Source organism: Helicobacter sp. MIT 01-3238 (assembly GCF_003364135.1).
In the GTDB taxonomy this organism is placed as follows: domain Bacteria; phylum Campylobacterota; class Campylobacteria; order Campylobacterales; family Helicobacteraceae; genus Helicobacter_B.
Window position 1 is genome coordinate 1 of sequence record NZ_NXLN01000008.1, and the last position, 88,443, is coordinate 88,443.

Annotated in this window: 70 protein-coding genes, 2 tRNA genes and 2 pseudogenes; 33 read left to right on the forward strand and 41 right to left on the reverse strand. The window is 41.9% G+C overall.

Going from position 1 to position 88,443, the window contains the following annotated elements; all coding sequences use genetic code 11:
* Positions 1–1,270: 1,270 nt before the first annotated feature.
* The 4 genes from CQA40_RS03870 to CQA40_RS10845 all read right to left on the reverse strand — a co-directional run bounded on the left by CQA40_RS03870 (position 1,271) and on the right by CQA40_RS10845 (position 4,207).
* Entirely contained in the window at positions 1,271–1,921 is a 651-nt protein-coding gene (locus CQA40_RS03870) for a hypothetical protein (RefSeq protein WP_023926688.1), read from the reverse strand.
* Between the two features lie 381 nt (positions 1,922–2,302).
* Positions 2,303–2,650, reverse strand: coding sequence for a hypothetical protein (locus tag CQA40_RS03875; protein WP_115519631.1), 348 nt, complete (start codon positions 2,648–2,650; stop codon positions 2,303–2,305).
* A gap of 202 nt (positions 2,651–2,852) precedes the next feature.
* Positions 2,853–3,359: a hypothetical protein gene (locus tag CQA40_RS03880; RefSeq protein ID WP_115519632.1), complete on the reverse strand. Its 507-nt coding sequence runs from the start codon at positions 3,357–3,359 to the stop codon at positions 2,853–2,855.
* A 611-nt stretch (positions 3,360–3,970) separates the two neighbouring features.
* Positions 3,971–4,207 (reverse strand): hypothetical protein, encoded by a 237-nt coding sequence (locus CQA40_RS10845; protein WP_147290153.1) that lies wholly within the window; start codon positions 4,205–4,207, stop codon positions 3,971–3,973.
* 103 nt (positions 4,208–4,310) lie between these two features.
* On the opposite strand from CQA40_RS10845, the gene CQA40_RS03890 reads away from it, so the two are divergent.
* Positions 4,311–5,000, forward strand: coding sequence for a hypothetical protein (locus CQA40_RS03890; RefSeq protein WP_115519634.1), 690 nt, complete (start codon positions 4,311–4,313; stop codon positions 4,998–5,000).
* On the opposite strand, the gene CQA40_RS03895 is transcribed toward CQA40_RS03890, so the two are convergent.
* From CQA40_RS03895 to CQA40_RS11560, 9 genes and pseudogenes are all read right to left on the reverse strand, one after another.
* The gene (locus CQA40_RS03895; protein ID WP_115519635.1) at positions 4,974–5,243 is read right to left on the reverse strand and encodes a hypothetical protein; all 270 of its coding nucleotides are present in this window, start codon (positions 5,241–5,243) and stop codon (positions 4,974–4,976) included. The two genes, CQA40_RS03890 and CQA40_RS03895, sit on opposite strands and share 27 nt — an antisense overlap.
* A gap of 3 nt (positions 5,244–5,246) precedes the next feature.
* Complete coding sequence (kcuS, locus tag CQA40_RS03900; protein ID WP_115519636.1) at positions 5,247–5,501, reverse strand: KCU-star family selenoprotein; 255 nt, start codon at positions 5,499–5,501, stop codon at positions 5,247–5,249.
* 113 nt (positions 5,502–5,614) lie between these two features.
* Complete coding sequence (locus tag CQA40_RS03905) at positions 5,615–7,837, reverse strand: carbon starvation CstA family protein (protein WP_115519637.1); 2,223 nt, start codon at positions 7,835–7,837, stop codon at positions 5,615–5,617.
* A 411-nt stretch (positions 7,838–8,248) separates the two neighbouring features.
* Positions 8,249–8,590, reverse strand: coding sequence for a hypothetical protein (locus CQA40_RS03910; RefSeq protein ID WP_115519638.1), 342 nt, complete (start codon positions 8,588–8,590; stop codon positions 8,249–8,251).
* A gap of 248 nt (positions 8,591–8,838) precedes the next feature.
* On the reverse strand, positions 8,839–10,365 hold the full coding sequence (locus CQA40_RS03915; RefSeq protein WP_115519639.1) for an NFACT family protein: 1,527 nt from the start codon (positions 10,363–10,365) through the stop codon (positions 8,839–8,841).
* A gap of 85 nt (positions 10,366–10,450) precedes the next feature.
* Positions 10,451–12,076, reverse strand: coding sequence for an AAA family ATPase (locus tag CQA40_RS03920; RefSeq protein WP_115519640.1), 1,626 nt, complete (start codon positions 12,074–12,076; stop codon positions 10,451–10,453).
* A gap of 364 nt (positions 12,077–12,440) precedes the next feature.
* Positions 12,441–13,574 carry an NAD(+)/NADH kinase gene (locus tag CQA40_RS03925; protein ID WP_115519641.1) on the reverse strand — a complete coding sequence of 378 codons (1,134 nt, stop codon included), beginning with the start codon at positions 13,572–13,574 and terminating at the stop codon, positions 12,441–12,443.
* 31 nt (positions 13,575–13,605) lie between these two features.
* The gene (locus tag CQA40_RS11800; protein ID WP_309544447.1) at positions 13,606–14,559 is read right to left on the reverse strand and encodes a J domain-containing protein; all 954 of its coding nucleotides are present in this window, start codon (positions 14,557–14,559) and stop codon (positions 13,606–13,608) included.
* 3 nt (positions 14,560–14,562) lie between these two features.
* Positions 14,563–14,751 (reverse strand): annotated as a pseudogene (locus CQA40_RS11560) (J domain-containing protein); the annotation flags it as partial.
* Positions 14,752–15,318: 567 nt separating this feature from the next.
* Between CQA40_RS11560 and CQA40_RS03935 the strand changes: the two are divergent.
* Both CQA40_RS03935 and CQA40_RS03940 read left to right on the forward strand, forming a co-directional pair.
* Positions 15,319–15,606: a hypothetical protein gene (locus CQA40_RS03935; protein ID WP_115519643.1), complete on the forward strand. Its 288-nt coding sequence runs from the start codon at positions 15,319–15,321 to the stop codon at positions 15,604–15,606.
* Between the two features lie 23 nt (positions 15,607–15,629).
* Positions 15,630–16,424 (forward strand): SDR family NAD(P)-dependent oxidoreductase, encoded by a 795-nt coding sequence (locus CQA40_RS03940; RefSeq protein ID WP_115519644.1) that lies wholly within the window; start codon positions 15,630–15,632, stop codon positions 16,422–16,424.
* Between the two features lie 124 nt (positions 16,425–16,548).
* Here the strand turns inward: CQA40_RS03940 and ruvC are convergent, their stop codons facing one another.
* A complete protein-coding gene (ruvC, locus tag CQA40_RS03945) occupies positions 16,549–17,040 on the reverse strand; it encodes a crossover junction endodeoxyribonuclease RuvC (protein WP_115519645.1) in 492 nt (163 codons plus the stop codon).
* A 369-nt stretch (positions 17,041–17,409) separates the two neighbouring features.
* Between ruvC and dnaA the strand changes: the two genes are divergently transcribed.
* From dnaA to CQA40_RS03965, 4 genes are all read left to right on the forward strand, one after another.
* Positions 17,410–18,723, forward strand: a complete 1,314-nt coding sequence (gene dnaA / locus CQA40_RS03950) for a chromosomal replication initiator protein DnaA (RefSeq protein ID WP_115519646.1) — start codon at positions 17,410–17,412, stop codon at positions 18,721–18,723.
* 359 nt (positions 18,724–19,082) lie between these two features.
* On the forward strand, positions 19,083–20,177 hold the full coding sequence (dnaN, locus tag CQA40_RS03955; RefSeq protein ID WP_115519647.1) for a DNA polymerase III subunit beta: 1,095 nt from the start codon (positions 19,083–19,085) through the stop codon (positions 20,175–20,177).
* Between the two features lie 106 nt (positions 20,178–20,283).
* A complete protein-coding gene (gene gyrB / locus CQA40_RS03960; RefSeq protein WP_115519648.1) occupies positions 20,284–22,623 on the forward strand; it encodes a DNA topoisomerase (ATP-hydrolyzing) subunit B in 2,340 nt (779 codons plus the stop codon).
* Positions 22,624–22,659: 36 nt separating this feature from the next.
* Positions 22,660–22,929, forward strand: coding sequence for a superinfection immunity protein (locus CQA40_RS03965; protein WP_023926705.1), 270 nt, complete (start codon positions 22,660–22,662; stop codon positions 22,927–22,929).
* A 290-nt stretch (positions 22,930–23,219) separates the two neighbouring features.
* On the opposite strand, the gene CQA40_RS10850 is transcribed toward CQA40_RS03965, so the two are convergent.
* The 5 genes from CQA40_RS10850 to CQA40_RS03990 form a co-directional block, all read right to left on the reverse strand.
* Positions 23,220–23,507: a TRL domain-containing protein gene (locus tag CQA40_RS10850; protein WP_147290154.1), complete on the reverse strand. Its 288-nt coding sequence runs from the start codon at positions 23,505–23,507 to the stop codon at positions 23,220–23,222.
* Positions 23,508–23,809: 302 nt separating this feature from the next.
* Positions 23,810–24,496: a hypothetical protein gene (locus CQA40_RS03975; protein ID WP_115519651.1), complete on the reverse strand. Its 687-nt coding sequence runs from the start codon at positions 24,494–24,496 to the stop codon at positions 23,810–23,812.
* Between the two features lie 2 nt (positions 24,497–24,498).
* A complete protein-coding gene (locus CQA40_RS03980; RefSeq protein ID WP_147290155.1) occupies positions 24,499–25,998 on the reverse strand; it encodes a toxin-antitoxin system YwqK family antitoxin in 1,500 nt (499 codons plus the stop codon).
* Between the two features lie 27 nt (positions 25,999–26,025).
* Positions 26,026–26,370, reverse strand: coding sequence for a hypothetical protein (locus CQA40_RS03985; RefSeq protein WP_115519653.1), 345 nt, complete (start codon positions 26,368–26,370; stop codon positions 26,026–26,028).
* 246 nt (positions 26,371–26,616) lie between these two features.
* The gene (locus CQA40_RS03990; protein WP_115519654.1) at positions 26,617–27,426 is read right to left on the reverse strand and encodes an exodeoxyribonuclease III; all 810 of its coding nucleotides are present in this window, start codon (positions 27,424–27,426) and stop codon (positions 26,617–26,619) included.
* A gap of 177 nt (positions 27,427–27,603) precedes the next feature.
* Here CQA40_RS03990 and CQA40_RS03995 point away from each other — a divergent pair.
* Positions 27,604–27,679, forward strand: a tRNA-Phe gene (locus tag CQA40_RS03995).
* A 66-nt stretch (positions 27,680–27,745) separates the two neighbouring features.
* On the opposite strand, the gene CQA40_RS04000 is transcribed toward CQA40_RS03995, so the two are convergent.
* From CQA40_RS04000 to CQA40_RS04015, 4 genes are all read right to left on the reverse strand, one after another.
* Entirely contained in the window at positions 27,746–27,985 is a 240-nt protein-coding gene (locus CQA40_RS04000) for a DUF2443 family protein (RefSeq protein ID WP_023926713.1), read from the reverse strand.
* Between the two features lie 49 nt (positions 27,986–28,034).
* Entirely contained in the window at positions 28,035–29,054 is a 1,020-nt protein-coding gene (locus CQA40_RS04005; RefSeq protein WP_115519655.1) for a KpsF/GutQ family sugar-phosphate isomerase, read from the reverse strand.
* 99 nt (positions 29,055–29,153) lie between these two features.
* Positions 29,154–31,265 carry a ribonuclease J gene (locus CQA40_RS04010; protein ID WP_115519656.1) on the reverse strand — a complete coding sequence of 704 codons (2,112 nt, stop codon included), beginning with the start codon at positions 31,263–31,265 and terminating at the stop codon, positions 29,154–29,156.
* Entirely contained in the window at positions 31,258–32,238 is a 981-nt protein-coding gene (locus CQA40_RS04015; protein WP_115519657.1) for an rRNA adenine dimethyltransferase family protein, read from the reverse strand. The genes CQA40_RS04010 and CQA40_RS04015 overlap by 8 nt, the downstream gene beginning before the upstream one ends.
* Before the next feature lie 487 nt (positions 32,239–32,725).
* Here CQA40_RS04015 and hisF point away from each other — a divergent pair, with 487 nt between their 5' ends.
* From hisF to CQA40_RS04070, 10 genes are all read left to right on the forward strand, one after another.
* On the forward strand, positions 32,726–33,490 hold the full coding sequence (hisF, locus tag CQA40_RS04025; RefSeq protein WP_115519659.1) for an imidazole glycerol phosphate synthase subunit HisF: 765 nt from the start codon (positions 32,726–32,728) through the stop codon (positions 33,488–33,490).
* A gap of 59 nt (positions 33,491–33,549) precedes the next feature.
* A complete protein-coding gene (locus CQA40_RS04030) occupies positions 33,550–34,281 on the forward strand; it encodes a purine-nucleoside phosphorylase (protein WP_115519660.1) in 732 nt (243 codons plus the stop codon).
* A 160-nt stretch (positions 34,282–34,441) separates the two neighbouring features.
* Positions 34,442–35,494: a 23S rRNA (adenine(2503)-C(2))-methyltransferase RlmN gene (gene rlmN, locus CQA40_RS04035; RefSeq protein ID WP_115519692.1), complete on the forward strand. Its 1,053-nt coding sequence runs from the start codon at positions 34,442–34,444 to the stop codon at positions 35,492–35,494.
* 365 nt (positions 35,495–35,859) lie between these two features.
* A complete protein-coding gene (locus CQA40_RS04040; protein ID WP_115519661.1) occupies positions 35,860–37,155 on the forward strand; it encodes an epoxyqueuosine reductase QueH in 1,296 nt (431 codons plus the stop codon).
* A 632-nt stretch (positions 37,156–37,787) separates the two neighbouring features.
* Complete coding sequence (gene fabZ, locus CQA40_RS04045; RefSeq protein ID WP_115519662.1) at positions 37,788–38,267, forward strand: 3-hydroxyacyl-ACP dehydratase FabZ; 480 nt, start codon at positions 37,788–37,790, stop codon at positions 38,265–38,267.
* A gap of 27 nt (positions 38,268–38,294) precedes the next feature.
* Positions 38,295–39,113, forward strand: coding sequence for an acyl-ACP--UDP-N-acetylglucosamine O-acyltransferase (gene lpxA, locus CQA40_RS04050; protein WP_115519663.1), 819 nt, complete (start codon positions 38,295–38,297; stop codon positions 39,111–39,113).
* A gap of 99 nt (positions 39,114–39,212) precedes the next feature.
* Positions 39,213–40,580: an ATP-dependent protease ATP-binding subunit ClpX gene (gene clpX, locus CQA40_RS04055; protein ID WP_115519664.1), complete on the forward strand. Its 1,368-nt coding sequence runs from the start codon at positions 39,213–39,215 to the stop codon at positions 40,578–40,580.
* A 26-nt stretch (positions 40,581–40,606) separates the two neighbouring features.
* Positions 40,607–41,623 carry a rod shape-determining protein gene (locus CQA40_RS04060; protein ID WP_181882827.1) on the forward strand — a complete coding sequence of 339 codons (1,017 nt, stop codon included), beginning with the start codon at positions 40,607–40,609 and terminating at the stop codon, positions 41,621–41,623.
* 56 nt (positions 41,624–41,679) lie between these two features.
* Positions 41,680–42,489, forward strand: a complete 810-nt coding sequence (gene mreC, locus CQA40_RS04065) for a rod shape-determining protein MreC (protein ID WP_115519665.1) — start codon at positions 41,680–41,682, stop codon at positions 42,487–42,489.
* 108 nt (positions 42,490–42,597) lie between these two features.
* Positions 42,598–45,798, forward strand: a complete 3,201-nt coding sequence (locus CQA40_RS04070) for a hypothetical protein (RefSeq protein ID WP_115519666.1) — start codon at positions 42,598–42,600, stop codon at positions 45,796–45,798.
* Between the two features lie 482 nt (positions 45,799–46,280).
* Here CQA40_RS04070 and CQA40_RS04075 read toward each other — a convergent pair whose 3' ends face one another.
* The 4 genes from CQA40_RS04075 to CQA40_RS04095 all read right to left on the reverse strand — a co-directional run bounded on the left by CQA40_RS04075 (position 46,281) and on the right by CQA40_RS04095 (position 50,885).
* Positions 46,281–46,562 carry a hypothetical protein gene (locus CQA40_RS04075; protein ID WP_115519667.1) on the reverse strand — a complete coding sequence of 94 codons (282 nt, stop codon included), beginning with the start codon at positions 46,560–46,562 and terminating at the stop codon, positions 46,281–46,283.
* A gap of 327 nt (positions 46,563–46,889) precedes the next feature.
* The gene (locus tag CQA40_RS04085) at positions 46,890–47,951 is read right to left on the reverse strand and encodes a DUF1561 family protein (protein ID WP_181882822.1); all 1,062 of its coding nucleotides are present in this window, start codon (positions 47,949–47,951) and stop codon (positions 46,890–46,892) included.
* 106 nt (positions 47,952–48,057) lie between these two features.
* Positions 48,058–49,206, reverse strand: coding sequence for a tRNA1(Val) (adenine(37)-N6)-methyltransferase (locus CQA40_RS04090; protein ID WP_115519670.1), 1,149 nt, complete (start codon positions 49,204–49,206; stop codon positions 48,058–48,060).
* 29 nt (positions 49,207–49,235) lie between these two features.
* Positions 49,236–50,885 carry a hypothetical protein gene (locus CQA40_RS04095; protein WP_115519671.1) on the reverse strand — a complete coding sequence of 550 codons (1,650 nt, stop codon included), beginning with the start codon at positions 50,883–50,885 and terminating at the stop codon, positions 49,236–49,238.
* A gap of 234 nt (positions 50,886–51,119) precedes the next feature.
* Here CQA40_RS04095 and CQA40_RS04100 point away from each other — a divergent pair, with 234 nt between their 5' ends.
* From CQA40_RS04100 to CQA40_RS04110, 3 genes are all read left to right on the forward strand, one after another.
* Complete coding sequence (locus CQA40_RS04100) at positions 51,120–51,779, forward strand: 3-methyladenine DNA glycosylase (protein ID WP_258864450.1); 660 nt, start codon at positions 51,120–51,122, stop codon at positions 51,777–51,779.
* A 100-nt stretch (positions 51,780–51,879) separates the two neighbouring features.
* On the forward strand, positions 51,880–53,778 hold the full coding sequence (locus CQA40_RS04105) for a hypothetical protein (RefSeq protein WP_115519672.1): 1,899 nt from the start codon (positions 51,880–51,882) through the stop codon (positions 53,776–53,778).
* A 404-nt stretch (positions 53,779–54,182) separates the two neighbouring features.
* On the forward strand, positions 54,183–56,273 hold the full coding sequence (locus CQA40_RS04110) for an RNA degradosome polyphosphate kinase (protein ID WP_115519673.1): 2,091 nt from the start codon (positions 54,183–54,185) through the stop codon (positions 56,271–56,273).
* On the opposite strand, the gene CQA40_RS11060 is transcribed toward CQA40_RS04110, so the two are convergent.
* The gene (locus tag CQA40_RS11060) at positions 56,270–56,425 is read right to left on the reverse strand and encodes a hypothetical protein (RefSeq protein WP_181882823.1); all 156 of its coding nucleotides are present in this window, start codon (positions 56,423–56,425) and stop codon (positions 56,270–56,272) included. The two genes, CQA40_RS04110 and CQA40_RS11060, sit on opposite strands and share 4 nt — an antisense overlap.
* Here CQA40_RS11060 and pyrD point away from each other — a divergent pair.
* Positions 56,411–57,463: pseudogene (gene pyrD / locus CQA40_RS04115) on the forward strand (dihydroorotate dehydrogenase (quinone)); the annotation flags it as partial. The gene CQA40_RS11060 and the pseudogene pyrD sit on opposite strands and share 15 nt — an antisense overlap.
* A gap of 657 nt (positions 57,464–58,120) precedes the next feature.
* Here the strand turns inward: pyrD and CQA40_RS04120 are convergent.
* Complete coding sequence (locus CQA40_RS04120) at positions 58,121–58,597, reverse strand: phosphoribosyltransferase (RefSeq protein ID WP_258864451.1); 477 nt, start codon at positions 58,595–58,597, stop codon at positions 58,121–58,123.
* A 10-nt stretch (positions 58,598–58,607) separates the two neighbouring features.
* Between CQA40_RS04120 and CQA40_RS11065 the strand changes: the two genes are divergently transcribed.
* A complete protein-coding gene (locus CQA40_RS11065; protein ID WP_181882825.1) occupies positions 58,608–58,775 on the forward strand; it encodes a hypothetical protein in 168 nt (55 codons plus the stop codon).
* 7 nt (positions 58,776–58,782) lie between these two features.
* On the opposite strand, the gene CQA40_RS04125 is transcribed toward CQA40_RS11065, so the two are convergent.
* The gene (locus tag CQA40_RS04125; protein WP_115519674.1) at positions 58,783–59,961 is read right to left on the reverse strand and encodes an alanine--glyoxylate aminotransferase family protein; all 1,179 of its coding nucleotides are present in this window, start codon (positions 59,959–59,961) and stop codon (positions 58,783–58,785) included.
* Positions 59,962–60,238: 277 nt separating this feature from the next.
* On the opposite strand from CQA40_RS04125, the gene CQA40_RS04130 reads away from it, so the two are divergent.
* Positions 60,239–60,314: transfer RNA gene (locus CQA40_RS04130), tRNA-Lys, on the forward strand.
* A 180-nt stretch (positions 60,315–60,494) separates the two neighbouring features.
* Here the strand turns inward: CQA40_RS04130 and purH are convergent.
* Together purH and aspA are read right to left on the reverse strand one after the other, a co-directional pair.
* A complete protein-coding gene (gene purH / locus CQA40_RS04135; protein WP_115519675.1) occupies positions 60,495–62,081 on the reverse strand; it encodes a bifunctional phosphoribosylaminoimidazolecarboxamide formyltransferase/IMP cyclohydrolase in 1,587 nt (528 codons plus the stop codon).
* A gap of 9 nt (positions 62,082–62,090) precedes the next feature.
* The gene (aspA, locus tag CQA40_RS04140) at positions 62,091–63,512 is read right to left on the reverse strand and encodes an aspartate ammonia-lyase (protein WP_115519676.1); all 1,422 of its coding nucleotides are present in this window, start codon (positions 63,510–63,512) and stop codon (positions 62,091–62,093) included.
* A gap of 520 nt (positions 63,513–64,032) precedes the next feature.
* On the opposite strand from aspA, the gene CQA40_RS04145 reads away from it, so the two are divergent.
* The gene (locus CQA40_RS04145) at positions 64,033–65,559 is read left to right on the forward strand and encodes a DASS family sodium-coupled anion symporter (protein ID WP_115519677.1); all 1,527 of its coding nucleotides are present in this window, start codon (positions 64,033–64,035) and stop codon (positions 65,557–65,559) included.
* Positions 65,560–65,840: 281 nt separating this feature from the next.
* Here CQA40_RS04145 and CQA40_RS04150 read toward each other — a convergent pair whose 3' ends face one another.
* The 3 genes from CQA40_RS04150 to CQA40_RS04160 form a co-directional block, all read right to left on the reverse strand.
* Positions 65,841–67,079 carry an AI-2E family transporter gene (locus tag CQA40_RS04150; RefSeq protein WP_115519678.1) on the reverse strand — a complete coding sequence of 413 codons (1,239 nt, stop codon included), beginning with the start codon at positions 67,077–67,079 and terminating at the stop codon, positions 65,841–65,843.
* Positions 67,080–67,229: 150 nt separating this feature from the next.
* Positions 67,230–67,904 (reverse strand): thiamine phosphate synthase, encoded by a 675-nt coding sequence (thiE, locus tag CQA40_RS04155; RefSeq protein WP_115519679.1) that lies wholly within the window; start codon positions 67,902–67,904, stop codon positions 67,230–67,232.
* A 129-nt stretch (positions 67,905–68,033) separates the two neighbouring features.
* Positions 68,034–68,549 carry a DinB family protein gene (locus tag CQA40_RS04160; RefSeq protein ID WP_115519680.1) on the reverse strand — a complete coding sequence of 172 codons (516 nt, stop codon included), beginning with the start codon at positions 68,547–68,549 and terminating at the stop codon, positions 68,034–68,036.
* Positions 68,550–68,739: 190 nt separating this feature from the next.
* Between CQA40_RS04160 and CQA40_RS04165 the strand changes: the two genes are divergently transcribed.
* Complete coding sequence (locus CQA40_RS04165) at positions 68,740–69,789, forward strand: diaminopimelate epimerase (protein WP_115519681.1); 1,050 nt, start codon at positions 68,740–68,742, stop codon at positions 69,787–69,789.
* A gap of 220 nt (positions 69,790–70,009) precedes the next feature.
* Entirely contained in the window at positions 70,010–70,624 is a 615-nt protein-coding gene (locus CQA40_RS04170) for a hypothetical protein (protein WP_115519682.1), read from the forward strand.
* A 300-nt stretch (positions 70,625–70,924) separates the two neighbouring features.
* Here the strand turns inward: CQA40_RS04170 and CQA40_RS04175 are convergent, their stop codons facing one another.
* From CQA40_RS04175 to dapA, 5 genes are all read right to left on the reverse strand, one after another.
* Entirely contained in the window at positions 70,925–71,695 is a 771-nt protein-coding gene (locus tag CQA40_RS04175) for an ABC transporter substrate-binding protein (RefSeq protein ID WP_115519695.1), read from the reverse strand.
* 251 nt (positions 71,696–71,946) lie between these two features.
* Positions 71,947–72,750 (reverse strand): ABC transporter ATP-binding protein, encoded by an 804-nt coding sequence (locus tag CQA40_RS04180; protein WP_115519683.1) that lies wholly within the window; start codon positions 72,748–72,750, stop codon positions 71,947–71,949.
* A 94-nt stretch (positions 72,751–72,844) separates the two neighbouring features.
* Complete coding sequence (locus CQA40_RS04185; RefSeq protein ID WP_115519684.1) at positions 72,845–73,897, reverse strand: iron ABC transporter permease; 1,053 nt, start codon at positions 73,895–73,897, stop codon at positions 72,845–72,847.
* A 560-nt stretch (positions 73,898–74,457) separates the two neighbouring features.
* Complete coding sequence (locus CQA40_RS04195) at positions 74,458–75,228, reverse strand: enoyl-ACP reductase (protein ID WP_115519696.1); 771 nt, start codon at positions 75,226–75,228, stop codon at positions 74,458–74,460.
* 41 nt (positions 75,229–75,269) lie between these two features.
* Positions 75,270–76,151: a 4-hydroxy-tetrahydrodipicolinate synthase gene (gene dapA, locus CQA40_RS04200; RefSeq protein WP_034560191.1), complete on the reverse strand. Its 882-nt coding sequence runs from the start codon at positions 76,149–76,151 to the stop codon at positions 75,270–75,272.
* Positions 76,152–76,475: 324 nt separating this feature from the next.
* Between dapA and CQA40_RS04205 the strand changes: the two genes are divergently transcribed.
* From CQA40_RS04205 to CQA40_RS04225, 4 genes are all read left to right on the forward strand, one after another.
* Positions 76,476–77,828, forward strand: a complete 1,353-nt coding sequence (locus CQA40_RS04205) for a hypothetical protein (RefSeq protein WP_115519686.1) — start codon at positions 76,476–76,478, stop codon at positions 77,826–77,828.
* A 323-nt stretch (positions 77,829–78,151) separates the two neighbouring features.
* On the forward strand, positions 78,152–79,714 hold the full coding sequence (gene rmuC / locus CQA40_RS04215; RefSeq protein ID WP_115519688.1) for a DNA recombination protein RmuC: 1,563 nt from the start codon (positions 78,152–78,154) through the stop codon (positions 79,712–79,714).
* Between the two features lie 246 nt (positions 79,715–79,960).
* Positions 79,961–80,800, forward strand: coding sequence for a UTP--glucose-1-phosphate uridylyltransferase GalU (gene galU / locus CQA40_RS04220; protein WP_115519689.1), 840 nt, complete (start codon positions 79,961–79,963; stop codon positions 80,798–80,800).
* A gap of 171 nt (positions 80,801–80,971) precedes the next feature.
* The gene (locus tag CQA40_RS04225; protein WP_115519690.1) at positions 80,972–81,373 is read left to right on the forward strand and encodes a hypothetical protein; all 402 of its coding nucleotides are present in this window, start codon (positions 80,972–80,974) and stop codon (positions 81,371–81,373) included.
* A gap of 96 nt (positions 81,374–81,469) precedes the next feature.
* Here CQA40_RS04225 and CQA40_RS04230 read toward each other — a convergent pair whose 3' ends face one another.
* Entirely contained in the window at positions 81,470–84,169 is a 2,700-nt protein-coding gene (locus CQA40_RS04230; RefSeq protein ID WP_115519691.1) for a TonB-dependent receptor domain-containing protein, read from the reverse strand.
* Positions 84,170–84,532: 363 nt separating this feature from the next.
* Between CQA40_RS04230 and CQA40_RS11070 the strand changes: the two genes are divergently transcribed.
* Together CQA40_RS11070 and CQA40_RS04240 are read left to right on the forward strand one after the other, a co-directional pair.
* Positions 84,533–86,860: an ABC transporter substrate-binding protein gene (locus tag CQA40_RS11070; protein WP_181882826.1), complete on the forward strand. Its 2,328-nt coding sequence runs from the start codon at positions 84,533–84,535 to the stop codon at positions 86,858–86,860.
* 162 nt (positions 86,861–87,022) lie between these two features.
* On the forward strand, positions 87,023–88,443 hold a 1,421-nt coding region (locus CQA40_RS04240), incomplete at its 3' end, for a DNA methyltransferase (RefSeq protein ID WP_258864453.1).

Genomic DNA, 88,443 nt, shown 5'->3' on the forward strand with positions numbered 1-88,443 from the left:
AGTGAGTGGAATGCGATATAGAGGGAGTGGGATTAAAGTGTGCGAGGGAGAGTGAGGGTGTGGTAGTGTAGCTTGGGAGATTGGTGTTTTTGTTTGGATATTTTATTGTGCGAGAGAGAATGTAGAGTGAGGGTTAGAAAGCGGGTGAGGGCAAGTGTGTGAAGTGTAATATAGTGGGAGTGGGATTTGTGTTAGAAAGCGAGTGAATGTGATAGAGTGTAATAGAGTGGCTCACGCTTAATCAGTTCCCCCTCCCTCTGCGGAATTACTACTCTCTTGTTCCCCCTCCCTTAGCACGAGGGGGCTAGGGGGTGGGTAGATACCACCTCCGCACTTCAAGCAAGGCTAGCAACTGCTAACGACAAAAACACAACTGCCAACAATGCAAACGCAAGCACTTCCGTCATTACTAAAGAAACTGTGCTTCGCTTGTTTTGCGAGCGAGCAAAGCGAGCGTGGCAATCTATAAACCTGCACAAATAAAAAACACCGATTCCAAAAAATCCCTACACTTTGCACGAAAATCACACATATCACCCAAAATCTAACAAAATACTCAAAAACCTTATAAAAGAATCAAAGAAATAGATTGCCACGAATTTGACAAGTCAAATTCTCGCAATGACGGGGAGGCGTCTAGCAATGACGCAAATACCCACACGAAATCAAAAATATCAATTCTGAAAAATCAAATCCACCATTCCACAAATATCATACATTTGGTTGTTAATAATGGGCTAGAAAGTGTGAGGTTAGTAGGTTTAGTGTGCTGTTGCAGTGTATAGAGAAAATATAATAATGTTTTTGTGCAAAAATGGTGTGGTTTTTGCTTAAGTGATATATGATTCTAGTTTGGTGCTAGCTCTCTCCTAGCGCGAAACTAGAAATCACCTTTTACAAGCTAAGGCTTCATTCTAGGGCTTCACTGACTTTTGATGATTTTGAGTAGTCTTATCTGCTCTACACAAAATCCACACAACTAAAATCCATAAAAATCACAAAATAAACCACAAAGCCACACACATAAAAATCATATAAAATCTCTTTGTGTGAAAAGCATAAAAAGCTGATTTTATTATTTCGCAGTATTTGTAAGTAGAAGTTTTTAGCAAAAAAGATTTTGCATAAGAATCAAATGTATAAAACCAAATGTGTAAGAATAAAAAGTGTGTAAAAAATGTATAAGAATCAAAGCAGGTAGGAAAGAACTCCTAGAATCCACAAAGACTCGTTGAAGATTCTAGGAGGCAAAGACTTAGAAAAACTTGGCTTAGTCTTTTCTGCCTACAAACTCATCGACTTGCTTGATAGCTTCCTCTTTGAGCCGTTTGGCGTAGTCTTCGCGTGCTTCGCTTACCAAGTCCAAAGCCACTTCTTGAAGTATCTCATCAGAAACCCTTGAGTAGATATTATCTAGCACAAATCGCCTAACAACCTCTGTCCTATAAGGCTTTAGCTGCTCCATAACGACTTGCACGATTTCATCGACATACTCATCATCAAAGTGTCCATCGACTTTTCGGCGGATTTTGAAAAGTGCTTTGGCATACATATCCTCTATGTATTTGTCGCCAAGTTTTTTGGCTAGCTCGCGCTTTTTCTTTTGGTCTAGTTCTCTGTTGAAATCCTCCATAATCTCATCTTCCATACTCACAAACGCTTTGGAGTTATCTAGCTTGACTATGGTGTCATAGAGCTGGTCTTCTAGCTGCTCAAAGACTTCTTCTATGATTTCTTGCTGAATCTGTGAGAACTGCTTGGGCTCTTCTTGTGAAGCGTCTTGCTCGGTATTAAGTGCGCTCATAGGTGTTTCACTTCTTGTGTTGGTAAATTTGTCTAGGACATACACACCACTTATGACAATCCCCACAAACAGCACAAGACTTGCGATAATACCAAAAAACGCCGTTTTAGTTTTCATCTCAAACCTCCTTATTCTTTACTGCCCTTCTTGGCTTAGATTACACCCCAAAATCAAGCTAGATTTTAGGGTGTGGATTGCTGCCATAATGCTAGATTTATATCACTTAAATAGGATACAAAGATTTGGCAACAACCAAAAATGCTGCTCTTTTTGCTTAAGCAGTTTTTAGTCGTGCTTAGGACTTTTGTGCTTTTCAAGCAATCTGGCTAGCAAGCTAGCAAAGCCTAGCCAAAACCTAGAAAGACAAACCCCTAAAACTAATCCCCCAAAAAACCGACTCCATTCATCTTTGCAAGTGTTTGAAAGACTTGTCAAAAGAGCCTCCTTTTTGTTTTGGGGGGTTAGTTTGTGCCCTGCCTTAGTTTAGATTTGGCTTGGCTATTTTTTGGCTAGCTTGTTTGCCTTTTTGCTTGTTTTGTCATTGCTAGCACTTGTGGTAAAAGGACAGGAGCAACTACTTTGATGCCCTTTCTCATCTAGTGCTGCGTGCAATGACTCGCCCTTGCGTAGGTTGTAAAGATACAATTTGTTTTTGTAGCATACAAGCGTCTCGCCTGAAGTGTTAGAGTCTTTAAACGATGCGCTTGTCTGGCAAAACAACTTGTCAGAGGAGATTTCGCCCGCGATTTCAAACACAGGAAATGCACCTGCGACACTTACGCCCGCGAAACTTACGCCTACCAACCATACAGCAATCGCTGTTACACTTGACTTCCTTAGCCTCATAGCTCTCTCCTTAGAGACATTCCGTCTATCTCTTGTATCTGTGAGACAAACACAAGACAAAGCTCCTCAAATGAACGCGGCTTATTGCAACAAAATCTGCGAGGGGCGATAAATTGCTACTTTGGCTAATCTCTATACTTACCCAAAGCACAATCACCTTGTGGCTCTTTATGCAGTTTAGCCTCTTGCTTAGGAGGAGGGGTTATTTTGCTTGAGCTAGCTTACTAGATTCTAAGCTCTTTGCTTGCTTTTGCGTGGCTTTTTGTGTAGCTCGTGTGTCTTTGTGCGTGTCGTGCGTGCCTTTGCTAGCTAGATTTTGTGGCTTTTTTGCTATTTTTTGCTTTTTGGCTTTTGGCTTAGAGTTTGTCTTGCCAAAAAGGCTTATGGCTTTGACTTTGGCTAGCATATTTCCGCCATTGCACCCACAAGAAATACTCCCAATCTCTGGAATCACAGGGACTAGCTCTTGGCTTTTGCGGGTGTTGTAGGTGTAGAGATTGCCTTTGTAGCAAGCCACTCTATTGGCGTTGCTTCCTCGCGGGGGATTTCCCTTTTTGCCAACGGCAAATGAGCAAAAATCTGGTCGCTTGCTTCGTTCTTTTTTTATGTTTAGATTTTGGGATACTTCTAGCAAATCCAACGCGCTAGATTGGCTAACGATAAATGACAAAATGATGAATAAAAATAGAGGGAATTTTTGTAGTTTCATAGCTCTCTCCTTAGAGGCAAGTTTTTTATTCTCATTATGTGTGCTATAATGAGATATTGCTCTTTTGGCTAGGCTCTCAAAGGGGTCGTCAAAAGAAGTAAATCATCGCTTCACAGGGCTTTTGCTAGCCTTGCTAAGAGATAATCAAGTGGATTATTCTTAAGCAGTTTAGCCTCTTACTTAAGGAGGTAATTTCTTTATTAGTATTATACGACAAAAAAAAAAAAAGAATCTTAAAGGGGTAAAAAATGTTAAAAAATTTTTGCCATTTTTTGCAAAATTTTATGCAAATTCCCACCTCATCGACATTGCAGAAAATGACAAAATTTATATAGAAAATTCACATATTTTTGATTAGATTTTGACTTGTTTTGTAAGGATAAAAAGCTATAAAATATCACAAAAAATTGCCCTAAAAAATGAAAATTTCTACAAAGATATTTTTGTAAAATCAAAGATTTTCTAAATATTTTTTACAAAAAATCGTATATGTAAATTTTTTAGGCACTTTTTTGATTGTCTGACTGATTTGCTTAAGTGTGGTTTGAGTGTGGTTTGACTTGCTATCGCAAGTGTTTTCTTAAAAAATCGCGTGGAAATCTTGGGGGATTTTATAAAAAACTTGCGGGGAAAATCTTGGGGCTAGAATCTTGTTTGAGAAAATCAAGTGCGACAAATCTCGCTTGCAAGGCAGCCACTTGCGTGGGCAAAATCGGCAAAAAGCGCGGATTTTGCACAAATCTTGATTGTGTGGCAGGAGTGTGCCTGCGTGGCACAGTTTGTGGTGCAATGGTGCGTGGTGTAGTGTGGCAGTGGTGTAGCAAAGGTGCGCCGTCTGCGTGGCACAATAGCGAGGTATGCTTTGGGGTGGCATTGTGGCAAAGGCGTGTTGGATTGCGTGCTTTTGCATAAATTTCTGGCTTATAACTTTATTGTGCTACAATCACTGCTATGAGAACGATAGGCACGCTACTTTTTTTGTTGTTTGGCTTAAGCGCGAAGCTAGGGGCGATTCCCTACTGCTACACTCAAGCAGAAGAGCGCAAGCAGTGGGGTGGGACGATAATGCAGGTTTTGGCACTTCACGCGCTTGTGGGGGGCGACTTTGAAGCGCAAAATCCACCAAACAAAGCTAGCCCAAATGCAAAAGCAAGCACCGCGAAAGATTCCACGAAAGAATCTAGGCTAAATTGGGGGATTGGCACTTCGCTAGGGCTAAACTATATGAATCCAGACAATGAGAGGGAGTTTGACTATGGGTGGCGTATCCGCTATGCCTATATGCGCACGCCTAGCTTGGAGAGGGATTCTCACCTTATCGGTGCTTTTGTCTATCTCCACCCCGCGCCAAACCCATATCATCGCTTGCTAGGCGCGGTGCAAACGCACAAAGATTGTCAAGGATTGCCCGATGGCTATCCTACGCCATTCTCTTTTTTGATAGGCGCGGGAGCGATACTTAGCTCCAATGCTTATGGGGATACGCAAGGTGGGTATATCGAAGTGGGAGTGGCGTTTATGAAGTGGTTTGCGATAAATGCCGAAGTAGTCTATCGTGTGAGCTTTTATCCACCAAGTGCTAGGGATAGATATTTTGAGCAAATCACTCATAGCCTAAATCTTGTGTTTAATATTTTTTAGAGTTTGGGGGGGTTTGGAAAGTTTTTTGTGGATTTTGAGGGAATCTGTGGGGCAGATTAAGTAGTTTTTAGATTTGTAAATGTCGCTTGAAGTGGTTTTTGGGATTGCGTTGGGGCTAGATTTGAGGTTGCTTGAATCAAGCAATGCCAAAGATTTTATAAAATCTATGATAAAAGCCGCGCAAAAATGAGCTTGGTGGATTTTGCTAAATTCGCTTATTGTGTCTTTATTTTGTCGTGGCAAGCCTTAGCAACAGCGACTTACGCCACCATTATACCTTGCTTCTAGTGCTTCTTTGAAAAACTCGGCTTGGCTTTTGATTTCGCGCTCGGGGTGCTTTGTGCGCATGTGCTCGACATATTTGTCATAGCTTGGCATTCCTACTAGCAGGTGGAAAAACCTATCGCTTTTTTTATACCACGCTCGAAGTGTTTCTAGGATTTTGGAGGCTTTGGTTTGGTATTTGTGTAGCGGGACAGGTGGGTAGAATTTATCTTGCATTTTGTGTCCTTAGTGAAAGTTTATGTTTTCTAGCTAGCTAGAATCCATTTTAAGCAGATTCTAGCTTTTAGGCACAAAGGGGGTTTTACGCCTTTTTGTGTCGCTTCACAGCTTTAGTGAGGTGTCGCGTCATATCGCTTAGCGTCAAAAAACGGCTCTTCACGCAATGGGAATTTTTCTCCCTTGCCTGTGGCTGTGAGGTAGCAGATTTTAATCGCTTGGAATATCACTACAAAGGTTACGCAGATAAATAGTGCGCAAAGCACGGCATCAAGTGTGTGATTTCGCGCTATGGTAGTGGCTTTGTCAAGCACTGCTTGCCATTGCTCCAAAGTCTTGCCATCGACTTGGGCTAGTGCGTCTGCGCCCATTTGCTGAAGATTTGCAATAGCTTCTTTTGCTTTGTCTTGGATAGCGAACTGCTTTTGTGCAGTGGCGATATGGCTAACCGCATCGTGCACCCTTTCCCCATTGCTTGGTAGTAGCTTTTGAAATGCAGCATAAAGTGTGGTTAGAAGCACCCAAAATGCAGGGATAATCGTAACCCAGCTGTATTTTGCCTTGCCCATTTTAAATAGCACTACCGTGCCAAGAAGCAGTGCGATTCCTGCTAGCATTTGGTTGCTCGCACCAAATAGTGGCCAAAGTGTGTGAATCCCACCCATAGGGTCTATCGCGCCTTGATAGAGTAGGTAGCCCCAGCCTGCCACGCAGATAAGTGAAGCAAGCGTGCCATAGAAAATTGATTTGGTGTCTTGCATAGGTTTGTAGATATTGCCCAAAATATCTTGGATAAGGAATCTACCTGTGCGAGTGCCTGCATCCACAGCGGTAAGGATAAACAACGCTTCAAACAAAATCGCAAAGTGATACCAAAACTCCAAATGTCCTCCGCTAAGTTTTTGCATAATGAGTGTAAGCCCTAGCGCGAAAGTAGGCGCACCACCTGTGCGAGATACCAAAGTCTCCTCGCCTATGCTCCTAGCTGTATCTGCGATAAACACACCTGCAGCACCGCTATCTAGGAGTGAGGGTGTGAGAGTGAAGCCACCATTTTGCAAGATAGTCTTTAGGCTAGATTCTATGGTGGCGATGTCTGCGCCTAGTGCGGATTTTGCCATAGGGTCTAGAATAGCTAGAGGAGAGTTTACTGCGAAGTATAGCTCTGGCTCTAGGATACACGCTGCGATTAGTGCCATTATCCCTACTAGAGATTCCATAAGCATAGAGCCATAGCCGATAGGGCGAGAATGTGTCTCTTTCTCTAGCATCTTAGGAGTAGTCCCGCTAGAAATCAGCGCGTGAAATCCACTAATCGCACCGCAAGCAATGGTAATGAAAAGGAATGGAAAAATCGGTCCTGCAAACACAGGTCCTGTCCCATCGATAAATGTGCTAACTTTTGGGATATGTAGCATAGGATTTACTAGCAAAATCCCCGCCGCCATAGCCACGATGACACCGATTTTTAGGAATGTGCTTAGATAGTCGCGCGGAGCAAGCAACAGCCACACAGGAAGCACACTAGCGATAAATCCATATCCAATAGTAAGGAGTGCTAAAGTCGTCTTACTAAGTTTAAAAAGCTCGTGCCAAGGGTGAGTAGGCACAGAGACAGCCTGCCCATAATAGAGTGCCAAAAGCAATAGCACAAAGCCTATGATACTCACTTCGCCTACGCGCCCCGGGCGGATATAGCGCATATAGATTCCCATAAAAATCGCGATAGGAATCGTCATAGCAATCGTAAATAACCCCCAAGGAGAATCAGCAAGGGCATTTACCACCACCATAGCCAAAATCGCTACGATGATTAGCATAATGAAAAATATCCCAATCATCGCGATAGAGCCCGTAACTTTGCCCATCTCTTCTTTGATAATTTCCCCTAGTGAGCGTCCGTTTCTGCGCATAGAGATAAACAGCACCGTAAAATCGTGCACCGCTCCACCTAGCACCACGCCCACAAGTAGCCATATCATAGAGGGGAGATAGCCCATTTGTGCAGCAAGGATAGGTCCTACAAGCGGTCCAGCCCCTGCGATAGCAGCGAAATGATGCCCAAAAAGCACGACTTTGTTTGTAGGCACAAAGTCCTTGCCGTCATTGTTTATCACCGCAGGTGTGGCGCGAGAATCATTTAGCCCAAACACCTTTTGTGCGATAAACTTGCTATAAAAGCGATAGCCTATTGCGTAAATACAAATAGAGGCGACTACGATTTTTGTCGCGCTCACTTCCTCGCCAGCATTGAGTGCTAGCACGCCAAAATACCAGCCACCCACAAGGGCTGCAAGTAGCCATACAGCGTATTCTGCCAACTTTGTAGCTTTCATACTGCTCCTTTTTGTTAAGATTTAAGTGCATTTTAAGTGTAAGATTTTTTGGTAATAATCGTAGAATTTTCTTGTGTATTTGTCGCGCTAAAGTGGGCAAATGAAACGATTTGAAACATTTTATAAGTATTTTTATGTAAATTATAGATTTTTGTAGTTGTTTGATGAAGTTTTGGCGGATTTTAGAGTTGCTGTGATTTTGAAATATTTTGGAGCATTTTTGGGGGGTTTTAGAGTAGATTTGGGGGGAGATTGTTTGGTGGGTTGTCTATGCTTAAACCGTGTGTGAAATATCTAAAAATCTGCCAAATAGAGATATTTCACTACAAGTGGGGGGCAAGCGGGGCAAACAAACAATAAAAATGCTTGGTTTTAAATCTTGGTTTTTATCGCAAAATCTTGCTAGATTTGCTAAAACTTCATTATCTGTTCTTTTTTTTGCTTTACGCCTCGCTGTTTTTTGTTGGGGAGCTCTTCTCGGTATTTGCGCAGGATTATGGTGATTTCATATTTTGGTTTATCGCCACATTTGCCTTTTAGTGCTGCGCTTACTTCGTTTGCGGCATTTATGGTTTTGTTTTTATACATTGTGCCACCTACTTTGTCTCGTATGCTATTGCGCGTGCAGATGAATCCTACATATTTGGCAAATTCCTCTATGGCTTGACTTGTGTGCTGTGTGTAGATGACTTGCAGTATCTTTGTCCTAGTGGGTGTGTGCTTTAGGATATGAAATACTCGAACGCTTTTCATTTGATTCTCCTTGTTTAGATTCAATTTTAGTTTGATTTAGTGATTTGTTCTTAGTTTTTTAGATTTTGGCAAAGCGCGACAAAATGCCACGATAAACCGAAATATCTGCTAGATTTTGCTGTGAGATTGTAGCATTTTTTTGTAGTATTTTGTGATATTTTTGGTTTGTGATAGTTTATCTATAAATCTGCTTATGAAGTTTTTGTGCCAAATATTTTGCTTGGGCTTTGGATTTGTTTGCTTTGTGACTAGCTTGACTTGCGCACAAAAAAACTTTTTTGCTTGGCATAGACTACATTTGCGCCCTCGCCTACTTTGACAAATCGCCGCCTAGTGTAGTCTATGAAAAAATCCCCCTCGCCTTTAGCACACATTCCTACTAGGATTTCGCCTGCTTTTTGCAAAATAGTCTCTGGCAATGCTTGCTTGCCGCAGTGGATAAACAAATGTGAAGAGGGAACATCTCTTATGTGTAGCCACATATCATCAGCGCGGGCGTTTTCTAGCAGGGTTTTGTTTTCGCTTTTGTTGCGTCCTATGGATAGCTTGAAGCCCTCGATAAAAAGCGTGCGCCCTACTTGAGCGTCTTTTGTCTTGGTTTTTTTGGGTTTTAGGATTTTTAGCGTGTCTAGGTTTTGGGTGGATTTGACAAAGTCGATTTCTTGGGATACAAAGGCGATTTTGGACTCTAGGTTGCTAGATTCTAAGTGGATATTTTTTGCGCGTTTGGCTAGCTTTTTGGATTCTCTAAACATTTGATTTATCGCTTCTTGTGGAGTGGGTGCTTTTGGCAGGGATATGGTGCGCTCATTTGCTGTGTCTAGAGAGGGCAAAATCACTTCTTTTGTATATGGTTTTATGCGCGCTATATGCGCTAGGGCTAGGGTGGCATCGGCATTTAGATTTTTCGCGCTTGCTTCTAGCTCATCTGGGCTTTGCAAGCTATCTAGCTTAGCTTGCAGGGTGTGCTTTTGTTTTGTTAGCTTGGCTAGTAGGGCGGATTTGGCTAGTTGCAGGGATTTTTGAGACTTCTTAGTATAGTTTGACAAAAGCATTTCTTTGATAGTTTGGGCAACTTGGGTAGCTTGTGCGCTAAAGTCATCTCCAAAATCTTGGCAATTTGGTTTGGGGGGATTTGGGTTGTGTGGCATCGGTGGAAGTGGGGAGTGGATTTTGATAGGGCGAGTGGATTTTAGCGGGGAAATATGGCGCAGTGCCTCAAGCACCACAAAGCGCGAATCCAAAATAATCGCGTTTGTATGCTTGCCACAAAACTCTAGCTGCAAATACGCTTCCTCACGCTTATATGCAGAGCGAATGTCTAAATGCAGGCGCAAAATCCTATCCTCTCCCACCACCTCACAGGATAAAATCTCTGCGCCATTTAGCCTTGAGAGGACTATATCAAAGGGGGCGGAGTATTTTTTGGTAGCAATGAGTGGGGAGGGAGCGATATACGCGCTAGATTCTCCACGAGATAAATCAATGTAGAACACTTCTTTGTAAAAAGTGTTTTTAGATTTTGACAAAGATTCTAGGGGGTTTAGCGACTCTAGGGGTTCTTGGGAATCTTGGGTGGATTTTGCTAGCGAGAGTTGGTGGGAATCTTGGGCTTGTGTGGCTTGTGTGAGATTTTTGGTTGCAAGATTTTGTGATACTCCCAAGTCCCATATACACTCTAGCTTTATGGTGCTATCTTGGATACGCTTTGCGTGATATAGCCTAGAAAAGCTAGACATATACGCGCTCAAAGCCTTTAGCTGGGCTAGATTCATACTTGCTCCGTTTGGGTTTTTTGGGATTTTGTGGATTTTGGGCTAGGCTAGAAGTCTTGGTTTTGGCTAGATTGCGTAAACGGGTTTAGCTAGGTAGATTTTCCCCACCTTTGACATACTCGCTTAAGCGGGTTTTGGCAAACTCAATTGCCTCATTTGTGATATTTGACCCGCTTACCATTCTAGCTAGCTCACGCACGCGCCCCTCGTAGTTGAGAAGTGTTATGCTAGATTTTTCTTTGCCTTTCTCTACTAGGAAATGCGCATCGGCAAGGCTTGGCATATTTGTCTGATGAGAGATAGCAAAGACTTGATAGGATTTGGAAAGCTCTTTTAGCACCTTTGCCACACCCTCGCTCTCCTCCCCGCTCAAATTTGCATCAATCTCATCTAGGATAAGCACGCCTTGTGCTTTGTTTAGCCTAGCGCGTAGGCACATTATGGCTAGTCGCAGTCGGTTAAACTCACCTGCTGAAAGTGTATCTATACTGCTATTTGCTAGTCGTATCTCTACTCCCAAATCGCCACTAGAATCTAGCTCTTTTGGACTTAGGCTCACACTTGGGCTTGGTAGCTTTAGCTCGGAGCAGAGCTGCTCTAGGTGGGATTGCAAAGCGGGGAGGGATTTGGCTCGATTTTGGTTTAGGCTCTCGCAGAGGGATTGTAGTGAGGATTGTAAAGTGGCGATTTGGCTGTGGAGCTGCTTTTTGTGGGATTCAAAGTTTTGGAGTGTTTCTAGCTCGGCTTTTTTGGATTGCAGTGCGCTAAGGGCATTGCTTATGCTACCATAGCGGTGGATAAGCTCGCTCAAAGCAGAGATGCGATGAAGCATAGCCTCGCTGTCAATCTCATCTAGCTCATCTAGCCTGCTTTGCTCGCGCTCTAGGAGGCTCTGGGCGTCATTTAGGGATTGGCTTAGATGAGTGCGCACCTCATCTACCTCATTTGCTTCATCTGTCGCTTCATCTGCTTTTTTTGCCTCATCTTGCAAATCTTGCTTGATATTTAGGGTGTTTAGGGCGGAGAGAATCTCATTTGTGTGGCTAAAGGCTTCTTGGGCTTTTGCTATGGCTTCTTTGATTTTTTCTTTGTGGGAGAGGGTTTTTTTTAGTGCTAGTAGATTTTCGTATTCGCCCTCTTTTGGGCTTAGGGTGGAGATTTTGTTGATTTCAAATTCTGCGATTTCTTTTAGCTGGGCGGTGTGGGATTCTTTTGATTCTAAATCTTTTAGAGCGGATTTTGCTTCCTTTAGTGCACCAAACTCTGTGCTTAACCGTTGTAGCGTTTCTCTGTGAGTGGGGTGGGACTTCTCACAATAGCTATCAAGCAGGGCTATAAGGCTGCATAAGTCTAGCTCATCGCCACCGCGTGAGTGGATATGCTTGATATGCTGCCCTAGCAAGTCGCTAAGCGTTTTTTTGGCTATGGGGGCGAAATTTACAAAATATCGTGTTTTGTCTTTTTTTACGATTTTTATGTTTAGTAGCTCGCCCTCTAGCCCAAGCTGCTCTAAGAACGCAGGGGATAGAAGCAAGTCTGTTTCGATATTTGGTGCGTTTGGCTCGCGCAAGCCAAAGCAAGAGAGTAGCGACTCCATAAGCACAGACTTGCCACTGCCGCTAGCCCCGCTAAATACGCAAAATCCCTCCCTAAATCGCAACTCAAGATTGCCAAAAATGGGGGAGGACTCTATGCTAAGTTTGGTAATCATCGCTTGCCTTTTGGGGTAAAAATATTGGTGGTTTATGTTTTGTGATTTTGTGCGCTTGGTGCGTTTATAATAAAAAATTTTGGCAAAAATCTTAGGTTATAAAAAAGTATAGATTAAAGTGCGTATTATATCCAAACTCTAGGACTAATGCGAGTTTTTGTGGGGTTTTGTATTTTTATTTTAAAAAACACTGCAAAGGTTATCTAACTAAACACTTGCATTGTTGTTTGCATTGTAAATTTTTAGCAAAATTGCTCGCTAAAAATTCTTAGAGTAGTTAAGATAATTTTCTTGGAATAAAAAACTGCTTTGTGCGCTACCTTTGCTTGCGCTTACCCATTTACTTGAGTTCCCATTGCAAGATTTAGATTCTACTTCCTAAGCCAAATTTTTCGCGCAGTATCGCAAAATAGCTACGGTTTGGGTGCTGGATAAGATTTACTTGAGTGCTTGCTCTCACTTCTAGCACCTCGCCTTTTTTGAAGCTGGCGCATTGTTGCCCATCTATCATTATCATTCCCTCTATGTCTTCTATGTCTTGATTTTGCAGGGTTTTTATGCCTGTTTTTATGAGCTTTGCGCTGTCTTTGCTAGGGCTTATGTGTGTGCTGTGTATGCGAAATGCTAGCTCCCACTCATCGCTTATCACCATAGGGCGTTGGGTAAGTGAGTGGGCGCACACAGGAGTAAGCAAAAGCACTTGGCATCGCGGATGCACCACAGAGCCACCTGCAGAGATATTATACGCGCTAGAGCCTGTGGGAGTGGCGATGATAAGCCCATCTGCGCGGTAGCTGTTGCAAAACTCTCCCTCTATCATCGCATCGATATGAATCATACCTGATATGTCTTTTTTGGTGATTAGGATTTCATTTAGCGCGTAAAATGGCTGGGAGATTTCGCCACTTGGACGCACTCTCCTGCCCTCTAAGAGCTTGTGGGAGTCAAGCACATAGTTGCCTTGTGCCAAATCTTTGGCGAAAGATTCTAGTTCGCTTGGATTTATCGCGGTTAGAAATCCTAAATGTCCCATATTTATCCCAAAGATAGGCAAGCGACTTCCTACACTTTTGTGCACCGCAGATATGAGCGTGCCATCGCCACCTATGCTGATAAGGGCATCTACTTTTGGTAAAAATGTGCTTGAGGGGCTGTGGGGGGGGGAATCAGCGCAAAAATCGGATTTTGGATTTTTTGCGGGCTTGTGAGGGGATTTCTCGGTGGATTCTCTAGTGGATTTTTGGGTAGATTTTGGGGCTTGCTGTGAGGGCTTTGCAAAGTCTTGCACACCCAAAATCTCTTCTATACTTGCTAGCTCATACTTGCTAGATAGTCCCAAAATCTCGCCATTTTCTCTCTCTATGAGTGCTTGTATACCACTAGCGGATAGGGTATCTAGTATGTCTTCTACTTTTTGCTTTAGCTGTGGGGAGCGGGGGCGCACAAGCAGGGCTACACGCTTTATGGGGGGATTTGCTTTTTGGGGGGTGTTTTTCATCGTTGCGGGGGTTACTAGGATTTTGGGTGATTTATGCTGTTGTCTTGTCTGCGTGAGGGGCGTGAGATGCTTTTATGGTGTTGTAGGCATCTAGTATGCGCTTAAATCGCTCTTCAAACACTTCAACCGTGTTTTTGTCTTTGCCTTGAGCATTATCAGGGTGGAATTTTTTGGCTAGCTTTAGATACTGCTTTTTTACTTTGGCAAAGTCATCTCTAAAATCCACATTTAGCTCGCTATAACATTTCCGCAAAAGGTATTCCTCGCGTGTCAAAAAAGTCTCAAAGCCCTCGCCACTCTCGCCAAACCCTGCATAATGGCTAGAATCGCTTTTTTTGGTATTAAACTCAAAATCTAACGCGATATTGTGAATAATGCGTGAGCTGATAAGCTCCATAACTCCCTCCCACATAGACTCGGTATAGCCCACCGCGCTTATGCAAAACTCATTGTCCACTTCATAGAGTATGTTGCTCCCAAAAAGGGCGTGGATATAGCGGCGAGCTACGCGGTTGTTTTCGGGGAGGCGCACTAGGATTTGCCCGAGATTTGAGAGGTGGATTTGCACTTTTATGCGCTTTAGGAGGGTGTTGGGATTGGTGATTTTTATGCGTATGGGCAGGTGGCTGTATGATAGGATTTGGGCTAGTTCTGTATCATCAGTGTGGCGCGGATTTGTGGAGTTTGTAGGGTTGTTCGGGATAGAATCTGCTGGGCTTTTTTCTGCCACGCTTATTTCTGTCGTTTGTGCTTTTTGTGCTACTTCTTCGTTTTGTGTGGATTTTTTTGCTTTTTTGTTAGATTTTGCTTTTGTGTCTTTTGCTTGCTTGGTTTTGGTGCTTTTTTTGCCGTTTTGGTGGGTTTCGTCTTTGGCTACTTCATTGGACTTCGGTGTGGAATTGGGTGTAGAGATTTCTTGTGGGGTTTTTTCTGTTTGGGTGGTGGTAGCTTGAGTGGTGTCGTGTGTCAAAGCCACACTTTGCATAGTGGCGTGATAAGTCCAATTTATCAAATAGTCTTTTTTGAATCGCTCGCCATCATCAAGGATAAGTAGTGAGCTAGAGAGCTGATAACGCTTAGAGAAGTGCTTGTTGGCGTATTCTAGGACTTTTTGGAGTAGTCTAGAGCCTTGTGCTAACTCGATTTGGACAAATTTATCACAATAAGTAATATACATTTTAAGTCCTTGTCAAATCTTTGAGAGAGTTTTGGTGCTTGCTTTGTAATGCTTATAACCCTGATGTCCCGACTAGAATCTTTGATAAAATCTTTTGGTAGATTGCGCCATTTGTCGCGCTAATAAAAGATTTTGTTTAAGTTTTTAGCACAAACTTAAGTGGCTTTTTGGAGCAGATTCTAGCACAAGTTATTTAAAACTTTTAAAACCCGCGTTAAGTCTAAAGGCTAGATTCGGCTTTTTTGTGAGATTTTGTAATCCTGCCTAACCAAAAGCCCACCCAAAAAGCTCTCCAAAATCTCCTAAACCATCGCGTCAAAAGTCCCCTAAAGTGCAAAATCTCTAAGCCTATCTAGGCTAAAATCAGCCAAATCTATCCTCAAAATCTAGCATATATGCACAAGCCATTATTGTGCCTTATTTGTGATTTTGGCTTGATGATTTTGCTCCATTTTGATAAAGCATTTTATTTTGCGCGCAAAATGCCGATATTTAAGGCAAATCCTTGCATAAAATCGAAATCCTAAAATAAACCTTAAGCACAAATGCAGGGGCAAGGAGTTAGCTATGACAAATACACAAAAAATCGTGCTTGGCTGCTTGGCTACTTTGGCTGTTATCGGGCTAGTGTTTTTGGCTGTGGAATATCAAGATGAGGGGAACAGGAGAGATAGAAAAATGAGTCAAAACATTGATAATTTGCGCAAAATACGAAAACACAGGGAGAAAAATCCTGATAGGGATTATTTCCAACGAAAAGAGGAGCTAATGTGGGGTGGTGGGAAAAGCGGTGGTAGGGAGCGCGATACTCCCAAAACTCCATTTGATGATTTAATCAATCATCCGGGCTACTAGGCTAAAAATTTTAAGGATACAAAATGCTTGTTTTGATTACGGGTGCTTCGGTAGGATTTGGCCGTGCGTGTGCGATAGAGTTTGCTACTAGGGGGGATAGTGTCATCGCATTGGCGCGTAGAGAATCCCACCTCATCTCCTTGCAACAAGAAATCGCCACGGTTACAAATACTGCGATAGGGCAGAGATGTGAAATCATCGCGTGTGATGTCTGCGACATAGACACGATAAAATCTAAGCTAGATGAGATTTTGACTAGGCGCAAAGATGATAGTGAATTTTCGGGCGGAATCTCTGTGCTTGTGAATAACGCTGGGCTAGCACTTGGACTTAGCCCCGCAGATGAGAGTGATATAAAGGATTGGGAGAGAATGATAGAGGTAAATATCCTATCCCTTGTGCGATTAACAAGGCTTATCCTGCCTCAAATGGTAGCAAAGAGGGCTGGACATATCATAAACATAGGCTCTATCGCTGGAAGCTATGCCTATCCGGGAAGCACTGTGTATGGTGCAAGCAAAGCATTTGTAAAGCAATTTAGCTTAAATCTACGCGCTGATTTGTCAAGCAAAAATATTCGAATAACGGATATAGAGCCCGGTCTTGCGGGGGGGAGTGAGTTTTCGCTTGTGAGGTTTAAGGGTGATGAAAAAAGAGCAAATAGCGTGTATGAGGGGACAGAGCCACTAAATCCAAAAGACATAGCAGAAGCTGTGTGCTGGGTAGCCCACCTACCTAGTCGCGTAAATATCAATCGACTAGAGATGATGCCTACTTGCCAAGCCCCCGCCGCACTTGCGGTGCATAAAAGCAAGTGAGCGGATTTTGGCAAACTTTGATAATTTTGGCAAAAATAAAAAGTGTGGGCGAGCGAGAATCAAAAAAGATTTTAAAATATTTTTTTAGGCACTTTTTTGCACATTTAATGGGAATCGTAAAATCCTAGAGTGTCTTAAATGCGTGTGTTAGGGCTATGGCTATGGCATCGGTAATGTCAAGGGGCTTTATCTCACTTTTGATTCCCAAAATCTGGCGCACCATAAAAGACACTTGGATTTTATCTGCCTTTGCTTTGCCTGTGATTGTTTTTTTGATTTGTAAGGGGGTGTATTGGGTAAAGCTGCCCATTTCTTGGAGGATTTTTAGTGCGATTGCGCCGCGCATTTGGGCGAGCTTTAGGACGGATTGGGGGTTGTGAGCGTAGAAAATATCTTCTATGGCGACAGATTCTATGGGCGTGGTGGCTTTGTGGGACTCAAATATAGAATCTAGCGCGTTTATGCACTCTAGGATTTGGGATTGGAAATCGTCTTTGGCGATTTTTATAAACCCTGCTTCGATTAGCTTAGTTGATTTGCCTTTTTGGGTGGTGGTGTGCTCAATGACAGCATAGCCGCAGTTTCTACTCCCGGGGTCGATACCTAAAATTTTCATTTTTTGCCTTAATTTTTGTTTTTTGTGTGGTTTTTATGCTAGGGGTTGTTTTTCAAAATTATAGAACGATTTTTGCTTTTGGGTGCTTATAGTTTGGGTGGGGACACTACTTTAGATGACTATGAAGCGAAATCATAAAGGCGTGGACATTTCGCGAACATTGTAGTGTGAAAATGTGAAAAGAAGTGAAAAAGTCTTGTGAAAATGTGAAAAACTTTTTTGATAAGGCTTGTTTTTGTCGGTGTTTAGGAGGGTTTAAGGATTTTGTAAAATGAGGCTAAAGTTGCAAGATATTTGGCTAGCAAGATATTTGTGGGGGGTTTAGGACTTAAGTGTGATAAATGATTTTAGGTAATACAAAGGAAAAAAATGATTTGGGAAAAAGTGCTAAGCACGCTAAAAGAGGAAGTCTCGCCATTTGATTTTGAGACATACATTTCGCTTATCAAATACGATGAGAGTGCTTCAAAAAGCAATGTAGCCGTGCTTGTCGTGCCAAATCCATACATAGAGAGCTGGATAAAGTCCAACTACGCGCTAAAAATCGCGCATATTTTTGAGATGCAAACCAAAATAAAGCCTGAAATCCGCTTTAGCCTATCAAAAGAAAAACCAAGAAAAACACACACAAAAGCAAAATCTGGGAATATGCAGGTTTCTTATCAGTCCCAATACACATTTGAAAACTTCGTAGTAGGCGATTCTAACCGACACGCCTATACCGTGGCACAAATGGTTGCAAACACGCAAGCCAAAGCGTATAACCCCGTGCTTTTTTATGGAAACACAGGACTTGGAAAAACACATTTGCTTTGCTCAATAGGGAATTTTGCGCGAGGAAGCGGAAAAACCGTGATTTATCTCACAACTGAAGAGTTTATGAATGATTTTCAGCGACACCTAAATACCGTGGGAATGGACGCGTTTAGAGATATTTATAGGAATTGCGATTATTTGCTGATTGATGATATTCAGTTTTTGGGGGGTAAGGTAAGTTTGCAAGAGGAGTTTTTCAACACTTTTGAAGCTCTGTATAAGACAAATAAGCAAATTGTGATGACAAGTGATAAACTTCCTAAGCAGATTCAGGGACTAGAGGAGCGGCTACGGTCGCGATTTGAAAGTGGTATAAAGATAGACATACAACCCCCGGGAGTGGAGACAAGAATCCAAATCATCGCTCAAAAATGCGTGGATAACAAAATCTCAATGGAAAAAGAAGTCATAAACTATCTCGCAGAAAATATCAGCGAAAATGTGCGACAAATCGAGGGAGTCATAGCAAAAATGCGATTTCACAATGCTATGACAAATCAGCCTATAAGTGTAGAAATGGCAAAAAGCGTGCTAGATGAAATCCTGCTAGAAAATCAAGAAGAAATCACGGTAGAAAAAATCGTGCGCGTAATCGCAAGAGAACTAAATGTCAAAATCAGTGAAATCACAAGCGGCTCACGCGTGCCAAAAATCGTGCAAGCAAGGCATATCGTGCTATATCTCATAAAAGATTCTGCTAGCAATATGGAATCTATGAGCAGTGTGGCTAGCCGACTAGGACTAAAAAACCACGCCACAGTAAGCAAAGCACTCACAAAAATAACCAAACAAATCCAAGAAGATGAGAATTTGAAGCATTTGATTGTGAATTTGAAAAATAAAATACAAAATGAGAAAAATCTCTAATGAGAATCTAACAAAAATTTTGGTAGAATTGCAGATATTGTTATAAAGCAGTGGTGTGTAATTGATAATGTGAATGTGAATATCGTGGATAGTAATGCTGATAAGTGGTGTAAAACCATAAATCCGCAAAAAATCCAAAAGCTAGAGCAAAATCAAGGGTAAAAATAGGGCAAAGCTCTTAGAAAAATCCCAAAGCAAATCCAAAGCAAATCCAAAGTAAAACCTAATAAAATCTTAGAAAAAGTAGGTTTTAGGAGTTTTTGGGATTGTGTTTGAGATGGGGATTTTGGATAGATTTTCACATATTCACACTACCTACTAATACTGCTAAACATTTAACTTAAAAAAGGAGCAAAGCGATGAAAATCACGCTAAACAAATCTAACTTTGAGATAGTCCTCAATAATTTCCAATCATTTCTAGATAAGAGGGATTCTTCACAAATCACTTCTCATATCTACCTTGAAACTACCGATGATAAACTATTGCTTAAAGCAACTGACTATGAGATTTCTATCCAATCAAAAATAGACATTCTCCAAAAGCACGAGGACGGTATCGCAACGATTGAGGGCAAAAAGATTGTAACGATTATCAAACAGCTAAAAGACGGCGAAGTAACGCTAGAATCTAAAGACGCTCAAATCTTTGTAAAGCAAGGAAAAACGACATACAAACTCGCTACATTTAATGCAAGCGAATATCACAACGCAACAAAATTCCCAGAGATTGACTCTAATGATAAACAAATCAATCTTGATTCTGCAAACTTCATCGACTCACTACGAAAAGTCGCTGTGGCAGCAGAGGGCGCAAACAAAGACAATCATAGAGTAGAGCTCACAGGGACACTTCTAGATGTCAAAGATTATCAGTGCAACTTTGTCGCCACAGATACGCGCAGGCTAGCTATCATACGCCACTCCACACAATCAATCAGCGATACGCTATCGCTGATTATCCCAAAACGCGCGATAATGGAAATCACAAAGCTATTTTATGATGAGTTTGAGATATTTTTCTCTGAAACTATGCTCTTTATCCGCTCGGAAAATTATGTATTTTCTACCAAGCTTATTAACGGCAAATATCCAGACTATGAGAAAATTATCCCAAAAGATTTTGCCGTGCAACTAAAGCTACCAAAAAATGAAATCATCGAAGCAATAAAGCTCATAAATTCTCTTGCTACAAAGATAAAAATCACCATAGATTCTAATGGACTTTTCTTTGAATCTATGAGCACAGAGGATTTGGAATCGGCTAACACGCAACTTGAGATTAGCCTAGATGTCAAAGAAGAGCTTACCATAGGTATGGATTCTAGGTATGTGCTTGATTTCCTTACTTTCGTGCAAGGAAATGAGTTTGAGATTTTGCTAAATGATGCAAATATGCCATTCCTACTAAAAGATGAAAACTACTCCACAATCGTAATGCCTGTGATTATCTAACTAAAATCTAACAACTATCTAGCTTAAAAGAGAATCTCTCTAAAGATTCTCTAGCTTATTTTTAGACTTCTATCTGCAAACACCACAATACAAAGGACTTAAAACAATGAAAAATGTATCTTATACAGGCGAAAATATCAAGGTTTTAAAAGGACTAGAAGCAGTTCGCAAGCGTCCGGGAATGTATATAGGAAGCACTAATATCAACGGACTTCATCATATGGTGTATGAAGTGGTGGATAATTCTGTCGATGAGTCAATGGCAGGGCATTGTGATAGAATCAAAATCACGCTTACGCTAGAGGGAAGTGCTATTATTGAGGATAATGGACGCGGAATTCCTGTGGATATTCATCCCACAGAAAAAATCCCAACTGCAACTGTGGTGCTAACTGTGCTTCACGCGGGAGGGAAGTTTGATAGTGAAGTGTATAAGGCTTCTGGTGGGCTTCACGGAGTGGGTGTATCTGTGGTAAATGCACTATCCTCAAAGCTCATAATGACAATCAAAAAAAATGGAAATATTTATAGACAAGAATTTGCAGAGGGTAAGCCTACAAGTGAGCTAGAAATCATCGGACAAACAAAAGAAAACGGCACGACTATTGAGTTTTTCCCTGATGGCAAGATAATGGAAGTGCTAGAATTTGACAAAGATGTGCTTTTGAAGCGATTTAAAGAAATGGCATATCTTAATAAAAATCTAACAATTGATTTTAAAGATGAGAGAGATGGCACGGAGGTAAGCTATCACTTTGAAAATGGTTTGATAGAATTTATCGATGATGTCAATAAGCGCAATGCAATCATTGGCTCGACTATTTATTTCAAAGGTGTAGAGCAAGAGACAGAAGTCGAAATCGCCCTAACTTACAATGAGGGCTTTGATGAGAATGTGCTAAGTTTTGTCAATAATATCCGCACACCTGATGGTGGGACACACGAGGCTGGATTTCGCGCTGCTTTGTCTAGGGTAATCACAAACTACATAGAAGCAAATGCCAATGCACGCGAAAAAGATGTCAAAGTAACGGGCGAAGATGTGCGTGAAGGGCTTGTAGCGATAATCTCTACTCGCGTGATAGACCCGCAGTTTGAGGGGCAAGTCAAGGGCAAGCTTGGAAGTTCATTTGTAAAGCCAATCGTGCAAAAGCTCACTTTTGATAAGCTAAGCAAGTTTTTTGAAGAAAATCCAAATGATGCCAAAAACATAATGCAAAAGGCACTTCTAGCCGCACGAGGCAGAGAAGCAGCAAAAAAAGCACGCGAAACTATGCGCAAAAAAGAGAGTTTCTCGGTAGGCACACTTCCGGGCAAGCTCGCAGACTGCCAGAGCAAAGACCCACAAGAGTCTGAAATCTACCTTGTAGAGGGGGATTCTGCGGGTGGTAGCGCAAAGCAAGGGCGAGATAGACGCTATCAAGCGATTTTACCTCTGCGTGGAAAGATTTTGAATGTAGAAAAATCTAGGCTTGATAAAATCCTAAAAAGCGAGGAAATCAAAAATATGATAATCGCCTTTGGCTGTGGCATAGGCGATGAGTTTAGCTTGGAGAGATTGCGATACCACAAAATCATTATTATGACAGATGCTGATGTCGATGGTAGCCATATACAAACGCTTTTGATGACATTTTTTTATCGCTATCTTAAGCCACTTATCGAAAATGGGCATATCTATATCGCGCAGCCTCCTTTGTATCGATTCAAAAAGGGCAAAAAAGAGATTTATCTAAAAGATGATAGGGCACTAAGCGAGTATTTGAGCGAAAATGGCATAGAAAACTTTAGCTTTAAGGGAATCGGCAATAAAGAGCTTTTGGAGATTTTGCGATATATCGCGCACTATCGCTCTACGCTAAAAAGCCTAGAGAAGCGATATGCGATGATAGAAGTGGTGCGCTATCTTATCGAAAATGTAAGCGAGAGTGTAGTCAAGGATTTTGCTAAGCTGTATGAAAAAATAGAGAAATTTTTATCTAGCATAGAGTGTAATATCCTATCTAAAGACTTGAGAGAGGATTCTATCACGCTATATGTCCAAACAAGTTTGGGGCTACTTGATATTACTATTGATGAAAATCTATTTAGCGACCCGCTTTTTACCGAAGCAAGACATACTTATCATAAAATCAATGAGCGGGATTTGGCGTTTTTGAAAGATGAAAATGGTGTGAAAAAAGATGTCATCACTTTGCTTGAGGAAGTGGAAAACTCTGCTAAAAAAGGTGCAGATATACAGCGATATAAAGGGCTAGGCGAGATGAATCCAGACCAACTATGGGAAACTACGATGACACCTACGGATAGGACACTACTTCGCGTGCAACTACCAAGTGAGGAAGAAGCTGATAGAATCTTTACGCTGTTTATGGGCGATGAGGTAGAGCCAAGAAGAGAATATATCCAACTTCACGCAAAAGATGTCAAGCATTTAGATGTGTGATATTTGCTTAAAAATGGTTGCCTAAAGGAGCGAGCCTTGTTTTTGGAATATTTTTATAAAAATTCTACCGAAATCATTGATGGCGTGGAAATCGTAGGCGTGCCTACTTTTGATATATTGCTATTTGTGGCGTATATATTGGCGATTATTTGTAGTTTGGGCTTGTATTTTTTGCCAAGTGTGATTGCGTTTGTGCGCTCTCATAAAGATAAATGGCTGATTTTTATCATAAATTTCTTTTTTGGATTGACAGGGATATTGTGGTTTGTGGCATTTATTTGGGCGATTTTTAGTAAAAAAGAGTAAGTAAAGTCTAGTTTTTACATTTTTTGGGCTTTTTGTGGTGTTTAATATATTTGGGATATATCTAGGTGTGGCATAAGTGTTTTTTGTAGATTTTTGAGGGGTTTTTGTGAGATTTTGGATATGTTTTGTTAGTTGTTTTTTCTTGAATTTTATAAAAGAATCCCCTTGTCTTAAAAATATTAAAGATTTTTCTAAGGCAAGGGAGTGAATTTTAGCTTTTGTCGTGATTTAGCAAGACTAAAAATACTTAGCTTAAGTGAAAAATCGCATTTGTTTATACTAAAGTGGATTTATTTACCGCGCACTACGACTTTGTCGCTTGCATAAATCCAAAAGCTAAATCGCTTAATATCCGCGCTTTGCACTTGAGTGATATTGCCCTTAGCGATAGCGTCATTAAGCGTGCATTTCCCAAAGCGGAAAATACCAAAGAAACTTCGGCAAGTAGCTACGCCTGTCTTTGCTTGCTCTGGTGGGACTTCAGCGGCTGTGATGTTTAGAGGGGTGTTTAGAGCGCAGCCTGTCATCATAACCGCTCCAAGCCCTGCAGCAAATGCTAGTGCAAGAATCTTACTCATTCTTTGCTCCTTGTGGGGGTGATATTTGCTTTGCTTCGTGGCTAGAATCTTAAGATAAATATTTTTATCACAAATTTTCGCACAAAAACAAAAGCGGTTTATTTTATCCCCCCCCCCTATTAAAAATAGCTTAATTTTTGAAAAATTTTTAAAAGTTGTGGGAGGAGTGAGAGGAAACTCAAAAATATGCAAAAGTGTGCGTAAGAAAGAGCGCGTGAGAATCGTGCGGAGCGGTGGGATAAATCGTGGGGATAAATGTTATTTATAATTTGTTAGCATTTTTGCCCTCTAAGATTTGGATTTTATCTACCTTTTAAGCGTGATTTGATAAGTGTCAAACAGCTATATAAAGCTATAATTATTAGCGCAACAAGCACAGCATACCCTATTGGGCATAATGTCGTGCAAAATATACTCATAATATGTGCAATAAAAAGTACAATACCTAGTAGGCAGCTTACCCACCCAAGTGCGATATTGATTTTGCTAGGCGAGTAGCGATATGGTTGCAACACCCCACAGCATAACAAACTATCTTTTAATTTTGGATTTAGTGTTTTGACTTTGGTATTGTTTTTAGAATCTGTGTGTTCTGCATATTCATAAGAATCCAAATCACAAAAGAGATTTTTTATATCATAATTTTGAAAGTCAAAGTTTTTGATATGCTCCTCGTTGGCTTCTTGAACAAACTTTGAGCCTTTTGCCATAGCTATCCATAGCCAAGATAGCACGATAATCACCGCGCAAAGTCCAAGAGAAGCAAAGATATACACAAGAGTGTTTGTCTCCACATTTTGCACGTTTTGGGCAAGATTTTCTACAATCTTTAACTCTATGGCTTTTAGTTGCAATGCGCCATAGCCACTCCACACAAGCACCATAAATGCCACTAAAAATATTGAGCGTTGCCAAAGATTTTTTATTTCATCGGCATAAGCATTATAAAGAACCTTGTATAGTTCTATATCTTGTGGATTTTTACTCATCTTTATTCTCTTCGCTCTTCAGGCTTGGCAGATTCTAGGGCAGAGTAGATTTTATCTTTGTAGAAACTTTTGTCTATCAGCTCTTTAAACATTACCTGACATTGCCCTGTGGTGCAATATCCACTACTTTTGTAATTGAATAAATCTCCTATTTCTTCGTCGTTCTTATAAAAACGAGCAAAAACTCCATCAGCCACCCGAGATAACTCTACAGCTAATACCAAATTATTATTCCTGATAACTTCACATTTGTCTTTTTGTTCTATGAGTGCAAAAGCCTCCTGCTCTGTTTTTACTTTTTCAAGTTCACCTGATATTGATAGTTTTTGTCCAAGCACAAAAACACCATTAGACACCTCTACATAATTAAAATTATCAGCAAAAATAATGTTTTCTGGACAGTAACCCTTCTCTAAAATTTTTTCTATCCCTAATTCTTTAAGTTCGCTTTTATAAAATCCTTCACGATGAGTCCCCGGACTTGGAAACATCCGACCTGCAAACGCCTTTCCATTTACCACCTTATTGCCATTTTTATCTATGCTGAATGGCACAAATTGTGCAATGTAACCTTCTTTATTGTATATTCTCAATGTTGCATTGCCATTGCCATCTTTTGCAAATTCAGATTCTATCATACCCGTTAGGGGATAATATTTTGTGGCTTTATCTAGTAGCCCATTTTTATATAGTTCCTCTTTTGCCAAAAATCCATTTTCATAGTATTTCCACGCACCCTCTTTTGTGCCATTTGCACACCCTCCCTCAAAGGCGATTTCGCCGTTTTTGTCCCTTGTCTGTCGCACACCATCTGGGCAAGCACCTTTTCTTTTGCCATCGATAAGCACACCTGTGCCATCATAGTAGTCTATGATATTTTTGGGTATATCTTTGAAAAATTCACTTATCAATATATTTGTCTGCGAGAATAAAGGGGCTAGCACTTCAATTCTAGTTTCTTTAGTCTTTTTGTTTTGCTCATAACCCATAAAATAGATGAAGCGTGAAGACAATTCATTTCCAAGCTGATATTTTCCAGCAAGTGCACCCAGAAAATTCATTGCTTTTTTTGCCCCATCGCTAAAAGCACCATTGATGACGACACTATCGCCTTTATCAAATTTGATAGTTATGTTTTTGATAACACAAGCGGCACCCTTTTCATCCTCGTTAATGATTGAATGTTCTTTGTCCATTTCATACGAAAAATCTACTTTATCGATATATTCTTGTAAGTCTTTTTGGTTTTTACCAATATATTTTTGTAAATCTTGGCTTTTTAGCAAATACTCTTTTAAAAGCTCGGTAAAAATCTTTTGTCCATCTTTATCATCGCAGTAGCTACCACCACTTATAGCATCACACCCACTAAATGCTATACTTGCTACTAAAGCAAATCCTACTAACCATTTATTACACTTTGTTATTTTATTTTTCATTTTATTCTCCTTAAAGTTACGATACATTTGCCAATAGCAAATGCAAACATTAGTGTTTATCACACGCTTTATTGACTAAGTTTGTCTTTCTTAAGTTGTCTGTTGATTGAGTATTTGCAGGGCTTTGTCAATCCCAGATTTGTCAATAACAGGATTATTTTTTATACACTGCAATAGACAAATTGCCAAATCATCAGGAAGTATAAACCAGCAGGGTTTAGAATGTGCGTTTGGATAGCCTAGTGATGGTTTCTTATTTTGTTGATTGTCGTTTCTGCTTACTACCCAACGAATACCGATAGAAAGGACTTTTGGAGCATTCTCGTTTTGTGGGTCTTCTTTGTCATAGCCTGAAGCTATGTGAAATGCTCCATCTGCGCTTTCATAGAGGATTTTTTGGGTATCGGGAAAATTATTGAATGGAAAAGTTGCCATTATCGCCACTCCTTATGTTTTAAAATTCGTGGGAATTATATTACCCCCCCCCCCTTAAAATATCTTTAAAAAACTCTCTTAGATACCGTATAAGATTCTAAAAGATTTAAGACTATTCATTAAAAAATAAAGGTAGGGTGGCAAAGGAGGATTTGGCTAAAAAGATTTAAATTTTAAAAAGGAGGGCAGGGCAAAAAAAAACGCGTAAAAATGTTGCAAAAATATCGCAAAAAGGCATTATAGGGCTTAAAACCCTATCTCTAGTCCCACAGGGCAGTGGTCGCTCCCTAAAATCTGCGGGTAGATTTTGGCGTCTATGAGGTTTGGCACTAGGGCTTTGGAGCAAAGGAAGTAGTCGATTCTCCAGCCGATGTTTTTTTCTCGTGCTGTGCCAAAGTAGCTCCACCAGCTGTATGCACCCTCTTTGTCGGGGTAGAAATGCCGAAATGTATCGACAAATCCAGAATTTAAAAGCGTGCCAAACTTCTCCCTCTCCCAATCACTAAAGCCCGCATTGCCCAAGAATGTAACTTCCCCGCTAGAATCTTTGCGCGTGCAGTTTGTCTTTGGATTTTTCAAGTCAATCTCTTTGTGCGCGACATTTAAGTCTCCGCAGACTATCACGGGCTTTTTTCGCTCTAAGTTTTTAAGAAACGCGCGGAAGTCATCTTCCCACTGCATACGATACTCTAGCCGCTCTAGCTCGCGCTTGGAGTTTGGTGTATAGACATTTATTAGGTAGAAGCCCTCAAACTCTGCGGTGATGATTCTGCCCTCTTTGTCGTGGTGGGCTATCCCCATATCGTATTGCACACTTAGGGGCTTTCTCTTGCTAAGCGTAACCACGCCAGAGTAGCCCTTTTTTTGCGCGCTATTCCAAAAGTCTTTGTAGCCCAGAGTGCTAAAGTCAAAGTCGGCTTGCTCGCGCTGCATTTTGGACTCTTGGATACAAAAAATATCGGCATCTATGGAGCGGAAAAACTCCATAAAGCCTTTATTCATACACGCACGCAGCCCATTGACATTCCAAGAGATAAGGTTTAGGGGTTTTGACATTTTTATTCCTTATATTTTTTTATAAAAGCTGATGATTATAGCAAAATCTAGGGATGGTTTTTGACACTATTAAGACACCATAAGCGGTTTATGTATTCATTTAAGATGAAATTTACACAATTTTGGATACAATACCCGCTTACTTTGTTTGAATATTTGATTTAAATCTTTTAGTATGGCTCGATAGCTCAGTCGGTAGAGCAGGAGACTGAAAATCTCCGTGTCGGTGGTTCGATTCCGCCTCGAGCCACCATTTTACTTCCTTAATATTCTTTTATTTTGACACTTCTTTTTTACTATTTTTTGATTTTGTGAAATTCTAAAACACAAGCATTTCGCGCTTTAGTTTGTTTAGCAAATCTATTTGAGCTTTTAGTTTGTCTACTTCTTCGTTTAGGTGCTCCCACACTGACATTTGCATACCCTCTGGCATATCCATAGAGCCACGCTTTATCATAATATAATCCACAAAGCTAATCTTTGCCATTCCTAGCAAAATAGTGATTTCATCGCGGATTTCCTCAATATTGGCAATGATTTCGTTGATTTTCTCAAACATTTTTACTCCTTTTGCTTGATTTAATATTTTTGATTTTAGGCTAGTTGATTTAGTCTATGGTTATGCCCGCATCTAGTAGTGTGTGGATATGTAGCACGCCTTTTAGAGAGCTGTTTTTGTCTGTGATGATTAGTAGCTGGATTTTGCTTTTTTCGATGATTTCTAGGGCTTGGCTTGCTAGTAGATTTTCATCATTGCAGGTTTTTGGTGTCTTGCTAGCATATCGCAGTGCAGGGGAATCAAGGCAAAAATCCTTATCCATCATCGCACGGCGCAAATCCCCATCGCTTAGAATCGCTATGGGCTTTAGCTCTTTTAGATTTTCTACGATGATAGCGTTGCCTAGTCGCTTTTGACTCATTTCTATTATGGCTTCTTTTAGCGAAGTGTCTTGTGTGATTATGGGGAGGTTGTCTTTTTGCATTACGTCAGCGATTTTTACAAATAGTTTGCGCCCTAGCGCACCACCGGGGTGTAGAGAGCCAAAATCTTGTTTGCCAAATCCTCGTGCGTGCATTAGGCAGGCAGCTAGAGCATCTCCCATAGCAAGAGTAAGCGTGGTGCTACTCATCGGTGCGCTATTTATCGGGCAGGCTTCCCTCTCTACAAAGATAGGTAAAAAATGCTCGCTATACTCGCTAAGCGCGGAATCTTTTGCTTTGCTCATCGTTATGATAGCTTTTGATTTTCTTTTTAGATGAGGGATAATAGCTAGCACCTCGCTAGAAGTCCCGCTATAACTGATAGCCAACACAATGTCATTTTGGCTTACCATTCCCAAATCCCCGTGCAAAGCTTCTGTGGGGTGGAGGAAAAAGCTAGGCGTGCCTGTGGATGCAAGTGTAGCTGCGATTTTGCTACCGATATGCCCGCTTTTGCCTACACCTGTGATGATTAGCTTGCCACCTTGTGAGGTGGAATCTAGTATGAGGGATATGATGTTTTTTAGTGCGGTGTTTGGGAGGATTTGAGGGAGAGAAGTGGCACTATCAAGCAGCGATTTTGCTTCGTCTTTTAGGACATTTGTAGCGATTTGGGTGAAATCTAGCGAAGTATCAAAACTTTTCAAGGCTTTATCCTTTTTGTGCTTTTATCAGCTTTTTGCTTAAAGTAGAGATTGCAAAGAGTGCAACCTCTACTTTAGAATCTAGCAAAACACTAGCAAGATTTATGCCGTAAAGATATGCATCATAATCGCAGGATATTTTTTGAGCTTTTTAAATAGTAGTTTGCGGATAATGTTTCGTAGCTCTGCTTCTAGATGTCCTTTGGAATTCATCGTTTCTTTTTTTATCGTGCGGATAGCCATTTCTATCGTGCCTTGCACTTCTTTTTCTAGCTCTTTTTGCTCGTTTTGGTTTGCTACGCCTACCATTTGGATTTCAAGTGAGCGGAGCTTTTGCTCTTGCTTAGCGATAAATGCCACCACGCTTACTATCCCGCTATCTGCCAAATCTTTTCTGTCTTGTAGTGTGGGTGCGTCAATCTCTTTGCAAGCTTGATTGTCGATGAAAACTTTGCCTGATTTGACATTGCCGACTTTTTTGATATATGTGGGGTTTACTTCGATTTGGTCGCCATCTTCCATTAGCAGTATGTTTTTCTCTGGCACGCCACACTTTATAGCGGTGTCTTTGTGCTTGGAGACGTGGTTATACTCGCCGTGCACTGGTAAGAAAAATTTGGGCTTTATAAGACGAAGCATAAGTTTTTGCTCTTCTTGTGCGGCGTGTCCGCTTACGTGGATTTCGCTAAAGTCTTGGTAAGCCACGCTAGCACCCGCTTTCATAAGGAAATTTAGCACAGCAGATACGCTACCCTCATTGCCCGGGATAGCTTTTGCTGATAGGATTATCAAGTCGCTAGACTTGATTTTGATATGGCGGTGCTCATCGGTAGCCATACGATATAGCGCACTCATCGTTTCCCCTTGAGAACCTGTGGTAACGATTAGAATCTCGCTATCAGGGTATTTTTCTACCTCGTGAGCTTCGATGAAAATGTTGTTTGGCAAGTCTATGTAGCCTAGTTCGCGTGCGATTTCTATGTTTTTTTCCATAGAGCGACCGATGACACAGACTTTGCGCCCGTATTTTAGCCCATAGGTGATTGCTTGATATACGCGGTGGATATTGGAGCTAAATGTGCTCATTATCACGCGTCCATCGGCGTTTTTAAACAATGCGTCAAATGTAGGTCCAACAGTGGCTTCGCTTTGTGTGCAACCACTTTTGTGGGAGTTGGTAGAATCGCTAAGCAAAAGCATAACCCCCTCTTCGCCATAATGTGCTAGGCGGTGTAAATCTGTGGGGAGATTATCTATGGGTGTGTGGTCGATTTTGAAATCTCCTGTATGGAGGATAATCCCTGCTGCTGTGCGAATCCCTAGCGCACTAGAATCAATGATAGAGTGAGTGATATGAATCCACTCGATTTCAAAATCCCCGATTTGCACGGGCTGGCGTTTTTGGACGACTTTTAGCATAGGGCGGTATTGCTTTAGCCCGTGCTCATCAAATTTCGCACCTATCATTCCTAGTGCTAGAGGTGTGCCATAAAGGGGGAATTGCAATTCTTTGAATAGATAGGGGACTGCGCCTATGTGGTCTTCGTGGGCGTGGGTTATGACTATGCCTGCGATTTTGCTTTTGATAGAATGTATGTAGCTAAAATCTGGGATAAGAATATCCACGCCGTGCATATTTTCTTCTGGGAAGCTCATACCCACATCGATGATAATCGCGCTGTTTTCGCTCTCCATTACCATCATATTTCCACCGATTTCCCCTAGCCCACCAAGAGGCGTGATTTTGATTTTTTCTTTGGTGGAGAGGTCTAGCTTATTGTGTGGGTTTAGGCTGTTTTTTTGAATTCTAGTGTTTGTTTCTACACCTTTTTTTAGGTCTTTGTGAAATTCTAGATTGCCTTTTTCTTTTGCTCCTTGCACTTCTCTAGCTCCCCTGCTAGCAGAGTCTTGCAGCACTTGCATTCGCTGGTTTGGGAATTGTCGTTTTTGAGGAGCGACAGAATTTGGCTGATTTTGGTGTTTGGTGTGGTTTTGTGAGTTTTGTCCGTTTTGTGAGCTATCCCTTTGCGAGTTGCTTGCTTCATTTGTTGTGCCGTTTTGTCCGCTGCCTTGTCTATGCTTGCTTTTGTGGTTGCGGTGGTCTTTGTTGTGAGAGTTGTGGTTGTTGTGGTTGTTTTGCGGAGATTGTCCGTCTTTTTTGCCAAATCGAGAGAAAAACCCTCGTTTTTGTTGTTCGTTGTTGTTGTCATTCATCGTGTATCCTTTCGAGTTTTGTGAAAATGTGGTGATATTTTTGTGTGCTTACTTGGTGTGCTCTGCTGTGAGAGGGCATATCAAGTGTAGCAAAAATTTCCTCTAGTTGCTTTTTGTCATAATGTCTTGCTAGATTTGATAGTAGCTTTTTTCTAGGCGATACAAATGCGTGTTTTAGCATTTTTTCAAAGCTAAGCCACCTTTGGCTAGATTTTGTAAAATCGCCCAAGAAACTTTCTTGCCCTTTGCGCAGGCTAAAAACTGATGAAGTTACCTTTGGCATAGGTTCAAACGCTTCTTTTGGCACGCTAAAAAGTAGTCGTATATCTCCTACGCTTTGTGCTAGCACAGATAGAGCGCAAAACTCACTATATCCACTGCTAGCACAGAATTTATCCGCTACCTCCTTTTGTGTCATCACCACAAACCCCTTGCAAAGCGGGTCTTTTAGCGCGATAAGGATAATGCGCGTGGCGATATAGTAGGGTAGATTTGAGATGAGGATATATGGGGAGGTGGCAAGCCAAGAGCTTTTTGGGCTTATTTGGCTAGCGTTTTTTTCATCTAGCTGCTTGCGTATTTTTGCGCTTGTGTCCTCATATTTTGCCGTGCTACTAATGTCGGTTTTTGTCGTATCATCTGCTTTGCCCTCTTTGCTTTTTTCTTTGCTCTCGTATTTTTGGAGTGCTAGGGCAAAGGGCAGAGATAGCACATCTGCGTGTATCAAATCAAAATGATTCGCAAGGCTTTGCTTTGCAAATCGCTGCAATACAAAAGAACACAGAGCTTCGTCAATCTCATAAGAAAGGAGAGGAGCGATGCCCAAAAGCCTAATGGATAAATCACCCAAGCCAACACCGATTTCTACAAGCTTTAGACTTTGAAGCTGGAGGTTTTGTGAAGTGTGGAGGCTGCTAGATTTTGATATTTCTAGCGGATACTCATCACTATGTTTCGCACCATTTTGTGTCATCTCTTGCGCCTTGCTAGAATCTAGCGAGGATTTTGGTGCATTCTCTAGCTTGGCTAAACAGCTTTGGTATAGCTCGGAGCTTGCTTGGAGGATTTTGTCTAAAATGATAGAATCTTTTAGAAAATTCTGTCCAAAATGTTTTTTTGGTATTATGCTTCTCTGCAGGAAAATCCTTTTTATAAATCTATTTTATGAGAATCTATTTATAAAAAGCATTTGTTTGCAAAGAATGGTTTGATTTGCTTTAGGTGGTATTGTAGCGAATCTTTTGTTGATTGTGGTAAAAATTTGTAAAAATATGCGCAAAAATCACACCAAATCTCGCACAATGTAGGCGAAATATACGCGGTAGTTTTTATGATTGCTTTGCAATATGGATAAAAAATAAGAAAAAGAAAAGGAAAAAATGTTATGATTGCGCACAAAATTTAGTGGTGTGATTTGGGAATATATGGTTTGATTGGACAATTAAATAAAAGGAATCTAAATGCTAGCAAAACGGATTATCCCCTGCCTTGACATAAAGGATGGGCAGGTGGTAAAGGGGGTGAATTTCGTGGGACTGCAAAATGTGGGTGACCCTGTGGAGCTAGCAAAAATATACAATGACGCGGGGGCTGATGAGCTGGTGCTACTAGATATAACCGCGTCTTTTGAGCATCGCAAAACGATAGTTTCTCTGTGTGAAAAGATTGCCAAAGAAGTCTATATCCCGCTTACTATCGGTGGGGGAATCTCTAGCCTAGAAGATATGTATGCGCTACTAAATGCTGGGGCGGACAAGATAAGCCTAAATAGTGCAGCAATAAAAAATCCTAGCTTGGTAGCTCAAGCAGCAAAAAGATTTGGCTCACAATGTGTGGTGGTGGCTATCGATACTCGCTCGGCAGAGAATAACCCACAAAGAAAAGAAGTCTATATCAAGGGTGGTAGAGAGAAAGTAGAGCTGGAGCTGTGCGAATGGGCGAAAATCTGCGAGGATAATGGAGCGGGGGAAATCCTGCATACAAGCATGGATACTGATGGGACAAAGGGGGGATATGATTTGGAGGGGCTAGGGGCATTGCGCGAAGCGGTAGGACTGCCCATCATCGCTTCTGGTGGAGCGGGCAAGATGGGCGATATAGCGGAGGTTTTTGAGCGAGGAGTGGCTGATGCGGCATTGGCTGCGAGCATATTTCACAACGATGAAATCTCTATCTCCGAGCTAAAAGATTATCTGCACAATTGTGGTATAGCGGTGCGGATATGAGATTTTGTGGCTTGGTCGTGTTTTGGAGGATTGTGTGAGGGGCGTGCAAGGTGGTGTAGATGCTAGTGTGTGCTGGGCGAAATGAAACTCTGTGCTGTGCTGTGCCGATAGGCATAGGGCTAGTAGAGGCGAGCTTGGGACTGACTAGGCTACTGCTAGGCGGAGCAAGGGAAGTAGAAAATATCATATTTGTGGGGAGTGCTGGGGCGTATAGTAAAGAGATTTTGATAGGGGATATGTTTTTTTCGGTGGAGGCGACACAGATAGAATCTAGCTTTTTGAGTGGTGGGAGCTATACACCGATAGACAATGTAGTAAAAATGGAATCGGCGGATTTGAGTGGATTTGGGGATTTTGCTAGATTTTTTGTGAGCGATGAGAATTTGGGAGATAGAGAATCTGGGCAAAAAAATGTTTCATATGAAACATCGGAGCAAACTCTAAAATCAATCCAAAATCAAAAAACAGAAAATCAACAAAAATCTATGCGAAATAGTGTTGTAGCAAGGCAAATAGAGCAAACAAAACAAGCGATTGTGAATTCATCAAACTACATTACCACAGATGAGAATAGCGCAAATCAAATGGCTATGGCTGGCGTACTACTAGAAAATATGGAATTTTATGCCGTGATGAAAGTTGCTCAAAGTTTTGGTGTGCCTGCTATGGGCGTGTTTTGTGTAACGAACTATTGCGATGAAAATGCTCATAAGGATTTTCTGGCAAACCATAGTGAGGCAAAGCGTAAGCTAGAGGACTTCATAACGCAAAGTCAAAAAGTGATGATATAAACGCTTGGCTAGAATAAAGAGTGGATAAATGGAATCTAACAAAATCAATATTTATGGAATGCGCTTGAGTGAGCTAGAGCAGGTTTTTGCCTCTGGTGTTATTTATTCTAGCGGCAACGCAAGCGAGGATTTCAAAAAGGGTAATGATTTTGCAAGGGATATGTGCGAAAAACTTAAAAAATTTCCATCATATCGAGCTAAGCAGATTTATAATTGGCTATATGTTCGCTATGAAGATGAGTTTGGCAAAATGCTAAATCTACCAAAAGATTTGCGATTTTACCTTGATGAATATTTCAGCACGCAAAATCTAAAACTTCTCGCCAAAGAAACAAGCAAAGACGGCACACAAAAATATCTTTTTGAAGCGAGAGATGGACACTGCTTTGAATCAGTCTGTATCAAAATGCGTGATAAAAAAAGAGATGAGAACGGCAGGGTTTTGGCAAGCGAGAAGTGGACTTTTTGCCTCTCTAGTCAAATCGGCTGCAAAGTCGGCTGCTCTTTTTGCTCTACGGCTAGGGGAGGATTTGTGCGCAATCTCACTGCAGGAGAGATAGTCCAACAAGTGGTGTTTCTCAAACGAGACAATGCCCTAGAATCTCACAAGCGAGTGAATATAGTGTATATGGGTATGGGTGAGCCACTGCACAATATTGATGAGGTGGTGCAAGCGATAGGGATACTTAGCGAGCTAGATGGGCTAGCGATTTCTCCAAAGCGACAGACGATTTCTACAAGCGGAATCGCCCCACAAATAGAAAATCTAGGCAAGCTAGATTTGGGCGTGCAACTAGCGATTTCTCTACACGCGGTAGATGATGAGCTACGAAGCAAACTTATGCCGATAAATAAGACTTACAATATACAAGCCGTGATTGATGCTGTGAGGAGATTTCCTATCGACACTCGAAAGAGGGTAATGTTTGAATACCTTGTGATACGAGACATAAATGATGATTTGGCGAGCGCAAAAAAACTACTAAAGCTACTTAACGGAATCAAAGCAAAGGTAAATTTGATATTGTTTAATCCACATAGTGAATCAAAATATCAACGCCCTGAAATGAAAAAAGTAGAGGAGTTTGCCGATTTTCTTGTGTCAAAAGGACTGCTAGCCACGATACGAGAATCTAAGGGCGTAGATATTTCAGCAGCTTGTGGGCAACTACGAGAGAAAAAGATTCACACAAAAATGAGTAATACGGGGTAATACAAAAAACTATGAAAATGTTTCATATGAAACATTTAATGATTGATTTGGGTGGGGCTAAATACAAATGAAATACGAATAAAAAGAGATTTTGCCAAACCTCATCAAGCACACAAACTAAAATCTACATAAAAAGGAGAATCCAAAATGGATAGTTTAGAAGTGTTTTTGCTGGTATTTTTGCTACTTGTATTGGTGGGTGGTATCGGTGGGTATCTTTATTTTATGAGGGAAAGGGATTGAGTCAAAAGAGGTTTTGGGACAATGGTTTTTGGCAAAAAGATATATAACAATGCGAGTGAAAAAGTGAGTGTTAGCAAAACGCTATAAGCACTACAAAATCAAAACAATAAAAAAGGACAAAAATGTTGGTGCATATTTGTTGCTCTGTGGATAGTCATTATTTTTTGAGTGAATTGAAAAAAGCATATCCTAGTGAGAATCTTATCGGCTTTTTTTACAATCCAAACATTCACCCCAAGTCCGAGTACGATTTGCGCCTCCAAGATGTGCGCAGAAGCTGTGAAATGCTCGGGGTAGGGCTCATAGAGGGAAGATATGACACAGATGAGTGGCTAAATGGAGTGCGTGGGCTGGAGGAAGCACCCGAAAAGGGCGAGCGATGTGTGAAGTGCTTTGATATTCGTTTAGAGAGAAGTGCGGAGGTGGCAAGCGAGATTGGCGAAGTGAGGTTTACTAGCACTCTGCTTGCAAGCCCGATGAAAGAGCAAGAAGTCCTTTATGAGCAGGGCGACATCATAGCCAAAGCGCGTAAGTTAGATTTTGTCAAAATCAATGTCCGTGCAAATGGTGGAGTGAATAAGCAAAATGCTCTAGCAAAAAAAGACAATCTCTATCGGCAGAACTATTGCGGCTGCAAATACGCACTAGAAAAGCAGCGAGAAAAACAAGGACGATATAGCCTAGAGATGATGAGCGATATAGGTAGTCGTGCTTTGCCTGCGAGCATAGAGGAGAGAAGTGAGGTATTTGCCAAACGAGATGCGCTAGAAAAGGCGGGCAAAAAATATATCCTTACACAGCGAAAAAAGCGAATCTATCGCGTGCTAAGCCATAGATTATCGCTAAATGGAATGGCGATACCCAACTATGTGCTAGCCCACTCCGAATCCAAGCGAATAAAAATGGAGCTACCAACTTGGGTAGAAATATCTATAAATGCTTATAGCTCCCCCTTTTTGCGAGAATCTTTGGGGGTGGATTCTAAAGCGGATTTTGCTTTGAATAAAGATAGTCCTAGCCCATATTCTGTGAAAATTACCATTGGGATTAGTCAAAGAGATGACACGGTTTTTTTGCCACTAAAGAGCCTCAATGAGATTCTTTGTGCCAAACAAACGAGCGAAAACGATGAGGGCAGTGAGTATGAGGCAAGCCACAAGTGTGGTGTGAGGTATGATGGCGTGAGGGAGCTCATTTACGCGCCTATTTGCTATGAGGAAGAGCTTTATTTGCGCACTCTGCTTTGTGGATATGAGTCGATAAATCCTATCATCATAATTGATGATGAGGTGGCTAAGGATTTGGCAGAATCACAAAATCTAAGCAATAACACCAAGTCAATCTCAAATCCCCTAGCAGTAAGCATAGAATCTTTTTTTCAAGATGAAAGGGTGTTTGAAGTGATAGAAATTGTGTAGCTTTGTGTGGGCTTATAAAGATATTTTTGCAAAAATTACGCATAGCAAAAAAGCTGATATGGAAAGATGAATCCTAAGTTTTTGCGTTAAGAAAAATATAAAAAAACTCCAAAAATTGAGCGAAGAATCGCTAACAAACAAGCACAAAAGACAAATACAACCCCCAAACACAGCACAAAACCAAAGAATAAAAATGTAAAAATGTCATAAAAACTTTCAAAATTTAATCAAGCACAAAAAACAAATAATGTGCATTGATGCGAGGTAAAATCTACAATTTTTACCTCATATTTTCAGTTTTTGCAAATAAATAATAAAAATTTATGTAAAAAATGTAAAAAATGTTTTAAATCGCTTAAAAATTCGTGCAAAACATTATCAAAAGTTTTGTATAATTTTGCGTTTTAGCCTAAGTTTCAAAGCTAGTCAAATACAAATAAAAGCAAGCAAAGTTTTTTGTTTTTATGCTATAAAAAACTAAAGATTTCTTGCAAAATCTGCATAAAGTCCCGCTACTTACGCGCGATTCTCACAAGCGATGAAGCAATACTTTTTAGGACTTTTTTTGTAGAGATTGTGCTAGTTTTGCGTGGTTTTGGGCTTTTGTTGTGAATTTTCTAACAAGGTGTAAAATGAGCATAATGGATATAAACGCGATTAAGAGAATCTTGCCACATAGATACCCACTTTTGCTTGTCGATAGGATTACTAGACTTGAAAAAGATAGTCTTATTGAGGGGTATAAAAATATTACTGCAAATGAGCAGGTGTTTTTGGGGCATTTTCCTAGTAAGCCTATTTATCCGGGAGTGATGATTATTGAGGGAATGGCACAGGCTGGGGGAGTGCTGGCGTTTGTGAGTATGTGGGGCGATGATGTGAGTGCAGCTGAAAACAAAATCGTGTATTTTATGACGATTGACGGTGTGAAATTCCGCTCTCCTGTCGTTCCCGGGGACAAGCTAGAGTATCGTCTTAGCGTCCTAAAGCACAAAGGTGCTGTATGGTCGCTTGAGGGCAAGGCGTTTGTAGAGGATAAGCTTGTGTGCGAAGCGCAACTAAAAGCTATGGTAGCTGATAGTGATGCTGCAAGTGGCGCAAGCGCGACATAAGCACTAGCACGGTAGGAGTAAGCTACTATGAAAGCACAAATCGCACGAACTGCCATTATCGCAAAGGGCGCACAGATAGCCGATGGAGTTGACATTGGCGATTTTTGCGTGATTGGCGAGGGGGTTAGAATCGGCGAGGGTTGCAAGCTGTATAATGGTGTAACGATTTTGGGCGATACCACTTTGGGTAAAAATAATGTGGTGTTTCCTTATGCTGTGCTTGGCACGATTCCGCAGGATTTGAAATACTCGGGCGAAAAAGTCGAGCTAATCATTGGGGATAATAACATTATCCGTGAGCATTGTATGTTTAATCCGGGCACAGAGGGCGGGATTGGCAAGACAATCATTGGCAATGAAAATTTGTTTATGGCATTTGTTCACATTGCACACGATTGTGTGGTGGGCAATCACTGCATTTTGGCAAACAACGCTACGCTAGGTGGGCATATTGAGATTGGGGATTATGTCAATATCGGTGGAATGACGCCTGTGCATCAGTTTGTCAAAATCGGCGATGGGGCGATGATAGCGGGAGCAAGCGCACTAAGTCAAGATGTCCCTCCATTTTGTATGGCAGAGGGCAATCGCGCTGTGATTCGCGGGCTAAACAAACACAGAATGCGAAAGCTATTTGACAGCAAAGAGATTGATGAGATTAGCCATTTCTATAAGGAGCTTTTTTCTGCGACTTCTATGCGAGGTTTTGCGCAAGATATGCTTGATAGATATGAGTCAAAAAGCGAGGATAGTGCGATAAAAAGAGAATCTATCAAAAAAATCTGCGAGTTTGTCCTAGCCTCACAAAGAGGTATCCCTCTGCGCAAAAGCGAGGCAGAAAAATGAAACAAACACAAGTGAAAATAGTGGCTAAAGTGGCAAATACGCTTGTGGTAAGTGGTTTAATCACAAATCACACAATACTTAAAAGTGAGGCATTTTAATATGAATCAACCTATTTGTAATTTTTGTGGGAATTCTATCACGCCACATAGGCAGGGATTGCGAGCGAAATATCCCAATCCAAACGACCCAAATAGCTCATTTGCGTTTATTTGCCTGCCTTGTATTAGCTCGGTTTATAAGGAGTTTTTAGACCCTATTTATGGGGTAAAAAAATCCACCCTTAGCACGCAAAAGCAATCGCTAAATCTTGATTTGCCAAGCTCACGCGTGCCAAGCCCTAAGGAGCTAAAGGCAAAACTTGATGAGTATGTCATAGGGCAAGAAGAAGCAAAAAAGGTTTTTTGCGTGGCGATTTATAATCATTATAAGCGTATCGCAAATAATCTTGCCCAAGCAAAACAAGATAGCGAGCAAAATCAAGCTAGTTCTTTTGATTCTAGCGACAAAGGTGGCAGTAGCGATGATGTCGAAATCGCAAAATCCAATATCTTGCTTATCGGTCCCACAGGTAGTGGCAAGACGCTTATGGCGCAGACTTTGGCTAGGTTTTTAGATGTGCCAATCGCCATTAGTGATGCTACTAGCTTGACAGAGGCAGGCTATGTGGGCGAAGATGTAGAAAATATCCTAACAAGGCTTTATCAAGCTGCCGATGGCGACATAGAAAAAACACAAAGAGGTATAGTGTTTATCGATGAGATTGACAAAATCTCGCGACTTAGTGAGAATCGCTCTATAACGCGTGATGTAAGTGGCGAGGGCGTGCAGCAAGCATTGCTAAAAATCATAGAAGGAAGTGTAGTAAATATCTCCGAAAAAGGTGGCAGGAAGCACCCAAATGAGCGGTTTGTCCAAATTGATACAACAAATATTTTATTTATTTGTGGCGGGGCTTTTGATGGTTTGAGTGAGATTATCCAGCGCAGGATGGGCGATAATGTGCTTGGGTTTGGGCAAGTGCAAAAAACAAAATCCCAACAAAAAGATGTGCTAAATCTTGTCGAGCCAGATGATTTGGTAAGCTATGGGCTTATCCCCGAGCTTATCGGGCGACTTCATATCACTGCGACTTTGCAGCCTATCACAAAAGAAGCGATGATAGATATTCTTACCAAGCCCAAAAACGCGCTTATCAAGCAGTATCAAAAACTTTTTGAAGTCGATGACAATGTCAAGCTAAGCTTTGAAAAAGAAGCGATAGAATCCATAGCCGAGCTTGCCATAGCTCGCAAGACGGGGGCTCGCGGGCTTAGGGCGATTATTGAGGAGTTTATGACAGACATTATGTTTGACTTACCTTCAATGAGAGAACACGAAGTGGTAATCACAAAAGATTGTGTCGAGCAAAAATCCAAGCCATTGCTCATAAAGCACAAAAAAATCTCTAATAAAGTCAAAGGAGCGTAGAAGTGTTATTCAACAAGATTGTAGGAATGTTTTCGCACGATGTTGCGATAGATTTAGGCACGGCAAACACCCTTGTGCTAGTCAAAGGACAAGGAATCGTTGTCAATGAGCCAAGCATTGTAGCGGTGCGCGTGGATAGGTTTGATAGAGACGGCGAGATAGTCGCTGTGGGATATGAGGCAAAAGAAATGGTGGGGAAAACCCCCAATGGAATCGAAGTAATCCGCCCGATGAAAGACGGAGTTATCGCGGATTTTGATGTAACTGAAAAAATGATTCGCCACTTTATCCAAAAAGCACATAATCGCAAGGCGTTGGTGCGCCCACGCATAATGGTGTGCGTGCCTTATGGGCTTACAGGTGTAGAGCGCAAAGCCGTGAAAGAATCAGCAATGAGTGCGGGCGCTAGAGAGGTGTTTCTCATTGAAGAGCCTATGGCAGCGGCGATTGGTGCGGGACTACCTATCAAGGAGCCTCAAGGAAGTTTGATAGTGGATATTGGTGGGGGGACGACTGAAATCGGCGTCATCTCTCTAGGTGGGCTTGTCATATCCAAGTCTGTGCGCATAGCGGGGGATAAAATCGATTTGGCTATTGTAAATTATGTCCGCAAACACCACAATCTGCTTATAGGCGAGAGACTAGGCGAGGAGATAAAAATCGAAATCGGCGCAGCAGCTCCACTAGATAATATGCTATCTATGGAAGTCAAGGGGCGCGACCAAGTAAGCGGACTGCTAGACACTATAACGCTCACAAGTGAAGATATACGAGAAGCGATGAAAGACCAGCTACGAGAAATCAGCTCCGCAGTAAAAAGCGTGATAGAATCCGTCCCAGCGGATTTGGCGGGGGATTTGGTAGAAAATGGCTTGACACTCACGGGTGGTGGTGCGCTTATCCGCGGGCTAGATAGGTATCTAAGCGACACGATTAAGCTCCCTGTGTTTATCGGTGATGAGCCACTTCTAGCAGTAGCAAAAGGCACAGGCAAAGCACTAGAAGAGATAGATGCTGTGTATAATACTGCAAACTATCAATAAGCTAGAAAAACAAAACTCCCCAAAATCAAAACCTGCAAAACAATTGAGAGATAGCAATGAGGTATCAATCCCTAAGCGTTCTTGTCATCGTCATAGCAGTGCTTTTTATCGCCATAGATTCTAGCAGATTTTTACAAAACGGTATTATGGCGATAAGCGATGGGATAAAAACTTTTGTGCTTGATACCAAAGATAGCATATCACTTTCTTACCAAAAATACCTAAATCAAGCCGCAAGTATCGAGGAATACAAACAAAAACTAAAAGATTATGAAAAACTAAAACTTCAGCTTTTGCATACCCAATCAGAGCTTGATGGGCTCTCTGTATTTGACACACAGCAGGCTTTTTACAATGATGCGAGATTTTTGCCTGCTAGGGTGTATTCGTATGTGGGTATGGGCGACTACAATCGTGTGTGGATAAACTTTGACGCAAAAGGCTACCCAAAGGATAGAATCTTTGGTGTTGTGCGTGATAGCAAGGTGCTTGGGATTGCGCTTATCGATGGGCAAAAGGTTATGGGGTTTTTTAATGGCGATAAAAAAAGCGCGTATAGCGTGCATATAGGTGATGGCAAAATCCCTGCTGTCGTGCATAACTCTGCGATTAGTGCCAATCGTATCACGGCGGATTTTATCCCGCTGTGGCACGATGTAAATGTGGGCGACCAAGTGCGCACAAGCGGGCTAGATGGGATTTTTGTCGAGGGGATTTTGGTGGGGGAAGTCGCTAGCGTGAATAAGGATTTTGGCTATATCAGCGCGGAGATAAAGCCCTATGCACAAAGTTCATCATTAGGCTATGTTTGGCTAGTAGATACGCAAGTGGAGCAGCAGATAGCAGAGGAAAAAAGCCCTTTTTAGCTTTTGTATGATTTTGCGTTGCTTTTGTCCTCAAGGCAAGTTTGCTAGACTTTTTCCCTTTTATGATTATGCGTTGGCTTTGATAAAAAGTAGCCACAAAGGGTGGTAATGATAGATTCTCATCAAATGCCCAAAACACTTATAGATGAGGCGTTTTTATCTAGCGTGCTAGAGCGTGTAAGCCCCGATAAAGATACAAACGAGCTAAAAGCGATTTTACTTGCGCTTATAAGCGGGATTGGCAAAGATAGCACTTCCAAAAACTCAAAAAACACTTCTAACACCACTAAAGCGAATCCCAAAACTTCTAAAAAATCATCGCACAAAGATTTTGAGAGGATATTTGCTCTTTTTGGCGAGATTTTTTGTGCTTTTAGAGAGAAAATCTATGCGATTTATGAGCGTGGGGATATACTTGATTATACATTTTTGTATTTAGCGTTTATCACACCAGATTTTCTTATGTCTCGTTTTTCTGTGGCGGATTTTGATAGTGGCTTTGACAAAGATTTTGTGAAAACAATTTATGAGTATTTCCCTGATGATGAGCGGTTTTTGCATTTCATAGAGATTGTAGATAAGATGCTAGCCACAAAGTCAGATTCTGCAAATGCTACAAACACTTTGAGTGCGACAAATATCAGTCAAGAAGAGTGGTTTATGCTTGTTGAGCTTGGGAGTATTAGCAGAGTTTTGGCTTACCCTAGTGCGCAATATAGGTGTATAAATCACAAAAATAGCTCAAAAACTTCAAAAATAGATGATGGGGCTACCCAAGTATCACTTAGGAATGGATTGGTGTTTTTTAGCGCGTTTGTATCGCTTGGAGATATGCAGTGTGCCAAAGCGCAGAAAATCCAGCCATTTATCTATGAGGCTTACTCGCTTTTTAGGCTTGATTTTACGCTACTTTGTGAAGCTATGAAGCTAGCGTTTGGGCGTGCGCATAGTGCGCTAGAGCGGCGCAATGCGTGCAATTGGCAGCTACATATTTTTTGGAATGTGGAGCATTGGTTTAATTCAAGGGAATGGCTTAGCCTATATCCGTTGTGGAAAGAGGTGTTTTATGGGCGGATTTCACAAGCCCAAAAGGCTATGGTGGAATCTATGATAGGTGCTATGGCACAAAATCCACACGAAGCAAATCCACACCAAAATCCAAAAATCACACAAAATCACACAAAACCTCAAAATCCACAAAATTTGCAACCGCTTTACCAAGCCATAGATGAGGTGCTGTATTTGCAGCTTTTTTTATACCATTTTTGTGGCAATAGCTTTATCTCTCAAGAGCAATGGAGAGAGTTCAATACTGAAATTTTAGAAAAATCTAGTGCGCTTTATAGGGAGTTTGGGGCAAAATTTTTGACAAAAAGTAGTAAAATAGAAAAACGAAATACAGCCAAAGATTCTAAGCACCAAAATCTAAAATCTATGAAATCTATTGAATCTCCCCAAACCCCTCAAAACTCACAAGAATCCAAACCCCTACAATCAACCCCACAACCAAAAAAAATTATAGGTTTTTTGCGTGATAGGTTTGTGGAAAATTCGCCATTCAAAGTCGAATATAGCCTTATCAAAAACCTTATAAATTCCTCGTCTTTTAGCCAAAAATATAGCATAAAAATTTATTGTATGAGCCTCATAGAAAAAAGCGAAAATGACCCGCGAATAATGCAGCTTTTTGCTAGTCTTGGTGTGGAGATAATCGACATTGGGCTAGCCTTTAACAAAGCAAATTTTTATAACTCACATTTGCAAAAAGCCCTCGCTCTGCGTGAGATAATCCAAAATGATGAGGTGGAGATTTTGATTAGCCCAAATAATGGCTATGGGATTAGTGATTTTTTGCTTAGCGTGCGTGTCGCACCTACACAGGTGTTTTGGACGCACGGCAACTATGTCTATGACATTGAGGGAATCGATGCTAGGCTTACGCATATTTGCAATGATTTGAGAGAAATCACTCACGAGGGCGTGGTATTTGGCGGAATCCCCGTAAAAATGGATACCACATTTTATAATCCCCTCGTGTCAGCTCAAGAAATCAAGGAGGCTAGAGAAAATATCGCATATTTGCTAGCACAAAACAAAAATCTTGAGGTAAAAAATTTTAGTAATTTTGCTGATGAATGGCTACGAGATAAAGTGATTTTGGGCGTTATGGGGAGGCTTGCCAAAATCGACTCTATGGATTATTTGGAAGTGATTTGTGAGATATTACAGAGGCGAGAAGAGTGTGTGTTTATCGCGTGTGGTGCAGGAAATGAGGAAGTCATCAAGTCCAAAATCTCACAAATAAATCCTAGCGTCTTGCCACGCTTTTGCTTCACGGGGCAGATAGATAGTGCGGTATATGGGCATATCATTGATGTGTGGCTAGATAGTTTTCCTATGGAGCAGGGAGAGAGCAGAATCGAGTATATAGCAAAGGGCAAGGGGCTTGCGCTAAGGTATTATGTGTGTGATGAGGAGGAGTTTTTGAGCGAGGTGGGGGGGCAGGTAGATGGTGTGGAGGGGGTGGTGAGTGAGGTTTTGAGTGATTTTGGCAATTTGTTTTCGGGTGATTCATTTGGGAAATCTCATTACCCTGCTTCGCTCGATGAACGCGAAATGTTCTATCTACGCTCGCAGGGCAATGAGATTTCTCAAAGCAATACCGCAAATACTTCGATTGTGGCTGGGAATGGTGGGCAGTATTTGCAAAAAACATCAACCGCTTGTGAGGGCGAAACGCAAAGCGTGTCAAATGATTCTGCGGATTTTGTAAATTCTGCAATTTGTCATACTGAGGCTTTAGCCGAAGTATCTCAAAAAAGCAAGCCTAGCGAAGTTTCTTTAGCAAGCGAAGATTCTTTAGAAAAACACGGCAGGGATTTTTTGGAAGTCAAAAATAAGAGATATTTCGCTTTCCCTCAATATGACAAAACTACTTGCAATAGCGAAAACAAAGAGAGCAAAACTGCCAATGAAAACAATATGTGCGGAAATAACGCACATTCTAGCTCTTTTGCGCGTAAGTCGCCTTGTTCCCCCTCCCTTGCGGAGGGGGCTAGGGGGTGGGTAGGCTCTCACGCCAAAGATTTTGCAAGCTATAAATCCCTTGTTTTGGGTTTTAGCCAAACACGAGCTTTTAGCAAAGAGCAATACCTCCAAAAAGCCCTAAATATCATAGATTCTACAAAAACAAAGAATAAAAACTTTCAAAATATGCTACGCACACAAAGCCTTATTTTTGCTATGGGGGATTGCATAAAAGAGCGATTGGGTGTGAAATACTTTATGGACTTTGTAGATTCTGTTTGATTTTGTATTGACTTATAAAAAAACATTTTTTTAGACAATTTAATCGAAGTGGTGTGTTTAAGCAAGTTTTTGTTGCATAGAGTTGCAAGGGCTGATAGTGGTAGTGTCTAGAAGTAAGGTAGTAAGGTGATACATTTAGCATAGGCAAACACACAAACCTTAGCAATAAAAACAAAATCTTACAATTATGTTTTTATTGATTTTATTGATTGCACCTGCCGCTGGTGCAGGTGCTAGCTATAATTTTTCGCGAACGGAATTTGCGTAAAATCTCTTGCGACTACGCACGAGGGTGCATTATACGGCGCACTTATCTCAAGGCATTTTTTGCGCTAAAGCGCACAGAGTGGCTTACAAAACACGAGACGCAGGCTTACTCGCTTGTTTTTTGTAGCACACTAGCGCGTGCTTAGGGCTTATAAAAAAGAAAATGAATAAGTGAGTGAAAAAACAGGCAAAAAGAAAAGCTAACTTTTAAGAATCTAATGAAGTTTGTTTTGTTCTTTATAATATTTTTCAATTTCTTTTAGAATTTTTTCATAATCTTCCACCAATGACTTACCAAAATCACCATCATTTTTTAGTATTTCTATAACATCTTCTATCAAATAAACTTTACGCTCAATACCTACTAAATCTTGTATTCGTTCTATAGCGTTCCATAAAACTCTAGTATCTACTCTTAAAAGTGTAATTCTTTTGCGTATTGAGTCTAAATCTTCCCTTAGATATTTAATTTCAAGGTCTAAGTATTTACCAGCCATATTTAATCCTTTAATAAAACGAGTAAGTTGTGATTTTACCCCCCCCCCTTATTAAAAAATGCTTAAATCCATAAATATTTTGAAAAAAAAACACAAAAATTTTAAAAACCGTGTTTTAAAAATGATTTTTGTGACGATTGAGGTGGAGATAAATTTAGCTGATTTTATATGGATTTATTCCAAGCAAATCGCTATCTCAAAAATTTTTACGAGAAACTTTACAAAGATTTTTGTTTGCGGATTTTGCTAGGAGTGATTTTAGAGTGATTTTTAGCAAGATTTGCCTATGATTTGCTAAGCTACTTAGATGACTCTAGATTTTATAATTTATTGATTACACCTACCACTGGCGCATTGATTTAGTGCGCTTGCACTTGGGATTCTTGCATTGCCACGCCTGCTATCGCCCTCACCCGTGCAATCGCTAAAAGATAGCGCACTTGCAAAAGGTATCGTGTAGCTTCCATTTACTTGCGAAACGCCCACCATTATTAGCTGTGAGTTTGGCACACCTACTTGTGTGAGTGATTCTTGCAAACTTTGTATAGTTGTATTTTCTCTAGCGATATGTCGCAGGTAATAATCTGGCGCACCTGTAACATTTGTTTGTATCACGCGCACGCCACCACTTGTGCGCACAAGCAAGACACTATGATGAGTATTTACCCCTGCACTGCTACGATGAGTCATTGAGGTAATATACAAGCTCCCCACACTTCCTTGCAGTATTTGTCCCAAAATCTGCCTTATCTCACTTTGCGTTGTCCCATAGCCCAAAAACCGCCAATTATACTGCGGAAGTAAAGATATGGCACTTGCATAAGCCACTCTTGCGGAGTTTGCAAACCGCTCTTGTGGATTACTAGCAGGGATAACATAATATTCCACAATATCAACTAGCGTGGCGTATAAAATCGAATGTCTTTGGCGAAAATCTGTAAATGGATTTGTGCGTGGTGCGGGATTAAAAAAGTAGCCCTCTTGCGTGGGTGGAGTATTACCATAGCGCAGGATTTCCGCAGCCATTTCATAAGCCTGTAAAAGGCAAGTCCCACACACCCCTACCGAAAAAAATGAACCATCTGTGCTATTTACAATCTGCACCAATCTAGGCAACCACGCTTCTAAGTCAAAGTTAAAATTATTCATCGTTAAAAGCGGGGTTGGTGGTGTTTTTGATTTGCCTTGTTTGTTGGTAGCGACATTGTTTTTGCGCTCTATATTTCCCAAACTAGCAGAATCCAAAGCATCAAAATCAACAAAGCGCATAGAGGTATTTCGGCTATTATCTTGGCTTTTTGCTGCGATGTTTTGGCACATAGGGATTGCTATGATACTAATGACTAGCAGGATTTTAGTTATTGCAATTTTCTTAGTTGTGTTTTTCATAAAAGTCCATATATTTTGGTTTTGCCACATTTTTGCCTTATTATGTTATTTGCGATATTTTGCAAATTTCATCATTGTGGTTTGTGTGATTTTATCATACAAAATCTTATTCTAACGAAATTTGATGAAAATTGTAGCAGTCTATGTCTTCTAGTGCGACTTTTATGCTGTGTGTGCGGTAGGTGGCGTAGATATTAGCGACTTCAGGGGTAAAGTCATCTTGGATTGCGCTAGGTTTGCACCTTTTTTTGTTGCGTTTTTTATTGCTATTTGTGGTGGGGCTTTGCAGATATGGGTTTTGTGCGTGGGAGTTGTGTGTGAAGAGTGGTGGAGCGATTTTTAGCGTGGAGCGAGAGTTTAGGCGAGCATAGATAAGTGCTAGGCTAGCTTCTCTCTCGCGCAGTGGATAGACAAGTCGCAACACTTCTGGGGTGAAGCCACTTTGCTTTAGCGTGGTAAATACGCGTGCTAGCTCGCTAGGATGGTAGCAAAAGATAAGCCCGCCGCGTGGGGCTAGCACTCGCTTTGCTTGTGGTATCCAAAGCTCTAGTGGCATAGAGGTGGCGTAGCGGGCTTGGAGTAGGGCTGGATTGCTTGAGTGCAGTGCGCCATCTGGGTAAAAAGGGGGATTGCTTATGCAGAAGTCGGCTTTGAGACTGCTTGGATTTTGTGGCTTTGTGGATTGTGCTATTTTGGTTTTTGCAGTTTGGTTTTTTGTGTGGCGGATTTGTGGGTGTTGGGAAAGCATTTGTGGCAGTATCTTTGGCAAACTAGAATCTAAAAAGTCAATATTATATACTCGAGCTAATGGGACATTATCAGCATTTTTTGACAAAAAAGTTTGATTTTGTAAATCAGGGTGGATATGGGAGTTGGCAGTGATTTTGGCACTTTGTTGGATTTTGGGTGGCTTTGTTTGGGTGGGTTTGGTTTGTGAGGATTTAGCTTGAGTGTCTGGGAGGTGCTCGTCATTTGTAGTGGCGTTTATGTAGGCAAGGGTAGCCATAGATTTGTTTATCTCTATGAGATGGGAGCGCACGCCAAAGTGCTTGGCACACAGTAGCCCCACAATCCCACAGCCTGCACCGATGTCGATGATATTTAGTGGTTTTGATTTGTGTGGTTTGTAGTAGGGGTGTGAGGTGGGCAGCGTGTGAGGTGCTAGAAACGCTCTAGCAAAATCCACAAGTAGCAGACTATCGCTATTATATAGGTATCCATTGCGTGGCTGATATAGTCTTAGGAAATTTTTCATCTACTGCCTTAGTTTACTCTGATATGTGCTTAGCTAGGCTTTATTGGCTTTAGCCATACTAGCAAATCTTGGGATTTTGCTTGGCTTTTTTGCGTTGTTTGCGTTGCTTGTGTGGATTTTTGCTGAAAATTTTGCGTGCAAGGTTTGGAATCTATTTTTAAAGTTTTTGTATTTTTAGTATCGTGCTTTTGGGAATCTAAGGCAAAATCTTGCACAAAAAGTTCATTATTTGAATCATTTTGTGCTATGTTTTTTGTGTATTCTAACTCATCATCTAAAATCGTTGTGTGCAAAATCCTAAAATGTCGCAAAATCTGCTCTAACCTATTTTGCTCATCTGCTTTTTTATCTCCACATCTGTTTTTTTGCTCTGATATTTGCCCTTTTTTCTCTAAAGTGGCGGATAAAAGGCTAGGCGATATGTGCAAAAGCACCATATCGACTTTGTCTATCAATGCTTCCAAAAGAGGGAATCCACCCTCAATGATAGTAAAGCCACTATCCAGACTTAGCGTGTCTATCAAGGTTTTTATGGATACTCGCTTTTGTGATAGGAGATTTGCTAGCTTAGAATCCTGCTTGGCTTTTGTGATTAAAGTCTCTTTATCACGCGTAAAAATCTCTATATTTGGTAGATTTTGCGCTAGGTTTTGATACTTTTGTGCGGGGCTTTGTGTGAGATTTCGCGTGAGGTTTTGGGCTAGATTTGCTAGAGGATTTTGCTGCGTAGCATTTGTGCTATCAAAATCTAAACCAAAATCATCTAAGCTAGATTGGCTTAAACTTTTTGGGCTAGATTCTTGCGCGTAGAAACTATCAGCATAGCGCGTGTCAAGTCGTGGAGTATCATTTAGCGCGGTGTTTCCAGAGATGATTATGGTTTGGGCGATACATCGCTGATTGTGCGTGAATGTGCGTGAGGCTATGCCTGATATGCTCCCGCTTTTGTAGTCGCCATTTGCCCTCATCGCTAGTTTAAATAGATTGAATCGTCCGCTTTCTTTTAGGCACAAAAACGGATAGAGTAAGTCTAGGATTTTTTCGTTGGTGGATTTTGGTAGCAAATTGTAAGTGTTTTTGGACGGGTTTTGTGCTAGGTTTTGCTGCTTTTGAATATCGGGGTTTTGATTTTTGTGTGAGTTTTGCAAATCACCGCCTTGCAAATCGCTATCTTTTGAGTAATTTTGCAAATAAGCACTTTGAAAATCTTGCAAAAATTCCACTTTCACGCCCGCACTTTGAAGCCTTTGCGCGCCATTGCTAGATTCCCCCCATTTGTCTTTGAAAGCGATGATGACTTTGGCAGGTTTTAGTTCACACAAAAGTTTGGCACAAGGTGGGGTTTTTCCATAGTGGTTACAAGGTTCAAGGGTGATTAGCAGGATTTTATCCCTAAAAAGTCCTTTGTGATTCTTGCACAAAAACTCGTGGATTTTGCTAGGCTCGCTACTTTTATCTAGCCCGCTTTTTTCCCCACTCATCGCTTCATATCCGCTAAGTAGTGTTAGCACTTCGGCGTGTGCTTTGCCTGCTTTTAGGTGGATTGCACTTGATATGATTTCGTAGTCTTTGTCTAGCAGTAGTGCGCCCACAGGTGGGTTTGGCAGGGTAAGCGTTTGGGCAAGCCACGCCAAGTCTATGCAGTGATTCATAAAGAGTGTATCCCTAGTGAGAAACATATTTTGCCTTTGCTTGTGAAAATTTATGAGAATTGTAAAAAACTATAAAGTTATCTTACTATAAGTTTTTGCTATAAGTCCTTGCCACAATCTTTGCTACAAAGCGATAAAAGCTACACAAAAAAGCCTAGAAAATTTTGGTATAAATCCCCCATTATAGCGCATTTGAGGTTTGGGGTTTGACAAATATGCTATAATCGCGCTTAAAATTTGACAAAAGCACTAGGGGAAGCGATGAATAGCATAGGCGATATAGATAGTATGTGGCTTTTGGAGCGACTAAAGGGGCTAGATTTACTGCGTGGGTTTGGGGAATGGTGGTGGGAGGGTGCGCCTAGTTTTTTGGTGGTTTGCGGGGCGGTGCTAGTGCAAAATAGCAGGTGGGAAGCCGTGCAAGCCTCTCTAAGCAATCTAAAAACCGCACGCATACTAAGCGATGATGATGAGCAAAGCCTAGATAATCTCTCAAAATGCGCTAGCATAGAATCTTTTATCACTCCAAGCGGGCTTTATCGGCAAAAATCTGCTAGGCTTATCGCCATAGCACGAGCGATAGTGGCGGATTTTGGTAGTTTTGGTGCGTTTAGGAGTGAAGTAAGTCGTGAGTGGCTACTAGCTCAAAAGGGCATAGGCAAAGAAAGTGCCGATAGTATTCTAAACTACGCGTGTGAGAGGGAAATAATGGTGGTGGATAGATATAGCTACAAGCTACTATGCGGGCTTGGCATAGAGATAGAGGAGTATGAGGAGCTACAAGCGTGGTTTATGGATTTGTGCGATACACAAAGGCTATATGGAAAAATCAAGCTAGCAAAAATCTATGCTCGCTATCACGGCAAAATCGTAGAGTTTTCCAAAAGAAAAATGAGCTTAGATACACTAATTGCGCACTAGATTTACAAAAAGTGTTGCATAAAGGGTATTATAAAGAGTGCTGTGTAAAGAGTGTTTAAAAAGACGAGCAAATCTAGCAAATCATCATAAAAGAAGCAAAATGACAAATAAAACAGCGCATACTTCACAAAAATCCTCCACACTACCCAAAGCATCACTAGCTAAGAGGGCAAAATCAGCTACTTTGATTGCATCGCTTACGCCATTGCAGATTTTTGAGCGACTTTGCGAGATTCCACATAAATCATATCATACGCAAGAAATGTTTGACTATCTTTGTGGTTTTTGTGAGAGCTTGGGGCTAAAAGTGCGCACAGATAGGGCTAGAAATATTTATATTTGCAAAAAACCTCTAAAATGTGAAGTTTCGCCCAAAATCTGCCTGCAAGCGCACTATGATATGGTGGGTGTGGGTAGAGCGCAGTTTGGCGAAGCGATAACGCCTTATGTGGATTCTTGTGGATTTTTGCGTGCTAGAGAATCCTCTCTTGGTGCGGATAATGGCGTGGGTGTGGCAAGTATTTTGTGGCTATTTATGCAGGAGCGATACGCGCCATATATTGAAGCGATTTTGACAAATGATGAGGAGGTAGGATTGTGCGGGGCGAACGAGCTAGAATTGCCGATAAAATCAAACTTTTTGCTAAATCTTGATAGTGAATTTTTTGGCGAAATCATTATAGGCTGTGCTGGGGGGTTTGATGTGGAGTTTGACTTTTGTGTGCGAGATTTTGCTTGCGCTGATAGTGGGGTGGGTTTGGCGGAGGAGGATTTGGCGATAAAAAACGCGGTAGAGAAAGAAGCGAAAAAATCTAAAAAACTATATGAAATAAAAGCATTTGGCTTTGAGGGTGGGCATAGTGGCGTGGATATTCATCGAAATATCCGCTCTAGTATCGTGGAGTTTGCGCGTTTGCTAGAAGTGATTTGTGAGTGCTGTGGGGAGGAGCTATGTGAGCTTTATGATTTGCGCTCTGGAGAGAAGCCAAACTCTATCCCTGTGGGGCTAGAAGCGATAATGGGATTTTCTCTGCAAGGAGAGGACTTGCAGCGTGAACTACAAAAAGCTGGGCTTTTGGTAGAGTCTGGGCTAGAGAGAGGTAGTATTCATATATATGTGGCTAAAAATTCTAACGACACAAAAAATGAGGAGAAAAATAATGGCATAAAAACGGGGTTTTTGCTAAAGCCTTGTAGCAATACGGGGGATTATAAGCAGATTTTAGAGCAAAAACCTTATGATAAAAAATTGCTATCAAAAGTGATTTTGGCACTAAATCACGGGGTGTGGGAGAGAGGGGAGAATGGCGAGGTGCTAAGCTCACTAAATATAGCGATGATAGAGCCCACACAAAAACCGCTTCAAGCACAAAAACTAAAAGACAAAAGTAATAGTGATTTGTCCTCAAAAACTCTTTGCTTAGACAAAGTCTGCGATAGTGGCACTAAGAGTGCGCTACACTTCACGCTAAAAGCTAGGGCAAATACAAATGCTCTACTAAAATCTACAAAATCTCAAATCGTGCTTGTGCTACAAAGTTTGCTAGAAAGCCACTCCCGTGATTTGTGCAAAGATTCACGCAGAGATTTGCAAACACTATCAAAAAATCTGTGCACTACTGAAACCTTATGCACCTCCAAAGGCTCACATATTTCCAAAAACGATTCTTGCGCAAATATCGCTATTTCTAATGAATATGGCGCGTGGGAAAAAGCGCGAGATACCCACGCAAAATCCCCAATCTTGCAGATGATTATCCAAGCGTATAAATGGCGACATTGTGAGGTGGGAAGTATCCACGCGGGGCTAGAGTGTGGGATTTTGCAAGAGAGGTTTGCCAAAATGGGTCTAGGACAAATCGCTATGGCGTCCATAGGTCCTACGATTTTATCCCCACACTCTTTGCAAGAAAGGCTTGATTTGGGGAGCTTTGATGAGTTTGTGGCGGTGCTAGTGGATTTGCTTGATAGGATTTGTGCTAGTAAGCTAGAATCCTAAAATACTTAAATTTCGCCACAAGAATACATAAAAATACAAGAGCCTAAAAAATAATGGCATAGCAAAATCAGTCAAAAATAACAAAATAAGTCAAACTTCAATATTTAAGAGATACATAAAAATCGCAAGCGGATTTCACGCAAGTGATATGTGGTGATTTGTAAATAACGATTTGCAAGCTAACTTTGACAAAGAGAATTGAAAATTTTTGTGCGATTTTGATTTTATTTGGGATTTGCATACATTATCATAGATTTTAGGGTAGAATATACGATTTAAGTTTGGCACAAAATCTCTAAATGATTTTGCTTACTTTTGTAAAAACATTTGGAGATATATCTGTCGGGGAGCATTTGGCGCGAGAAATGCTAGCAAGCGCAAAATCAAAACATAAGGAGTAGAGAATGGAAATAGTCGATACCAAATACTTCAACAGAGAACTATCTTGGCTACGATTTAACTCACGAGTGCTAAATGAAGCGCGTAGAGAGGGCTTACCACTGCTTGATAGACTAAAGTTTTTGGCTATTTATGGGACAAATCTTGATGAGTTTTATATGATTCGCGTAGCGGGGCTAAAAAAGCTCTATGCAAGTGGGATAACCAAGATAGGAGCAGATAAGCTAACCGCCGCACAGCAGCTAAAATCCATAAGAGAGTATCTGCATACAGAGAAAGGCGAAGTGGCAAAACTTTTTAATGAGATTCGCGCTTCGCTAGATAAGCAAGGGCTAAAAATCAAAAACTTCGATGAGCTAAACAAAACCCAAAAAATCGCTCTGCACGACTATTTCATACACTATCTTTATCCTGTGATTGTGCCTATCGTGGTAGATGCTACCCACCCATTTCCTCATCTAAATAACCTTAGCTTTGGTATCGTAATCGAGCTAAAAAACAACGAAACCAAAGAAATCAAATACGGAATCATACGCATTCCGCGCGTGCTAAAGCGGTTTGTAGAAATCGATAAAGGCGTGTTTGTCCCTGTGGAAAGCATAGTCGGGGAGTTTGCTTCAGAGCTGTTTTTGGGACATAGCGTGGAGCATTATATTCCTTTCCGCGTTACGCGCAATGCTGACTTTGAGATAGAGGAGGACGAAGCAGATGACTTTATGCAGCTGATGAGTGAGTCATTGCGAGCACGCAAAAGGGGCGAAATCACAAGGCTTGAAGTGGGAGAGGGCAAAAAAGAGCTAAAAGATTTTGTCCAAAAGCAAGTGGATATTCCCATAGAGGATACTTATGCGTATAATATCTTGCTAAATCTTGGCACACTTTGGGAGCTAGTGGGAGCAAAGGATTTTGCCCATCTTGGCTCTGCGCTATTTGTGCCAAAGTCTTTGCCACCTATTGATGCAGAATCCAATATTTTAGACACGATAGAATCTCAAGATATTGTGATGTTTCACCCTTATGAGAGCTTCGACCCTGTGGTGGAGTTTATCAAAACCGCAGCAAAAGACCCAAATGTCTTATCCATACGAATGACACTCTATCGTGTTGGCAAAAACTCCCCCATAGTAAAAGCACTAATCCAAGCCGCAGAAGATAAGCAAGTAACCGTGCTTGTGGAGCTAAAGGCACGATTTGATGAGGAGAATAACTTGCATTGGGCGCGTGCGCTAGAATCTGCAGGTGCGCATGTCATCTATGGCGTACCCGGGCTAAAGGTTCACGCCAAAATCGCCCTTGTCATCAAAAAAGTCGGCGATAAGCTAACTGAATATGTGCATCTAAGCACGGGGAATTACAACACCGCTTCGGCAAAAATCTACACAGATATTAGCCTGCTTACTGTGAATAAAGACATTGGTAATGATGCGATTAAGTTTTTCCACTCACTATCCACAGGTAGCTCGCACAAAAGCAAACTTCAAACGCTATTTACCGCGCCTACACAGATAAAGCCAAAGATTTTAGAGCTAATCAAAGCAGAATCTACATTTGGCAAAGAGGGTAGAATCATACTAAAAGCAAACGCGCTTGTGGATACTGATGTCATAGACGCGCTGTATGTAGCCTCTAAAGCAGGAGTGCAGATTGATTTAATCATTCGCGGGGTGTGCTGTCTGCGTCCAAATGTCAAAGGGCTAAGCGATAATATCCGCGTGTTTTCTATCATCGGCAAGTATTTGGAGCACGCTAGAATCTACTATTTTGCCCACTCAAAAGAAAAAGTGTTTTTTGCGAGTGCGGATTTGATGCCACGCAATCTAGAGCGCAGAGTAGAGCTACTCACCCCAGCGACAAACAAGACAATAGCTGACAAACTTATCGAAATCGTAAATATCCAGCTAAGTGATAATGTCCAAATCCACCAGCTTCAAAGCGATGGCGAGTATAAAAAAGTCCCAACGCCAAAAGAGAATCCTATCTCTTCGCAAGTGGTGTATGAGAGGTTTGTAAATGAAGCGAGCAAAAGCGTAAAAAAAGAATCCACTCAAAACACCAAAGCAAAAAAACTATTGCAACGAATGGTGGGAGAATCCTAAAGATAGATTTCGCTAAAGACAAAACACAAAAGCAAAATCTCATAGTGTAGATTTGGCGTAAATCCGCAGGATAAGCCCACCGATTTGTTTGCAAGTAGCTTGCAAAATCCACTAATCCCAATACAAAGGACAAACAGATGAGCCTCTACCAAAAAATCCGCCCCGTGCTTTTTAAGCTAGACCCAGAGCGAGCGCATAGCCTCGTAAAAGCAGTGCTTCACAAGCTGCCAGACATTCCTTTTGCTGATGATTTGCTGCTAAAAATCAGCGGTGGCTACAAAAGCGACAAGCTAAAAACAAAAGTGTGCGGGCTAGATTTTTATAATCCCGTAGGACTTGCTGCAGGGTTTGACAAAGACGGCGAAATGGTAAAAGCACTTGGTGCGCTAGGGTTTGGGTTTTTGGAGCTTGGCACGATAACCAAAATCCCTCAAGTGGGCAATCCAAAGCCACGATTGTTTCGACATATCGATGAGCAAAGCCTACAAAATGAAATGGGGTTTAATAACTGCGGAAGCAAGGAGTTTTCTCTAAATATCCAAAAACACTATCCATTTAGCATACCTATCGGAGTAAATATAGGTAAAAATAAAGATGTCCAAATCAAAGATTCTCTATACAACTACGAGGACGCACTAAAAGATGTGCTAAAGGTGGGGGATTATTATGTGTTTAATCTCTCTTCGCCAAACACCCCTAAACTACGCGATTTGCAAAATGAAAAGTTTGTCAAAGAGCTTTTTGAAATGGCAAAAAAACATACCAAAAAGCCTGTGTTTTTAAAAATCGCGCCAGATATAGAGATAGACAAAATGCTAAAAGTCTGTGATAGTGCGCTATCAAGCGGTGCTAGTGGAATCGTAGCGACAAATACGACGGTGGATTCTACCCTTGTGGCTAGCCCTAGAAATGGCGGAATCAGTGGCGAGGTGCTAAAGCAAAAGAGTTTGGAGATTTTGAGCGAGCTTACAAAGGCGTTTTTTGGCAGGGGTGTGATAATGTCAGTAGGTGGCATATCTAGTGCTAGAGATGTATATGAGCGAATGCAGATGGGGGCTAGCCTCGTGCAGGTTTATACGGCGTTTATCTATGAGGGACCTACTCTTTGCTCTACTATCAACAAAGAGCTAGAGATATTTTTGAAAGCCGATGGATTTAGCAATATAGGCGAAGCTGTGGGTGTGGCACTTGGCAAGATGAAAGGTAAGAAAAAATACGAGAAATTCCAAGAAAAAGATAAAAAAGAGGATAAGGAAGACAAAAAGAAAAAGGGCAAAAAAGACAAAAAAGAAGACAAAGAGGAAAGCAAAGCACAAAAAGAATCTGCCAAAGCCCCTACCACTCGCGCTAGAACTACTACAAGGACGCGAGCTACTCGCACAACCACCACAAGAAGCACAAGGACTAGAGCAAGCACAAAAAGTGCTAAGCCCGCTAAATAAATGCGCAAGCTAGTCTTTGCGCTTAACATAGTGTAGCTAGCTTGCGTAAAGGTGTTTGGCTCTAGGCAAAATCACGCTACCAAAGCGTGAGCTTTTCACTTATATTGCGATAAATCGCGCTATTTGATTGCGTTGTTTGTTTTTGTGGCTATTGGTGGGGCGTAAAGCGTGGCAGTTTAGGGGTTGCTTGTGGCGATTGTGGAGGGGGAGTGTTGCTATGCTTGTGGGTGTTGGTGTGAGATTTGTAGAGTTGCTTAAGGGAGGTTTTGGCAAAGCTAGCTAGCCAAAAATCCTGCTAGGCAATGCTAGTGGGTTTTGTCATATTTGTTTTGTGTGGTTACATTTGTGCTTGTTTTAGATTTTGATTTCACAAGATTTTGACTTCTTGTGCGTAAAGACATAGTTTTAAGAATCTAGCATATCCACTTCCCAAAAAAAGTCTATCCATTCTTTATTTTCTCGCACATAAAAATCCGCCACCACACTTGCGCCTGATTTTTGAAATATCACTGCGCTTGCAAATTCTTTGCCAAATTTATCGTGCGGATATGCCTTGCCTAGAGAGTGCATAACCGCGCTTAAGCTCCGCCCGCTATCTACTATCTCATCGACTATAAGCACGCGATTTTGCTCTATGTGGGGGATTTGCCCAAGTGTTAGGGAGTGCTTTGCTTCTCTATCTGCGTAAGAAGTGGCGTTTATGGTGTAGATAGATTCTGCGCGTAGATTCCACTTCAGGGCTAGAAAATGGCTCATACACATTCCACCTCGCGCGATACACACGATAGCTTGAGGCACACCAAACCCCGCTTCTATGCGTGCACTCAAAACTTTCATATCATCTAAAAAATCTGTATAAGCATAATAGATTGTCTTTTTCATCGCTTCTTTAATGCTACCAAATCTACTTATAGGCACTCACTGCCACCACAAAAGTGGCATACAACTAGCCAAAATCGCCACAAAATCATCGATAAATCGCCCAAAATCACAGCAAAATATCTTTCAAGGCTATTTGGATTTTCCACGCAAAATCTTTGAAAATCTAGGCAAAATCTAGGCAAAATCTAGCTCACATAAAATTCCTGCATAAACGCCCTATTTCCTGCGCCATCAAATTTGCGTAGCCCCAACCTATCTAGCGCAATTTCTAGCGTGTTTATCACCCAAGCAGCTTCATACACTTCTATAAGCCCCATATGATTTATGCGGAAAATCTGCTCTTTTATGTGGTCTTGTCCAGCGGCGACATTCACTCCTAGTGCTTTTAGCTCGGAGCGGATTTTCACAGCATTTTCTTTGTCATATACTGCACTCATCGCTAGGGCGGGGGATTTGGGGTAGAGAGGAAGTCCTAGTGCTTTTAGTGCGGCTTTAGTGGATAGGCTTAGCTTTTTGCTATGCTCATAGACTGCTTGTATGCCTGCTTGCAAGGCTTGTGTGTCAAACTCGCTAGGATTTTGGATAAAGGAGTCTTTGCCAAGTTTTTTTGCCCCCATAGATTCTACTATTTCAAAGTATTTGAGAAGTCCTTGTGTGATTGTCGTGGGTGCAGTCCAAGCAGTCGTGTTTTTGCGCTGATTTTTTAGCTCAATAGCGAGGTTGAAATAAAGCCCGAGATTGCGCTCCTCTATGCGCTCTATGGCTTTGCTAGATAGCCCTATGATACTCATCGCAGGTGGTAGCATAAACGCCTTTTGGCTTCCGCCGATGAGTGCGTCTATGTGTGTGGTGTCGATTTTTTCTACTCCCATAGCGGTGATTCCATCGGCGATTATCATTATGCTAGGGTTGTGTTGCTTGATAGATTTCGCGATAGATTCTATATCTATCCTAAGCCCGCCCGCAGACTCACACACCTGCAAAGCAATCGCATCAATGCTACTATCAGCTTTTATTGCCTCTAGCACTTCATTTGGGCTTGGTGGTGTGTCCCACTCGTGCTTTATCTCTTGGTAAGGGATATTGTGTGCTTTGGCGATTTTGCCCCATCGCTCGCCAAATTTACCGCAATTTATCGTTAGAATCTTTGAAGTAGTAAGGCTTAGCAAGCACGCCTCCATAGCTCCTGTGCCACTGCTAGCAAGTAGTAGCACTTCAGGCATATCTAGCATTAGCTTTAGCCCTGCTTTTGTTTTGGCAAAAATGGCTTCAAACTCTTTGGTGCGGTGATGAAGTGTGGGTGTAGCCATAGCTTGACGAATGGACTCGGGGATAGGTGTGGGACCGGGAGTGAAAAGTAGCATTTGATTCTCCTTTGGGTAGGTGTGCTTATGTAGTGTGGGATAAAAACCGCAAGTGCAAAATCCAAGCGCAAAAATCTTAAGGAAGTCATACAAAAAGCGGATTATACAATTTTTCGCGTTATTTGGTGTAAATCAACATTGCTTTATATGTGATTTATAAAATTTTTGCTACAATTACATCCGCCTCCTTTTTCGGAGATAAGATTTTGATTTGTGCGCGGGGCGTTTGGCTTCGCGCATAGATTTTGATTTTGTCTTTGATTTTAGAGATTTTTGTGGAGGTGTAGCTCAGTTGGTAGAGCAACTGACTCTTAATCAGTGGGTCCAGAGTTCGAGCCTCTGCACCTCCACCACTCCTATCTCTCCGCTTTTACTACCTTTTATTTTTATTACTTTGTAACTTTGTGGTTTTCCCTCTTTCCCCCACCTTGATTTTATTATTTCTTTTGATTCTCTGGCTTTGATTTTTTGGGCTTAAACTAGATTGCACCCCCTACACTTAAAGTGAAAATAGCAAAAATCTAGCCCAAAACCTAGTGCAAAAAGTGCCTAACCCCCGTGAAATATAGCGCGATATTGTGCTCATCTGCCGCTTCTATCACTTCGCTATCTCGCATACTTCCCCCCGGACAGATTACCGCGCTTACTCCCGCGCTTGCTGCTAAGTCAATACTATCTCTAAAAGGGAAAAACGCCTCGCTAGCTAGCACGCACCCGCGCACATCTAGCCCCATATCATTTGCCTTTGCCAATGCTGCCCTAGAGGCATCTACGCGACTTGTCATACCCATACCTATGGCGACTAGCGCACTATCTTTGACATAAGCGACACAATTTGACTTAGTAAGTGCGGCTATGGTGTAGGCGATTTCTAAGTCGATTTGCTCTTCTTTTGTGGCTTTTTTGTGGCTTTTTTGCTCCGCGTTTGCTACCTCATCTGTTTTCACACTATCGCTTTGCTGATAGACAAACCCACCCTCGATTCGCTTAAAATCATAGCTAGATTTTGGCAGGGATAGTTTATCTTGTTTGGTGATGAAAATCTTTTGGCGTTTTTTGGTGGATAAAATCTCTAGCGCACCTTGCGTGATGTCGCACGCTACAAGCACTTCTATGTATGTTTTAGACATTTCTTGTGCTAGCTCTTCATTGATTGTGCCATTTATTGCTACTACGCCTCCATAGGCACTTACGCTATCGCACTTTAGCGCGGAAGTGTAGGCTTCAAGCAGTGTAGGCTTTAGGGCAAACCCACAAGGATTGCCGTGCTTGATGATAGAGATAGCGTGTAGATTTTGCTTGGTGTTAAAAGCACTTGCTAGCTTGATTGCTGCATTCATATCTGTTAGGTTATTGAAGCTTGCCTCGCCCTTTAGCGTGTAAAAATGCTTCGTGTAAAAATCGCTTATATGTGGCATTTCATAGAGTGCGCCTTTTTGGTGTGGATTTTCGCCATAGCGCGTTTGGCATACTTTGCGCCCATAGATAAACTCCCACTCCCCAAAGCCCTCATTAAATCGTTCATTCATATAGTTTGCTATCATCGCGTCATAGTGCGCTGTGTGGCAAAAAGCCTTTATCATCATTTCTTTGCGAAACTCTATCGTGTTTTGATTGGATTTTAGCTTTTCTATGGCTAGGGGATAGTCGCTAGGGCTTGTAAGCACTAGCACGCTAGCATATCCTTTGGCACTAGAGCGCACAAGCGTTGGTCCTCCTATGTCGATATTTTCGATGATTTCGTCAAAGTCATCGGTGCGCTGTGTCGTGGCAAAAAACGGATATAGATTCACGCACACTAGGCTAATGTCTTCTATGCCGTTTTGTAGTGCGGCTTTGCAGTCGCTTTCATTATCGCGCCGATAGAGTATGCCCCCGTGAATCTTTGGGTGGAGGGTTTTTACCCTCCCATCAAAAAGCTCGGGGCTTTGTGTATACTCACTCACTTCAGTTGCTTGCAATCCTGCTTGCTTGAGTGTGGATAGCGTGCCTCCTGTGGATAGTATCTCATAGCCTAGCTTTACTAGCTCGCTAGCAAAATCTACTATCCCTGATTTATCACTTACGCTTAGGAGTGCTTTTAGTTTTGTGGTGTTTTTCGCGTCTTTGTTAGAATCCATTTTTTGCCTTTATTTCTTTTTTGTAATCTCATCACGCGTTAGGTGTGGATTTAGCATATTTTGTGGGGTTAGGATATTATCTAGCTCCTCTTTGCTTAGCAGTCCCCGCTCCAAAGCCAAGTCATACACGCGTTTGCCCGTATTTAGTGCTTCTTTGGCGATAGAGGCGGAGTTTTCATAGCCTATGTAAGGATTTAGCGCAGTTACGATTCCTATGGAATTATAGACAAAATCGCTGCAGATTTGCTCATTTGCGGTGATTCCATCGATACATTTATCCGCGAGTGTTTTCATCGCTTTTTCAAGCATAACGATGCTATTAAAGAGGCTATATGCGATGACAGGCTCAAAGACATTTAGCTGGAGCTGCCCGCCCTCGCTAGCAAAGGTAACGGTCACATCAGAGCCGATGACAAAAAAGCACACTTGATTTACCACCTCTGGGATAACAGGATTTACCTTGCCCGGCATTATGGAGCTTCCGGGCTGCATTTTTGGGAGGTTGATTTCATTTAGCCCGCATTTGGGACCACTACTTAGCAAGCGCAAGTCGTTGCAGACTTTGGATAGCTTGGCACTTACGCGCTTTAGCACACCACTGATTTGGACATACGCGCCTGTGTCTTGGGTAGCCTCTATCAAGTCGCCTGCCACGATATAGTCGTGTCCGCTTACTTCACGGAGCTTTTTTTCTACCACTTTTGGATAGTCGGGGTGGGAGTTTATACCCGTGCCGATAGCTGTGCCTCCCATATTGATTTCAAGCACGAGTTTTCTCGCCTCTAGCACGCGCTGTATGTCCTCGCCCATCATCACTGCAAATGTCTGAAATTCCCTGCCTAAAGTCATAGGCACGGCGTCTTGGAGCTGGGTGCGCCCCATTTTTAGCACATTTTCAAACTCTTTTGCCTTGCGTTCATAAGCCTTTTTCAAATGCTCCATAGCCTTTGCCAAATCGCTTAGATAATCGTGTAGTGCCATTCTTAGCGCGGTAGGATAGGCGTCATTGGTGCTTTGGCTTAGATTTACGTGGTCATTTGGGTGGAGGTATTGATACTCGCCCTTTTTGTGTCCCAAAATCTCTAGCCCGATGTTTGCGATGACTTCGTTTGCATTCATATTGGTGCTTGTGCCCGCACCGCCTTGAAACATATCCACCACAAATTGGTCATAATATCCGCCCTCAATGATTTTATCACACGCGCTCACAATGGCGTCTTTGATAGATTTATCAAGTAGCCCTAGCTCAAAGTTTGCAAGCGCAGCTGCCTTTTTCACGCGTGCGAGATTGCGCACAAAGCGCGGAAAATTCCCGAGTCTGTCGTGAGAAATGTTGAAATTCTCAACCGCTCTAAAAGTCTGCACCCCATAATACAAACTATCATCAATCTCTAGCTCGCCGATAAAATCGTGCTCTTTTCGTGTCGCCATTTTTACTCCTTTTACTCCTTAAAATTTGCTTTTGAAAGCCTAAAAACCACATAGTATAGTAAAGATTCTATTATAGCGCGTAAATCTGTGTAGAAATCCTATCTCAAAAGTTTTTGATTTTACCTTTTGATTTTGTTGCTTTGGATTTTATCGCTTGTGCTTTATCATTGATAAAAATCACACAAACTGCTTAAGGGAGCAAAATTACCAAAAATCACAAAAACCACAAAGAATCGCCAAAACCACCAAAATAAAAGGTTAAAAAATTTTTTACACAAAGGTTACAAAATCTCTCAAAGCTAGAAAAAATCCTCATTTTTCATTGAATATGTCCAAAAACAATGAAATAAAAGCGCGTTTTTTTTTTTTTTGTAGATATAATTTGCCTGCGCTTTTGTAAGCACCGCACTTTAGTAGCCACTAGCACAAAAACATATAAAGTTTTTGGTGGTTTTAAGTGATTTACAAGCTGTGGTTTTACAAATCGCAAAATCTTTGGATAGAGAAAGGAGACTCCCTTATGGAAAAGGACAAAGTGGCGTTTTTTGCTAAGCTCTTTGCACCTGTGGTGTTTGGGCTTATCATATTTATTTTGCCAAAGTTTTGGGGCGTAGATGCGCCTGAAGGCTGCTCTTATAACGCGTGGATTTATTTCGCCGTGTTTATGGGGCTTATTTTGGGGCTGATTTTAGAGCCCATTCCGCCTGCGTTTATCGGCGTGATAGCTATCGTCATAGCAGTGGTGCTGCGACTTGGACCAAAAGATTCTGGACTTGTCGATGCCAAAATCACTGCGGCAGCTGCGCTAAATTGGGGTATTAGTGGATTTTCTAACGCGGTTGTGTGGCTTATCTTTGCTGCATTTACCATAGGCTTAGGATTTTCCAAAACAGGGCTTGGCGAGCGACTAGCACTATATCTTGTAAGCAAGCTAGGGCGAAGCACACTAGGGCTAGGCTATGCCATTGCGCTAGTGGATTTAATCCTCGCTCCATTTATCCCAAGCAATGCGGCTAGAAGCGGTGGCTCTGTGTATCCTGTCGTAACGAGTATCGCGCCTATGTTTGACTCTCACCCTGATAAAAATCCGCGCAAAATCGGTGCGTATCTCATCTGGGTAGGGCTAGCAAGTGCGTGCGTATCTAGCTCAATCTTCCTTACAGGGCAAGCTCCAAACCCACTCGCACTTACCCAAATCGAAAAGGGTGGTGCGCAAGTGGTGGATTGGGTAAGCTGGTTTTTGGCGTTTTTGCCTGTGGGGATTATTTTGTTCCTCATTACGCCGATTTTGGCTTATGTCATCTATCCGCCTGAAGTAAAGGGAAGCAAAGAAGTCGTTACTTGGGCGAAAGAAAAGTATGCCGCGCTTGGTAAGATTACCCGTCCGCAGATTTTTATGATTATCATCGCACTTATCGGGCTTGTGCTATGGGTAGGCGGGAGCTTTTTCCCAAAGAGCGCGCTTTATAACCTAAACGCGACAACTACCGCACTCCTAATGATAGTGCTAATGGTGGCGGCTAAGTGTATCACTTGGCAGGATTTCTTAGGCAACAAGCCTGCTTGGAATACGCTTGTGTGGTTTGCTACACTTGTGGCTATGGCTGGTGGGCTAAACAATGTGGGCTTTATCGCTTGGCTAGCAAATCTTTTTGATGGCAAGTTTGATGGCGTAGAGCCTATCGTGGCGATTATCGCACTTGTGTTAGCGTTTTCTTGGTTGCGCTATTTCTTTGCCTCTGGGACAGCGTATGTAACAGCGGTAATGCTTATCTTTGTAACGCTCGTGCAATCAATCCCCGGGCTAGATGTCAATAAGACACTCTTGCTTCTTATCTTGCCTATGGGCTTTATGGGGATTATCACTCCGTATGGCACAGGGTGCAGCCCGCTATGGTTTGGCTCTCACTATATCAAAGGACCGACATTCTTCTTGCTTGGCGGTATCTTTGCAGCGATTTATATGGTAATCTATCTGCTTGTGGGAATCCCTTGGATAGATTTCATTATGCCAAATCTTAGCTTGCACGGCGGAGCTGCTGCTTAAAGGCTTTTAAGACAACGCATTTAGCTAGAATTTGATTCTAGCTTTAGGGCACTAGGCGCAAGAAATTTGTGTCTAGTGCCTTTTTTATTGCCCAATTTTTGCGAGGGGCTGGGGGTGTGGATTTAGCGCAAGAGGGTTTGTGTGTGGGCTTTGTGCGATTGGATTTTGTGCAAGAGATTCTATGTTAGGGGGCTTTTATGTTATGTGAGAGAGGGCTTTGGTGTTTGGGTGTTTAGATTGCTTGGCTTTTAGTGCGCTTGGGGTGTGCTTTTAGACTTGGTTTAGGCGAAATCTCTCTCATAGATTCTAAGCAACGCGATAAAAAACACGCTAATAGCAGGACCAAAGATAATCCCCCAAAATCCAAACGCTCCAAGCCCTGCAAAAATGGCAAAAAATATCACAAATTCACTCACTTCTAGTGGCTTATCAAGCAGTTTTTTATTTACTATGCGAATCAAAAATGGCTTGACTACGCTATCGATGATAAATGCTATAAACACCACGCTATATACTGCCAAAAACACTGCAGCAAAAAGATTTCCCTGCGCAAAAAGCAGGGCACAAGTAGGAAGCCACACTAGCACACCACCGATGATAGGGATAAGAGAGCAAATCCCATAAAGCAGTCCCAAAAGCACTCCATCAAGCCCAAACGCCCACGCACACACTCCAAACGCCACGCCTTGTAAGCAGACATTTAGAATCGTAGAGAAAAACACCACTCTAAGCACGCCATTTATCTCGCCTGCGACAAGGGCGATTTGCTCACTTTTGAATGGCAAAATCCGCTCCATATATTTATAAATCCGCCCTCCATAATAAAAAAACACAAACAAAAACACTGCGATAAAACAAATATCTATGACAAAGCTTACACTGCTCATAAGCACATAAGAGGCGATTTTGGTGGCATTTGCCACGATAGAGGATAGAGAAAACTTTGATAAAAGGTTTTCTTCTAACGGTAGATTTGCTTTAATCGGTATGAGGGATAGAATCTGTGTGATTTTGTCATTTGCTTGTTGGTATAGCGATTGGGCTTGTAGCCAATCAACGCTAAGAAGCGATAACGCCCCAAGATGAATGATAAAAAACAGCGGCACGATGATTAGCAAAAGTAGCACACATACGCTAAGAAGCGAAGACAAAGCGTTGCTTTTGATAAAGGCAGAAAACCACTGCTTGATAAAATAGCTAGCGATACATAGCAATGCTGCTATACAAAGGGCGTTTAAAAACGCATAATAAAGCCACGCCATAAGAGCTAGCGAAACACAAAAAGCAAGCCCAAAAAACACTTGCGCACGAAAAGAGTGATAAGGATTTTTTGCTAAATTTTGCGCACTTTTTGTGGGCTGTGAAGTTTGTGGTGATTGGTTTGGTGTGTTGTCTTTTGGTGTGCTTTGTGTCAAATCTTGTGTGTTTTGCGCTTCTTGTGCATTTGGTAGGGATTTTGGCTTAGGGTTGTTGTAAATTTTGCTTGAGATTTTGTCCAAAATTTTGTTTAGGATTTTCATAAGATTCCTTTTTGTGCTCTTTTGGCTATTTTAGCTGTTGTTTTAGCATTGCTTTGTTTGTAGCTTGCTTGCTGTTTGACTTTAGCCCTGCTTTTTGTCTTTACACCTGCTTTTGTAAGTCGTTTTTGTGGTGGTTTTTGACAAAGACTCTTAGGGCTTAGATTTTGGTTTTAGACTTTGCTTTAGATTTTGCGTGGCTTGCTTTGGATTTGGCGAGTTCATTATCGCGCTTACCACTGCTACTCCTGCTATGTTTGTGCTTGCTAGAGAGTGGATATTTGCCTCATTTATCCCACCGATAGCCACTATGGGCAAGTCTTTTGAGATTTTTTGGGAGACTTGCTCTATGATACTAGCTAGTCCGTCTATGCCTATGATAAGTGCGTCTGCTTTGCTTTGTGTGGGATATATCGCGCCTACTCCTAGATAGTCTGCGCTGATTAAATCTTTTGCTAGCTCATCTACTTCATTTAGCTTATTTACACTCACACCCAAAATCTTATCCTCACCCAAAATCCTCCTAGCCACTTGGAGGGGCAAATCGTGTTTGACACCGATATGCGCTCCGCTTGCACCACACGCTAGAGCTATGTCTATCCTGTCATTGATGATAAGCGGGGTGGAGTGTCTATCACAAAGTGCCTTTAGCTTGCAAGCAAGGGCGTAAAACTCGTGCGAGCTAAGGTGCTTTTCTCGCAGTTGCACTATGCCTACCCCACCTTGCAGTGCCTCATCAACTATGCCCAAAAACTCCTCATCGCTCCTCTCTCCCTTGCTAGCGACAAGATATAGGCTAAGATTTTGCGTGATATTTTTTCGTGCCAAAGGATTCCCTGGATTTTGGATTGCGTGATTTTGGGGCTTTTGGGCTTTGGAAGTAGATTTTGGGTTTTCTACTTTTGTGGCGTATTTATCTTGGCTTTTTTCTGGATTTGGACTACCAAAGATTTTGGCTTAGATTCCAAGTGCGCCGTTAAAGTCGTTTTGCACACCTAGTGTGTCAAGCACGGAGGCTATCATACCTCTGTGGTGCGTGCCGTGATTGAGTATCCCAAAGATGAATTGATACACAGGCTTTTTCATCGCTCCCCACGGGAAAGCTAGCTCTTTTATCGCGCCAAAGTCGCCTATCCCCTCAATCACTTGCAAAATATAGCTATCGATTTCCTCCCTTGCGGCAAAAAGATTTGTCGCGTCATTTGCTATCTCGCTTTTGAGGGCGAAAGGAGATTCTAGCATTGCCTCAATTTTGCTCGCACTTGGTGGATTCTCACAAAAAGACGCAAAATAGTCTTTGAAAAAGCTCGCATCGCCTGTGGTGTAATGCACCATAGTGCCAATAATGGACTTGTAATAAAGCCCCCTGTCTTTGTGCAACGCTACCTCATCTAAATCCTCAAGCACCTCTATCATCGCGCTATTTGCGCTTTGGTTATACCTGCCCATAAGTAGCAGTATGTCTTTTTGCATTGTTTCTCCTTATTTTTCTACATCTTGGTATTTCTATGAAAAGCACACAAAACACACCAAAAACACTCAAATACGCTACAATTCTAACACCTAAAACTTAAATATTGGACGAATTTTGTAAATTTATATGCCAAGAATGACAAAAAAGCGCGAAAAGTAACAACAAAAACTTAAAACAAGGAGCGACACGATGAGCAAAACCCCGCAAATGCAAACAATCACTCTGCATAAATACTGCGCAAATGGCAATGATTTCCTTATCTTTCATACGATTGCGGAAGCGGATTTTAGCTCGCTTGCTGTTAGGCTTTGTGATAGGTTTCGTGGCATAGGAGCAGATGGGCTAGTGGTGGTGCTTCCAAATGACACAAGCGGGCAAAATACTGCGTATAAATGGGATTTTTATAACTCTGATGGGAGCAGGGCAAATATGTGTGGAAGTGCGAGCAGATGCGTGGGGCATTATGCCTTTGGAGCGGGGCTAGCAAAGCAAAGGCATAGCTTTCTAAGTGGCGCAGGTGTCATAGACATAGAAGTAAATGGCGACATCGTGCAGGCAAATCTAGGGAAATTTCACAGCTTAAAAAAACTTGGCACGCTAAAAGAGATTGTGCTTTTGCGGGATATTACCGAGTATATGACAAAGATTCAGTCTTCGCAGACTTCACTAAAGGCGATAAAAGAATCCAAAGATTCTAGTATGGATATGGCACTGCGATGGGCGATAGGGGATTTTGGCGGGGAGGAGCTAGATGGCGAGTTTGGGAGGGACTTTGTAGAGGAGAGTGAAAAGCTAGCTAGAGATTGCCTTGATACGCTTGAGACACTCAAAAATAGCCAATGGTTTTCTCTAAATACAGGCGTGCCTCATCTTGTGTGTTTTCTGCCAGCGCACTTGCTACCAAAGGCTAGAGATACCGCGCAAGCAAAGCCGATTTTGGCAATACTTAGAGATAAATTTGATGCAAATATCACTATCGCACACAAAATCGATGATAAGCGCGTGGAGTTTGCTACTTATGAGCGGGGTGTAGAGGGAGTAACGCTATCTTGTGGTAGCGGTATGGCAGCTGCGCTTGTGGTGGGGTATCGGTTTTATGGAGTGGATAGCAGTGCTAGGCTTATCCCACCTAGTGGAGAGCCAGCACAAGCTAGCGAGGATAGCAATGGCTGCGTGTCTCTAAGGGGTGCGGTATCTCATATCGCTACCTGCATAGTAGATGAAGCCTTGCTAAAGTGAATTTAGAATATTTGAGAGTGAATATTTAGCGTGTTTTTGCAAAAAATATCGTGCAATCCAAACCAAAATCGCCACAAAAAACCAAAAATATCGCGAAATACTACAAAAACAGCACCAAAACACGACTAAGTAATGTGATATTTGTGATTTTTTGTAAAAAAAGTGTTAGAATCTAGTTTTTGGCTAGAAAGCTAAATACAACAACCAAAAGGAGTAAGTAATGAAAAAGTCAGGCAGAATCTCTATGTTTGCAGGAGTGGCGTTTGGAGTGGCACTTGCAGGAAGTCTAGCTAGTTTACAAGCCCTCACTACCGAGCAATCAGCCCAAATCCAAAAACACAAGCAAGACCAAACGCAAAGATATATCCAAGATATACAAAACGCGTTTAAATCAAGGATAAGCTCCCTAGAATCTATCCTAAAGGTTATCCTAAAAGCCGAGCAGAAAAATCGCTCAAAAACTGACAACCTTATCGGTAGTGGCTATGAGCATTTTTATAGCAAGTTTAAAGACAAAAATGAAAATATGAAAGAGATAGAAAAATGGCATAACGAAACTATGCAGCAAACAAAAACAAAGGCTAGAGAATCTGCGCAAAAATATGGAGCTATAAGCGATTTTGGTGCGTTTGAAGCTGCTCTAGCAAAAATCTCTAGCCCGTTTTTGGCTAAACTAGAGCAGGCAAAAAAAGAGCTACAATCTAACGAAGAGCAAGAATCCATATATAGAGAGAAGATGGGGTGGATTTTGCAAGAGTTTGAAAACGAGCATACAGAGATAATGGCTGGTGCTTATGACGCATTTAGCGAGAAAATCGAAGCGATTCACAAGTAGGCTTTTGTTTTTTGACTTGTTTTTGCGGGGACTTAGCTTGTTTTTTTGAGTGTGGCTTGTTTGTCAAGCCCGCTTAGATTTGGGCTGTTAGCTTTTTTGTTTTGTAATATTTGAGTGAAGCGTAATGTCCCTACTTGCATATTTTATTTTTTGGATATTTCGCTACGCTCAATATGACAAATACTCTTTAATGTAACAAAACGCTTAATTCCCCACTCAAACGACAAAAATCCCTCACACTACAAAACTTCTAAACCCAATTAAATATCACAAAACCTCTTAAATATATCAATCTTGACACTATTTTGTCGCGCTATCTAGCGTGGATTTTAGGTCTTTTATGCCATCTACTATGGTGGGGCTTACGCGAAGTAGTCTATGTGCCTTTGGGTATGTAAAAATCGCGTTGTTTTTGTAGGCTTTTAGGTTTTTTAGTGCTGGATTTTGAGCGATGAGGGTGGATATATCATTTGCTTGCACACCAAGTATGAGTATGTCTGGGTCGGCTTTTAGCAGAAATTCATTTGAGAGTATGGGGCGGGCGACATTGGTAGCGATAGTTTTGTTTTGTAGCCCTAGCAAGCGCAAAATATCTGCAATTACGGAGTTGTCATTAAACGCCATTAGGGGATTGCTACTATATAGAAATATCACGCTTTTTTGTGGCTTTTGGCTTTGTTGTGTGGCTTGGAGGGAATTTATCTCACGCTTTGTTTTGTCTATGAGCTGCGCTCCTTTTGCTTCCTCGCCTAGCAGGGTGGCGATTTTGGCGATATTTTCATACATATCTTCTAGTCTATCTGCTTGTAGATATGCTGTTTGAATCCCTAGATTTTCTAGCCTCTCTTTTAGCCCGAGCGAGTATAGACTCAAAATCACAAGAGTGGGCTTTAGTGATAAAATCTTTTCTACCGATGGGTTAGAAAAGCTCCCCACACTTGGTAGCTTTGAAGTGTGCTCTTGGGGGTAGATATGGGATTGTTGCATTGTGGCGATTGCTTTTATGCTATCTTGCTTGCCAAGTAGGTAGATGATTTCGATACTTGCGGGGTCTAGCACGACTAGCCTCATCTCTTTTGTTTGATTTGATTGTGGGCTAGCTTTGGTTTTAGTATTTGTGGCGGTGTTTTGAAGTGCTAGTGCGTGCGTGCCAAATGCTCCAAGCAGTGCCACTACCAAAATCTGCCATAGCTTTTTGTGCGATTTATTGCGTGATTTTTTGCAAAAGTTCGTGCGTAAGTGTTTGCGCAGGTTTTGCAAGCCTTTAGGCAAAATCTGCAAAAATATATTGCCTATATCGTTTTTTGTGCTGTTTTTATCACTCATTGTGGATTCTCCTTATTTGGTTTTAGAGGTAGGACAAATGGAATCTCTTTGCCACAAGCCATTTCATAAATCACTTTGCAGTCTAGCCCATACACTTCCTCTAAAATCTTAGGGGTAAAAAGCTCTTTTGGGCTACCTTGCGCGTAGATTTGCCCATCTTTTAGCAAGATGATATTTTTGCAAAAAAGCGAGGCTAGATTCAAGTCGTGCAGGACTGCTACGATAGCGATACTGCGTGATAAAAGCCCCTCACAAAGCCCTAGCAGCTCTAAGGCATAGCTCATATCTAGCGCACTTGTTGGCTCATCTAGTAGCAAAATCTTTGGATTTTTTAGCAGTGCCCTGCCAAGCAAGACACGTTGAAACTCCCCACCGCTAAGGCTTAAAATATCGCGCTGCAAAAACCGCTCTATATCCAAATCCCTAGCCACTGATTCTACTTGTGCTTTGTCGCTACTATCATAGTCGCCAAACGCCTTCTTAAGCGCGCTATATCGCCCCATAAGCAAAAAGTCCATTACAAGCAGTGGCGAATTTATGGCGGATTTTTGGGGGACAAAGCCGATAAGGGAAGCTAGGGATTTTATGTCATACTCTTTTATGTTTTTGCCCAAAATCTCTATCTCTCCTTTGGCAGGGGCTAAAAATCCTAGTATGTTTTTTATGAGCGTGCTTTTGCCTGAGCCATTTGCACCCAAAATCCCTACAAAATCCCCGCTTTGCACAGCAAAGCTAATGTCTTGCAAAATCGGGGTTTTGCCATAAGAAAAACTTAGATTTTTTACAGATATGGATTCCATAAGATTTGCCACTTCCTTGCCATTTCTTTAATCACTGCCTTATCACTTGCGTAAATCATTTGCAAAACCCACTTGCCAATCACAAATGCGACTTCTAGAGTCTAGCTGACTTTAGTGCGAGATACAAAAATATAGGCGCACCAAAAAACGCTGTGATGATTCCGATGGGAATCTCAAATGATTGCACACTTCGCGCGATAGTATCGCAAAAAAGCAAAAATAGCCCACCAAGTCCCGTGCATAATGGCAGGACAAGGGCATTGTTATAATCACGCAGAGCAAGCCGAACAATGTGAGGGATAATAAGCCCCACAAAGCCGATAAGCCCGCTAAAAGCCACACCAAAGCTAACACTTAAGCTAGAAATGATGAGTAGATTTCGCTTTAGCTTTTTTGCATCTAGCCCTAGATTTTTTGCCTCCTCATCGCCACTTAGGATTATGTTTAGTCCATTCCTATGAGCGTAGAAATACCCTAGACACACCACAAGCACCGCGCTTAAAATCCATACTTTATACCACGCGCTCAATCCCAGATAGCCCATAAGCCACGCTATGATTTTGAAGCTTGACTCACCGATGATATACATAAATAGCGAGCTAATCGCACCCAAAAACGAGCTAATAGCGATGCCAATGATTAGTAGCGTAGTGATATTTGCCCTCTCTTGCAGGGCAAAGATAAGTAGCGAGAATGTAGCACAGCACACAAACCCCACCACACCATAATACACATCATCAAGCCCGATAAAATGCGCTAGCACCGCCCCAAAAGTCGCAGCAGAAGCGATACCGATGATATATGGGTCTGCGATTGGGTTTGCAAAGATACTCTGCGTAACTGCACCAGATGAAGCTAGTAGCGCACCGATAAGCACTGCTAGGAGGATTCTAGGCATTCTCACTTCCCACAAAATCCTAGAATCGCTAGAAAGTGAGCCAGAGTCAAATCCAAAATCTAGCCCTATACCAAAAATCGCCCTACAAAGCCTAGCCACTCCCCACACCTCATCACTATCGCCAAGCACAAGTGCCACTAAGCCACATAGACAAAATCCTAGCGCGATACAAACACTCAAAATCCAAACGCGATTGTAGCGGGGCGGGTGTTTTTGTGGTGTGGCTTGCTTGGTTTGTATTGGCTGCATATTTTTCCTTATGTTTTTGTTTGGGTTTGATGAGGTTTTAGCAGATTTTGGCTTGGTTTCTCTTTTTGGTTATTCGCATTTTTGGCGTGATTATGAGAAAAACAAAAAATGATACAAAATATTATTTATAACTCTCTTATAATTTGCTTAAATTTTGATTTAAATTTTGCAAAATGTTGGATTTTGTGAAGTGATTTGCGTAAGTTTTGCCAAAAAAGCAAAGCCAAAAACAAAGCAGGCGCAAAAAGCGCAAATAAAATCAAATGGAGCAAAAAGAGTATCAAATAAAGCGTGGAGAAGTATAAAAAGCGCAAGGAAAGCTAAATCTATAAGAATCAAAAAAATGGTTTGGTGGATTTTGCTTGTAGATTTTGGTGGCTTGTCCTAGTTGTTTGCCCTAAATAAATGCTTTTGCTAGGATTTGATTTTGCTTAAAAGCTAGCAAAACACCCTAAATAGCCACGACAAATACAACAACTAAATCTGCCAAATATTTCAAAAGCCAACAATAAAGATTTTGGCAAAATCTTGCCGAAATCCCACTAAAATCCCATTTAAGGCTACTTAAATGTCGTGCCACCATCAATTACGATTGTTTGTCCTGTGAGCCACGCACTTTGGGCATTATCACAGAGGAAATACGCCGCACCTGCTAAATCTTGTGGCGTCCCCATTCGGTTTAGCGGGGATTGCTCTTCCACTTTGGCTCGCACTTCGGCATAGTCTGGGAATGCCCTAAGCGCGTCTGTATCGATAGGACCGCCACTCACGGCATTTACGCGGATTCCCCATTCGCCTAGCTCGGCTGCGGCGTATTTCACCATTGTTTCTACGGCGTTTTTAGAGTTGCCGTGCCCTGCGTAGTTTGGCATATACACGAGATTGCCCGTAGAGCTTAGCGACACGATTGCCCCGCCTCCTACTTCTTTCATTCGTTTTGCCGCTTCTTGCGCACCTACGACAAACGCTAGCACGGTGGCAGTGTAGATATTATTGAGCCCTCTTGGACGCAATCGCATAAAAGGACCAAACCCGCCTGCTACGCTTTTGCCATAAATGATTGCATTGGAGACAAAAAAATCCACGCGTGAAAAATCCACATCAATCTTGCTAAAAAGCTCGACATACTGCTCTGGCTCGAGCACATTTAGCGGGTAAAATCGCGCTTTTATGCCGTATTTGGATTCTACATCGCTAGCGATTTTATTTGCTTCTTCTTCGTTTTTGTTGTAAGTGAAAGCCACATTCACGCCATTTTGGGCGAATTTATACAAAATCGCCTTGCCTATGCCTCTTGTCGCTCCACTTATGACAAGCGTCTTGCCTTTCATCTCGCTTGCGCCACAGCAGGCATTTTTATTAGAATCTACACTCATTTGCACACCTCATATTGTTGTAAAATCTGCTCAATCAAACGCATATTTTCCACGCTAGGAGCGACCAAAGGTAGCCGATACTCTAGTGTGGGTATAAGCCCGCTCAAAAACATCGCAGCTTTGATAGGTATAGGATTGCTTTCGCAAAATAATACCGAATTTATATCATAAAGTTCATTATTTATCGCTTTAGATTCCAATATTTTGCCCTCAAGCGCGTAGTGTGTGAGCTGGGCGATTTTGTCTGGCAAAAGATTGCCCGTTACGCTGATTACACCTTTTCCGCCGTTTGCTAGGATTGGGTAGTTTATAGCGTCTTCTCCGCTAAAGATTGCTAGCCCTTGCGCGTGAGTGTTTAGCTCAATGATTCTCTCCATAGAGCCGCTAGCTTCTTTTATCGCAGTGATATTTGGCACTTCTTCAAATAGCCTTATAGCCGTGCTTGTTTCGATATTGACTCCTGTGCGGGAGGGGACATTGTATAGCACAAGTGGGATTTCTACGGACTTGGCTACGGCTTTGTAGTGCTGATATAGCCCCTCTTGACTTGGTTTGTTGTAATACGGCGATACGCATAGTATGCCATCAGCTCCACACTCTTGGGCAAATTTGGCTAGCTCGATAGCCTCGCTTGTGGCATTGCTCCCCGCTCCTGCTAGGACTTTTGTCTTGCTTCCTTTGCAGACGCTTACTGCCATTTCTATGCACTGCTTATGCTCGCTGTGGCTTAGTGTGGCGGATTCTCCCGTAGTGCCCACAGGCACGCACGCGTCCATTCCACAGCGGATTTGTCTGCGCAGCAGGCTCATAAATGTCGCTTCATCTACCTTGCCGTCTTTAAATGGCGTGATAAGCGCACTCATCGCTCCTTGCATCATCGCTCCTTTTTGGCTTATATTTGCTATTTTAGATTTTGCTTTTTGGGGGTTTTAGAGGCATTGTTTTGATTTAAGTGGTGTATTTTAGCATATTTTGTTGATTTTTCTTATTTTGATTATTTTTTGGCTTTTGACTTGCAAAATCTATTTTTGGTAGCAAAAAATTGGGGGGCAAAAATGAAGTGGCAAGAGGTGGCATAAAGTTTTACAAAAGTTTTACAAAATTTACACAAAAATAACAAAGGTTAAAAATCCGTTTTTTTTTTTTTTTGTAGTATAGAGTTGCTTTGCTGATTTTTGATTGAGTTTTGGGATTTGTGAAATATGTCGGGTGTGGAGCAAATCTATCAAGCAATCTCTAAGGCAAAATCTAAAAATCTTTTGATAGATTTTGCTTGCAAAAGCGGTGGAGCGATTTTTTACAAGGAGTTTGAGATGTTAGCAAATGCTTACAAGAGGGGAGCTACGCGCTCTTTTTCACGCCTTTGGAGATTCTCACGGCATTCACACCATTTGGGGGCTTCGCCTTTTTCTACTTTTCCTAGTCTTTCTCTTTCTTGCGCGCTTTGTGCGGCATTGGCAGTGCCTGCACTAGCTGAAATCCAAGTGTATAACAATGACGAAAAAGCCATAAAGGTAAATCTATATGGTGCGCTTTTGGGCTATACAGGTGGCGGTGGGATTACTACACAGCAAAGTGGCGACATAAACAAAGACAGCCAATACATAGCGGGAATCCAAGTAAATTCTCGCATAGGTATTGACACGCACTATGATAAGTTTATGCTAAAGCTTGAGATAGGTGCGCAAGAGCCCTCTATGACAAGTGGTGCAACCACAGGTATGCCCGGGATTCGTAAATTCTTTGGGCAGTATGACTTCGGCAAAGGTGGCAAGCTACTTTTTGGGCGAAATGACTCTCCCACGGTAGAGGGTGGGTTTAATAGCGACTTTTTGCATCAAGACACAGGTAGCACGGGCTTTGGCTCTGTCATCACGGGCAATCGCGACACACAGCTAGCTTATAGCAATGCAGGTGTGAGCATAGCACTTATCCAAGACCACTACACCATAAGGGAAGTGCCTAGAGTGAGTGTCGCCTATCAGTTTAGAAACAAAGGCGCGATAAGCAACTTCAAAGTGGGCGCGACATACAAATACTACAACGCAAATGCAAGCGGCGGAACAAGACCTGCAAGTGTAGGAAGCGGACACGCGTGGAATGTCATCGCAGGGGTAAAACCTGTGTTTGGACCTGTGTCTTTGTCTGTGTTTGTGAATTATGGCATAAATGGCGATTTATACGGCGAGCAGAGGACTTCCTATGGCACGGGCAACTTCAACTACGGAAGCATAGCCACAGGCACTGATACAAAGAGAGGTGGCGGGTTTTTTGAGCTTAGTTACAAGGCAAATGACGCTCTCTCTTTCACGCTTGGTGCGGGCTATCAGCTAAGCTATGGTGGAAATGGAGCGACTGCAAATCGTGCAGCTATCACTCAAGCGGTGGCAAATGAGTTTGTCCACAGCTACAAAGTCTCTTTCCAAGTCCCCTACAAAGTCTCCAAAAACTTTACCATAGTCCCACACATAGGCTGGTATAACTCCTACTTGCGCAAAGCCGATAGACAGCAAGGTGGTATCACGGGGGTTGTGCGCTTCCGCTATGATATATAGTGGCGTTGTCATATCTAGGCTTAGTTGGCTAGCGCAGTGTATAGGGCTTTTCTAATTTGCGTGGTGGTTTTGTCGATTTGCTAGATTCTAGCAATCTAGTCGCCACGCAAATATTTGTATTTGCTTTGTTTGGGAATCTATCTTTTGCTTACTTAACTTTCTTTGCTTGATTTTTGCTTTGCTTGTTTTTTTTGACTTTTTCTTTACTTGCCCCTTGCTTTTTAATTGCGTGCTTGGCTTTTGATTCTTGTTTAAGCCAAAGATTCTAAATATGCTATAATCGCGTTTGCTAAATTTGCCAAAAATCAAAAAAAGGAACTACGATGTTTGATATGCTTGATATATCTTCTTGGCTACTTGTGTTTGTAGCCCTCATCTGCGCTCTAGCACTACTGAAAGTAAAATCCCTAAAATCACTCCTAGCAAATACCCAAAACCTACTCTACTCCGCACAGCTAGAAGCCAAAGAAAAATCCCAATCCCTAGCACAGCTGGAAGCCAAACTAGAATCCTCCAACCACTTCTATGCCCAAGCCCTAAAGGATAAATCCACCCAACTAGATGAGCTAAAGCAAAACCAAAAAGGCGAGCTAGAAAAGCTAGAAAAACGATATGAAAATAGCCTAAAAACACTCAAAGAGGAGCTAGAAAAAAACCTAGAAATCCAAAAAACTGCCTTGCTAAATCAAAACAAAGTAATGCTAAATAAAGATTCTAGGGAGTTGCTAGAAGAGATTTTTACCCCGCTAAAAAAGGAAATGGAGGGGTATTCTAAAAGCTTGATTGCAAATGAAGCAAGCCTAAAAGAAAATATCTCACATATCTTTACTTACTCACGCAAGCTAGGCGAGGACGCAAACAAGCTAGCCCAAGTCCTGCAAGGCGAAAAGAAGGTGCGGGGGAATTTTGGCGAGCTACAACTAAAGACCGTGCTAGAATCAAGTGGCTTGCAAGAGGGGATAAACTATGAACTTCAAAGTAGCTTTAGCGATGATGATAGTGGGGTAAGCAAGCGGTTTGTCCCCGATGCGGTGGTGTATTTTGATACCAAAAGCGGGATTGTGATAGATTCTAAATTTTCACTGCCAAATCTGCCAAGTGCGGACTCTACGCATTCTTTAGATTCAAATGCGGGGCTTGAGAGTGATTCTCTACCAAAAGGCGAAATCCCAAGCGATACGCAAAACCTACCAAATGCTTCTATAAATGCCACAAATCCCGCACCAAACGCGCTCTCAAACTCGCTTCTACAAGCTCAAATCGCCAAAAATCTAAAATCTCGCATAGATGAGCTAGCAAAAAAGAACTATCAGAGATTTCACTCTAGCAATCCTAGATTTAAAAATGCCAAAATGCACGAGTTTGTATTGCTTTTTGTGCCATATCAAAACATACTAGATATGGCATTGGAAGCGGACGCGTATATTTACCAATACGCCTATCAAAAGGGAATCTACCTCACCACGCCACACACGCTTTTTATGGCTCTAAAAACTATCAGCATCGGTTGGGTGCATATACAGAGTGATGAGAAAGTGCAAAGGGCGTTTGAAGAGATTGGCAGATTTTATGATAAGTTTGCTTCGTTTTATGAGGACTTTGAGCGGCTAAAAAAGACACTCAAGCAAGCTCAAAACACAAGCGATGAAATGGAGACAAAGATAAATGGCAAAGGCGGGCTTAGCTCGCGAGCAGAGAGTCTAAAAGAGCTAGGCGCAAAAACCAAAAAATCCCTACCAAAAATCAAAGAAGCCCAAGATGAAGACCAAGACTTAGATAAGCTGGACAAAACAAAAATCATTGACAATGATGAGAAATGGGAGCTAGTGGTAGACTCTAAAGAGATAGATGAGCTTAGTGAGTCTAGGGATATGCCTGAAGTGTAGCAAGCGCAAAGTAAGTGCAAAGTAAGCGCAGAGGGGAAAGCGCAGAGTGGGGAAGCAGATATGCTAGGGGCAACGCAAGAATAATCAAGGCAAATAAGAGATAATGCGTGATAAAAGTCTATTAACGCTTTTTTTGTCTTTGTGGATTACAATGCGACTTGATTCTTAATAAATCTTAAGAAAATCAGCGATTGGAGCAAAATCTAAAATCTAGCCCAAAAAATCTCATAAAAAGGAGAATCCAAAATGATACAAAAATGTCTTTTCCCAGCAGCAGGCTATGGCACGCGCTTCCTCCCCGCGACAAAGGCTATGCCAAAAGAAATGCTCCCCGTGCTTGCAAAGCCACTTATCCAATACGGTGTAGAGGAAGCTCTAAGTGCTGGCTGTCATACGATGGCAATTGTTACGGGGCGGGGTAAGCGCAGTATCGAAGACCACTTTGACATAAGCTATGAGCTAGAGCACCAAATCAAAGGAACGGATAAGGAGTTTTTGCTAAATGAGGTGCGCTCTCTCATCACACAATGCACTTTTTCCTACACTCGCCAAAACGAAATGAAAGGGCTTGGGCACGCGATTTTGACAGGGGAAACGCTCATAGGCAATGAGCCTTTTGCGGTGATTTTGGCTGATGACTTGTGCTACAATGAGGGAGATGGCGTGCTAGCCCAAATGACAAAACTCTATGCTAAGCATAAATGCTCTATTGTCGCCATTGAGGAAGTGCCACTAAGCGAGGTAGACAAATACGGTGTAATAGCAGGGGAGGAAATCGCTCCAAATGTCTATCGTGTAAGCAAGATGATAGAAAAGCCAAGCCAAAAAGAAGCCCCATCAAATCTCGCAGTCATCGGCAGATATATACTCACGCCTGATATTTTTGATATTTTGCGAGTAACGCCTCCGGGTAAAAAGGGCGAAATCCAAATCACAGACGCGCTAATGGAGCAGGCAAAAAATGGACGCGTGCTTGCGTATAAATTTCAAGGGAAGCGATATGATTGCGGGAGCTTAGATGGCTTTGTCGAAGCGATAAATGCGTTTTATCAGCACCAAAAGGCAAATAAGCAAAAAGACAAATAGTAGGAAAGCTAGTAGGCAAAAGCGCGAAATAATAGCCACGCGTGCAAAAAGTGAAAAAGCACAAAATGCTAGAATGCAAGTAAAATCAATCACTTCCATAAGATAAAGCAAAAAGGCGTTTGTGCTAAAAATATTTATACTAAAAGGGCATTTACATTACAAGGAGTAGCAATGTTTAATCACGGGTTTTTCGCGCTATTTTTGATTTTGGCATTTGGGCTTGGCTCGGTGCTACTTGTGTTTGGGGTTGTGGCGCGTTCGGCGTTCGGCGTGCGTCCTCCTAAGCCAAAGCAATTTACCATAAAGGATTTTCGCGCACTTATCCCTGATGCCAAAACTCAAGCCAAAGCCTTAGAGCTAGTGGATATGTTTATCAAAAAGTTTAATATCATCGCACCGCAATCCCTACAAAGACAAGAATGGCTTGATGCGGTAAAAGAGCTAGTCTCGCTAGATAGCATAGACACGGACAAAGCTGCTGAAATACGCGAGCGACTCATATCTAAAAATCCTAATTTGCAAAATGATATAACGCAGCTTGTCGGCAATGCTTTGAAAAATAAGAAAAGCTAGGGATTTTTGGGATTTTGATTTTGAGGTTATTTTTTGAGATATTTCGCTTCGCTTAAGTATGACAAAAAGTCGCTATGATTTTATTTGCGATTTTACTTATAGCTTGTAGCCGATTTGGAGGTAGAAGCTAGCACCCGGCATTATGTAGTAGTCCCAATACCTATTGTTTGTCATATTTAGAAATTGCGCGGATATGTCAATCCCATTTGCAAAGGCATAGCCCGCTTTGGCGTTTAGGGTGAATTGCTCATCATAGCTATATAAAGAGCCCCAAAGCCTTGTGTTTGCATCATCGTAGAAAAACGCGCTTGTGTAGTGCGCCCACAAAGAGCCATAAAATCCGTATTTTGGTGCGTAAGAAAGGCTAAAGTTTGCGCTATGTTTGGGGATAGCTGGGAGGGCGTTGCCTTTGGTGCTTTGGTTTGGGTTAGCACTTGTGTTGGTTAGGAATTGTGTATTTGTAAGTGTGTAGTTCGCACCAAAGGCTAGGGCGCGATAGATGGGAATCTCTAGGGTGTATTCTATGCCATTGATTCTAGCCCTGCCTGCGTTTCTTCGCATTCGGACGGTGTTAGAGCCATCGCCTGTTTGGTATATCATATCAAACATTTCTATGTTGTAGAAATAAAGGCTTGTGTTTATCCATTTGCTTTGGTATTCTGCGCCGATTTCAAAGCTTAGTGCTTGCTCGTGCTTTAGGTTTGGGCTGTGCTCTCGCCCCTCGTGCCCAGAGCCTCCACTGCCGAAGTTGAAATAATACTTCTCTCTCATCGTTGGCATACGAAATCCATATCCTACGCTAGTTTTTAGGGTAAGGTTTTGCGGGGTGGTGGAGCTAAGCAGTGGGGTGTAGTGCAAGGCTAGATTGGGACTAAAGATAGGCAAGTAGGTAGTGGCAAAGCGTTTGTTTAGCTCTGCGTTTCCTGCATTTTCTTTGTCTTCTATGTAGTTGTCGAAATTTACCCAATTATCAAACCTACCTGCTAGAGTAGAGCCAAATTTGCCATACTTGCTAGAATCTACCCAAAGAGAATTAAGAGAGCCATATATCGAGCCTATAAATGTCTCTCCCCCATATTTGTTGTGGTAGCCACTTCTTGTGCTAGAATCACGCCAATTTGTGAGAATGGGCGTTGTCTGCACGATATGGTGGTAGCGAAACTGCGCTCCTAGCGTGAATTTTTGCCTATCATAGTGCAAATCCTCATAGATGAAGTCTAGGTAGTTGTTGCTTGTGTCGATGTCTTGTCCTCTGCCTTTTCCGCTAGAGAAGTTTCTATTTGTGTCGCCATTTTCTGCGTCCTGCCATTTGCTAAGGAGATTTAGGCTAGATGCTTGGATACGAAATATGCCATCATCAAAGCTATGGAGGTAGTTTAGGCTAGCTAGTATGTGTGAGTAAGTGCCTAGCCCTGTTTGTCCGCTACCGATGAAGTAGTTTTGGTTATTTATCGTGTAGGTGGGATTTCCGCTGGCATCTCTTAGGTAGGTTTTGTAGTTTTTGGTGTCGTAGTTGTGGTTTGAGAAGCGAAATGTCGCGCTTAGCTCATCTCTCTCTCCTAGCTCATAGCTAGCTTTTATGCCTATGTCGTAGATGTTTACTTCTCTTTCACCGGTTGTGCCTATGATATATCTGTCCTTGTTGTCTATGTAGTAGCCACTTAGGTTGTTTGTTTGCTCTTCCATCTGTGTGGCGTTTACATACGATGGCGAGTTGGCATATACTTCACTTCGCTTAAACCCTCCGTGAATCTTCACTTTTAGCTTTTTGTCCAAAAAGGCATTGCCCACGCTTAAGTAAGCACTTGCGACATTTCTATCTGCCTCGCCGTCTATGAAAGCACTTCCATAGCCTGCGCTAGCCTTTATCTCTAGCTTTTTTGGCATAGCGGTGATGAAATTTATCACGCCACCTATCGCGCCTGTGCCATATACTGCGGAGGACGCTCCTCTAGCGATTTCTACACGCTCTACTTCGTTTAGGAATATTTGATTTAGGATTCTAGCTTCTCCCTCCAAATCGCTCAAAATCACCCCATCTAGCAAGACTAGCGTGCCGTAGTTTATCCCGCGTATTTTTACCTTTGGGCGGGGGTTGAAGCTGGCGTTGTTGTCGATGTGGACACCTGCTTGCTTGGAGATAATGTCTGTTATTTTGGTATTTGCTTGCGTAGAAATCGCTTTGGAATCGATGATTGAGACATTACCCGGAATGCTAGCTATATCGCTTGCAAGTGCAGAACCTGTGGTAACAACTCTATCAAGCTCTTTTATCTCTATGGGGCTTTGGGTGGATTTGGGTGTTTTTGGCTGTGCTGGTGTGTGTGGTGTGGGCGGAGTATCGGTGGATTGTTGCGTAGAATCTAGTGAGGGACTTTGGGTAGCTTGTGTGGGACTTTGTGTGGAATCTAGTGAGGGTTCTTGTGTGTCTTGCGCTTTATTCTCTGTTTGCATTCCTTGCTCCGCTTGCTCTGTGTGGCTTGCTTGGGCTTCTTGTCTTGCTTGTGTGCTTTGGGATTGTGGTAAATCTTGTGTGCTTGTTGCCGTAGTTTGCATAGTTTGTGCTTGTGCTGGTTGCTCGTGTTGGGTAGAATGTGCTTGATTTTGCGCAAGTTGATTTTGTGTAGACTGATTTTGGGTAGCTTGTGGATTGGCATTTAGTGAGCACAGATAGCTAGAAGCGATTATGCTTAGGGCTATGCGGGATAGATTTGTGGTTTTGCGTTTTTGGGTGGTGTTTGAAGGGTCGTGGTGGCTAGAGTGGCGATTGAAGTTGGTGGCTTGGATTTGATTCATTTGCAGTCCTTATCGTGCTTTTATGTATTGCACTTTTATATATTTCGCTTTTTGTCGCGGTTTGTTGGCATCGCTTGTGTGGCGATGAAAAAGCAGTGTAGCCAAAGTTTTTCCATTTTGATATAAATTTGCAAAATCAAAACGAAAATTCTTAGAAATTTTTACAAAACTACACATTTTTTGTGCATTTTTGACATTCTAGCAATTTTTTGATTAACAAAATATTACCAAATAGATTTTGTTAATATTTTTGGATACAATTTATAAAATCACAAAAAAGCATATTTTTTGTGAAATTTTGGGAATTTTTGCAAAGATTTAAGGGACGCGGTGGGACAAAAAATGTGGCAAAAGGTGGAAAAAATGAAGTCTTTTCTCAAGCCTATAATCGCACTTGCTAGGGCGAGTGTGGATAGGTTTGAAGGCGCATTTGGGAGTGTGATTGGAAGTGGGGTGAAAATCCTAGCTATGTTTGGGCTAGCACTTGGCATTTTTTCTTTGTGCGTGTTTTTTAGCGTGTCGCTTTTGAGGGAAAATCTAAGCCAAAACATCGCTTCAAAATCCTCCCAAAATCTTGTAGCAAGTCCAAAAGTCCTAAAAATCGCATATAGCCAAAATGTCGGTGCGCTAAACCCGCAGGGGTATAACAAAAACGCTATGTTTGCCCAAAACCTGCTCTATGAGGGACTGCTAAAGGCGGACAAAAATGGCGCGATTATCCCAAGCCTAGCGACTTCTTTTGCCCTCGATACAAGTGGCAAAGTCTATGTGTTTTCCTTGCGCAAGGGCGTGCGCTTCTCTAATGGCGAGGAGTTCAACGCCGATGCGGTGGTGCTAAATTTTGCCTCGATTCTCAAAAATCGCGCTAGGCACTCGTGGAGTGGGCTAGCGAGGGCTTTGGAGCGCGTAGAAAAAATAGATGACTACACCGTGCGACTTGTGCTAAAAGAGCCCTACGCACCCACGCTAAATGAGCTTGCACTGCCTCGTCCATTTAGATTTCTCGCCCCTAGCGCGTTTCCGCCTGATTTGGACTTAGTCGCGCAAAACCCAGAGCCCATCGGCACGGGTGCGTATATGCTAGTCGAGTCCAAGCTCGGCTCTTATGATAAGTTCGCCAAAAATCCGCACTATTGGGACAGCAAACGGCTAGAGGCGCAGGGTGGGCTATACTATGATGAGGTGGTAGTCAAAGTCATATTTGAGCCAAACTCCAAGCTAAGCGCGCTGCGGGCGGGGCAGGTGGATATGATATATGGCGCAGATGAGATTCCTATAAGGATTTTCCAAGAGATAAGAAATGAGGAGCTAAAAAGTGCGGGCAAAATCAATACCGTGCGTGGCGATAGTGGCAAAAGCCCAAAGTTTCGGGCGTATCTTGGGCAGGCTTCTTTCGCCACAAGCCTTATGCTAAACTCTAACCGCATAAAGCAAGCCCAAATCCGCAAGGCAATAGCCCTAAGCATAGACAAAGATACGCTGATAAACGCGGTGTATGGCATAGGTGTGAGTGGTGCAAGTAGTGGCGATAGTGGCGAAAACGGCGTGAGTGGCAAGAGTGATAAGAGTGGTGGCGGGGATTGTAGCGTGGATTGTGGTGCAAATCCTAGCGATGAAAGCGGTGCAAGCCCTACAACAAACACCATAGCAAGTCCCATAGCAAGTGTCGCGGAGAGCATTTTTGTGCATACACGCATTGTTCCTCCCTCGCTTGCAGATGATAATCGCACTATTCCCCCCTCCCTTAGCACGAGTGGGACTAGGGGGTGGGTAGAAACTAAGCCCAAAGATTCCCCCGCACAGCCACAATCTCGCCAAAATGCCAACCACAATCCAGAATTTAAACTGCAAAATCCTCAAAACCAAGCCCCACAAAACAAGCAAAACCAATCCCCCACACAAAAGGGACAAAACCAAAATCCGCCAACCCAAGCCAACCCAAGCCAACCCACGCAAAGCAAGCAAAACCCAACCACTCAAAACAATGCTTCACAAAAAGAGCAAAACCTCTATCAGCAAAATCTCACAAAAGCTCGTGAGATTCTCTCCTCTTTTGGCTACACGCAGCAAAATCCACTAAAGCTAGAGCTGTTTTTTTTCGGCGATAAGCCAAGCCAAAAAATGCTCGCCCAAATCCTCCAATCCCAGCTAAAAGAGGCAAATATCGCGCTGTCCGTGCGCGGGCTTGAGCCAAGTATGTATGCCAACGCGCTAAGGAAGGGCGAGTTTGATATGGCGTTTGTTGATTCGTGGGGTGCGCCCTATGAGCCGCTATCCCAGCTCTACTCCTACACCAAGCCGCTTGGGCACGGGGACTATATCGCCCAAAGTGCTTTGAAAGAGAAGCCACGCATTGACGCGCTTATTTTGCAGGCTATCAAAGAGTCCGCCTCTGTGGCAAACTCCGCGCAAAAACCACAAAATCTAGGGCAAAATCACGGCACAAATCCCGCCCGAAACAGCACGCAAAATCCTGCTATAAATTCTCCACAAAGCCCCGCACACAAATCTACTCACACAAATTCCGCGCAAGCCCTAAGCGATGAGGCGATAGAGCTGCTTATCCAAAGTGGCGTGTATATCCCGCTGCTGATTGAGCGAAGCAAGGCAGTCGCACACTCGCGCATACAGGGCGTGGAGGGCGTGAGCAGCCTAAGCTATGAGATTCCTATATGGGATTTTTATGAGTGAGGGGGGGTTTTGAGCGTTTTTAAGGGATTTTGCTTGAAATGAGATTTTAGCGCAATGTTTTTAGATTTTTGCACTTTGGCTAGAATTATCCAACTTAAAGAGAAAACTTTAGCGCGAAACATATTATAATTATCCCCTTAAATCTAAAAAAAGGTAGCACAAATGGCACAGGATAATCACAAAAACACTTCGCAAGACACCATAAACAATCATCAAAGCACCACACAAAATCCCCACCAAAGCACCTCCGCAACCACTTCGCAAGACAATCCAACTGATAGTCTCACCCAAGTCAAGCGTGATATTTTAGCCGAGCTAAAGCAACGCGTAGAGGACAAAATCTTAGAGCAAAACAACTACGATTTGCTAGAAAAGCTCATAAGCAAGGCAGAGAATATCGCGCAAGCACAGGCAATTAGCGCGCTAGGGACTACTTATAAAAAAACGGGCTTTCACTTTGATACAAGGCTAGAAAAAACTAAGGGCAACGCCATACACTACCTAAAAAAAGATAGCAAACTTAGCTTTGAAAATAACCCAAAAGCTATGACGCACACGCTTATCATAGGGGACAACTACCCCGCACTGCTAAATCTCCTCATCACATATAGAGAAAAAATCAAAGTCATCTATATCGACCCGCCCTATGGCAAGGACAATCTAGGCGACTTCGCCCCTACGAACTATAACAACGCAATCACCCGTGATAATCTCCTCTCAATGCTAAAGCCACGCCTAGAACTCGCCAAAATGCTTTTGCGCGATGATGGCGTAATCTTTTGTAGTATAGATGATAGAAATCAAGCCTATCTTAAATGCCTTTTTGATGATATTTTTGGGGAGAGGAATTTTTGCAGAGATATGATATGGCTTAAAGGAAATGCGCAAAATGATGCCGATACGATTCAAAGAAACCACGAAACCATTTTGTGCTATGCTAAAAATATAGAATCTAACCCAATCAATAAGATTTTGCAAAATGAAAAGGTAAAAGTGTTTAAGGACGAGAAAACAGGCAAGTTTTATTATGAAGGTGCTGGGCTTTCTATGGGTGGCGGACAAGGCGGTAGTCTTGAAAATAGACCAAGTTTAGGTTATACATTTTATTTTAATCCTAACACGAATGATATTAAACCAATCTTTGATTATGATAAGGAAGCCGTTAGGGCAAACAATACAAAGGAAATTTATACTGATAATATTGAATTGATAGAACAAGGATACATTACAATAAGACCACCAAAAATGGGTGCTGGAAATGGGTGCTGGAAATGGTCACTGGAAAAAACTATGCTTGAAATTGATAGGATTCTTATCAAAAATGGTAAAAATGGCTTTTCTGTTTATTATAAACAATGGCTAGAGTCCAAAGAGGTAAAGAAAGATTCTAACGGAAATTTATATGCAATGATAGAAAAAGAAAATCCGCCAAAAAGTTTTATAGATTTTGCAAGTAGTGGGTTAGGCACAACAGAATTAAAAAATATAATGGGGAGTAAAGTTTTTAATAATCCAAAAAACACAAAGTTACTTAAATATCTACTTCAAATCTCAACCACTCCGCACGGCACACAAACGGGGGG

Bases quoted from the DNA above. Each gene is read 5' to 3' on its own strand.
- CQA40_RS03920 (WP_115519640.1), bottom strand. From the start codon at position 12,076: ATGATTACCAAACTTAGCATAGAGTCCTCCCCCATTTTTGGCAATCTT.
- lpxA (WP_115519663.1), top strand. From the start codon at position 38,295: ATGAAAGCACAAATCGCACGAACTGCCATTATCGCAAAGGGCGCACAG.
- CQA40_RS03910 (WP_115519638.1), bottom strand. From the start codon at position 8,590: ATGAAAAGCGTTCGAGTATTTCATATCCTAAAGCACACACCCACTAGG.
- CQA40_RS04165 (WP_115519681.1), top strand. From the start codon at position 68,740: ATGAGCAAAACCCCGCAAATGCAAACAATCACTCTGCATAAATACTGC.
- CQA40_RS04225 (WP_115519690.1), top strand. From the start codon at position 80,972: ATGTTTAATCACGGGTTTTTCGCGCTATTTTTGATTTTGGCATTTGGG.
- CQA40_RS04000 (WP_023926713.1), bottom strand. From the start codon at position 27,985: ATGTTTGAGAAAATCAACGAAATCATTGCCAATATTGAGGAAATCCGC.
- CQA40_RS03925 (WP_115519641.1), bottom strand. From the start codon at position 13,574: ATGAAAAACACCCCCCAAAAAGCAAATCCCCCCATAAAGCGTGTAGCC.
- rmuC (WP_115519688.1), top strand. From the start codon at position 78,152: ATGTTTGATATGCTTGATATATCTTCTTGGCTACTTGTGTTTGTAGCC.
- CQA40_RS03975 (WP_115519651.1), bottom strand. From the start codon at position 24,496: ATGAGTAAAAATCCACAAGATATAGAACTATACAAGGTTCTTTATAAT.
- CQA40_RS03880 (WP_115519632.1), bottom strand. From the start codon at position 3,359: ATGAAACTACAAAAATTCCCTCTATTTTTATTCATCATTTTGTCATTT.
- CQA40_RS04125 (WP_115519674.1), bottom strand. From the start codon at position 59,961: ATGCTACTTTTCACTCCCGGTCCCACACCTATCCCCGAGTCCATTCGT.
- CQA40_RS03940 (WP_115519644.1), top strand. From the start codon at position 15,630: ATGCTTGTTTTGATTACGGGTGCTTCGGTAGGATTTGGCCGTGCGTGT.
- ruvC (WP_115519645.1), bottom strand. From the start codon at position 17,040: ATGAAAATTTTAGGTATCGACCCCGGGAGTAGAAACTGCGGCTATGCT.
- CQA40_RS04070 (WP_115519666.1), top strand. From the start codon at position 42,598: ATGATAGATTCTCATCAAATGCCCAAAACACTTATAGATGAGGCGTTT.
- CQA40_RS04230 (WP_115519691.1), bottom strand. From the start codon at position 84,169: ATGAATCAAATCCAAGCCACCAACTTCAATCGCCACTCTAGCCACCAC.
- CQA40_RS04095 (WP_115519671.1), bottom strand. From the start codon at position 50,885: ATGTTTCTCACTAGGGATACACTCTTTATGAATCACTGCATAGACTTG.
- kcuS (WP_115519636.1), bottom strand. From the start codon at position 5,501: ATGCAAGATAAATTCTACCCACCTGTCCCGCTACACAAATACCAAACC.
- CQA40_RS04085 (WP_181882822.1), bottom strand. From the start codon at position 47,951: ATGAAAAACACAACTAAGAAAATTGCAATAACTAAAATCCTGCTAGTC.
- CQA40_RS03985 (WP_115519653.1), bottom strand. From the start codon at position 26,370: ATGGCAACTTTTCCATTCAATAATTTTCCCGATACCCAAAAAATCCTC.
- CQA40_RS04075 (WP_115519667.1), bottom strand. From the start codon at position 46,562: ATGGCTGGTAAATACTTAGACCTTGAAATTAAATATCTAAGGGAAGAT.
- CQA40_RS04060 (WP_181882827.1), top strand. From the start codon at position 40,607: ATGTTTTCGCACGATGTTGCGATAGATTTAGGCACGGCAAACACCCTT.
- CQA40_RS04015 (WP_115519657.1), bottom strand. From the start codon at position 32,238: ATGACACAAAATGGTGCGAAACATAGTGATGAGTATCCGCTAGAAATA.
- CQA40_RS04090 (WP_115519670.1), bottom strand. From the start codon at position 49,206: ATGAAAAATTTCCTAAGACTATATCAGCCACGCAATGGATACCTATAT.
- CQA40_RS04175 (WP_115519695.1), bottom strand. From the start codon at position 71,695: ATGAGGCTAGTCGTGCTAGACCCCGCAAGTATCGAAATCATCTACCTA.
- CQA40_RS11800 (WP_309544447.1), bottom strand. From the start codon at position 14,559: ATGCAAAGTGTGGCTTTGACACACGACACCACTCAAGCTACCACCACC.
- CQA40_RS10850 (WP_147290154.1), bottom strand. From the start codon at position 23,507: ATGAGTAAGATTCTTGCACTAGCATTTGCTGCAGGGCTTGGAGCGGTT.
- CQA40_RS04100 (WP_258864450.1), top strand. From the start codon at position 51,120: ATGAATAGCATAGGCGATATAGATAGTATGTGGCTTTTGGAGCGACTA.
- CQA40_RS04180 (WP_115519683.1), bottom strand. From the start codon at position 72,750: ATGGAATCCATATCTGTAAAAAATCTAAGTTTTTCTTATGGCAAAACC.
- galU (WP_115519689.1), top strand. From the start codon at position 79,961: ATGATACAAAAATGTCTTTTCCCAGCAGCAGGCTATGGCACGCGCTTC.
- rlmN (WP_115519692.1), top strand. From the start codon at position 34,442: ATGTGCGAAAAACTTAAAAAATTTCCATCATATCGAGCTAAGCAGATT.
- CQA40_RS03915 (WP_115519639.1), bottom strand. From the start codon at position 10,365: ATGAATCTAGCCCAGCTAAAGGCTTTGAGCGCGTATATGTCTAGCTTT.
- CQA40_RS04105 (WP_115519672.1), top strand. From the start codon at position 51,880: ATGACAAATAAAACAGCGCATACTTCACAAAAATCCTCCACACTACCC.
- dnaN (WP_115519647.1), top strand. From the start codon at position 19,083: ATGAAAATCACGCTAAACAAATCTAACTTTGAGATAGTCCTCAATAAT.
- CQA40_RS04185 (WP_115519684.1), bottom strand. From the start codon at position 73,897: ATGCAGCCAATACAAACCAAGCAAGCCACACCACAAAAACACCCGCCC.
- purH (WP_115519675.1), bottom strand. From the start codon at position 62,081: ATGGATTCTAACAAAGACGCGAAAAACACCACAAAACTAAAAGCACTC.
- CQA40_RS11070 (WP_181882826.1), top strand. From the start codon at position 84,533: ATGAAGTCTTTTCTCAAGCCTATAATCGCACTTGCTAGGGCGAGTGTG.
- CQA40_RS04205 (WP_115519686.1), top strand. From the start codon at position 76,476: ATGTCGGGTGTGGAGCAAATCTATCAAGCAATCTCTAAGGCAAAATCT.
- dnaA (WP_115519646.1), top strand. From the start codon at position 17,410: ATGATTTGGGAAAAAGTGCTAAGCACGCTAAAAGAGGAAGTCTCGCCA.
- CQA40_RS04010 (WP_115519656.1), bottom strand. From the start codon at position 31,265: ATGAATGACAACAACAACGAACAACAAAAACGAGGGTTTTTCTCTCGA.
- clpX (WP_115519664.1), top strand. From the start codon at position 39,213: ATGAATCAACCTATTTGTAATTTTTGTGGGAATTCTATCACGCCACAT.
- CQA40_RS04195 (WP_115519696.1), bottom strand. From the start codon at position 75,228: ATGAAAGGCAAGACGCTTGTCATAAGTGGAGCGACAAGAGGCATAGGC.
- fabZ (WP_115519662.1), top strand. From the start codon at position 37,788: ATGAGCATAATGGATATAAACGCGATTAAGAGAATCTTGCCACATAGA.
- CQA40_RS03870 (WP_023926688.1), bottom strand. From the start codon at position 1,921: ATGAAAACTAAAACGGCGTTTTTTGGTATTATCGCAAGTCTTGTGCTG.
- CQA40_RS04160 (WP_115519680.1), bottom strand. From the start codon at position 68,549: ATGCAAAAAGACATACTGCTACTTATGGGCAGGTATAACCAAAGCGCA.
- CQA40_RS03990 (WP_115519654.1), bottom strand. From the start codon at position 27,426: ATGTCAAAACCCCTAAACCTTATCTCTTGGAATGTCAATGGGCTGCGT.
- CQA40_RS11065 (WP_181882825.1), top strand. From the start codon at position 58,608: ATGCTACCAAATCTACTTATAGGCACTCACTGCCACCACAAAAGTGGC.
- CQA40_RS04145 (WP_115519677.1), top strand. From the start codon at position 64,033: ATGGAAAAGGACAAAGTGGCGTTTTTTGCTAAGCTCTTTGCACCTGTG.
- CQA40_RS04150 (WP_115519678.1), bottom strand. From the start codon at position 67,079: ATGAAAATCCTAAACAAAATTTTGGACAAAATCTCAAGCAAAATTTAC.
- CQA40_RS04040 (WP_115519661.1), top strand. From the start codon at position 35,860: ATGTTGGTGCATATTTGTTGCTCTGTGGATAGTCATTATTTTTTGAGT.
- CQA40_RS03935 (WP_115519643.1), top strand. From the start codon at position 15,319: ATGACAAATACACAAAAAATCGTGCTTGGCTGCTTGGCTACTTTGGCT.
- CQA40_RS04170 (WP_115519682.1), top strand. From the start codon at position 70,010: ATGAAAAAGTCAGGCAGAATCTCTATGTTTGCAGGAGTGGCGTTTGGA.
- CQA40_RS04030 (WP_115519660.1), top strand. From the start codon at position 33,550: ATGCTAGTGTGTGCTGGGCGAAATGAAACTCTGTGCTGTGCTGTGCCG.
- dapA (WP_034560191.1), bottom strand. From the start codon at position 76,151: ATGATGCAAGGAGCGATGAGTGCGCTTATCACGCCATTTAAAGACGGC.
- hisF (WP_115519659.1), top strand. From the start codon at position 32,726: ATGCTAGCAAAACGGATTATCCCCTGCCTTGACATAAAGGATGGGCAG.
- CQA40_RS03890 (WP_115519634.1), top strand. From the start codon at position 4,311: ATGAGAACGATAGGCACGCTACTTTTTTTGTTGTTTGGCTTAAGCGCG.
- mreC (WP_115519665.1), top strand. From the start codon at position 41,680: ATGAGGTATCAATCCCTAAGCGTTCTTGTCATCGTCATAGCAGTGCTT.
- gyrB (WP_115519648.1), top strand. From the start codon at position 20,284: ATGAAAAATGTATCTTATACAGGCGAAAATATCAAGGTTTTAAAAGGA.
- CQA40_RS03875 (WP_115519631.1), bottom strand. From the start codon at position 2,650: ATGAGGCTAAGGAAGTCAAGTGTAACAGCGATTGCTGTATGGTTGGTA.
- CQA40_RS03905 (WP_115519637.1), bottom strand. From the start codon at position 7,837: ATGAAAGCTACAAAGTTGGCAGAATACGCTGTATGGCTACTTGCAGCC.
- CQA40_RS04120 (WP_258864451.1), bottom strand. From the start codon at position 58,597: ATGAAAAAGACAATCTATTATGCTTATACAGATTTTTTAGATGATATG.
- aspA (WP_115519676.1), bottom strand. From the start codon at position 63,512: ATGGCGACACGAAAAGAGCACGATTTTATCGGCGAGCTAGAGATTGAT.
- CQA40_RS04110 (WP_115519673.1), top strand. From the start codon at position 54,183: ATGGAAATAGTCGATACCAAATACTTCAACAGAGAACTATCTTGGCTA.